The 115,343-nt window shown below is 41.2% G+C and carries 97 protein-coding genes, 2 tRNA genes and 1 other RNA gene (2 of these 100 cut by a window edge); 55 read left to right on the forward strand and 45 right to left on the reverse strand.

Going from position 1 to position 115,343, the window contains the following annotated elements:
- The 5 genes from BUC07_RS03580 to BUC07_RS03600 all read left to right on the forward strand — a co-directional run.
- Positions 1–2,060, forward strand: partial view of a PKD domain-containing protein gene (locus BUC07_RS03580; protein ID WP_073165680.1) — the end only. 2,200 nt of this gene lie to the left of the window's left edge; 2,060 of the gene's 4,260 nt are visible here — the last part of the coding sequence; its start codon lies off the left edge, out of view; the stop codon is at positions 2,058–2,060.
- The gene (locus BUC07_RS03585; protein WP_073165695.1) at positions 2,057–3,544 is read left to right on the forward strand and encodes a contractile injection system tape measure protein; all 1,488 of its coding nucleotides are present in this window, start codon (positions 2,057–2,059) and stop codon (positions 3,542–3,544) included. Before BUC07_RS03580 ends, BUC07_RS03585 begins: the two co-directional genes overlap by 4 nt.
- A 6-nt stretch (positions 3,545–3,550) precedes the next feature.
- Positions 3,551–8,065, forward strand: a complete 4,515-nt coding sequence (locus tag BUC07_RS03590; protein WP_073165697.1) for an eCIS core domain-containing protein — start codon at positions 3,551–3,553, stop codon at positions 8,063–8,065.
- Between the two features lie 67 nt (positions 8,066–8,132).
- Positions 8,133–8,879: a hypothetical protein gene (locus tag BUC07_RS03595; RefSeq protein WP_139279458.1), complete on the forward strand. Its 747-nt coding sequence runs from the start codon at positions 8,133–8,135 to the stop codon at positions 8,877–8,879.
- Between the two features lie 36 nt (positions 8,880–8,915).
- On the forward strand, positions 8,916–10,235 hold the full coding sequence (locus BUC07_RS03600) for an ATP-binding protein (RefSeq protein WP_073165701.1): 1,320 nt from the start codon (positions 8,916–8,918) through the stop codon (positions 10,233–10,235).
- 195 nt (positions 10,236–10,430) lie between these two features.
- Here BUC07_RS03600 and BUC07_RS03605 read toward each other — a convergent pair whose 3' ends face one another.
- From BUC07_RS03605 to BUC07_RS03620, 4 genes are all read right to left on the reverse strand, one after another.
- The gene (locus tag BUC07_RS03605; protein WP_073165704.1) at positions 10,431–10,730 is read right to left on the reverse strand and encodes a helix-turn-helix domain-containing protein; all 300 of its coding nucleotides are present in this window, start codon (positions 10,728–10,730) and stop codon (positions 10,431–10,433) included.
- Positions 10,720–11,055, reverse strand: coding sequence for a type II toxin-antitoxin system RelE/ParE family toxin (locus BUC07_RS03610; protein WP_245792627.1), 336 nt, complete (start codon positions 11,053–11,055; stop codon positions 10,720–10,722). The genes BUC07_RS03605 and BUC07_RS03610 overlap by 11 nt, the downstream gene beginning before the upstream one ends.
- Before the next feature lie 100 nt (positions 11,056–11,155).
- On the reverse strand, positions 11,156–11,500 hold the full coding sequence (locus BUC07_RS21585; RefSeq protein ID WP_073165710.1) for a BPTI/Kunitz-type proteinase inhibitor domain-containing protein: 345 nt from the start codon (positions 11,498–11,500) through the stop codon (positions 11,156–11,158).
- A gap of 418 nt (positions 11,501–11,918) precedes the next feature.
- A complete protein-coding gene (locus tag BUC07_RS03620; protein ID WP_073165713.1) occupies positions 11,919–12,881 on the reverse strand; it encodes an integron integrase in 963 nt (320 codons plus the stop codon).
- A gap of 365 nt (positions 12,882–13,246) precedes the next feature.
- Here BUC07_RS03620 and BUC07_RS03625 point away from each other — a divergent pair, with 365 nt between their 5' ends.
- A complete protein-coding gene (locus BUC07_RS03625; protein ID WP_073165714.1) occupies positions 13,247–14,620 on the forward strand; it encodes a hypothetical protein in 1,374 nt (457 codons plus the stop codon).
- An 84-nt stretch (positions 14,621–14,704) separates the two neighbouring features.
- Here the strand turns inward: BUC07_RS03625 and argF are convergent, their stop codons facing one another.
- Positions 14,705–15,703, reverse strand: coding sequence for an ornithine carbamoyltransferase (argF, locus tag BUC07_RS03630; RefSeq protein WP_073165716.1), 999 nt, complete (start codon positions 15,701–15,703; stop codon positions 14,705–14,707).
- Between the two features lie 11 nt (positions 15,704–15,714).
- On the reverse strand, positions 15,715–16,671 hold the full coding sequence (gene arcC, locus BUC07_RS03635) for a carbamate kinase (RefSeq protein WP_073165726.1): 957 nt from the start codon (positions 16,669–16,671) through the stop codon (positions 15,715–15,717).
- Positions 16,672–16,955: 284 nt separating this feature from the next.
- Between arcC and BUC07_RS03640 the strand changes: the two genes are divergently transcribed.
- Together BUC07_RS03640 and BUC07_RS03645 are read left to right on the forward strand one after the other, a co-directional pair.
- Entirely contained in the window at positions 16,956–19,364 is a 2,409-nt protein-coding gene (locus BUC07_RS03640) for a DNA translocase FtsK (protein ID WP_073165733.1), read from the forward strand.
- A 10-nt stretch (positions 19,365–19,374) separates the two neighbouring features.
- Positions 19,375–20,025 (forward strand): outer membrane lipoprotein periplasmic chaperone LolA1, encoded by a 651-nt coding sequence (locus BUC07_RS03645; protein WP_073165735.1) that lies wholly within the window; start codon positions 19,375–19,377, stop codon positions 20,023–20,025.
- Positions 20,026–20,035: 10 nt separating this feature from the next.
- On the opposite strand, the gene pyk is transcribed toward BUC07_RS03645, so the two are convergent.
- Both pyk and aroQ read right to left on the reverse strand, forming a co-directional pair.
- The gene (pyk, locus tag BUC07_RS03650; protein ID WP_073165737.1) at positions 20,036–21,445 is read right to left on the reverse strand and encodes a pyruvate kinase; all 1,410 of its coding nucleotides are present in this window, start codon (positions 21,443–21,445) and stop codon (positions 20,036–20,038) included.
- Between the two features lie 108 nt (positions 21,446–21,553).
- Positions 21,554–21,967, reverse strand: a complete 414-nt coding sequence (gene aroQ / locus BUC07_RS03655; protein ID WP_073165739.1) for a type II 3-dehydroquinate dehydratase — start codon at positions 21,965–21,967, stop codon at positions 21,554–21,556.
- Positions 21,968–22,102: 135 nt separating this feature from the next.
- Here aroQ and xerD point away from each other — a divergent pair, with 135 nt between their 5' ends.
- Both xerD and pckA read left to right on the forward strand, forming a co-directional pair.
- Positions 22,103–23,011 carry a site-specific tyrosine recombinase XerD gene (xerD, locus tag BUC07_RS03660; RefSeq protein ID WP_245792629.1) on the forward strand — a complete coding sequence of 303 codons (909 nt, stop codon included), beginning with the start codon at positions 22,103–22,105 and terminating at the stop codon, positions 23,009–23,011.
- A gap of 229 nt (positions 23,012–23,240) precedes the next feature.
- Positions 23,241–24,845 (forward strand): phosphoenolpyruvate carboxykinase (ATP), encoded by a 1,605-nt coding sequence (gene pckA / locus BUC07_RS03665; RefSeq protein WP_073165740.1) that lies wholly within the window; start codon positions 23,241–23,243, stop codon positions 24,843–24,845.
- 134 nt (positions 24,846–24,979) lie between these two features.
- Here pckA and BUC07_RS03670 read toward each other — a convergent pair whose 3' ends face one another.
- Together BUC07_RS03670 and BUC07_RS03675 are read right to left on the reverse strand one after the other, a co-directional pair.
- Complete coding sequence (locus tag BUC07_RS03670; protein WP_073165741.1) at positions 24,980–27,115, reverse strand: FUSC family membrane protein; 2,136 nt, start codon at positions 27,113–27,115, stop codon at positions 24,980–24,982.
- A 67-nt stretch (positions 27,116–27,182) separates the two neighbouring features.
- Positions 27,183–28,043, reverse strand: a complete 861-nt coding sequence (locus tag BUC07_RS03675; RefSeq protein WP_073165742.1) for a TIGR01777 family oxidoreductase — start codon at positions 28,041–28,043, stop codon at positions 27,183–27,185.
- A gap of 171 nt (positions 28,044–28,214) precedes the next feature.
- On the opposite strand from BUC07_RS03675, the gene BUC07_RS03680 reads away from it, so the two are divergent.
- From BUC07_RS03680 to BUC07_RS03690, 3 genes are read left to right on the forward strand one after another with little or no spacing between them, the layout of a single operon-like run.
- A complete protein-coding gene (locus tag BUC07_RS03680; protein ID WP_245792631.1) occupies positions 28,215–29,975 on the forward strand; it encodes a chloride channel protein in 1,761 nt (586 codons plus the stop codon).
- A complete protein-coding gene (locus BUC07_RS03685; protein WP_073165744.1) occupies positions 29,968–31,764 on the forward strand; it encodes a chloride channel protein in 1,797 nt (598 codons plus the stop codon). The genes BUC07_RS03680 and BUC07_RS03685 overlap by 8 nt, the downstream gene beginning before the upstream one ends.
- A gap of 28 nt (positions 31,765–31,792) precedes the next feature.
- Positions 31,793–32,788 (forward strand): glycosylasparaginase, encoded by a 996-nt coding sequence (locus tag BUC07_RS03690; RefSeq protein WP_073165745.1) that lies wholly within the window; start codon positions 31,793–31,795, stop codon positions 32,786–32,788.
- Positions 32,789–32,905: 117 nt separating this feature from the next.
- Here BUC07_RS03690 and BUC07_RS03695 read toward each other — a convergent pair whose 3' ends face one another.
- Positions 32,906–33,628, reverse strand: a complete 723-nt coding sequence (locus BUC07_RS03695) for a cytidylate kinase-like family protein (protein ID WP_073165756.1) — start codon at positions 33,626–33,628, stop codon at positions 32,906–32,908.
- A 152-nt stretch (positions 33,629–33,780) separates the two neighbouring features.
- Here BUC07_RS03695 and BUC07_RS03700 point away from each other — a divergent pair, with 152 nt between their 5' ends.
- The gene (locus BUC07_RS03700) at positions 33,781–34,827 is read left to right on the forward strand and encodes a Gfo/Idh/MocA family oxidoreductase (protein ID WP_073165759.1); all 1,047 of its coding nucleotides are present in this window, start codon (positions 33,781–33,783) and stop codon (positions 34,825–34,827) included.
- Positions 34,828–34,855: 28 nt separating this feature from the next.
- Here the strand turns inward: BUC07_RS03700 and BUC07_RS03705 are convergent, their stop codons facing one another.
- Positions 34,856–35,371, reverse strand: coding sequence for an FKBP-type peptidyl-prolyl cis-trans isomerase (locus tag BUC07_RS03705; protein WP_175552455.1), 516 nt, complete (start codon positions 35,369–35,371; stop codon positions 34,856–34,858).
- A gap of 328 nt (positions 35,372–35,699) precedes the next feature.
- Here BUC07_RS03705 and BUC07_RS03710 point away from each other — a divergent pair, with 328 nt between their 5' ends.
- Positions 35,700–37,739, forward strand: a complete 2,040-nt coding sequence (locus tag BUC07_RS03710) for a thioredoxin domain-containing protein (RefSeq protein WP_073165763.1) — start codon at positions 35,700–35,702, stop codon at positions 37,737–37,739.
- Positions 37,732–38,778 carry an NAD(P)/FAD-dependent oxidoreductase gene (locus BUC07_RS03715; protein WP_073165765.1) on the forward strand — a complete coding sequence of 349 codons (1,047 nt, stop codon included), beginning with the start codon at positions 37,732–37,734 and terminating at the stop codon, positions 38,776–38,778. The genes BUC07_RS03710 and BUC07_RS03715 overlap by 8 nt, the downstream gene beginning before the upstream one ends.
- A 209-nt stretch (positions 38,779–38,987) precedes the next feature.
- Here the strand turns inward: BUC07_RS03715 and BUC07_RS03720 are convergent, their stop codons facing one another.
- Entirely contained in the window at positions 38,988–41,060 is a 2,073-nt protein-coding gene (locus BUC07_RS03720; protein WP_073165767.1) for a prolyl oligopeptidase family serine peptidase, read from the reverse strand.
- Between the two features lie 449 nt (positions 41,061–41,509).
- On the opposite strand from BUC07_RS03720, the gene BUC07_RS03725 reads away from it, so the two are divergent.
- The 4 genes from BUC07_RS03725 to BUC07_RS03740 all read left to right on the forward strand — a co-directional run bounded on the left by BUC07_RS03725 (position 41,510) and on the right by BUC07_RS03740 (position 46,695).
- Positions 41,510–42,376, forward strand: a complete 867-nt coding sequence (locus tag BUC07_RS03725) for an alpha/beta hydrolase (RefSeq protein WP_073165770.1) — start codon at positions 41,510–41,512, stop codon at positions 42,374–42,376.
- Between the two features lie 343 nt (positions 42,377–42,719).
- Complete coding sequence (locus BUC07_RS03730; RefSeq protein ID WP_073165773.1) at positions 42,720–43,799, forward strand: CNNM domain-containing protein; 1,080 nt, start codon at positions 42,720–42,722, stop codon at positions 43,797–43,799.
- Positions 43,800–43,972: 173 nt separating this feature from the next.
- Positions 43,973–45,625 carry a diphosphate--fructose-6-phosphate 1-phosphotransferase gene (locus tag BUC07_RS03735; RefSeq protein WP_073165775.1) on the forward strand — a complete coding sequence of 551 codons (1,653 nt, stop codon included), beginning with the start codon at positions 43,973–43,975 and terminating at the stop codon, positions 45,623–45,625.
- A gap of 194 nt (positions 45,626–45,819) precedes the next feature.
- A complete protein-coding gene (locus tag BUC07_RS03740) occupies positions 45,820–46,695 on the forward strand; it encodes a Cbp1 family collagen-binding glycoprotein adhesin (protein ID WP_139279459.1) in 876 nt (291 codons plus the stop codon).
- A 56-nt stretch (positions 46,696–46,751) separates the two neighbouring features.
- Here the strand turns inward: BUC07_RS03740 and BUC07_RS03745 are convergent, their stop codons facing one another.
- The 4 genes from BUC07_RS03745 to BUC07_RS03760 are packed head-to-tail and all read right to left on the reverse strand — an operon-like array spanning position 46,752 to position 49,297.
- The gene (locus tag BUC07_RS03745; RefSeq protein ID WP_073166048.1) at positions 46,752–47,228 is read right to left on the reverse strand and encodes a hypothetical protein; all 477 of its coding nucleotides are present in this window, start codon (positions 47,226–47,228) and stop codon (positions 46,752–46,754) included.
- Positions 47,229–47,280: 52 nt separating this feature from the next.
- Positions 47,281–47,853 (reverse strand): flavodoxin family protein, encoded by a 573-nt coding sequence (locus BUC07_RS03750; RefSeq protein WP_073165780.1) that lies wholly within the window; start codon positions 47,851–47,853, stop codon positions 47,281–47,283.
- A gap of 48 nt (positions 47,854–47,901) precedes the next feature.
- Entirely contained in the window at positions 47,902–48,552 is a 651-nt protein-coding gene (locus BUC07_RS03755; protein ID WP_073165783.1) for a DUF4159 domain-containing protein, read from the reverse strand.
- A 43-nt stretch (positions 48,553–48,595) separates the two neighbouring features.
- On the reverse strand, positions 48,596–49,297 hold the full coding sequence (locus tag BUC07_RS03760) for a 16S rRNA (uracil(1498)-N(3))-methyltransferase (RefSeq protein WP_073165786.1): 702 nt from the start codon (positions 49,295–49,297) through the stop codon (positions 48,596–48,598).
- Positions 49,298–49,515: 218 nt separating this feature from the next.
- On the opposite strand from BUC07_RS03760, the gene BUC07_RS03765 reads away from it, so the two are divergent.
- The 4 genes from BUC07_RS03765 (at position 49,516) to BUC07_RS03780 (ending at position 56,225) form a co-directional block, all read left to right on the forward strand.
- Positions 49,516–50,310 carry a dienelactone hydrolase family protein gene (locus BUC07_RS03765; protein ID WP_073165788.1) on the forward strand — a complete coding sequence of 265 codons (795 nt, stop codon included), beginning with the start codon at positions 49,516–49,518 and terminating at the stop codon, positions 50,308–50,310.
- A gap of 95 nt (positions 50,311–50,405) precedes the next feature.
- Positions 50,406–51,845: an efflux transporter outer membrane subunit gene (locus BUC07_RS03770; RefSeq protein ID WP_217652639.1), complete on the forward strand. Its 1,440-nt coding sequence runs from the start codon at positions 50,406–50,408 to the stop codon at positions 51,843–51,845.
- 57 nt (positions 51,846–51,902) lie between these two features.
- Positions 51,903–53,111: an efflux RND transporter periplasmic adaptor subunit gene (locus BUC07_RS03775; protein WP_073166053.1), complete on the forward strand. Its 1,209-nt coding sequence runs from the start codon at positions 51,903–51,905 to the stop codon at positions 53,109–53,111.
- Entirely contained in the window at positions 53,112–56,225 is a 3,114-nt protein-coding gene (locus tag BUC07_RS03780) for an efflux RND transporter permease subunit (protein WP_073165790.1), read from the forward strand.
- Between the two features lie 11 nt (positions 56,226–56,236).
- On the opposite strand, the gene BUC07_RS03785 is transcribed toward BUC07_RS03780, so the two are convergent.
- Complete coding sequence (locus BUC07_RS03785; RefSeq protein WP_073165792.1) at positions 56,237–56,731, reverse strand: SixA phosphatase family protein; 495 nt, start codon at positions 56,729–56,731, stop codon at positions 56,237–56,239.
- 11 nt (positions 56,732–56,742) lie between these two features.
- Complete coding sequence (locus BUC07_RS03790; protein WP_073165794.1) at positions 56,743–57,021, reverse strand: putative quinol monooxygenase; 279 nt, start codon at positions 57,019–57,021, stop codon at positions 56,743–56,745.
- A gap of 72 nt (positions 57,022–57,093) precedes the next feature.
- Between BUC07_RS03790 and BUC07_RS03795 the strand changes: the two genes are divergently transcribed.
- From BUC07_RS03795 to BUC07_RS03810, 4 genes are all read left to right on the forward strand, one after another.
- On the forward strand, positions 57,094–57,609 hold the full coding sequence (locus tag BUC07_RS03795; protein WP_073165795.1) for a metallophosphoesterase family protein: 516 nt from the start codon (positions 57,094–57,096) through the stop codon (positions 57,607–57,609).
- A gap of 226 nt (positions 57,610–57,835) precedes the next feature.
- Positions 57,836–58,336, forward strand: a complete 501-nt coding sequence (locus tag BUC07_RS03800; RefSeq protein ID WP_073165800.1) for an LVIVD repeat-containing protein — start codon at positions 57,836–57,838, stop codon at positions 58,334–58,336.
- Between the two features lie 11 nt (positions 58,337–58,347).
- Complete coding sequence (locus tag BUC07_RS03805) at positions 58,348–59,094, forward strand: LVIVD repeat-containing protein (protein ID WP_073165803.1); 747 nt, start codon at positions 58,348–58,350, stop codon at positions 59,092–59,094.
- 11 nt (positions 59,095–59,105) lie between these two features.
- Positions 59,106–59,744: a hypothetical protein gene (locus BUC07_RS03810; protein WP_073165805.1), complete on the forward strand. Its 639-nt coding sequence runs from the start codon at positions 59,106–59,108 to the stop codon at positions 59,742–59,744.
- On the opposite strand, the gene prmA is transcribed toward BUC07_RS03810, so the two are convergent.
- The 4 genes from prmA to BUC07_RS03830 all read right to left on the reverse strand — a co-directional run bounded on the left by prmA (position 59,741) and on the right by BUC07_RS03830 (position 63,136).
- Complete coding sequence (prmA, locus tag BUC07_RS03815; protein WP_073165807.1) at positions 59,741–60,586, reverse strand: 50S ribosomal protein L11 methyltransferase; 846 nt, start codon at positions 60,584–60,586, stop codon at positions 59,741–59,743. The two genes, BUC07_RS03810 and prmA, sit on opposite strands and share 4 nt — an antisense overlap.
- 5 nt (positions 60,587–60,591) lie before the next feature.
- Positions 60,592–61,350, reverse strand: a complete 759-nt coding sequence (gene tpiA, locus BUC07_RS03820; RefSeq protein WP_073165810.1) for a triose-phosphate isomerase — start codon at positions 61,348–61,350, stop codon at positions 60,592–60,594.
- A 100-nt stretch (positions 61,351–61,450) separates the two neighbouring features.
- Complete coding sequence (locus tag BUC07_RS03825; protein ID WP_083578079.1) at positions 61,451–62,578, reverse strand: BT_3928 family protein; 1,128 nt, start codon at positions 62,576–62,578, stop codon at positions 61,451–61,453.
- 6 nt (positions 62,579–62,584) lie between these two features.
- Positions 62,585–63,136: a DUF1599 domain-containing protein gene (locus BUC07_RS03830; protein ID WP_073165813.1), complete on the reverse strand. Its 552-nt coding sequence runs from the start codon at positions 63,134–63,136 to the stop codon at positions 62,585–62,587.
- Between the two features lie 102 nt (positions 63,137–63,238).
- Between BUC07_RS03830 and folP the strand changes: the two genes are divergently transcribed.
- The 3 genes from folP to BUC07_RS03845 are packed head-to-tail and all read left to right on the forward strand — an operon-like array spanning position 63,239 to position 65,907.
- Positions 63,239–64,117 carry a dihydropteroate synthase gene (folP, locus tag BUC07_RS03835; protein WP_073165817.1) on the forward strand — a complete coding sequence of 293 codons (879 nt, stop codon included), beginning with the start codon at positions 63,239–63,241 and terminating at the stop codon, positions 64,115–64,117.
- Positions 64,117–64,911 carry a diadenylate cyclase CdaA gene (gene cdaA, locus BUC07_RS03840; RefSeq protein WP_073165820.1) on the forward strand — a complete coding sequence of 265 codons (795 nt, stop codon included), beginning with the start codon at positions 64,117–64,119 and terminating at the stop codon, positions 64,909–64,911. The genes folP and cdaA overlap by 1 nt, the downstream gene beginning before the upstream one ends.
- A gap of 42 nt (positions 64,912–64,953) precedes the next feature.
- Positions 64,954–65,907, forward strand: coding sequence for an NAD(P)H-dependent flavin oxidoreductase (locus BUC07_RS03845; protein ID WP_073165823.1), 954 nt, complete (start codon positions 64,954–64,956; stop codon positions 65,905–65,907).
- Between the two features lie 8 nt (positions 65,908–65,915).
- On the opposite strand, the gene BUC07_RS03850 is transcribed toward BUC07_RS03845, so the two are convergent.
- From BUC07_RS03850 to BUC07_RS03860, 3 genes are read right to left on the reverse strand one after another with little or no spacing between them, the layout of a single operon-like run.
- Complete coding sequence (locus BUC07_RS03850; protein WP_073165825.1) at positions 65,916–66,758, reverse strand: hypothetical protein; 843 nt, start codon at positions 66,756–66,758, stop codon at positions 65,916–65,918.
- A gap of 13 nt (positions 66,759–66,771) precedes the next feature.
- Positions 66,772–67,728 carry a glycosyltransferase family 2 protein gene (locus tag BUC07_RS03855; protein ID WP_073165828.1) on the reverse strand — a complete coding sequence of 319 codons (957 nt, stop codon included), beginning with the start codon at positions 67,726–67,728 and terminating at the stop codon, positions 66,772–66,774.
- Positions 67,729–67,746: 18 nt separating this feature from the next.
- Entirely contained in the window at positions 67,747–68,274 is a 528-nt protein-coding gene (locus BUC07_RS03860; protein WP_073165831.1) for a DUF4199 domain-containing protein, read from the reverse strand.
- 198 nt (positions 68,275–68,472) lie between these two features.
- On the opposite strand from BUC07_RS03860, the gene ffs reads away from it, so the two are divergent.
- The 3 genes from ffs (at position 68,473) to BUC07_RS03875 (ending at position 68,892) form a co-directional block, all read left to right on the forward strand.
- An RNA gene (gene ffs / locus BUC07_RS03865) (signal recognition particle sRNA small type) lies at positions 68,473–68,572 on the forward strand.
- A gap of 152 nt (positions 68,573–68,724) precedes the next feature.
- Positions 68,725–68,798: transfer RNA gene (locus BUC07_RS03870), tRNA-Thr, on the forward strand.
- A gap of 12 nt (positions 68,799–68,810) precedes the next feature.
- A tRNA-Tyr gene (locus BUC07_RS03875) sits at positions 68,811–68,892 on the forward strand.
- Between the two features lie 837 nt (positions 68,893–69,729).
- Here the strand turns inward: BUC07_RS03875 and BUC07_RS03880 are convergent.
- Positions 69,730–70,887, reverse strand: a complete 1,158-nt coding sequence (locus BUC07_RS03880) for a sialidase family protein (RefSeq protein WP_083578090.1) — start codon at positions 70,885–70,887, stop codon at positions 69,730–69,732.
- A gap of 279 nt (positions 70,888–71,166) precedes the next feature.
- Between BUC07_RS03880 and BUC07_RS03885 the strand changes: the two genes are divergently transcribed.
- From BUC07_RS03885 to BUC07_RS03895, 3 genes are read left to right on the forward strand one after another with little or no spacing between them, the layout of a single operon-like run.
- Entirely contained in the window at positions 71,167–71,508 is a 342-nt protein-coding gene (locus BUC07_RS03885) for a hypothetical protein (RefSeq protein ID WP_139279460.1), read from the forward strand.
- Positions 71,505–72,014, forward strand: a complete 510-nt coding sequence (locus BUC07_RS03890; protein ID WP_073165836.1) for a hypothetical protein — start codon at positions 71,505–71,507, stop codon at positions 72,012–72,014. Before BUC07_RS03885 ends, BUC07_RS03890 begins: the two co-directional genes overlap by 4 nt.
- A gap of 43 nt (positions 72,015–72,057) precedes the next feature.
- On the forward strand, positions 72,058–72,543 hold the full coding sequence (locus tag BUC07_RS03895) for a DUF7004 family protein (protein ID WP_073165839.1): 486 nt from the start codon (positions 72,058–72,060) through the stop codon (positions 72,541–72,543).
- A gap of 9 nt (positions 72,544–72,552) precedes the next feature.
- Here the strand turns inward: BUC07_RS03895 and BUC07_RS03900 are convergent, their stop codons facing one another.
- From BUC07_RS03900 to BUC07_RS03960, 14 genes are all read right to left on the reverse strand, one after another.
- The gene (locus BUC07_RS03900) at positions 72,553–73,419 is read right to left on the reverse strand and encodes a universal stress protein (protein WP_073165841.1); all 867 of its coding nucleotides are present in this window, start codon (positions 73,417–73,419) and stop codon (positions 72,553–72,555) included.
- 126 nt (positions 73,420–73,545) lie between these two features.
- A complete protein-coding gene (locus BUC07_RS03905; RefSeq protein WP_073165844.1) occupies positions 73,546–74,550 on the reverse strand; it encodes a phosphotriesterase family protein in 1,005 nt (334 codons plus the stop codon).
- Between the two features lie 68 nt (positions 74,551–74,618).
- The gene (locus tag BUC07_RS03910; RefSeq protein WP_073165847.1) at positions 74,619–75,530 is read right to left on the reverse strand and encodes a DMT family transporter; all 912 of its coding nucleotides are present in this window, start codon (positions 75,528–75,530) and stop codon (positions 74,619–74,621) included.
- Positions 75,531–75,569: 39 nt separating this feature from the next.
- Positions 75,570–75,893 carry a type II toxin-antitoxin system PemK/MazF family toxin gene (locus tag BUC07_RS03915; RefSeq protein ID WP_073165850.1) on the reverse strand — a complete coding sequence of 108 codons (324 nt, stop codon included), beginning with the start codon at positions 75,891–75,893 and terminating at the stop codon, positions 75,570–75,572.
- On the reverse strand, positions 75,890–76,120 hold the full coding sequence (locus BUC07_RS03920) for a hypothetical protein (RefSeq protein ID WP_073165853.1): 231 nt from the start codon (positions 76,118–76,120) through the stop codon (positions 75,890–75,892). Before BUC07_RS03920 ends, BUC07_RS03915 begins: the two co-directional genes overlap by 4 nt.
- Before the next feature lie 35 nt (positions 76,121–76,155).
- Positions 76,156–78,609: a phenylalanine--tRNA ligase subunit beta gene (gene pheT / locus BUC07_RS03925; protein WP_073165855.1), complete on the reverse strand. Its 2,454-nt coding sequence runs from the start codon at positions 78,607–78,609 to the stop codon at positions 76,156–76,158.
- A gap of 258 nt (positions 78,610–78,867) precedes the next feature.
- Positions 78,868–80,088 carry a beta-ketoacyl-ACP synthase II gene (gene fabF / locus BUC07_RS03930; protein ID WP_245792633.1) on the reverse strand — a complete coding sequence of 407 codons (1,221 nt, stop codon included), beginning with the start codon at positions 80,086–80,088 and terminating at the stop codon, positions 78,868–78,870.
- A gap of 28 nt (positions 80,089–80,116) precedes the next feature.
- Positions 80,117–80,668: a TetR/AcrR family transcriptional regulator gene (locus BUC07_RS03935; protein ID WP_073165861.1), complete on the reverse strand. Its 552-nt coding sequence runs from the start codon at positions 80,666–80,668 to the stop codon at positions 80,117–80,119.
- A 205-nt stretch (positions 80,669–80,873) separates the two neighbouring features.
- Positions 80,874–81,308: a hypothetical protein gene (locus tag BUC07_RS03940; RefSeq protein WP_073165864.1), complete on the reverse strand. Its 435-nt coding sequence runs from the start codon at positions 81,306–81,308 to the stop codon at positions 80,874–80,876.
- Between the two features lie 52 nt (positions 81,309–81,360).
- A complete protein-coding gene (locus tag BUC07_RS03945; protein WP_073165866.1) occupies positions 81,361–81,543 on the reverse strand; it encodes a hypothetical protein in 183 nt (60 codons plus the stop codon).
- Positions 81,509–81,739: a hypothetical protein gene (locus BUC07_RS20610; RefSeq protein ID WP_139279461.1), complete on the reverse strand. Its 231-nt coding sequence runs from the start codon at positions 81,737–81,739 to the stop codon at positions 81,509–81,511. Before BUC07_RS20610 ends, BUC07_RS03945 begins: the two co-directional genes overlap by 35 nt.
- A gap of 26 nt (positions 81,740–81,765) precedes the next feature.
- Positions 81,766–82,881 carry a serine hydrolase domain-containing protein gene (locus BUC07_RS03950; protein WP_073165869.1) on the reverse strand — a complete coding sequence of 372 codons (1,116 nt, stop codon included), beginning with the start codon at positions 82,879–82,881 and terminating at the stop codon, positions 81,766–81,768.
- Positions 82,878–83,510: a pentapeptide repeat-containing protein gene (locus BUC07_RS03955; RefSeq protein WP_217652640.1), complete on the reverse strand. Its 633-nt coding sequence runs from the start codon at positions 83,508–83,510 to the stop codon at positions 82,878–82,880. Before BUC07_RS03955 ends, BUC07_RS03950 begins: the two co-directional genes overlap by 4 nt.
- The gene (locus BUC07_RS03960; RefSeq protein WP_073165872.1) at positions 83,497–84,150 is read right to left on the reverse strand and encodes an HD domain-containing protein; all 654 of its coding nucleotides are present in this window, start codon (positions 84,148–84,150) and stop codon (positions 83,497–83,499) included. The genes BUC07_RS03955 and BUC07_RS03960 overlap by 14 nt, the downstream gene beginning before the upstream one ends.
- A 376-nt stretch (positions 84,151–84,526) precedes the next feature.
- Here BUC07_RS03960 and BUC07_RS03965 point away from each other — a divergent pair, with 376 nt between their 5' ends.
- Positions 84,527–85,372, forward strand: a complete 846-nt coding sequence (locus BUC07_RS03965) for a hypothetical protein (RefSeq protein WP_073165875.1) — start codon at positions 84,527–84,529, stop codon at positions 85,370–85,372.
- 259 nt (positions 85,373–85,631) lie between these two features.
- On the opposite strand, the gene BUC07_RS21075 is transcribed toward BUC07_RS03965, so the two are convergent.
- Together BUC07_RS21075 and BUC07_RS21080 are read right to left on the reverse strand one after the other, a co-directional pair.
- A complete protein-coding gene (locus BUC07_RS21075) occupies positions 85,632–86,108 on the reverse strand; it encodes a transposase (RefSeq protein ID WP_217652641.1) in 477 nt (158 codons plus the stop codon).
- A 33-nt stretch (positions 86,109–86,141) separates the two neighbouring features.
- Positions 86,142–86,912 (reverse strand): transposase, encoded by a 771-nt coding sequence (locus BUC07_RS21080; RefSeq protein WP_083578081.1) that lies wholly within the window; start codon positions 86,910–86,912, stop codon positions 86,142–86,144.
- 269 nt (positions 86,913–87,181) lie between these two features.
- Between BUC07_RS21080 and BUC07_RS03975 the strand changes: the two genes are divergently transcribed.
- The 3 genes from BUC07_RS03975 to BUC07_RS03985 all read left to right on the forward strand — a co-directional run bounded on the left by BUC07_RS03975 (position 87,182) and on the right by BUC07_RS03985 (position 92,642).
- Positions 87,182–87,562, forward strand: a complete 381-nt coding sequence (locus BUC07_RS03975; protein ID WP_073165877.1) for a helix-turn-helix domain-containing protein — start codon at positions 87,182–87,184, stop codon at positions 87,560–87,562.
- Between the two features lie 104 nt (positions 87,563–87,666).
- Positions 87,667–89,079, forward strand: coding sequence for a hypothetical protein (locus tag BUC07_RS03980; protein WP_073165880.1), 1,413 nt, complete (start codon positions 87,667–87,669; stop codon positions 89,077–89,079).
- 200 nt (positions 89,080–89,279) lie between these two features.
- Positions 89,280–92,642, forward strand: coding sequence for a T9SS type A sorting domain-containing protein (locus tag BUC07_RS03985; protein WP_073165883.1), 3,363 nt, complete (start codon positions 89,280–89,282; stop codon positions 92,640–92,642).
- Between the two features lie 270 nt (positions 92,643–92,912).
- Here the strand turns inward: BUC07_RS03985 and mnmE are convergent, their stop codons facing one another.
- On the reverse strand, positions 92,913–94,340 hold the full coding sequence (gene mnmE, locus BUC07_RS03990; RefSeq protein WP_245792634.1) for a tRNA uridine-5-carboxymethylaminomethyl(34) synthesis GTPase MnmE: 1,428 nt from the start codon (positions 94,338–94,340) through the stop codon (positions 92,913–92,915).
- Positions 94,341–94,381: 41 nt separating this feature from the next.
- On the opposite strand from mnmE, the gene BUC07_RS03995 reads away from it, so the two are divergent.
- The 6 genes from BUC07_RS03995 (at position 94,382) to BUC07_RS04020 (ending at position 100,307) form a co-directional block, all read left to right on the forward strand.
- The gene (locus tag BUC07_RS03995) at positions 94,382–95,125 is read left to right on the forward strand and encodes an SIR2 family NAD-dependent protein deacylase (protein ID WP_073165886.1); all 744 of its coding nucleotides are present in this window, start codon (positions 94,382–94,384) and stop codon (positions 95,123–95,125) included.
- A gap of 94 nt (positions 95,126–95,219) precedes the next feature.
- The gene (gene fabG / locus BUC07_RS04000; RefSeq protein WP_073166065.1) at positions 95,220–95,966 is read left to right on the forward strand and encodes a 3-oxoacyl-[acyl-carrier-protein] reductase; all 747 of its coding nucleotides are present in this window, start codon (positions 95,220–95,222) and stop codon (positions 95,964–95,966) included.
- Positions 95,967–96,041: 75 nt separating this feature from the next.
- Positions 96,042–96,869, forward strand: a complete 828-nt coding sequence (locus tag BUC07_RS04005) for a DUF4422 domain-containing protein (RefSeq protein ID WP_073165889.1) — start codon at positions 96,042–96,044, stop codon at positions 96,867–96,869.
- A complete protein-coding gene (locus BUC07_RS04010) occupies positions 96,853–97,455 on the forward strand; it encodes a sulfotransferase family 2 domain-containing protein (RefSeq protein WP_073165892.1) in 603 nt (200 codons plus the stop codon). Before BUC07_RS04005 ends, BUC07_RS04010 begins: the two co-directional genes overlap by 17 nt.
- 12 nt (positions 97,456–97,467) lie before the next feature.
- Complete coding sequence (locus tag BUC07_RS04015) at positions 97,468–98,340, forward strand: PfkB family carbohydrate kinase (RefSeq protein ID WP_073165894.1); 873 nt, start codon at positions 97,468–97,470, stop codon at positions 98,338–98,340.
- A 32-nt stretch (positions 98,341–98,372) separates the two neighbouring features.
- The gene (locus BUC07_RS04020; RefSeq protein WP_073165897.1) at positions 98,373–100,307 is read left to right on the forward strand and encodes a SpoIIE family protein phosphatase; all 1,935 of its coding nucleotides are present in this window, start codon (positions 98,373–98,375) and stop codon (positions 100,305–100,307) included.
- 28 nt (positions 100,308–100,335) lie between these two features.
- Here the strand turns inward: BUC07_RS04020 and BUC07_RS04025 are convergent, their stop codons facing one another.
- Positions 100,336–102,867 (reverse strand): ATP-dependent Clp protease ATP-binding subunit, encoded by a 2,532-nt coding sequence (locus BUC07_RS04025; protein WP_073165900.1) that lies wholly within the window; start codon positions 102,865–102,867, stop codon positions 100,336–100,338.
- Between the two features lie 262 nt (positions 102,868–103,129).
- Between BUC07_RS04025 and gyrA the strand changes: the two genes are divergently transcribed.
- The 8 genes from gyrA to BUC07_RS04065 all read left to right on the forward strand — a co-directional run.
- Positions 103,130–105,664 (forward strand): DNA gyrase subunit A, encoded by a 2,535-nt coding sequence (gene gyrA, locus BUC07_RS04030; protein WP_217652642.1) that lies wholly within the window; start codon positions 103,130–103,132, stop codon positions 105,662–105,664.
- Positions 105,665–105,762: 98 nt separating this feature from the next.
- On the forward strand, positions 105,763–106,944 hold the full coding sequence (locus BUC07_RS04035; protein ID WP_073166070.1) for a tetratricopeptide repeat protein: 1,182 nt from the start codon (positions 105,763–105,765) through the stop codon (positions 106,942–106,944).
- A 493-nt stretch (positions 106,945–107,437) separates the two neighbouring features.
- Entirely contained in the window at positions 107,438–108,130 is a 693-nt protein-coding gene (locus BUC07_RS04040; RefSeq protein WP_073165903.1) for a MotA/TolQ/ExbB proton channel family protein, read from the forward strand.
- A gap of 10 nt (positions 108,131–108,140) precedes the next feature.
- Positions 108,141–108,551: an ExbD/TolR family protein gene (locus BUC07_RS04045; protein WP_073165905.1), complete on the forward strand. Its 411-nt coding sequence runs from the start codon at positions 108,141–108,143 to the stop codon at positions 108,549–108,551.
- On the forward strand, positions 108,552–109,580 hold the full coding sequence (gene tolA / locus BUC07_RS04050) for a cell envelope integrity protein TolA (protein WP_073165908.1): 1,029 nt from the start codon (positions 108,552–108,554) through the stop codon (positions 109,578–109,580). It begins immediately after the preceding gene.
- Positions 109,581–109,685: 105 nt separating this feature from the next.
- The gene (locus BUC07_RS04055) at positions 109,686–111,986 is read left to right on the forward strand and encodes a GH92 family glycosyl hydrolase (protein WP_073165911.1); all 2,301 of its coding nucleotides are present in this window, start codon (positions 109,686–109,688) and stop codon (positions 111,984–111,986) included.
- Between the two features lie 38 nt (positions 111,987–112,024).
- Positions 112,025–112,951: a YitT family protein gene (locus BUC07_RS04060; protein WP_073165914.1), complete on the forward strand. Its 927-nt coding sequence runs from the start codon at positions 112,025–112,027 to the stop codon at positions 112,949–112,951.
- Positions 112,952–113,205: 254 nt separating this feature from the next.
- Positions 113,206–115,343 carry the 5' portion of a patatin-like phospholipase family protein gene (locus BUC07_RS04065; protein WP_073165917.1) on the forward strand. Its footprint extends 151 nt past the window's final position, so 2,138 of the gene's 2,289 nt are visible here — the first part of the coding sequence; its start codon is at positions 113,206–113,208; its stop codon lies off the right edge, out of view.

Raw genomic sequence — 115,343 nt, forward strand, 5'->3', positions numbered from 1 at the left:
TTATGGGCGTATTAATTACCCAGTTGTCTTCTATTTGCTGCTCTGCAAAAAAGCTGGAAGTTTTGCTTGAAGAAATTGATCAGCGAAAAAGAAACATTTTACTGCGGTTGCAACTCTCAAAATTTGTAGAAAAACACCCGGGGCTGGAACACAAGGCCGGCGTGGAGCCCGGAGGAACTTTTGTGCTTGTTTACCTGAATAAATCAAAGCCGGCAGAAGAAGAAAAAGCAACGGAAGATGCTGAATTTGAAGAACGTCTTGGAACAGAAAAGGGCATGGCAGCAGCTTCCGAAACATTTGGAAACAGGATAAGCCGGTTGGAAAAATATATTGATGCTGCCAAATCAGGTATGATTGCAGAAGAAAATATTTCAAAATACGAAAAACAGTTAAAAGGAGAACTGGAAAGAATGGTGTCCGGTGCCCTTGCAGCCGACGAAATTTCCAACAATGTGGTAGTGGCCGATTTTTCACTGCCATATATGTGCTGTTCCGATTGTGCACCGGTAAATTTCATTATTCAGAAACCACCGGCCCGTCTGTTGCTCGAAAAAGATGAAATCTGTCTCGGAAAAGATTCCGAAATCGATTTTGAGGTATTTCCTGAGGATGGAATTGTGGAGGCGAACAGGGAAGTCCCGGGAATGAAAATTGAAAATAAAAAACTGGTTTTCGATGCGAATGCTTTCCCTGAAGAACTGCTGGGTGAGACAATTCGTTTCACCGTGAACCAGCAGATTACCGATGCCGAACTGATAGTTTTTAAAGCCCCGCAGGTTGATTTCGAAGCTCCTGAAAGAGCTGCAGTTAACCAGCGAATTACCTTTGAACCATCCGGCGACATTGAAGGTGTTTCATTTTTATGGGATTTTGGGGACGGCAGTCCCACTTCAACCCAAAAGAGCCCTTCGCACCGCTACCAGGAGTTGCCCGACAATGCGAATAATTCGGTTGTGGTAAAACTGGTAGTTGTGTCCTCAAATGGTGTTTGCTCGTCCACGGTGGAACATGAAATCCGGCTTTTTGAAATTATAATTGAGGTTTTCCTTCCCGAAGCAAATTATTGTGAGAAGGATGAAAAAGCCTATCCATTTACAGTAGATGCCGGTGCCAATGTTAAAGTTGAAGGACCGGGCGTTGAACACGATGAAAACGGTAATTACATTTTCATTCCGGCCAAAGCAGGCATTGGCGAACATTCTTTTAAAGTAAACGGAAAGACAGCCGATTTTTCTGCTAAAGTGCATAAAGCACCGGTAGCTAAATTCACAGCAAGTCAGGAAGGTAACCAGTTGGTTTTGACCAATAATTCAACGGGAGCAGATAATTATGTCTGGACAATTAATGGCAAAAAACAGGAAAGAGCTGACAAATCCCCGGTGGTTATTAATCTCGACCCAAATAGTCCAACAGCATGGAGATTAAGTCTCGAAGCAATTAGCGAGTTCTGTGGCTCCGATAAGCAGGACTTAACGGCTGAAACCCATTTTATTGATGATGAGCCCGAAGAAGATATCTGCATTGATGAAACCGGTGAAATCATCAGTAATGATTTAAAAATACTTTTCAAATTAAATCTTCCGGATTCCAATTTTGTTGTTCCTGTCTGGATGTCAACCAGTCAGCTATATGGCGGAACTGCTGAGTTTAATAAAGGCGTACTCGATGATTTACAAAATTTCCTCTCGGGTAAAAACAACGCCAAATTACCGGAGCTCTTCACAGAGTTGTTGGATTCCACTGCTGAAATGATTAGCCGGATGGCAGAAAATCCTGAAAGTGAAGAATATAAACGGCTACTTCAAATTTTTGTTTTGCAACTCCAGCTGTTTTACAATGTGCTGGCTTGCCAGGATAAAGAAACCATCCAGGCTTCAGCAGAAATACTGACAAAGTTGCTGGATCAGATCATTACAATTCTCCAAAAATTGAAAGAGCAGAAAGTTGCTATTCCGGAATCATTTAGCGCCTTTTTGAAAAAATGGAGTGCGAAAATTGAGGGAAACACCTTACTCGAAGAACATTGGAAAATTATTCTTGAAAACAAATTGATTTCATGAGAGAAACTGTTCACATAATCGATAAAGTTTTTTTGGAGATAAATACCTCGCAGGTGAATACTGCCAATTCACTCACCAAAAACATCGATGGGTTTCTAAAAGATGAATTGTTTCCTAAAATTGAACATTTGCTTGATTTGTACGATAATCCCGACGCTGTAATCCGTTTCGATGAATTGAAAATTGATTTATCGGTAAAAAACGTGGATAGTTTCAAAGGAATGGAGGAGGACCTTCTTCACCGGTTTGAAGAAGAACTGGCCAAAAAGCTGACAAAAAGTTCTGCTGAACAGTATTCTGATGATGGGGCAGGTGGGGTGAGAAATCTTTCGAGGGGCAAAAACCACGAAGAAATATTCCTTTTTTTTCTCGCTAATGGTTATTTTCCGTGGTACGGGAGTGGGAAACAAATAAGGGAATTTGAGAAAAAAGAAAACTGGCTAAAAAGTTTTGACAACGAGTTTTTTATTCAAAAAATCGAGAAGTTATTGCAGTCAAATCGTTTGGCATTGCTACGCTTTGTTTCCCAGTTTTCGGCCGAAATGGTTGGGGCTTTTTTTATAAAAATGAATCCTTTTTTAAGTGAACTGGGAGAAAAACGTATCCAGTCTCTGCTTATAGCTTTGCCACATCAGGTAAAAACCCCGTTTCTTGAAATGATTATCAGTGTTTCGGCTGAAACAAACGCTGAAAAAATCACTGACGCATTTTACAATTGGTTCAGGGTTTTACTAAAAAATGTTGATGTGATGGAGCATAAAACCATCCGCTTACTGGCAGAAGCAAGTATTTTTATTTTAAAGGCAGCACCGGCCGATTTGGTAACAAGCTCAAAGTTTCAGCCAACATTAGACCATCTTCTGTCCATAATTAAAACCAATCAATTTCCTGATAACCTGATTCCGGAATTACCGCAAATAGCTGATTCGAAGTTATCTGAAAATGAAAATATTACGGAGCAATCAAATTTTGCAGAAGATTCACAAAATGAAAGATTGGTTGAAAATGGTGGGTTGATCATTTTGCACCCTTTTTTAAAGCATTTTTTCACGGTCATAAAAGTAATTGACCAACACGGAATGATTATGACCGGCAATCGTGATTTAGCCGTTCAGGTGCTTCATTTTTTGGCTACAGGTCAGGAAAACACCCTGGAAGGAAATATGATTTTTGAAAAATTCCTTTGCGGAATTCCGCTTAAAATGCCTGTACAGCGGCAAAGCCTGCTAACTCCGAAAATAAGGAAAGAGGCAGAAATTATGCTGAAAGAAGCCATAAAAAACTGGCCGGCGCTGAAAAATACTTCGCCCGATGGGTTGAGGCAAATGTTTTTACAGCGCGAAGGAAAGTTGTTACAAGATGGGAAAAAATATAAATTATTAATGGAGCGTAAACCTCAGGATGCATTGCTCGACAAGCTGGAGTGGAATATTTCCATTGTAAAACTTTCGTTGAGAAAAGAATTGTTGTTTGTTGAATGGTAACAGAAAATGAAGGCAACCATAGTTAAATCGGAATCGAAAACAACCAACCGCTCTCCGTTTATCCAGAGAGCGGGGAGTTCCGGATTTTTGGGAATCCAGGCCAGACTTAATGTAAGCCAGCCCAAAGACAAGCATGAAGTTGAAGCCGACCAGGTTGCCGACAGGGTAGTGAACCATCAGCAGCAAAAGAGCGCCTCCTTTTTTTCACCCGCCCCACCTTCCGTTCAAAACAAACCAGAAGAAGAAATCCAGGAAAAACCATTGGCTGAAACCATTACCCCGGTTGTTCAGCGTAAGGAGGATGAAGACGATGAAGATATTCAGGCCCGGTTGAATGAAACTGTCCAAAAGCAGGAAAATGAAAAGGAAGAAGAACAAGTTCAGTTGCAAGAAGAAGAGGAGGAAGAGCCAGTTCAAATGCAACAGGATGAGGAAGAAGAGCAGGTGCAGATGAAAGGAGAGGAGGAAGAAATGCAGGCAAAAAGTGAGAGTAACACCGCTGTTGCACTTTCGCCTGATGCTTCCGTTGGATCATCGCTGAGGCAGAGCCAGGGAAACGGCAGCCAATTGCAGCGCAATGTGCGGAATAACCTGGAGAACAGCCTGGGCGTGGATTTGTCAGGTGTCAGGATTCATACCGACAACAATGCCGTGCAAATGACAAAAAAGTTAAATGCACAGGCTTTTACCAATAGGAACAACATCTATTTTAACGAAGGAAAATTCAACCCGGCCACCCGTTCCGGCCAGCACCTGCTTGCACACGAAGTAACTCATACCATCCAGCAGGGAGCGGTTTCTGCCGAATCGAAACCGGAAAACGACAGTAAACAAAAAGAATCCTCCATTTCAACTCCGGTAGGAAGCGGGAAAAAAGAAAACAGTACAAATGTCCCGGACCAAAAATCTGAACAGAAAACAGGTGAGGAAAAAGCAAAACAGGAAGGAAAAAAAGAATTAACAAAGAAGACTGTTCCGGGGGCAACTGAAAAGAATAAAACCGGAAAAAAGGATACCCCCAATGCGGCAAAAGAAGGTGAAAAAGAATCAAAATCAGATTATCCGAAATCACCCGAAGAGGATCCGGCTTTTAAAGCCACCAAACAAAAAATTAAAAATGAGGCCAAAAAGCAGCGAACACATAAACCCGCCGGTTCAGCTGCACAGGAAGCCCAAAATGCTGCACCATCACCTTCCAACGAGCGGGAAAGCCAGGCACAGGCTTCGCAGGTGGAAACGATGAATGAACAGGAACCCGGTGAATTCAATGCCGAAGCATTTAAAGAAAGGTTAATGCAACGGATTCAAAATATGCAGTTGCCGGAAAATCAGGAGCAAGCCGCTGATTTTGAAAATAATAACAATATTGCAGAAGTGAGCCAGGCAGCCCAGTCTGATGTGGCCACGGAACAATCGCAGGCTGCGGGTTCCATCGAGCAAGCTACTTCCAGCGAACCGGACGTGGGCTCCGTACCGGAAAGAGAGATGGAAGCGCTACCTGAACCTCAGACAGGAAGCCCCCCCGGACAAACGAACGCTCAAAATGCCATGCCTGATCCCCGGCCGGAAAGCCAGGTTAATCAGCCATTGCAGGAGAATATGCAGGAAGTGGATCAAACCATGGCTGAAAATCAAATTACCGACCAGCAATTATCAAAATCAAACGAACCCGCATTCAATCAGGCGCTATCGGCCAAACAGGAAGCCCGCGAAAATACAGTAAATGCTCCGTCACAATTTCGACAGAATGAACAACAAACATTGTCGGGAGCGCGTCAGCAGGCAGAAGTGGAAAATCAGGAGCAGCTTCAGGGAATGCATGGCCAGCGTGGATTAGTTTTAAACCAGGTGGCCGGGCAGCAGCAACAAACAGGAACCCGGGATACTGCGGAGCGGGAACGGATTGCTTCCGAAATTAATGTCATTTACGAAAAGACAAAAACGGACGTTGAGAAGATTTTGGAATCGCTTGACGAGGACGTTACACGCATGTTTTCCACGGCGGCGCAACAGGCAAAACAAAAATTCGAAGCCCATGTAAAACAACGGATGGATGCTTATAAATCACGCCGCTATTCAGGGCTGAGAGGGAAAGGCCGCTGGTTGAGAGATAAATTCATGGGAATTCCCGATGAGGTGAATGCCTACTTTACCGAAGGCCGGAAAAAGTATATTGATGAAATGGATGTGGCTTTAACCGCCATTTCAAAACATGTGGCCCAAAAACTCAATGAAGCCAAAAATCGTATTACCAAAGGCAAACAGGAAGTAACAAATTATGTAACCGCATTGCCCGAAGCATTGCAGGGAATTGGCCGGGAGGCTGCCGAAAGTATTCAAAGTCGGTTCGATGAACTAGAAAACACCGTCGATTCCAAACAGGATGAATTGATTGACTCACTGGCACAGCAATACACCGAAAGCCTGCAGGCGGTGGATGCCCGGATTGAAGAAATGAAAGCCGCCAATCGCGGGTTGGTAGATAAAGCGCTGGATGCAGTAAAAGGTGTAATCGAAACAATAATAAAAATTAAAAACACACTCACTAATCTGCTGGCCTCTGCTATTTCAGTTATTCAAACCATTGTGGCAGACCCCATTGGATTCCTCGGAAACCTGATTTCCGGTATCTCGCAGGGATTCAAAAATTTTGGAAGCAATATTCTCAAACATCTTACTGCGGGGCTGGTTGGTTGGCTGACCGGCGCTTTGGGATCGATGGGAATAACCATTCCCGACGATTTGTTCAGCCTGAAAGGAATATTTAGTCTGGTGATGCAGGTGCTCGGACTTACCTGGGACTACATTCGAAAAAAGGCCGTGAAATTATTGGGCGAGCCCGTTGTAAAAGCCCTTGAAACAGGATTTGAGATTTTTCAGATTATCCGGAAAGACGGAATTGCCGGGTTGTGGAATTACATAAAAGAACAATTTAACGACCTGAAAGAAACCGTGATTGGTGCCATTAAAGAGATGGTAATCACCCAGGTAATCCAGGCCGGAATCAAATGGGTGCTTGGCCTGATGAATCCTGCCGCTGCTTTTGTGAAAGCGGCCATGATGATCATCGATATTGTGAAGTTTTTCATTGAACGGGGCCGGCAAATTATTGAACTGGTCAGTGCGTTTATCGACGGGGTGAAAGCGGTTGCTTCGGGGTCAGTGTCAAAAGTGGCACAGGCCATTGAAAATGCACTGGCAAAGGCTATTCCTGTCGTCATCGGTTTTTTGGCTTCGTTGCTCGGAATCGGCGGGTTGGCTTCAAAAGTGCAAAAACTGATCAAACGAATTCGTGCCCGGATTGATAAAGCCATCGATAAAGTAATCCTGAAAGCCAGGAACTGGTTCCGGAAAGCAGGCAGCAAAATTAAAGGAGCCGCGGCAAAAGTCTTCAAATGGTGGAAAGCAAAAACCAGTTTTAAAGGAGACGACGGGAAAAATCACAAAATTTATTTCACGGGTGAAGAAAACGCAGCGAAGTTGATGGTAGCGAGCAATCCAACTGCTTTTTCCGATTTTATCACCAGTGTTGATGTGGGCAACGATGAAAAGAAAAATGCGGCCAAACAGCAGGCTGCAGCCATTGCCACCCAAATTGATGCCAAAAAAAGGGAACGGGTTACCGGGGCAAATGAAACTGAGAAAAACAACAACAGGAAGAAAAAACAACAGGAACTGGAAGCCTTGATGAAAAAACTAACCGTTCATGCCAAAATCCTTTTTGGAACGGCCACCGGCGATTTACCCGAAACTGAAGTAACCTATGAATCAAAAAATCGTGGGGGTGATGTTATGGGCAGTTCAATGGTTGCCAAAAAGCTGACTCAAAAAGGTCCGGGAGGAAGTGTCCCGACTTCAAGAAGACATAAAGTTTTTGATTCCTTGCTGAAACGAAGAAAAGGGGGCAGCAGTTACTATGTCAGGGGGCATTTGCTAAATCACAACGTCCACGGGCCGGGTGTATGGAAAAACATGACCCCGCTTTCGAAAGAAGGAAACCGGCTGCATGAAAGTGGTGTCGAATCGAAAGTGAAAACTGCCGTAAAATCAGGAGCAATTGTATATTATTCCGTAACACCTGTTTACGGCAGAGGAGCGCTAAACACGCCCGGTGATGCCGAACCTGCGGTAAATGAAATAAGAAGCGCCGAAAAACACGTTCCAACCGGGCTGCAAGTGGAAGCCAACCTTTTAAAACCAAAAACTGAAAATTTCGAGAAAAAAGAATCTTTGGTGCCAAAAAAAGTTATTCAAAACCCGGTAGATACTGCGCTCGGGAATTACCAGTTAACCTCTTCTCCAAAAGAAAGGGTTATTTTAACAAAAGATTCTCCTTCAAAAATTGTTAAAAATACCGGGAGTTCTTTTTCAGTAAATCGAATCGGCAAAATTCAAAATGAAGCGAAAAAAATCGATAAACTGAACCGTTATGATCAAATCAAAGAAAAATTCCCCAACCGGCCTGGTGTGAAATCGGACATTGAAAAATTGCGGGGAATGTCGAACGTGGTACTGAAATAATATGCGCAAATTAAAACAGCGCTTATTTGAAAAATGTGAGTTAGTAACGATTTTAAAATTTAAAGAGATGGATTTATTTGACGGATTATTATTATACGAAATAACCCTTTTACTACTTGGTGTAATTTTGTTTTTAATTCTCAGCGCCGGGCTGTTATACTACATTATCAAAAAAGAGCAAATTAAAAAGTTGCTTCTGTTTTTTGTTATTCCTATTGTTATGATTGGCTACCCGAGCATAAAAGAAATAACCATTTCAAAAGACCGGATTGCTTTCAGAAAGCATCTGGAAGAATACATTGAAAACCCTGCAGACAGCACGTCCAGACGAAAAGTGGAACTTTACACCGAGAAACTTGAGAAAAGAGCAACTGATTCTGAAGATATTATGGAAGTTAGTAAATCGAATTTGTTGCTTGGGAACCCTGAAAAAGCTGTAACCCTTGCTGATAAGGCTCTTCAAAAAGATAATACCAACCAGGAAGCCAGGGATATTAAACGGCTAGCTGAAACTCAGTTACAGGTAAATAGAAATGTCTCGGCAATGGCTCAGGAAGAAGAAGCTGAGCAGGAAGAACCTGAGCAGGAGGCAACACTTTCTGAATCAGGAAACACCCAGATTGCTGAACCAGCCTCAAATTTAAATAATTTGCAAATAACGGGTGAACTTTCAGAAGAGGCAATAAAACCGGTGGTTTCACAAAATAACCTGAAGGTAAAATCATTACAAAATGTGGAAGTTACGCAAAAACTCAGCAATGTAAAATCATTCCTGTTAAAAAAGGCTGCTGCCGATACTGTTTCAGCAAAATAAAAAAGCACTGAGAAATTAACTGATTCTGATTTTACGATGAGTAACAAAAAAGCACTTCAATTTTTAAGCGATGTAATTCGTGCACGCCTGGATGCGGAGCTGAAAGGCAAGAAAATGGTTTTTCCTGAATTCCCTCAAAACCAAACGGAAGAATCGAATTTTTACAAGTTTGTTCGCAAAAATAAGCTTTCAGCAAACGAAACTGTAATTTTGCTTTTGGCGCTGGTTCCGCAAATCAACCCCGGATTTTTTAATGCCATTATTGCTGATTATTTTCCCAACGGGGGCGATTTTCCCGATTTTGGCGGTGTGAAAGGAAAAAACCACCGGGGAATTTTACCCACCGGCGAAACAGCGCTTTTTATTTTGGCCGGTAATGATTTTGAGCAGCGTGCTGCCGTGGCCAAACTTTTTGGCGAACCCAGCTTTTTGGCGCGAAATAATGTGCTTCACCTCGAACATCCGGGCGATGGCGAGCCGTTGATGAGCGGCAAGCTGATTCTCGATGAGGAATACGTTGAATTGTTCACCCTTGGCGAAATCTCAAAACCAAAGCTGAGCAGCGATTTTCCTGCTGAACTGATTTCTACACCTCTTACTTGGGATGATTTGGTCCTTCAGCAAAAGACACGCGATGAAATAAAAGAGATAGAAACGTGGCTGGACTACAACGATAAACTATTGAACGACTGGCAGTTGAAAGCCAAAATAAAACCCGGCTTCCGGGTACTTTTTCATGGACCTTCGGGCACCGGAAAAACAATAACGGCCTTTCTTTTAGGGAAATACACAGGCCGCGATGTGTTTCGCATCGATCTTTCCATGGTCATTTCGAAATACATTGGCGAAACCGAAAAAAATCTTTCAAAGCTTTTCGATAAAGCGGAAAATAAAGACTGGATACTTTTTTTTGATGAGGCTGATTCCATATTCGGAAAACGGACCAATGTGCGCGATGCCCACGACAAATACGCCAATCAGGAAGTTTCGTATTTGTTGCAGCGAATTGAATCACACGCAGGACTGGTAATTCTGGCTTCCAATATGAAAACGAACATTGACCCATCTTTTACACGGCGTTTTAATTCTATTGTAGAATTTGAAAATCCAGGTCCCCGGGAGCGGTTGAGTTTATGGGAAAATTACCTGCCTAAAAAAGCCCGGTTAGACAAAAATATTGTGCTGAAACAAATTGCCCGCGATTATGATTTGACCGGTGCCAATATTGTCAATGTAATTCATTATGCCGGATTGCAAACTTTTGAAAAAAAATCAGGCGTAATTTCGAAAAACGACCTGGTTAAGGGCATCCAAAAAGAATATGCCAAAGAAGGTAAAATGATGCGGCTTGGGTAGTAAATTTGTATTTTGTTTAAAGGGTGCCTTAACGGTTTTTTCGTTCAAAAATTTAAAAACCTTTTAATAACTGCACAATCCTGAAACCGGTGTTAGGAAGTCGTCGTCGGGTTCCCGCCAAACGCGGGACTACTTGTTCCGATTTACGGAAAGGCATTGCAGACCGCTCAGGGGCCTGTTTGTTAGTGCAAGTATTTATAATTTTATCGACAAATCAAGTTGACCACCCAACCCTGATTGAACTATTCTCTGCAGAGTTGAAAGCCTAACTTCTTTTACGTTGTTTTCAATTTTGGAAATATAAGATTTTGTTGTCCCCACTTTTTCTGCCAGTTCTGACTGTGTCATCCCTTTTTCAAGTCGGGCCTTATACAATAAAGCTCCAAGCTTAAAATCTTCATATCCATTTTCCAATTCATCACGTTTCTGCGTTCCTTTAACTCCGTAATGTTTATCTTTAAATTCATTAAGAGTCATCCTGTTATTACTTTTCATTTTTATACTCCTCCATAATTTTAAGTGCTTTTTCTATTTCTTTTTTTGGTGTCTTTTGCGTTTTCTTTTGAAATCCATTTACTAAGATTATCAGCTTTCCCTGGTCAAAAAAACAAAAGATTCTAAAAATATCATTGCCTTGTTTAATGCGAATTTCATAAAGACCATCTGTTGATTCAATATGTCTCAGATAAATCTCTGGTACTCGTTCAAGTTCTTCAATCAATTGAATAGTCCAGATTATTTTCGCTCTGGTTTTTTCAGACTGCTTGAGAAAAAATTTTTCAAAGTAGTCCTTGTAGAAAATTGCTGTTCTGAATCTCACATTTGATTTCATGATGCAAAGATAGAAAAAGTTTCACTAAAGTGCAACTTGCTTCCAGTTTGTGCTAACCGTGTATCATGTAGTCGGGGTATTTATCTTTCTATTTGAAAACCGGTCCTCCGCAACATTCTATACATTCTTCAAAACTTTTGAAAGGAGGTGGAATACAACCGGCGCCTGTTGAGTACCAGAATAATTTACACCTGTTTTCTTCCTGATCAAAATAATACCCCTTTCTTAAGTCTCTGTGACTTCCTGATTTTGGCACAATAAAACACTCCCGGCACATCTCCAACTTTGAGACGGTGGATTTTGAAACTGTCTTTTGTTCCTTTGCCTGTTTTGCGGTTTCCGTTGTTTCTTTGTGCGGAGCAAACCCAATTGAACTGCAGTTGACTATAAGGAATAACGAAATAATGGCTAAGGCCCGGTTCACTGGTTTCATTGAGTTGAATTTATTTTGTTTGCAAATAAGCCGGTTGTTGTCATCCAAACTTCCACAATAATTCCTCCAACGGGGAAGTCGGGGAGGGCAGGCATCTGCTGCGGATGGTTTTGATCGGTTTTTAACACAGGCTTTTGGTCTTTTATTGATATACAAAAAATTAGGGGAGCTAAATTAGGGATTGCCGCCGGAAGAATCAAGCGGGAATTTGATTTTTTGGTTGAACAGGACTGAGAACGGAAACTGCAAATACTTTGTTTGGTGATGCAGTGACTCAAAGTTATGCGATCACACTTGCACAATGTATAGGCCGTTGCTGAATATCGTCCGTACTTTATTTTGTGAGCTTGTTTCAACTTTTTTCGCTGTTTTTAGTTCCATCGGCAGGATACTTCTCGAAATGAACACGAAGAAAGTTCTAAAAATCAAGCGGACTGTGTACGTTTAACCTGTTTCTGTTTAATAATTGGTTGTATTTCATTGTAGTGCGAACATTCTTGTGTCCCATTAATTCCTGAACTGCGCGCACATCATATCCATCTTCGAGCAGATGAGCTGCAAAAGAATGACGTAATGTATTGCAGGAAACATTCCTGCCAATTTCAGATTTCTCTACTGCATTTTTTATAGCCTTTTGCAAATAACTTTCGTGTTTATGATGTTGCACCAAGCTGTTTGCATGCGGATTTTCCCTTAGTTTTACCGATGGGAAAATAAACTGCCAATCGCATTTTTTAAAGGCATTGGGGTATTTTCTTTTACAGTTTTCAGGCACCGGTGCTCCTGAAAATTCTTTGATCGTGCTGTTTTCTTCAAACTTAATTTTTGCTTTTTCAACCTGTCTATTTAATGCTGATTTCAATATATGCGGAAGAATGGTTTTTCGTTCTGTTATTTCATTTACATCACGAATTATTAGCTTATTCAATTTAAAATCAATGTCTCTTATTCGTAAATTCAAACATTCCATCAAGCGTAATCCACTTCCGTATAAAAGTGAAACCATCAGCTTTTTTTCTCCGTTGAGTTGGTCCAGTATTTTCTGAACTTCATCGCGTTCTAAAACCAAAGGCAATTTCTTCCTGAAATTAACACTTACCAACTCACTGTTTTTTAAAGAAATTTGAAGTATGTCTCTGTAAAAAAATGAGATGGCATTTAATGCCTGATTTTGGGTTGATTCTGAAACTCCCTTGTCAACAGCCAGAAAATGAATGAAGTTTTTAATTTCCTTTTCACCCATGTTTTTTGGATGTGCGCGGTCAGTAAATGTAATAAATCTGTAAATCCAGTCGGTATAAGCTGTTTCTGTTTTATTACTGTATTGTTTGTCCCGGATTACATTTTCAACCCGGTTCATAATATCAGATTTATTGACCATTTTTTATTGACTAATTGTGAAACATCCACTTAGTAAATAAATACTACAAACAAGATACAAAAAAATACTAAAACATCCTATTTTATTTCAGGTAAAAATATTTATAGTTTTCTGGTTATTAGGTGCATATATTTTTAGTTGAATTGTTTACCAATGCAGATACTGTCTGTATTTAAATCCATAATGAGTATTAATTAAAGAATGTGACAGTTTTTTAATACCTGTTGAGGGTGTTATACTTGTTTGCTAAATTGTTGATATTTATTGAGATATGACATAAATTGAATAAATATTTATTGCAGCAAAGATGATTCAATTTACTATTTTATAATTTATTTATTTAACAAAATGTAGGAGGGAAAAAGATGAATGGAAAAGCAAAAGAAAAAGTACCCGCAAAAGTGAAAATTCCGGATTTAGGATGTTGTCCTGAATTAGAACAAGTACCTGTTTGCGACACGCTGAACTTCCGTTACCGCATGCCATTTCGTCCGCGGGTTGGCGATAATCGGCAACAAGTTCCTGTGGAGGTGGAATTACACTTCCGCCTTGAACGATGCTCTGGTCCGTTGGTTGTAGGCGATCCAATTTATTCAACCACACTGCTTCCAGGTGAAAAAGTTCGGTTGTTTACAAGCGATCGCCACAATCGGTGGTCATTCGACAGTGAATCGAATTTGGCTTACCGGCATGAAACGACTTCTGAAGAATCGTTTTATACAGCGGGAATGGCTCAGGCAATGAGTGATTTAACAGTTAATGAAAGTGGCTCTTCAAGTTCAAATTATGAAGAGTCATGGGCCGAAGGTGGAGGCGGTGCAAGTGTTTCACTTTTTGGTATTGTAGAAATTGGTGGCGGTGGCGGTGGTGGCAGTTATGATGCACAATCGGCAAGTGAATTTAGCCGCAGTTTGTCTCAACATGCTGAATCTGCATCACGATATGTCGCTGCCAGTGTACGGGCAAAAAGTTCTACTTCTGTTGGAGAAGTTGAACAACGAACACATCAGGAAGGCGAATCGGAGGCCCATTATGAATCATCGTCCCGAATGTTCAGTAATCCCAACAAGTGCAAAGCGGTAACCTATTTGTTTCACAAAATTAACAAGATGCAAACCGTTCGTTTAAAACTTGTTGCCATTGAACGCCGGGTTGCAGATCCCAAGGTTCCAACAGGTGCTTTTCAACGGGTTCCGGTTGATACTACCGGCCGTGTTGCGGTGGTGCCAAAAGCAGTTGCAGCTACCAGCAAAAACCGCCTGGATATTGAACGTATGGCCCGAACCAGCGCTGCTGAACGGCAACAGGCAAATTTAGTTAGTGCCGGGCTTTCTGCTGGTTCTTTTTCTGCTGCATCAACTTACAGAACTGCCAATTTAACCCTGGAACGAAGTGAACCAACTTATAATGATTCCCTTCGGAATGCTGCACTGCAAGCCGTAGATCAAGATCTTGTAAAGGCCGGATTACTCGACCGGCAGTCAGGAAAACCAACAGAGAAAATTATTGCAGAACTATCGTGGGAACGTTCGGAAGTTTTGCCAACACCCGGTATTATTGTGAGAGGTTGCCTTGATGAATGTGAAACTTGCGAACCGGCTCTTCAGCAAGAAATTGAGCTGAGCCTGGAACGAAAGAAGCTTGAAAATGAAATGCTTAAAAAGCAAATAGAGCTTCTGGAAAAATCGCAGGAATACCGGTGTTGCCCTCCTGAGGAAATCGAAGAGGAACCGGAATAAGGAGATTAATGTTTATTTGCCAAAGTGCCCCGCCGGATATGGCGGGGCACTTTGTTTTTACAATTAAAAACCGTTACTCTTGCATTATCCAAGGGTAGCTACCATCACTGCTTTAATGGTGTGCAGCCGGTTTTCGGCCTGGTCGAAAACCACTGAGGCACGACTTTCAAAAACATCTTCGGTAACTTCCATGGCCTCAATTCCAAATTTTTGATGGATTTCTTCGCCCACTTTTGTTTCGCGGTTATGGAATGCCGGAAGACAGTGTAAAAATTTCACATCCGGATTTCCGGCGAGTTCCATTGTTTTTTTATTCACCTGGTAGGGCAGGAGCAACTTAATTCGTTCGGCCCACACATCTTCCGGTTCGCCCATCGAAACCCACACATCGGTGTAAAGGAAATCGCAGTCTTTCACGGCTTCTTCCACATTTTCAGTAATAGTGATTTTTGCACCGGTAACATTTGCAATTTGGTGGCACTGTTCCTGTAAATAAGAGGACGGCTGGCACTGCTTTGGTGCCGCGGCACGGAAATTCATGCCCAGTTTGGCTGCACCCACCATCAGCGAGTTGCCCATGTTGTTGCGGGCATCGCCCAGGTAGCAAAATTTGATTTGCGACAGTGGTTTGTCCGAATGCTCATTCATGCTCAAAAAATCGGCCAGTATCTGGGTGGGATGAAACTCATTGGTGAGTCCGTTCCAAACCGGAACGCCTGCGAATTTGCCCAGCTCTTCCACAATTGCCTGGTCAAAACCGCGGTATTCAATACCGTCGTACATGCGGCCCAAAACCCTTGCTGTATCTTTCATCGATTCCTTGTGCCCGATTTGCGAACCCGACGGCCCCAGGTAGGTTACCCGGGCTCCCTGATCGAAGGCAGCCACTTCGAAGGCACACCGGGTGCGGGTAGATGATTTTTCAAATATGAGCGCGATGTTTTTACCTGTTAGATTAGGCTGCTCCGTACCGGTGTATTTCGCGCTTTTCAGGTTTGCCGATAATCCGAGTAAAAAATTTATTTCTTCCGGAGTAAAATCCAGTAATTTCAGGAAGTTTCTGTTTTTCAAATTAAAAGCCATATTCAATAATTTTAATCTTCGTAATGCATTGTAATTTTTGAACCAAACGATTTATCCTCCAGTTTTTTGGCTTCAGTAATCACACATTTTTTACCGCCATCTTTCAGGAAGTTGAGGCACGCTCTGATTTTGGGTTCCATACTGCCTTCGGCAAAAGTACCCATTTCGAGGTATTTTTGTGTATCGGCAAAGTCTAAAAATTCCAGTTTTTGCTGGGTTGGTTTTTTAAAATCTTTGTAAATAAAAGGCACATCGGTTAAAATGTACAGTTCATCGGCATTAATATTTTTTGCCAGCAATCCCGATGCCAGATCTTTGTCAATAACAGCATCAAGCGTTCGTATGGTGTTGTCTTTATCATAATAAACTGGTGTGCCACCACCTCCGGCTGCAATAACAATATTGCCGTTATTTACAAGTAGTTCAATTGTTTCCTTATTGATAATATCGAGCGGAGTGGGGGAGAAAACTACACGATTGTAACCACCTTCAACTTTCGACGAAGGTTTAAACATCCAGTTTTTTTCGTTGCTGAGCCGGTCAGCTTCTTCTTTGCTGTATATTTTTCCAATTCGTTTTGTCGGATTCTTAAAAGCCGGGTCGTGTTCATCCACTTCAACCAAAGTAACCATTGTGATCACATTTTTTTGAATACCGTGGTCGATGAGCACATTGCGCAGCATGCGTTCCACCATGTACCCAATGCCACCCTGCGAATCGGCCACGCAAATATCGAGTGGCATGGGGGCAATATTGTAGAGCTTTTCGCCGGCATCGTTGCGCATTAATATATTACCAACTTGTGGCCCGTTTCCATGGGTGATTACCAGGTTGTAACCATCTTTTATCAGGTGAACAAGGTTTTCAACAGTTTCCGTTGCATTTTTTTCCTGTTGTTCAATGGTCCCCTCTTCATTTCCGCGTAAAAGGGCATTTCCTCCCAATGCCACTACAGCAAGTCGTTCCATTCATTTAATTTTACATTCGAAACAAACATAAAAAATCCATCGGATAAAAGGAACAGGGTTTTGTCATCTTTTTGCATTTATATTCTGTTAAGAAACAGCAATTTATGTGATGAGAAATTAAATTGTTAGCGGAGTGGATTTTTGAATTATAAACACGCAGAAAAAACAGATTTTGGCAATCAATTTAATTATTTGAACGTTGTTTCTTTGAAACAAAAAATTGAAAGGCAACCTGAATTATTTTAGTTAAATTTGCACTTCATTTTAAAACAAGTAAAACCTGTATGGTATTAAAAGCAAAAAAGCCTGGAAAAACGAGCCGTAAGAAGAGAAAAAAGAGCATTCCTTTTTTTAAAAATGAGAAGTTCAGGTTCATTGCGGGAATTTTGGTTTTACTGATTTCTGCTTACTTGTTGGTTGCCTTTGTTTCATTTATTTTTTATGGCGGTGCCGACCAAAGTAAACTCGATTTACCCTGGAAAGATTTAGTTTTGGAATCCGATATAAAAGTTCAGAACAAAGCCGGAAAAACCGGTGCCTGGCTTTCTGAAGTAATTATCAATCGGGGTTTTGGTTTTTCATCTTTCCTGTTTATTTACCTGCTGCTGGTAACCGGTTTTAAAATTTTAGGCCGGAATCTGGTGAAATACCGTCGCAGTTTGGTATTCAGTACTTTACTAATTGTCTGGCTTTCATTAACACTGGGGCTTGCATTTTCAAAAACCGATGCCGGATCGTTCATGTATGCCGGCGGGCGTTATGGGTTCATTTTAAGTAACTGGCTCAGCGCACTAATCGGAAAAACCGGGGTTATTCTGTTCCTTTTTATTTCAGGTTTGTCACTGTTGATTTTCAGGTTCGATTCTGCTTATTCATTAATAAAAAGATTGTTCAGGAAAAAACCGGAAAAAGAAGAAGCTGAAGTAGAGGCAAGTACGAGTGCTGAAAATAGCGATCAGAAAACGAATGGAGTTGATAACATTGAAGATGATTCAATTTCGAAAGTAATTGATGAAGATGATGTGGTGAAAGCCATTTTTGAACCCGATGCCGAAGTTAAAGAAGCTGACGATGTGCAGCGGAAAAGTTCCGGTGACAGCAAGAACAAAGACGAAGAAGACCTCGAACTTACGATCCAGCAGAAAAAAGAGGAAGAGGCTTTGGAAAATTACCGTCCGGAAAAGATGGAAGATTATGACCCCACGCTCGAGCTTTCAAAATTTAAATTTCCTACACTCGAACTTCTTGAAGACCACGCAGCCGGAAATGCTGAGGTTAGCAACGAAGAGCTGCTCGCCAACAAAAATAAAATTGTTGAAACACTGCGTCATTATAAAATTGAAATCACTAAGATCAGGGCTACCATCGGGCCAACCATTACCCTGTACGAGATTGTTCCCGCGCCGGGTATTCGCATTGCCAAAATTAAAAACCTTGAAGACGACATTGCCCTGAGCCTTGCAGCACTGGGAATTCGTATTATTGCCCCAATTCCCGGAAGAGGAACCATTGGAATTGAGGTGCCCAACCAGCATCCTGAGATCGTATCGATGCGGTCAATTTTGAGTTCACGGAAATTTCAGGAAAGCAATGCGGAGCTGCCCATTGCGCTGGGAAAAACCATATCTAACGAAACGTACATGTTCGACCTTACCAAAATGCCGCACATTTTGGTTGCCGGCGCTACCGGGCAGGGAAAATCGGTGGGAATTAATGTGGTTATTACTTCGTTGCTGTATAAAAAACATCCCTCGCAGCTCAAATTCGTGTTTGTCGATCCCAAAAAAGTGGAGCTGAATTTGTATTCTGTTCTTGAAAAACACTACCTAGCCAAGTTGCCAAATGAAGAAGAACCGGTTATTACTGACATTCAAAAAGTTAAACACACACTGAATTCGATAAATGTGGAAATGGATCAGCGGTACGACTTGCTGAAAAAAGCCCATGCCCGAAACATTAAAGAATACAACAAGAAATTTGTCAGCCGCAACCTGAACCCGGAAAAAGGTCACCGCTTTTTGCCTTACATTGTAATGGTAATTGATGAGTTTGCTGACCTGATAATGACTGCCGGCAAGGAAATTGAACTTCCCATCGCGCGTATTGCGCAGTTGGCCCGGGCAGTTGGAATTCATATGATTATTGCCACCCAGCGCCCGTCAACCAATATTATTACCGGCGTTATAAAAGCCAACTTCCCTGCCCGAATTGCTTTTAAAGTTGCATCGATGATTGACTCCAGAACAATTCTGGACACGCCGGGAGCCAATCAGCTCATTGGGAAGGGAGATATGCTCATTGCGTCAGGAAGTGAAATGACACGTGTGCAATGTGCATTTGTGGACACCCCCGAAGTAGAAAAGATCTGTTCTTTTATTTCGGAACAGCAAGGTTTTTCAACTGCTTTCATGCTTCCGGAATATGTGGAAGAGGAAGAAGCCGGACCCGGCGAAGTTGATTTAAATAACCGCGATGAACTCTTTGAAGATGCTGCCCGCATTGTGGTAATAAACCAAATGGGGTCCACATCGATGATTCAACGCAAGTTTTCCATTGGCTACAACCGTGCGGGAAGAATAATGGATCAGCTGGAAGCGGCAGGTGTTGTTGGTGGGAGCGAAGGAAGTAAAGCAAGGCAGGTACTGATCCAAGACGAATACACTTTGGAACAATTATTGAATAGCTTAAATTAAAATTTTAAAAATGAAGAGAATATTTTTTATCGGGATTATTGGATTAATTCCTTTTCTTGCAGTTGCACAAAACGGCTCACAAGCCAAACAGATTTTAAATGAAGTAAGCGAAAAAACGCAATCATACAATACAATTTCAGCCAGTTTTATTTTTTCTATGGATAATGAAGAAATGGAAATTCATGAGAAAAATGAAGGTTCCATTCAGTTGAAAGGACAAAGATATGTTGTTGATTTACCCGATGTGGGCATGAAGGTTTATTCTGACGGCGAAACCCTTTGGAACTACATGGAAGACGGCAACCAGGTTACCATTTCGAACATTGAGGACAACAGCAGCGAATTAATGGATCCCTCTTCTATTTTTAGTATTTATGAAAAAGGATTTGAATCGAAATACATCGGCGAAAAGCAAAACAGGGGTAAAACATTGTATCAGATTGAACTATATCCCGATACCGATGCCCACGATGTTTCAAAAATTGTTTTATTCATCGACAAGTCGAATATGATGATCAATTCAGCTGTTCTCCACGGAACCGACGGGAATTTATACGGTATTGAAGTGACCCAAATGAATATTGACACCGAATTAACTGATGATTATTTTGTTTTCGATGCAAGTAATTACGGTGATATTGAGATAATCGACTTTCGGTAAAATTACCTTTTTAATCCTTTGGAATTATTTTGTCCACTGTTGAAATTTCGATAAATGAAGCTCCGCAGTCTTCACCAAACCGGCCACCAACATAAATAACCAAATCGTCTGACGTTATTGTATTATCGGCAACCAATGTTTTAAAAGCCGCTTTTTGAATTTTCATTTTATCCTTTTTCATTTCCAGAAACGAAGGAATAATGCCGAATGAAAGTGCAAGCTCGCGCACAACGCGTTGTGAATGGCATTTGGCATAAACCGGAATATCGGAGCGGTAAGCAGCAAGATACCTGGCGGTTCTCCCTGTAGTTGTTGAAGTTATAATTGCTTTTGGTTCCAGCTCTTTGGCAGTTCTAATGGCCGAGTGAGCCAGGTAAGCGGGTATCTCTTTTTTAGTTGGCGGAATAATTACATCGTAGCGTTTATCGCGGTCGGGTTCTACCTCAAGAGCAACCCGCTCCATCGTTTTTACCGACTCCACAGGATATTTTCCCATTGCTGTTTCGCCGCTTAACATTATGGCGTCAGCACGCGAATAAACAGCACTGGCCACATCGTTAACTTCGGCGCGGGTAGGGCGTGGGTTTTCAATCATGCTGTGAAGCATTTGGGTCGCAATTATTACCGGCTTTTTCTGTACAATTGCTTTACGTATCAGGTTACGCTGCACAGTTGGTATTTTTTCAGCCGGAAGTTCAATTCCCAGGTCGCCCCGGGCAACCATAATTCCGTATGAATGTTCCAGAATTTCGTCAATTTTTTCAACTCCTTCCAGGTTTTCAATCTTGGCAATCAGTTTTATCGGGCTGTTTATGCTGTCTAAAAATTTCTGAACTTCAAAAATGTCTTCTTCATTTCTGACAAACGAGTGGGCAATAAAATCAATTTCATTTTCTTCAGCAAACCTGATGAATTCTTTATCTCTGTCAGAAAGCGATGGCAAATGAGTTGCAACCCCCGGAATATTTACACTCTTTTTGTTTTTAATTCTACCGTTATTGTTCACCCGGCAAAAAAGTACATCTCTCTTTTTTTCTTCAACAGTCACCTCAATATCGCCGTCATCAAACAGTATTCGGTCGCCTGGTTTGCAGTCTTTAGCAAAGTCGCGGTAGTTTACACAAACATTTTCGTGCTCGCTTTTCGTCTCCTTGTACGAAATTGTAATTATCTGCCCTTCGTTTACATCAATTTCTGACTGCAGGCTGCAGGTTCTGATTTCAGGCCCTTTGGTGTCAATCAGAATGGCTATTTTATCAGAAACAGCTTTGATGTTTTTTACCATTTCTTTTCCTGACTCGGGGGTAATGTGGGCGGTGTTGATACGGGCCACGTTCATTCCCGCATCAAAAAGCGACTGGATAAACTCTTTCTCGCACCGTTTGTCGGATATTGTTGCTACAATTTTAGTTTGTCTCATTTTTCAGCTAATTTTTTAGAAGCCGCAAAAGTATGGCCTTTTTTGTATAAATTTAAGGAAACTCCCCCAATGCACCGCAATATTAAGAATTGAATAACCCGGTAATTTTTACAAAAAACTTTGTATGGCCAGTTTGTAAGAGCCAAGCCCAAACCCCATGATACATCCTTTGCAAACAGGCCCGATAATTGATTTGTGCCTGAAATTCTCACGCGACAGCGTGTTGGAGATGTGAATCTCTACGGTTGGAGCAGGAACTGCGGCAATGGCATCGCGAATGGCCACCGAAGTATGTGTATAGGCCCCGGCATTAATAATAATACCATCAACAGCAAAACCATGCTCATGGATTTTATCGATAATCTCTCCTTCAATATTTGATTGAAAATAAGTTAAATCCAGTTCAGAAAATTGAGTTTTTAACTCTTCAAAATAATTTTCAAAATTTTCCGAACCGTATATGGTTTTTTCACGCTTTCCTAACAAATTTAAATTGGGCCCGTTAATAATCAATAAATTCATTATATTTCGTTTTTAATATTTTTTGTAGTAACTTTATAGTTAATTAAACGTATCTAAAAGCATTATTATCTGGATATTATTGATTGACGAAGTTAGTATTAAAAATTTTTAAATCTAATGATTTAAAAGTAAAATATGAAAGTTATGAAATGGGAAGACAGTAAAAAAGGGTATGAAAATTACCTTAAATTAGAAAAATCACTTTCGCAAAATTCAGTTGCGGCTTATATTAACGATATAAATAAACTGGTTGATTTTTTGGAAACAAGCCAAAAGCGGGTAACTCCTGAACGTGTTAAACTGCAGCATTTAAAGAGTTTTGTAGAATGGCTCAATGAAAGGGGAGTTAGTCCGAGGACGCAGGCCCGAACTATTTCGGGCATAAAATCATTTTATAAGTATTTGCTGATAGAAGGAAAAATATCAAGCGACCCGACAGCTTTACTTGAATCGCCCAAAATCGGCCGGAAATTACCTGATATTTTATCGATGGAGGAAATTGATACCCTGATTGATGCCATCGACCTTGAAAAACCCGAAGGCCAGCGCAATAAAGCCATGCTCGAAACACTGTACAGTTGCGGGTTAAGGGTTTCTGAGCTGGTTAACCTGAAATTAACCAACTTGTTTTTCGATCAAGGGTTCATAAAAATTGAAGGAAAAGCAGATAAAGAAAGGCTTGTGCCTGTTAGTAACCGGGCCGTTGAAGAAATTAACAAATACATGAATGGTTACCGCAAAAAACTGAAAATTCACAAAGAGAGTGAAAATATATTGTTTTTAAACCGTAGAGGGAAAAAACTGAGCCGGGTAATGGTATTCACCATAATTAAAAATCTTTCGCAAAAAATTAATCTCGATAAAAAAATCAGTCCGCATACTTTCAGGCATTCCTTTGCTACGCACCTTATAAATGGCGGAGCCGATTTAAGAGCTGTTCAGGAAATGTTGGGACACGAATCAATATTAACTACCGAAATTTATACCCATATCGATCGCGATTACCTGAAGGATACAATCCATCAGTATCACCCAAGATCATGAATTGATTTACCAATTGTATAGTTAAAAAGGTGTTTCCCGAAAGGAGCACCTTTTTTATGAATAATCAAACTTTCGACCGTTCCGGTTTCATTGTTAAGATAATGTTTAATCGGTCGGTAAAACAGGGCAAATGGACTGTTTTATCCACCTCAAGCAGAAAAAAAAGTTATTTTTGTTTCCCGGATATAGGTAGAATATCAAGTTTTACAAAGTTAATTATTAGGTAGTTATGAAAAATTTAGATTTATCGAAGTACGGAATTCAAGACGTACAGGAAATTGTTTACAACCCATCTTATGAACAGCTTTTTGAAGAAGAAACCAGCCCCGGATTGGAAGGTTTTGAAAAAGGGCAGGTAACCGAATTGGGAGCTGTAAATGTAATGACAGGTGAATTCACCGGACGTTCGCCAAAGGACAAATACATTGTTAAGGACGACACAACAAAAGACACCATCTGGTGGACTTCTCCTGAGTCTCCAAACGACAATAAACCTGTTACTCCCGAGGTTTGGAAGGAACTCAAAGAAAACACGGTAAAACAACTTTCCGGTAAAAGATTATTTGTTATTGATTGCTTCGCTGGTGCAAATGAAAATTCACGAATGAAAATTCGTTTCATTATGGAAGTAGCATGGCAGGCACATTTTGTGAAAAACATGTTTATCCGCCCAACAGAGGAGGAATTAGAAAATTTTGAGCCAGACTTTGTTTCATTAAACGGAGCAAAAACTGTAAATGAGAAATGGAAAGAACACGGTTTAAATTCAGAGGTTTATACTGTTTTCAACCTTACTGAAAAAATGCACGTTCTTGGTGGCTCATGGTATGGTGGTGAAATGAAGAAAGGTATGTTCGCCATGATGAACTACTTCCTTCCATTAAACGAAATGGCTGCAATGCACTGTTCGGCTAATGTTGGCAAAGATGGTGATGTTGCAATCTTTTTCGGACTTTCAGGTACAGGTAAAACAACCCTTTCAACCGATCCTAACCGCCAGTTAATTGGTGATGATGAACACGGTTGGGACGAAAACGGCGTATTTAACTTCGAAGGTGGTTGCTATGCAAAAACCATTCACCTTGACCCTGAAGCAGAACCAGACATCTACAATGCCATCAAACGCAATGCATTGCTAGAAAACGTAACAGTTGACGAAAATGGTAAAATTGATTTCGACGACAATTCAGTAACTGAAAACACTCGCGTATCATATCCGATTTACCACATCGACAACATTGTTAAGCCTGTTTCCAAAGCCGGTCATGCAAACAAAGTAATTTTCCTTACAGCTGATGCTTTTGGTGTATTGCCTCCGGTAGCAAAACTTACTCCTGAGCAAACTAAATATCACTTTCTTTCAGGATTTACAGCAAAATTAGCCGGAACTGAGCGTGGTGTTACAACTCCACAGCCCACATTCTCAGCTTGTTTTGGTGAGGCATTTCTTTCATTGCACCCAACTAAATACGGTGAAGAACTGGTTCGGAAAATGGATGAACACGGAGCAGAAGCTTACCTTGTAAACACCGGATGGAACGGAACCGGAAAACGTATCTCAATTAAAGATACACGTGGTATTATTACTGCTATTCTTGACGGATCAATCGAGAAAGCTCCTACCAAGAACCTCCCTATCTTTAACCTTGAAATTCCTACAGAATTGACTGGTGTTAAAACAGAGATTCTTGATCCACGCGACACTTACGCTGATGTAACGAAATGGGAAGAAAAAGCAAAAGACCTTGCTTCTAAATTTATCAAAAACTTCGAGAAATATACTGATAACGAAGAAGGAAAATCGCTTGTTGCTGCTGGTCCGCAATTAGACTAAATATTGTACAGTCACTTATAATAAAACCTTTCGTCAACCGGCGAAAGGTTTTTTTTTGCTTTAAAGCGGATGTGTAAATCCGAAAGAATTACCAATTTTTTATTGGGAATAATGAGACGATGACAACAAATTCATTACCGGACATCCCATGTTTCATCCAGTTCCCTGATAATTTTTGAAGCCGTATCTGCAATGTTGTAAATAATACGCAGGTTTTGTTTTTTCAACCCCGAGCCGGTTGAAACAATTTGTTTTTGAAGATTCAGCAGCAGGGGAGAAATATCATCCGGAATTTGCTGCTCCCGGTTAAGCAGATAATTGCCTGCTTTGTTCAATACCTCAGTTATTTGACGAGAAATTTCCTGTAAATTTTTAATTGCCACCAGGTTGCTTTCCCTGTGGGCTCCCAGCGCCGAAATATGCGACAACAAAGCATGGTTAAGGAAAGTAAGGGTAAACGCATGCTGCATTAGCTTTTGTTTGCTTTTAGGTTCCTGTCGCATACTGTTCCAGGCCTGTGCCAGTTCGTTGTCAGCCAGGTGGGCATCCCGGCGCGCAATCCGGTAGGCAAGGTCATCGGTACTGGGTTTTTCGTATTCGGTAACCACAGCCTGTAGGTAGTCCATGTTTTTTTGCAGCGCTTTTGCTATTAATTCAGGCATTCGGCGGTATTGCCAGCCGGGCCATAAAAACCGAATGGTAAGAAATGAAAGCGATGCGCCCAGCAATGTATCTGTTAATCGGGGAATCATAATGTTAATACCTCCGTCTTTGGCAATAATATTAAAAGCACAAATAACGAAGGTGGTAATGAAAATAACCGCAATGGAATATCGTTTATGCAGCCAGTAAAAAAAGGCTGCTGAAGAAACGAGCATCAGAATAACCTGTGCGGCAGTGTTGGTGAAAGCCTGTAAAAGCAACGCCCCCAGTACAACTCCTGTAGCTGTTCCCAGCACCCGCTGAAATAACCGGCGGCGGGTGTCGCTGTAAGTAATCTGGCTAACAAACATGCTGGTTAACATTACCCAGGCTCCTTTATCGAGGTGAAACGTTTTTACCAATATGTAACCTATCAAAAAACTCAGGCTCAACCGCAGCGCGTAGCGCATACGCGGATGTTTGAATGAAAGAAGTTGGCGTAACTTCTCCATCGGTCGCTCCCTGTCTTTCCTTAATTTTGGAATTGAAGTACCTTCTTCCTGATCATCCAGATTTTTTAACGATAAGTGTGAGCGGTGCAAATTATGGTGAAGCAATATAAGCGGTTGTGTCCTGGTGGAATCTAACTTTTTCAGTTTATCTTCCACTGCCTGTGAGATCCATTCCAGCGCCGGCGGATGATGGTAGTGTACGCCTGTGAGCATACTTTCTGCCAATTGTTGGGTTGCATGGGCCAACTGGTGAAGCATTTCACCCAAACCTTCCATGACCTCCAGATTTTCTTTGGTGTCGCTTAGTTTATCATGGCGTTCGTGACTGGAGGCAGCTCTTTCGTGCAAGCTTTGTAAAAGCATAAATCGTTGCAGATAGGGGCGCAACAGTTCCTGATCTTTAAGCTCTCTTCCGTAATTATTCAATACGGCTAAAATCTTTTCGAGAGAGTTTACCACGGTGATATTTAAAAGCGACAAGTCTTTGTTAAGAGCAGCCTGCTCTTGTTTTTTGCTGGGAAAAAGCAATGCCTTTTTTTCAAGATACCCCGACAATGCCCTGAAACCGGTGGCCATTTGTTTATCGAGCAAACGCCAGGGATCCAGGAACAAAAAAAGTAAAGTAAGCCCACCGTGAAAAAGAGCTCCCAGCGGCAGCAACACTGCCTGCCAGTACCATGCAGGACTGATTTCGATGCCCAGCATTGCGTAAATACCAATTAGCACAGATCCAAAAGTAATGGCGCGGTAACGTTCGCCAATTCCTCCCAGCAGGATAAAAACGATAGTTGAAAGCACAAAACCTGTTCCCAGCAAAATGGGATGATCGTATAAAAGACCAACAGCAAAACTTGAAATAAAAAAACTGAGTATAGTTATTGCAAGTGCCTTAACACGGCCTTTCGGGTGGTCGTCGGTTTCGGAAAGTGCACCAGCCAGTGCGCCCAAAGCCAGAGTAACTCCGTAAAATGGCAATCCGGCAATAATAAAAGGAATGGATAAAACACCCATTGAAAAAGTCGCCCGCAAGGCAAATACACGATCGGGATAGCGCCAGAAAACTTGCTGAAATTGTTGATAGCTTTGTTGCAAAACACGTTTATTCAACTTGCTCATGAAGCTTGCTTAATTGATTATTCGGTGCAAATTTAACGAAAGGAGTTTTAATCTGCTTCTTTTCGTTCTACCCGGTAATCTCTTTTAATGTAGATTCTATATCAGGATAGCTGAATTCAAAATTTTGTTTTTCAAGTTCCCGTGGAATCACCTCCGGGCTTTCAGTGAGTAATGTTGCTGCTTTTCCGTAAACCACTCGCAGGGCAAATTCCGGAACAGGGATTATAGCCGGGCGTTTCAAAGCGCCGGCCATTGCTTTTGTAAAACCTTTGTTGGTAATTTTTTGGGGGGCAGCCAGATTGTAAATTCCGTCCCGCCCGGATTGATCAAGCGCCCATGTAAAAGCACGCGCCACATCTTTTTCATGTACAAACGGAAAGGGTTGTTTGCCGTTGCCAATTTTTCCACCAAGGCCAAGCTTGAAAGGCAGCCACAATTTTTTTATGGTTTGGGCCTCCTTTCCCAAAACCACCCCAAGTCTGAAAATAGTAAGTTCAACATTTCCAGGGAGATCCTTCCAGGCGTTTTCCCAGTCTTTTACAACTGTTCCCACAAATCCGTTATCAAAATCGGTGCTCTTTTCATCGTGCGAACCATTTACAGCGTAAATACCAACCGCAGACGCTGAAATTACTTTTTGCGGACGCTGGTCTTCATTCATTTTCTGAATTGCTTTTACCAGTTTACTGGTAGTTTGAACCCGGCTTTCGTAAATTACCTGTTTGTTGTGACTGGTCCAGCGTTGCAAAATGGGAGCCCCGGCAAGGTTAATCAGAACCTGTGTCCCTTTTAGTTGCGCAGCAAGTTCATCAGTTGAGCCATACAAAAAACTGCGACTGATTGGCAAAACCTGGTGTCTTTTTTCTATCAATTCTTTTTTTATCACCTCTCCTAAATAACCGGAGGCACCTGTCATTTTAATTTGCATAGTTTTAAAGTTTATCTGTTTCAAATCTATTGAATTATGAGTTGATATATATCATTTTTACAATTAATTTTTGGGAAACAATTTTTTAATATTGGAAGTTAGGCTAAAACTAATCCTGAAACCTCAGGTTTTGTTATTTTTACAGTTTCAATGAGCTTTACATTACATATAATGGCGCGTTTCCACCGCTGGCGGAAGAGGAACATGAGTGAGCGTAGCTTTATTACAGCTATGAGCATCCTTGTGGGCCTGTTTTCCGGGCTGGCGGCAGTGGTTCTTAAGAATACGGTCCATTATACTCAGCTGCTTGTAAATAAATTAATATCAACCGATGTGCCGAATTACATCTATTTTGCACTTCCTTTAGCAGGTGTTTCTTTAACGGTGCTTGTCATTAAATTTGTTGTCAGGAAAAACGTGCGGCACGGAATTCCCAATGTGCTCCACAGTATTTCAAAAAAGAAGGGGCGGATAAGTTTTCATAATTTATATTCATCAGTAATAACAAGTGCGTTGACAGTAGGATTTGGAGGTTCGGTGGGGCTGGAAGGTCCGACTGTTGCAACCGGAACAGCCTGGGGGTCATGGCTGGCCCAAACATTCAGAATGAATTACAAAAACACAATTTTGATACTGGCTTGTGCATGTGCCGGAGCTATGGCCGCTATTTTTAAAGCACCCATTGCTGCCATTGTGTTTGCTGTTGAAGTGATTATGATCGACCTCACCGTTTTTTCACTTGTGCCTTTGTTGTTGTCATCTGCCACTGCGGTTTTGGTGTCCTATCTTTTCCTGGGGCAAAGTGTACTTTACCCGTTTGATGTGGAGCAGGCTTTTGTTATGGACGATTTGCCGCACTATATTCTGCTGGGAATTCTTGCAGGATTCGTTTCGGTCTATTTTACAAAAGTTTACATGTTTTTCAGTAATCTTTTCGATCGGATGAAAAATAACCTGGTCAGGTTAATGGTTGGTGGTGCAGGCCTGGGTATCCTGATTTTTCTTTTCCCCTCACTTTTTGGTGAAGGCTATGAAGCCATAAACAGCGGTTTGGCAGGAAACCTCGAATACCTTTTTAACAACAGCTTATTTTACAGTTACCATGAGAATTTATGGGTGACCATGGTACTTTTGGGATTGGTTGTACTTTTTAAAATTGTGGCCACCTCACTAACATTTGGCAGCGGAGGAATTGGTGGCATTTTTGCGCCCACACTTTTTATGGGCGTAAATACCGGATTGCTTTTTGCTTATGTAAACAATATAATAGGTTTTCATAAAATTAATGAAAATAATTTTGCTCTTATAGGAATGGCCGGGCTGATTGCCGGAGTGCTCCATGCCCCGTTAACAGGAATTTTCCTGATTGCCGATATTTCAGGAGGTTACGAGTTGTTTGTTCCGCTGATGATTACTTCTACTTTTGCTTTTATAGTTGTGCGGGCTTTTACACCCAACTCAGTTTATCATGTACAGCTGGCCCAACGGAGGGAATTGCTTACCCACGATAAAGATGCCAATGTATTGCAAATGCTTGAAGTAAGAGAACTGATTGAAAACGATTTTGAAAAATTATCGCCCGATGCTACTCTGCGCGATTTAACAACAGCCATTTCACGAAATCATCGTAACTTGTTCCCTGTTGTTGATGACGAGGGACGGATGCTGGGAATGGTAAAAATGGACGATGTCAGGGAATTGATTTTTAAGCAGGAACAATACGATAAAGTGAAGATTAAAGACCTGATGTATATGCCCGAGTATTCAATTTCACCGGATGACAATATGGAAGTGGTGGCCAATAAATTTGAATCATCAGGCAGGTACAACCTTGCTGTGATTGATAATAACGGGTACTATTATGGTTTCATATCAAGGGCCCGGGTTTTCACAAAATACCGAAAACAAATTATAGATGTTTCGCATGTATAGGATATTGGGGAAAAAAGCTTACAAGCACTGGCTCAATAAGCTCATTGTTTGGAGAATTGCGAGAATTCCCGAAAAACAATTTATTTATATTCTCAGCCTAATTGTGGGGGTTGTGAGTGGTTTGGCTGCCCTTGCACTGAAAAATCTTATCCATTTTATTGCCGGGCAGCTTACCAGCTGGTTCGATTCCGATTCCATAAGTTATCTCTATTTGGTTTACCCGCTGGTTGGCATTTTTTTTACTGCTCTGTTTGTGCGTTTTATTGTGAAAGACAATATCGGGCACGGGGTTTCAAAAATATTATATTCCATATCACGCCAGAACAGCAGGTTGCGAAGGCACAATACATGGTCGTCAATGATTGCCAGTTCGTTTACGATTGGTTTTGGTGGGTCGGTAGGGGCAGAGGCTCCGGTTGTGTTAACCGGTGCATCGATTGGCTCCAACCTGGCCAGGCTATTTAAACTTAATTATAAATACATAACATTGATGATTGGTTGCGGGGCAGCAGGAGGTATTGCCGGTATTTTTAATGCGCCCATTGCCGGTATTGTTTTTACCCTCGAGGTACTGATGCTCGACTTAACCATGGCTCATCTCATTCCTCTGCTGATTTCTTCAGTTACCGCAACTATTCTTTCTTACTTTTTTATGGGCGAAGGGGTGTTGCTGCGTTTTTCACTGGTAAATGATTTTAATGTAGATAATGTCTGGTTTTATATATTGCTCGGCATCTTTTCCGGCCTTGTGGCTATATATTTTACCCGCATGACAATGTTTGTAGAAAGCCGGTTTAAAAAAATAAAATCGTGGGGATTACGACTCCTGCTGGGAGGAATTGTAATGGGGGTAATGGTTTTTGTTTTTCCTCCGCTCTGGGGCGAAGGCTACACCGGGATTGTCACTATTTTCAACGGCCAGGGTAATGAATTGCTGAACAACTCCATGTTTTTTTCATGGAAAAATAACGAATATCTTATTGTTCTGTTTTTGGCCGGTGTGCTGATTTTTAAGGTAATTGCAATGGCAGCCACCACAGGCTCAGGTGGTGTAGGCGGAATTTTTGCCCCCACACTTTTTATGGGGGCTGTTGCCGGTTTCTTTTTCGCAAAATTTTTAAATATTTCCAACAGTGTGATGCTTCCGGAAGATAATTTTGCACTGGCAGGAATGGCCGGGATGATGGCTGCCGTTATGCATGCCCCGTTAACGGCTATTTTTTTAACTGCCGAAATAACGCGTGGCTATGATATGTTTATTCCCCTCATTATCACATCGACGGCTGCATATTTAACCATTATGCGTTTTGAACCTCATTCTGTTTACACTAAACAACTGGCCAAAAGCGGCGACCTTATTACACATCATAAAGATAAAGCGGTGTTGAAGTTAATGGAGGTAAGGCAACTCATTGAAACCGATTTTGAAGAACTTTCGACCGGCGCAACTTTGGGCGATTTAGTAAAAGCAATTTCGCATTCAAAAAGAAATTTGTATCCTGTGGTTGACCCAAACAGGGTTTTACACGGAATGGTAAAACTGGCCGACGTTAAGAACCTGATTTTTGAACAGGAACTATACGATAAAGTAAAAGTAAAAGACCTGATGTATATGCCGGAACATTATATTTCGCCAACTGATACAATGGAAAAAGTTGCGGAAAAATTTGAATCTTCGGGACGGTATAATCTCGCTGTAATTGATAATGGTAAATACCTGGGATTTATATCAAGGGCTGTTGCATTTTCAAAATACAGGAAAATGTTGCAGGATTTTTCGAACGAATAAGATTGTTTCTGAAAAAATAAATGTCAAAATGGTTACACGTCGTTCATTCATAACTAAAAGTACAATTGGAATTGCAGGAATAAGCGCATCAACGAAAATGTTTGCGTCGGAAATGTGGAAAGCTGAACCTTGTAAGCCGGTTGTTATTTCAACCTGGAATCATGGTTTACCTGCCAATGAAGAGGCCTGGAAAATTCTTGCCGGCAATGGGTATTCGCTCGACGCGGTTGAAGCCGGTGTGCGCGTACCTGAGGCTGATCCGGAAGTGATTACCGTGGGTTACGGCGGAATTCCCGATGCCAAAGGAAAAGTAACGCTCGATGCCTGCATTATGAATGAAAAAGGCGATGCGGGTTCAGTAGCTTATTTGCAACATATTATGCATCCGGTTTCGGTTGCCCGGCTGGTAATGGAAAAAACCCCACATGTTATGCTGAGCGGGAAAGGAGCCCTTAAATTTGCACTGGCCAATGGTTTCGAAAAAGAAAAGCTGTTGACACATGACATGCGCAAACGCTGGAAAAAATGGAAAAAAGAGAAGCGGGAATTCAGTCCTAAAATTAATATTGAAAACCAGCTGGAAGAAAACCACGATACCATTAGCATGCTTGCTGTTGATAGCGATGGTCGTTTGTGTGGTGCCTGCACCACCAGCGGAATGGCCTTTAAAATGCATGGCCGGGTAGGTGATTCGCCAATTATTGGAGCCGGCCTTTTTGTTGACGGCGAAGTGGGGGGGGCTGCCGCTACCGGGTCGGGCGAGCTGGTTATGAAAACGCTGGGATCTTTTCTGGTGGTGGAGTTCATGCGCAACGGGATGTCGCCGGCAAAAGCCTGCGAAGAAGCAGTGAAGCGCATTGTGAAAAAAGTACCCGATTACGAAAACCACCAGATTGGATATATTGCTTTGAGCAAATCGGGTGAATACGGTGCATTTTCACTTCAGCCTGGTTTCGACTATGCAGTTAAAAACCACGAATTTACCGGTTTAAAAGAAGCCGAAGCATGGCTGAAAAAGTTATAAAAAAAGCTGCCTTTTCAGACAGCTTTTTGTAAGGTGAGAAGAATTTAAATTTTAATAATTTCTATCGAATTAAGAACAAAATTTTTACATTTCAAAAATATTCAGGGTTTATTTCATTCAGTACTCCTCGTGTTGTGAAATTATTTTTTTGTTTTTCAGAATATTTACAATGGCATCAATAATTTCGTCATCCTGCATGGAGGCATAATTAAAAATCACATCAAAATCATCGTTCATCGCTTTTCGGCCAATCACTTTTTCAATAAATGAATCCCTTTTTAAATCCATTTCTTTAACGTATTCAACTGCTTCAGCCTGCAGGCAGTCTTTTAACTGCATAATCCGGCTAATCCGCCACTCCATGGGGGCTTCCAGTCGTACATTAAGTTTGTTGGGCAAATCCCTTAAAATTACGCCGGCCGAGCGGCCAACAATAATTACCCTTCCTTTGCAGGCCAACCGGCAAACAACACCTTTAAAAGCGTCTATCATTTTTTCATCCGAGATATCGTAAATAGTCTCATTGGAAAACGAATGAGCCACTTTTTTCAACATCTCGGTGGATTCTTCTTTATCATCGTAGTCACCTTCTTTTACTTCTTCAATTATCTCATCCACCACATCTTCAAATATGTTTTTGTCAACCCATCTCCATTCGGCGTCGGTTTTGGTGTCCGACATATAGCTGTAACCAGTCAGGATTTTAGACAGTTTAATGGCTATTCGCTGTGCAGAACAACCCGACTGGCGCGAAATTGTGACTATGGGTCCCGGAAAAGTTCCTGTTTCCAGGTTGCAGCAGATAATGTCTCGCATAAAACTTTTAACAAATCTTTTCATATCTTGCCTTAATTTATTTTCGTTTTTATATCCGAAGTTACAATCAAATATTTGTTAATTAAACCATATATGTTGTAAAATAGGTAAATTGTGGAATGTTATTCAACAACTTTTAGTAAAATGACCATACAAATAGCTTAAAAATAAACAGAATGAAACCAACGATAAAAGTAGCTTTAGCATCATTTGGAATGTCGGGCCAGGTTTTTCACGGCCCCTTACTTAAAGTGCATCCGGGATTTGAAGTCATTCAAATTCTTGAACGTTCAAAAAAATTATCAGCCCAACTTTTCCCGGATGCGGATATTGTGAGAGATTTCAATAAGATTCTTGAAAATAAAGAATCTGAGCTGGTGGTGATTAACACCCCCGATGCCTTGCATTACGAAATGGCAAAGCAGGCAATAAACGCCGGCAAAAATATTATTGTTGAAAAACCAGTCACTCAAAAAAGCTGGCAGGCCGAAGAGTTGGTGAAACTTGCCCGCGAAAAAGGAGTTCTCCTCACGGTTTACCAAAACCGCCGTTGGGATGGAGATTTTCTTACGGTGAAAAAAGTGCTGGAGCAGGGAAATGTTGGCCGGCTTATCGAATTTGAATCGCATTTCGACCGTTACCGCACCTTCATTAAGCCTGATACCTGGAAAGAAGAAGGTGACGAATATGTAGGAGTTTTGCACAATCTGGGTTCGCACATGGTGGATCAGGCTTATGTGCTTTTTGGAAAACCGGAATGGGTTGATGCCCGCCTGAAAATAGTACGACAGGGTGGGAAAGTAGCTGATTATTACGATATCCGGTTGGAGTACACCGGTTTTTCCGTTATTTTGAAATGTTCGTACCTGGTAAAAGATCCCGGTCCGCGCTACAGCATATTTGGCGAATACGGAACTTTTCACAAATGGGGAATCGATAACCAGGAAGAAAAGATGAAATCAGGGAAATTGCCGGTGGGAGACGACTGGGGCTCAGAACCGGAAAAAGTGTGGGGCACTTTGACTTATGAAAAAGACGGACTGGAATTTCAGGGGAAAGTGCAGACAATTCCAGGCAATTACAATGCCTTTTATAATAACATTTTTGATGTGTTGAGAAATGGTGCAGAACTGGCTGTAAAACCCGAAGAGGCAACAGAAGTTTTAAAAATTCTGGAAGCCTGCCTTGAAAGTAACCGGAAAAGAAAAGCAATAGCGCTTTAAATTTAAACGTAATCTTATGGCTTTGTAGCTACTGTACCTTTGGCCTTAAATCATGCATTTTTGATGTATAAAGCAGGGTGGTATAAGGAGGAATATTTGCTGTGCCCTTTGCTCCGTAAGCAAGGTTCGACGGGATTATCATTTCTATTTTGGCTCCTTTATTCATGTGGGCTATTCCGTCTTCCAAACCAGGTATGATTTCGGGATTGCCAAATACAAATTTCCAAATACCATTATCGTAAAACTCTTCCGATGATTCAAAAATTACTCCGTTGGAAAGATACCCTGTGAAATCGATGAAGCAGGTATCACCCGTCTGGGGAAATGGGCCTTCACCCGGCTCTTGTACAAGATAATACACACCCATTTCGGTAGTGTCAAGGGTGAAGCCTTCATTATTCAATTTAACCAGTAGTGCATCCAGCTCAGCCATTTCGTCTTCAAATGTCCGTGGCTCAGGCTCGTCGTCGGTTATGCAAGAGTAACTGAAAATAAGTCCGTTAATAAGTAAAAAAGACAATAAAAGTTTTATCGTTTTTTGCATGGTTCTCTCTTTAATTTCAGCCTGAAAGTTACAATTTTCAATGAAATTAACAATCATTTATTTTATCCTGAACTATTTATAAATTTTAAAAATATGAATAAAGTTCAGGTTAATCCCGACTTAGATGAAGTTGAACTTTTAAAAAAAAGTTTTACTGAATCTTAGTCGTCCCGATAGTTATCGGGAGAGATAGGGATTATTTGTGAATAATCCGGGTTATAACACGGGCAATTTCAAAACATAAACTTTCAATACTAATTTTTGTTCCATCAGTAACATAATGCCAGGGAATTAAAAATCACTATTTGGCATTTTAAAATATCTCAAAATGAAACAAGAAAAACATACAAATCAACTCATAAATTCTACTTCTCCCTACTTGCTGCAACATGCGCACAATCCGGTTGACTGGCATCCCTGGAGTGAAAAGCTAATTGAAAAAGCCCAAAAAGAAAATAAGCTGTTGCTGGTTAGCATTGGATATGCTGCCTGCCATTGGTGCCATGTTATGGAGCACGAGTGTTTTGAAGATGTTGAGGTGGCGGAGTTAATGAATAACCATTTTATTTGTATCAAAGTGGATCGCGAAGAGCGCCCCGATGTGGATAATTACTATATGACTTCTATGCATTTGATGGGACAGCAGGGAGGCTGGCCGTTGAATGTGATTGCCCTGCCCGATGGAAAACCCATTTGGGGCGGAACGTATTTCCCAAAAGAACACTGGATGAAGAACATTTTGGCAGTGGCTGATTTTTTCAGCGAAAATCAGCAGAAAACCCGGGAATACGCAGAGAGCCTTCAAAACGGAATTGAACAGGCCTCGCTGAAAATTGCGGAAGAAAATGAAGTAGCAGTGAAGCCTGATTCGCAACTTCTGGAAAGAGCGGTGAGTAACTGGCAGGAAAGATTTGATTTTGAAAATGGCGGAAATAAAGGCGCCCCCAAATTTCCCATGCCGGTCAACCTCGGTTTTTTGCTGAATTTCGGGAAACTTTTCGGCAATGATAAAGTGCTCGGTTATGTGAAACTGACACTTGAAAAAATGGCCCGTGGTGGAATTTATGATCAGGCTGGGGGAGGATTTGCCCGCTATTCGGTAGATGAAAAATGGAAAGTTCCGCATTTCGAAAAAATGTTGTACGACAACGGCCAGTTGCTGAGCATTTACGCAAAAGCCTGGCAACAATTTAAAACCAACGAATTTAAAACCGTTATTTATGAAACAGCTGCATTTATTGACAGGGAACTGATGTCGGAAAACGGAGCACTTTATTCTTCGCTCGACGCTGACAGTGAAGGAGAAGAAGGAAAATATTATGTATGGAAACAGGAAGAGCTAAAATCGATTTTTAAAGATGACTATTCTCTGTTTGCTGAATATTTCAATGTGGGGGCAAAAGGATTTTGGGAACAAGGCAAAAACATTTTGCTGCGGGATGAGCCTGACATCTCATTTGCTGAAAAACAGGGTTTAACGAAAAGTGAACTTCGCGAAAAAGTAAAAAGCTGGAAAGGTATTTTATTGAATGAAAGAGCGAAAAGAGTTCGCCCGGGATTAGATGATAAAACAGTTACATCGTGGAGCGCTTTGGTAATCCAGGGCTTAACCGATGCTTACAAAGCTACAGGCGATAACTATTTTCTGAAAAGTGCACTTAAAAAGGCGGTATTCATCAACGAAAATCTGATGGCGAAAAACGGGCAACTTGTCCATGCCTGGAAGAATGGAAAAAGCACAGCGCAAGGGTTCATGGAAGATTATGCACTGCTGATTGGGGCGTTTATCTCGCTTTTCGAAGTATCCGGTGAAGATCGCTGGTTGAAAAAAGCTGAATTGCTTACCAATTATTCGTTTCAGCATTTTTTTGATGAAAAACGCGGATTGTTCTACTTCTCCGAAAAAGTTAAAAACGGCGGAATTATTACCAACCATTTTCAGAATGAAGACAATGTGCTGCCTGCCGCCAATTCCGAAATGGCCAATAACCTGCATAAGTTGTACTTGCTGTTGGGGAAGCCGGCTTATAAAAATAATGTGCTGAAGATGCTTCAGAATGTCATGCCCCATTTCCCGAAATATCCGATGGCGTTTGCCAATTGGGGAACCTGCATGTTAAAGTTGGTGAAGCCTTTTTATGAAATGGCAATAGTTGGGCCGGATGCCAATAGTTATTTGCAGGAGCTGCAATCAGAATACAGGCCAAATCTTTTGTGGGCATTCTCAAAAATGGACACTGAAATTCCCATTTTACAAGGCAGGTTTAAAAAAGGCAAAACATTGATTTATGTTTGCCAGGAAGGAACTTGTAAGCTGCCTGTTGAAAGCCCCGTAGAAGCTCTTGGATTCATAGAAAGTCATGATTAACACCGAGTTTCTGATTGTTGGCAACGGGTTGGCCGGTTCGTTTTTGGCTTTTGAAATGCTGAAAAACAAGCTGGATTTCCGGATTGTGGCATCACCAACAAAAAGCCGTGCCACTGAAGTTGCTGCCGGAATGTACAATCCGCTGGTGTTTAAACGACTGACAAAAAGCTGGATGACCGACGAATTGCTGCCGGTGATGCATGGGAAATTTTCAGAAATTGAACAGTTGCTGGGTGAAGAATTTCTTTTCAGAAAAGATATTTTAAAGCCTTTATCAGAACAGGAAAAAGAGCTATGGCAAAAGCGAAAACAGGAAACAGAATTTTCAAAATACATTAGTGACATAACAGATAATAGCCCGGTGAAGAATATTATCCCTTCAGCGGGATACGGACGTGTTTCGGGCTCAGGTTATGTGGATTTAAAAAAGTTTCTAACTGTTTCTGATCGCTTTTTTTTTAATAATAAGCTACTGATTCGTCACAATTTGGACCCTGAAGTTATCGATAATTCGAAAGGATATTTTGAAATTGGTAACCTGAGAGCAAATAACATTGTGTTTTGCGAGGGGGCTGCATTAAAAGAAAACCCGTTATTCAGTTTTATAAAACTTGTTCCTGTAAAAGGAGAAGTGTTGCAACTGTTTTCAACTGAGATTCTCGAAAAATATATTCTGAATAAAAATGTGTTTTTGTTACCGTTAGGAAATCAGCGTTTTAAGGCAGGTTCTACTTACGAGTGGAAAGATTTAACAAATGAACCAACTGAAACCGGAAAACAATCAATTACTCAGCGACTGGAAAAATTGATTACCGCAGAATATACAATTGAAAACCATTTGGCAGGCATCCGGCCGGCTACTTCCGATCGAAGACCGGTGCTGGGCATCCATCCTCAAAATAATCATGTTTCAGTTTTTAACGGGCTGGGAACAAAAGGAGTGATACTTGCCCCATATTTTGCAAACGAAATGCTGAAATTGCTCACAATTCAAAACTATTCAGTTAAGAAGGAAGTTGATATCAAAAGGTTTTTATAGATTGATTGAGGAAATACATAAAAAAAATAATCCCGGCGCGTCTAACCGGGATTACTCAATAACCTTCAAAAGCGTCTATCTGGTTCTATGTATCGGGTTTTGTACATCACAAACATAGATACATTCAGTGAGACACGCTTATTTTTTTTACTGATTTACAGGGTGCAAAAACCTGATATTTTTTATCAGGTTTTTGCACCCTGTTTGTTTTAATCCATTAATTTCATTTGCAGGTACGAATAGAGCTGCGTAATCATCCTTGCCCGTTGCTCGTTGGTTGAAGCTCCGGCATGGCCTCCCTCAGTATTTTCGAAATAATAAATTTTATAGCCTAAATCGCTCATTTTTGCTACCATTTTACGGGCATGCCCCGGGTGTACCCGGTCGTCGCGGGTGGAAGTGGTGAAAAACACTTCCGGGTAATCTTTCCCTTTTTCAAGGTTGTGGTAGGGTGAATATTTTTTTATGTATTCCCACTCCTCCGGGATGTCCGGATTTCCGTATTCAGCCATCCAACTGGCGCCTGCCAGCAGTTTGTTGTAGCGTTTCATATCCAGTAGAGGAACGGCGCAAACCACTGCTTCGTACAAATCGGGACGTTGGGTGAAGGCAACACCAACAAGCAATCCGCCGTTACTACCGCCATAAATGCCCAGTTTTTCGGAGGAAGTAATTTTGCGCTTAATTAAATCTTCGGCCACAGCATGAAAATCGTCAAAAACCCGCTGACGGTTTTCTTTTAGGCCGGCCTGGTGCCATTTGGGACCAAACTCACCGCCGCCCCTGATGTTGGCCAGCACGTAAACTCCGCCATGCTCGAGCCAGTTTGTTCCGGTTGTGGCCGAATAGCCCGGAATCATCGGAATCTCAAATCCGCCATAAGCATATAATAGTGTCGGGTTTTCGCCATTTAATTTCATCGATTTGGCATGCACTACAAAATAGGGGATGTGGGTACCATCTTTCGAAACAGCATCGAATTGTTTGACTTCAAATTTATCGGTATCAAACCAGTTGGGAAGTGATTTCACTGCTGAAAACTCACCTGTTTTTGCATTTCCGTAGTAAAGTGTGGAAGGTTCCAGAAAATTCTGAAAGTAGAAAAAATAGCCGTTCCCGGCTTCATCGGCAGAGCCCAGCGTGACATTTCCAAAATCCGGCACATTAATTTTTTCCCTTTTCCAGCCCTTGGTATAATCGTAGGCATAAAGTTCACTTTTCACATTCACGAGCATATTTACCAGCAGCCGGTCTTCGGTGTCTGTTAGTTCCTTAATGCTTGAACGTTCATCGGGCTCAACAACCAATTCAAAGTTCAAATTGCCGGCAATTAAATCGTTATAATCAATACTGATTACCGCTCCCTGGGAAAACGTTTGCCCGTTTACCTTCCATGCCGATTTTAATTGAAATATGACCTGGTTTTTAAAAATGGTATTCATTTCAATGTCATCGGGCAATTGGGGTTTTACCAGTTCGTCATTTTCAATAAAATAGTAGGAGCCTTCGTAAAACGAAGTCCGGTGCGAAATCAATTGGTAAATTTTGTTTTGTGTTCGCTGTGCCGATCCCCAAATTCCCATGTCATTTTCCGAGCCTTTAAAAATTTCGCGGGCATTTTCCAGCTGGGTTCCTCTTTTCCATATTTTAACCTGTTTGGGATACCCGGATGTGGTAACTCCCTCACCAAAATCGGTGGAAACCATCAGTGTGTTTTTGTCGATCCAACTGGCACCGCCTTTGGCTTCGGGCAAATAAAAACCATCTTCAACAAATAATTTCTTCGAAACATCAAACTCACGGATAATTACGGCATCGCCACCACCTTTTGAGAGGTTGACCAAAAATCGGTTGTAGTTGGGATACAAACCTGAAGCCCCTTTAAACACCCACTTTATGTCATCTTCTTTAGCCAGCTTATCTATATCCAGAAGGATTTCCCAGTCAGGATTTCCACTGAGGTAGCTCTCGCGTGAAGTTCTTCGCCAAATACCACGCTCATGTTCCTGGTCCTGCCAGAAATTGTAAATGTATTCGCCGTAAATGGATGGTGACGCAATGCGTTCTGTCGAGTTTAAAATCTCGAGGTTTTTCTCCAGGAGTTGATCGTATCCTTCCTGCGAGGTGATAACATCAACGGATTTTTTATTCCATTCTTCCACCCAGTCCAGGGCTTTTTCGCTGTCAACTTCTTCGAGCCACTGATAAGGGTCGTTTTCCTGGGCAACTACGGGTTTGATAGTCATAATCAAAGCAAAAATTAATAACGGTATTTTTTTCATTTTGGTGAATATTTAACAAGATTTAAAGTGTGGGTAAAATTAAAAAAGTTTGGGTGAATATGAATTACAAAAATACAAGATTGAGAGTCTGTTTTGATTTTGTTGTTAAGAAATATTTTGATGTATTTTTTGTGATCGGACAAGGCAAAATTCATGCGATTAGTTTGATGTAAATGCAAGGCGTCGGAACACTCAGATATAGATATCTATTTAAAGGGTTTTGTAAGAAGCAGATGCATTAAAATAAACACACTTGTGAAAAATATTTTTCATGAATTAACCAGGTTTAGGAAATTTTGCAACAGTATGAGTAAAAAAACGCAAAATAGAATAAATGGATAAATTACAACCAGTCGCTGAAAGTCAATTTCACTGCGATGCGCAAAACATGGATTGTTTTGGTTATAATTTTATGTTAGTTTTGTTTCTTAATTTAAAAACCAGTATAAATGAAAAAAATTTGGGGGATAATTTTTGTTCTGCTTTTTTCTGCAACCCTTTTTGCACAAACGGGAAAAGTATCCGAATCGCTTGTATTTGAGAGTGAAAAAGTGAGCTACCCGGTAGAATATTCCATTTACCTGCCACCGGGTTACCAAACTTCGCAGCGAAGTTATCCGGTGCTTTATTTGTTGCACGGCTATTCCGACGATGAAACCGGCTGGATTCAGTTCGGCGAAGTCAACAGCATTGCCGACCGGGGTATTGCCAGCGGCGATTTTTCTCCGTGTATCATTGTAATGCCCGACGGAAAAGTTTCGTGGTACATCAACAGTTACGATGGCAACGACCCCTGGGAAGATATGTTTATTGAGGAGTTTATCCCGTTTATTGAAAGCGAATACCGTATTCGTCGCAACAAGGAATTCAGGGCTGTTGCGGGGCTTTCCATGGGCGGAAACGGAGCATTGCTGCTATCGATGCGGAATCCCGAAATGTTTTCGTCATGTGTGGCCATGAGCGCAGGAACCTTCACTGATGAGGAGATCCTTTCCAACGATGCCTACGACCGCTATTTTGGGAATATTTATGGCCCAAAACCAAAAAACGGCGAGGTGACCGATTACTGGAAATCATACAGTCCGCTGCATTTACTCGACAGTGTGGAAAAGGAAAAGCTGAAATCCATTCGTTTTTACATCGATTGTGGCGACGACGATTTTCTGTACAAAGGCAATTCGGCGCTGCATGTAAAAATGCGCGATTTGGGCATCCCGCATGAATACCGTGTTAGAAATGGTGGACACCAATGGAGCTACTGGCGAACTGGCTTGTTTGACGGCTTGAAGTTTATTTCAGAGAAATTTCGCCGTTAAAACAATAATCATTAAAAATCTGATTACGGCTGCCGCATTTATCTTGATTTTTGCTAGGCGTGTCAATGCAAAGCGATTGGCAGCCCCATTTTTTATGTTTGCAGAAAATTGATTTCATGGCTGATCCAATTTCGTAAATCTATGTTCTATTGGTTTTTCTGTTTAACTATTATGAACATAAAAAACAAGAAAAAAGCTTTATTAGCGGCATTGTGTTAAAAAAAATGGATTTCCCATTTCGAATGAACCGATAATTCCATATTTTCGTACTGTTTACTGAAGACGTATAAAAACCGGAGAAAGAGAGAAACCTTCCGGCGCTGTTTTCGGAGATAAATTAACTATGGCAACACTACTTTTCTATTTTGTTTTATCAATTGTTGTTTCTTTTTTTTGCTCCATGTGGGAAGCTGTGCTCCTAAGCATCACCCCTTCCTTTATCAGTCGTATGCAAAACGAAAAACCAACAGTGGGGCATATTCTGAACAAGATGAAGGAAGATATAGACAAGCCTCTGTCAGCCATCCTGACTTTAAACACATTTGCACATACCATAGGTGCGCTCGGAGTTGGCGTTCAGGCCGGAAAATTATTTGGTGCAAACAATCTTACTGTTTTGGGCATAAATGTGACATACGAAGGATTAATTGCCGGAACAATGACCCTGGCAATCCTTGTGTTATCCGAAATTATCCCTAAAACACTGGGAGCCAATTCATGGAAGAAACTAACTCCGTTTACCGTGCGCTCTTTAAGGGTTTTGATGTTTGTGCTGGCTCCTTTTGTGTGGATGAGCAAGAGTATAACCCGCCTGGTGAAAAACGAAAAAGGCCGCAGCGTTTTCAGCCGGGCCGATTTTGCTGCAATGGCCGATGCCGGATTGAAAAGCGGAGCACTCGACCGGGAAGAGAAATCGATTATTCAAAACCTGCTGCGCCTGGAAAATCTTAAAGTGCGCGATATCATGACTCCACGTTCCGTTATTTTAATGGTGGACGAAGAGTTGCCCATGAAGGAAATTTACAAGGACATAAAACCCATGGTGTTTTCGCGAATACCTGTTTACCACGAGCATCCGGACAATATCACGGGGCTGATTCTGAAAGACAATATTCTGGAAAAACTGGCGCAGGATAAACATTCGGTAAGAGCAAAGGAAATAAAACGCGATATTCTTTTTGTTGAAGATAATTTTACCGTGGCTAAACTTATGGATACGCTGATTTTGAACCGCGAACACCTGGCTATGGTGGTCGATGACTTTGGCAGTGTGGTTGGGCTGGTTACCATGGAAGATTTATTTGAAACACTTTTAGGGCTCGAAATTGTGGATGAAACCGATAAAGTGGAAGATCTACAAAAGCTCGCCCTTGAAAAATGGGAAAAACGATACAATAAACAACGGTTTAGCCCTGAAAAGTAAATTTTGAAGTGCCGATTAAAATGAATAATGGCACTTTTCTTTATCATTTTAACAGACCTCTTAATTTTTCTTTAAATCAACTGCCGAAAAATTTCAGTAGTAGGTAATCAGTTTTAAATAGGTTATTTTTGGAAATAAACAATTTAAATCATTAGAATTAAAATCCAGGAAAAATGAATATTAGTGCATTGCAAAAAGAGCGGGCAAAATATCAGCCCAAGCTTCCCAAATCGCTTCAGGGGTCAGCTAAATTGGTAGAAGGCGAAAAAACCAAATCGGTTGCCAATCAAAAAGAAATTGAAGAATTGTTCCCAAACACCTACGGGATGCCGCTTATCGCTTTTGAGAAAGGTGAGGAACAAAAAAGCAACTCACCGGTAAACATCGGGGTTATCCTGTCGGGCGGACAGGCTCCGGGCGGGCACAATGTAATCTCGGGCATATTCGACGGAATTAAAAGAATAAACCCGGAAAGTAAACTCTACGGTTTTCTGGGTGGCCCCGGCGGATTGGTCGATCATGTTTATGTTGAACTCACTGCCAAAAAAATTGATGAATACCGCAACACTGGTGGTTTTGATATTATTGGCTCGGGCCGTACCAAACTGGAAGAAGAATGGCAGTTTGACAAAGGACTGGAAATTGCCAAAGATTTGGATCTGAACGCCCTGGTAATTATTGGTGGCGACGATTCCAATACCAACGCCTGTGTTTTGGCTGAATATTATTTGAAAAAGAATGCCGGAGTGCAGGTTATTGGTTGCCCGAAAACTATTGATGGCGACCTGAAAAACGAAATGATTGAAACATCGTTTGGTTTCGATACCGCAACAAAAGTATATTCCGAACTGATTGGCAACATCCAGCGCGATGCCAATTCAGCAAAAAAATACTGGCACTTTATAAAACTGATGGGCCGCTCGGCTTCTCACATCGGACTGGAATGTGCACTTAAAACCCAACCCAACATTACATTAATTTCAGAGGAAGTTGCCGAAAAAAAACAAACCCTTGGCGAAATTGTCGATTACATGGCCAGTGTGGTAGCCCAGCGTGCCGACAATGGTGATAATTTTGGCGTGGCACTCATTCCTGAAGGGTTAATTGAGTTTGTTCCTGAAATGAAAAAACTGATTTCGGAGCTGAACGATTTACTGGCCGAAGGAACTGAAACAGGCAAAGAATTTAAAATGCTGAAGAAAAGCCATCGCCGCGAATGGGTAGCTTCGCAATTATCACCTGATGCTGCAAATCTTTTTCAATCACTGCCATCGGGTATTGCCAACCAGTTAACACTCGACCGCGACCCGCACGGAAATGTCCAGGTATCGTTAATTGAAACCGAGAAACTGCTTGGAGAAATGGTGAAAACACGCCTTGCTGAAATGAAAGAAGAAGGTAAATTTTCAGGAAAATTCAATACCCAGTACCATTTCTTTGGTTACGAAGGCCGCTGTGCTGCACCGTCGAATTTCGATGCCGATTATTGCTATTCACTCGGAGCTACAGCTTCCGTGTTGGTTTCCGAAGGAAAAACAGGTTATATGGCTTCTGTCCGGAATCTTACAGCACCGGCTGAAGAATGGATTGCCGGAGGCGTTCCGGTAACTATGATGATGAATATGGAAAGGCGTCACGGCCACATGAAACCGGTTATTCAAAAAGCATTGGTTGAACTGGATGGCGCTCCTTTTAAATATTTTGTTACCAAAAGGGGAGAGTGGGCCCTGGGAACTCATTATATTTATCCCGGCCCCATACAATACTTTGGCCCATCAGAAATATGCGACCTGCCTACCCAGACTTTAAAACTGGAACAAGCATAGGTTTATTTACTATATTATTCTTAAAAGCTTGTCCATTTATCGGACGGGCTTTTTTATTGACTTGCTTTCTTAACTATCAATAATCATCCGGTTTAAAAGTTGACGATTAATAAAGCTGATTTGAATCTTTTATGTAAACCGAAACGTAATAACATGTGAGTGATTTTGAACTTAAAAACCAAAAAATTATTATTATGAAATGTGCAGCTGCTTTTCTACTGGTTTTAATTATTACGTCATGCCACAATTACAAAAAAGATGCTGAAAATCTTCAGGTAAAAGTTGACAGTTTAGTATCTGCTTCGCAACAAAAAGAAAGTACAATCGAGAATTACTTAGACGATTTTACTGAGATACAGACAAGCCTCGATTCCATAAAAAAAATGGAGGAATTGCTTGTAATCCCGGATGAACCCGAGCGGGCAGATACAAAGAATAAGAGGGAGCAAATTATTGCAGACATTTCTGCAATCAGCGATTTGCTTGAAAAGAATAAAGAATCCATTGCTTCATTGAAACACAGGTTGAATAATGCCAGTTTGAAATCAGGTAAACTGGAATCAATGGTTAATGAGCTGGAAACGAAAACAAAAAATCTGGAAGAAAATTTGAAACAGAAAACGGAAGAAATTGATGAATTGAGCGAAACTGTAAATGTGCAAAATGAGAATATCACAGTGCTGAACAAAAAAATTGAGGGATTGAGGGAAGATTTATCAGGGAAAGCAGATTCCCTGAAATGGATGAAAAATGAATTATTTACAGGGTTTTATATTGCCGGTGCGTTAAATGATTTGAGGGACAAAGGAGTGGTTGTTCGCGAAGGTGGAATATTGGGTATTGCCAGCACTCCTGTGGTTTCTGAAGATTTCTCAAATGATTTATTTGAAACAATTGATAGCAGAGAGTTAGATTTCCTGCCACTTAATTCAAGAAAAGCAGATTTGATTTCCGTTCACCCTTTAAATTCATATCATATTTCGGGCGATAACAATGCAGACACATTGTTTATTGATAACCGGAATAAATTTTGGTCGATTTCGAAATATTTGGTGGTAGCTGTCAAATAAAAAGCGGGCTATTACAACCCGCTTTTAAATTTTTTCTTTTGATGAATATCCGTGTTTTACCAAATGTACCGGATTGACAGCGCCCCGCCATCGGCCCATAAACCGGAATGGCCTATTACATTTATTGCGGGTTTCCAGTCAATGCCAATACTAAACGGAATTTCAGCAAAAACATATTCCATCCCCAATATTCCATCAATACCAATAACGGTGTGGCTATCATTATCTTCGAACCAGGGGTTTCCGTCATAATCACCCCAGAATCCAATATGGCCACCAACACCGTAAAACCAGTAAAGTCCCGGTGTGTCGAATGCAACTTTATTGATTTCGTAGAGCCCGGTAATATTAAACCCACGCCAACGGGTGGATAATATTCCTTCAACGGCGGCATTGTTACTTACAAAATGCTTGAGCGTTATGCCATTGGTAAAACCACCTCTTAACCCCAGACCGGTGTTGTAACTCTTTTGTGCATAGCTGATTGAAAATGAGAATAATACTAATAATGCTACGAATAATAGTTTTTTCATGACTTTAATTTTATGTTTGTTATTTAATAAACGAATTGTGTTAAACATTAGTTTAAATTTTATTCAAAAGCCAGGCCATGTTTTCACCGAGGGTTTGTATCGTTGCTATTCCTTCATCGTCATTCAACACATCGCCCGGGTTTTTACCCATTGCAAAATTCCAGTAGCTGGATCCGGGTACAATCATCTGGTTTATCAGGAAAAAATTGTTGATAGACTCAAAGGCATGTAATGCGCCGCCCCGCCGAAGGGCAATTAGCCCTGCACCAACTTTTCGTTTCAACAAGTGTCCGTTGGCCCGGGTTACATAACCGGCAACATCAATCAGGGCTTTTACTTCGGGGGTTACGTCGGCAAAATACACCGGCGAACCAATGATGATTCCATCGGCTTCCAGCATTTTTTCAATGCAAAAATTCAGATGATCATTTTTAATGTGGCATTTACCATCCTGAATTTCTTTACATTTCAGGCATGCGGTGCAACCATGAACAGGTTTGTTCCCCAGTTGAATCGTTTCTGTTTCAATGCCTTCAGCATTCAATATTTTAAAAACTTCATCAATTAAAATTTTTGTATTGCCCTTTTTGCGCGGGCTGCCGTTAAATGCGACTACTTTCTTCATAAATTTTGATAATGGTTTTTTTATTTTTCAACTAAAAAATCACTCAATTTACTGGCTGAATACGAATGAAATAATATTGGCTCCCATTTTTAGCGCGGTTTCACGCACCTCTGGCGGGTCGTTGTGTACCGACTCATCTTCCCAGCCATCGCCCAAATCGGTTTCGTAGGTATAGAGGCAAACCAACCGCTCTTCAATAAAAATTCCAAAAGCCTGGGGCGGTTTATTGTCATGTTCATGTATTTTGGGTATGCCTTCGTTAAAGGTATATTTTTGGTTGAAAATGGAGTGGGAGGGGGGCAACTCTTTCAGCTCATTGTTAGGGAAAACTTTTTTGATTTCGCGGCGAAAATATTCATCCAGTCCGTAGTTATCATCCACATGCAAAAATCCACCAGCTTCCAGGTAGGTGCGCAGGTTTAGCGCTTCGCTTTCCGACAAAACAATATTTCCGTGACCGGTGAGGTGAACAAACGGAAAATTAAAAATTTCGGGGCTGCCAATTTCTATGGTCGATGGCTCCGGGAAAATGTTGGTATTCATATTCTGATTGCAAAACCCGATAAGATTGGGCAGCGCCGTTGGATCCGCATACCAGTCGCCACCTCCGCTGTATTTAAGCAGCCCGATTTTTACTCCGGCATTCTGGCCGGAAACCCCGGTTGCAAAAAGCATTGCTATAATTAAAAGTATTCTCATAACTTATTTCGCGAAATTACAATTCCTGATTAAAAGGGAAAATTTATTCCAACACCAAATTTACCGTGTGGCAGGCAACAATTCCTGCTGTTTCTGTACGTAAACGCTCATCCCCAAGCGATATTTCGCTGAACCCATTTTCTTTGGCAGTCGCAACCTCTTCTTCACTGAAATCGCCTTCGGGGCCAATCATAATTAAAATGTCATTCTCTTTTTCCAGAAGGTTTTTTAAATGCGGTTTTTTATCCTTGTAGCAATGGGCAATAAATTTTTCATTTTCAGTACAGTTTTTAATGATTTCATTGAAAGGTACCATATCGTTTAATTTGGGCAGAAATGCTTTTTGTGACTGTTTCATGGCCGAAACCAGAATTTTTTCGAGGCGATTGAATTTTACCGCTTTTCGCTCCGAATGTGCTGACAAAAGCGGGGTGATTTCATCAATTCCAATCTCGGTGGCTTTCTCGAGGAACCACTCAAAACGGGCGATATTTTTGGTTGGGGCAATGGCAATGTGCAGCCGGTAATTTTTCCTACGGGCCAGCTTTTGGGTTTTCAAAATGGACAACACGCATTTTTTGGGATGCGGATTGCTGATTTCAGCTTCATAAAATCCACCCTTGCCGTCTATTAACTCCAAACGATCGCCTTCACGCATCCTCAAAACTTTTACTGCATGTTTTGATTCGGTTTCGCCGAGTGTTACAGAATCGCCTGAAATATCGGAAATGTAGAACAGTTGCATAATTTTTACATTTTGTGCAATGCTTGCAAATGTAAAAAAAAACGTGGTTCGAATTCTACGATAATTTGTACAGGTAGTCCGGTGTCCGCTGTGTTAAATAATAATAAGGGAAATAGTGGTTTTATTTTTGTCTCATAATCAAAATGTTCTGTTTGTGAAAATTAAACCTAAAATCTTTTTTTGCGTTATAATAAACATATGAACCAGAATAATTAGCGATGAAAAAATTGGTTTTATTCACATTTTTACTGGCAAACATGGTTGTGTTAAATGCACAAAACCTAGCGCTTAAGCAGCTGGAAGATTCCCCACGTCATCACGAATGGATAAAAGTTAACAATGAGGATCGCGAGATAAATTGCTTTGTGGTTTACCCCGAAATTTCAGAGAAGGCCACGGTTGTTATCGTGATTCATGAAAACCGAGGTTTGACTGACTGGGTTCGCAGTTTTTCGGATCGGCTGGCTGTCCGGGGATACATTGTGGTGGCTCCCGATTTGTTGTCGGATTTTAGTGAAAAATATGCATCAACCTCCGATTTCCCAAATTCTGATGCCGCGCGGAATGCCATTTATAAGCTTTCGCCCGATCAGGTAAAATTCGATTTGATGGTTGTGCAGGATTTTGCTGAGCAACTACCTGCAGGTAACGGAAAAACTGTAGTTGCCGGATTTTGCTGGGGCGGCTCGCAGAGTTTTCGGATGGCCACCTACAACAGTGATATTAAAGCGGCGCTGGTTTTCTATGGCAGTGCACCTGAAAAAGATAAAATCAAAAATATTTCTGCACCGGTTTACGGATTTTATGGCGGAAACGACGAACGGATCAATTCCGGTATTCCTGAAACTGAAGAACAAATGCAGGCTGAAGGGAAAAAATATAATTACTTCATTTATCCCGGTGCCGGCCATGCATTCATGCGCAGTGGAGCCGATCCTTCTGGGGCAGCAGAAAACAAAAAAGCCCGTAAAAAATCCTGGGAAAAGATGCTTGAAATACTGGCTGAAATTTAACCTGAACATTATTATCTTCAACAATTTTGAACTTGATTTCATCGGCCATTGTTAAGAAAAAATAACCGTTGTTTTGTAGGTAATTTTAAAATTTTATGATAAAAACCAGAGAAGAAAAAAAATTTCGTTTGCCGACTTCGATGAGTTATTCTGATTTTGTAAGAATATTCGGAATTGGGGTTCTGCTTTTTTTTCTCTTAAACTGCTCACCCAAAACAACATCGGTTTCGCTCCCTGTTGAAACCCCCGGCAATTTTTCTGAATCGGGCACACAAAACCAGCCCCAACACTGGTGGACTGTTTTCAACGATGATAAGCTGAACACCCTTGTTGACAGCGCACTACAATCGAATTTTTCGTTGCAAACAGCATGGCAGCGGCTGCAGGCTTCACAGGCTGTTTTAGACCGGGAGTCGGCCTCTTTATTTCCCGTTCTGGATGCATCCGGAAGTGCGGAAATTAATAACCGCCAGTCTGAATTTCAGCAAAGCCAGCGATTCCGGCTGGGGTTGTATTCAGAATATGAATTGGATTTGTGGGGGAGGATTCGTGCAAATATCGATGCGCAAAGTTTTAGGGCTGAAGCAACTTTTGCCGATTACCAGGCTGCTTCCATCTCCTTGTCTGCCGAAGTTGTCCGAACCTATTTTCAACTGGTTGAAGCTCGCAATCAATTGGAATTGGCCCGAAAGCAGGTAGAGACCAACGAAAAAGTACTCGAGCTTTTAAAGGTCAGGTTTAGCAGTGGTCAAATCCGGAGTGTGGATATTTTGCGGCAGGTGCAATTGGTGGAAGCAACCCGCGAACAGCAGATTTTTGCCGAATCGAGGTTGCAGGTGCTGGAACATTCACTGGCTGTTTTGCTGGGTAAGTCGCCTCAATCCGAATTTCAGGCTATCGAAACAAATCTGCCTGAATTGCCGCCCATCCCCGAAACCGGTGTCCCGGCTGAGCTCATTGAGCGGCGCCCCGACGTGAGGAGCTCGTTTAACCTGCTGCAAGCAGCCGATCGCGATTTAGCCGCTGCCATCAGTAACCAAAATCCACGGCTTTCAATTTCAGCTTCGGTTTCAACAGGAGCTTATGATATTCAGGATTTATTCACCGACTGGGGGCGTGGAATTGCCGCCGATTTGCTGGCACCCCTTTTTCGCGGAAATGAACTCCGCGCCGAAGCAGATCGCGCTGAGGCTATAAAAAAACAACGCCTTTATGAGTATGGTGAAACTGTGCTCAATGCATTCAGGGAAGTGGAAAATGCGCTGATTCAGGAAAAGCAGCAGGCTAAAAGTATTGAGAGTTTGGAACGACAAGTTGAACTGGCGGAGCAGACAAATAAACAACTGCGCGCTGAATACCTGAACGGAATGAGCAATTACCTCGATGTGCTCACTGCTCTGGACGAAGAGCAGCAATTGCGTCGTGATTTACTTCGTTCGAAACTGGCCCTGCTCGAGTACCGGATTGCACTTTACAGGGCACTTGCAGGAAGTTTTGAAACTGAGCGGGAAACAGTAGCATTCGATAATTTGTAAATCAGTATAATTAAAATGTCAAAAAAACGACAAGCAGGAGATATAGAAAAAAGTTCGATGAACTGGAAGAAAACACTCATTATCAGCTTACTGATTCTGGTGGCTGGAGCAGTAGTGGTGTTTATTATTTTCCGCACCGAACCAAAAGCTCAGCGAGGCGGTGCCACCAAAGAAACTGCCATGTTGGTGGATGTTGTTACGGTAAACCGTGGAAATTTCAGTCCCACAATTGTAACTACCGGAACAGTTGTGCCTTCAAAGGACATACTTTTAAGTCCGAGGATAAGTGGCGAGGTAATGGAAATTTCTTCCGGTTTTACACCGGGCGGTTACGTAAAAAAAGGGGATGTGCTTCTTCGTATCGATCCTTCCGATTATCAGAATGCGTTGCAACTGCGCGAAAGCGAGTTGCTTCAGGCCGAAGCCGATCTGCAAATTGAAATGGGGCGTCAGAATGTAGCTCAAAAGGATTTGGAGTTACTGGAAGAAGAACTGGCAGGGCAGGATAAATCGCTGGTTTTACGCGAACCGCAGTTGAATGCTGCCAAATCGAGGGTGGAGGCTGCACAGGCAGCGGTTGATCAGGCTGAACTTGATTTGCAACGCACAACCATCCGTGCCCCGTTCGATGCACATATTTTAAGCCGGAATGTGAATGTTGGTTCGCAGGTTGCGCCCGGTCAAAATCTTGGGCGCCTTGTTGGCATGGATGTTTACTGGTTGGAGGCGACTATCCCACAGGCAAAGCTGCGTTGGCTTTCGTTTCCCGGTTCAGGGCACCAAAAAGGTTCGCCGGTAAAAATCAGAAACCGGACAGCCTGGAAAGCCGGTGAGTTCAGGGAAGGATTTCTCTATAAACTTATTGGTTCGCTCGAAGGAAATACACGACTTGCAAGAGTTTTGGTTGCCGTGGAAGATCCGTTGCTTCAGCAAACTGACTCTGCCAGTTTGCAACCACTGATTATCGGAGCCTTCATGGAAGCCGGAATTGAAGCCATGGAAATGGAAAATGTTTTCAGGGTGAACAGAGATCTCATCCGGAAAGATGAAACCTTGTGGGTGATGGTTGATAATAAATTGCAAATCAGAGAGGTGGAGATTCTGTTGCAGGATTCGGAATACGCTTTCATTTCTTCGGGGTTAAACGACAATGAAAAAATTGTGGCCACCAACCTGACTACAGTAACTGACGGAGTGCCTTTGAGAGTGGAAAATTCAGACGAAGAGAGTCAGGTTCAAACACAATCATCGGGAGGGACACAGTAAATGGCAAAGTCAGGTTCAAAGAAAAAAGAGAAAAAGGGGAAAGGCGCAATTGCCTACATGGCGCGAAATTCCGTTGCTGCCAATTTGCTGATGCTCATTCTTATCGGCGGCGGAATCTGGACAATGTTCAACATTCAAAAAGAAGTTTTTCCGCAGTTTCAGCTCGATATTGTTGAAGTAAGCGTGGTCTATCCGGGGGCTGCTCCTACTGAGGTGGAGATGGGAATTTTAATGCCTGTGGAAGATGCCATACGGAGTGTGGAAGGCATTAAGGAAATTACCTCCACAGCGCGCGAAGGTTCCGGAACTGTTTTAATCGAACTGGTTACCGGCGTCAACCGGATGAAAGCGTTTCAGGAAATTGACCAGGCAGTGAACCGCATCCGCACTTTCCCTGACGATATCGAGGAACCCGAAGTCCAGCTTCAAACGCAGCAGCGCGATGTAATGGAAATTGTTTTGTACGGCGGTTCGGATATCTGGACATTGCGGGTGCTGGCAGAGCGATTGCGCGATGTTTTACGGAATAACGAAGGAATTACCCAGGTTGAAATCGGCAATGTGCCCGATTACGTGACCCATGTTGAAATTCCACGGCACCGGTTGCGGAAATACAATTTAACGCTGGGCGAGGTTTCACGTATCATTGTGGAATCGAGCGAAGATATTCCGGCTGGTTCGGTGGATACCGAGTCGGGTGAAATTCTGCTGCGAATGAAAGAACGGAAACAGTGGGCCGAGGAGTTTGAGAAAATTGAGTTGATTCCTTCTGAATTGGGCGCTTCGGTTACGCTTGCTGATATTGCTGAAATTACCGATGGCTTTGAGGAAACCGGGTTTCACGGACAGTTTAACCAGCAACTGGCCGTCAGTTTGGAGATTTTCAGGGTGGGAAAACAGTCCCCACTGGAAATTGAAACCACAGTAAACGAAATTTTGTCGGAATTTGAAAGTTCGCTGCCTCCGGGAATCAATTACCGGATTGACAGCAATCGCGCAGAGGACTATCGCGAACGACTGTCATTGCTTACCGAAAATGGTCTGATCGCCATAATTATTGTGCTGTTAATTCTTTCGCTTTACCTTGAGTACCGGCTGGCATTCTGGGTAATGATGGGAATGTCCATTTCGTTTATTGGCGGAATTCTTTTTCTGCCATTTCTCGGTATCAGCATCAATATGATTTCCATGTTCGGGTTTCTTGTGGTGTTGGGAATTGTGGTGGACGATGCCATTGTGGTGGGCGAAAACATTTTTGAATACCGCCAACAGGGCATGGGTGTGATGAAAGCTGCCATAAAAGGAACCAAAGACATTGCCCGCCCGGTGGTGTTTAGTATTATCACCAATATTATCGCGTTTATTCCGCTGCTTTTCATCCCCGGAACAACCGGAAAATTCTGGTGGCCATTGCCTGCCGTGGTCATTGTGGTACTGCTGGTTTCGCTTGTGGAAGCGCTTTTTATTCTTCCGGCGCATCTGGGCCACGTGTCCAAAAATCCCGTTAAAATTAAGGCTATTCAATATTTCGAACGTTTTCAGCGTTGGTTTGCCCGCGGATTCGACCGGTTTATGGAAGGATATTATCGTCCGTTTCTTGAATTGAGCCTCCGGCACCGGTATATCACTTTAAGCATTGCTGTTTCGCTGTTTGTGATTGTGGGTGGTTATGGTTACAGCGACCACATGGGAATTATTATGATGCCTGAAGTTTCGGCCGACGAAATAGAAGCCGGGGTGACACTGCCGGTGAGTACCACCATAGATCAGGCAGCAAAAGTGGCAAACGAAATTACGCAATCGACTCAACGCATGTTCGACGAACACAATTTGTATGAAGTAGCCGAAGGTATTAAAACCAACGTACGGGGACAGAATTTTATCGATGTGGAGATTGTAATGAAACCGCCGGATCAGCGTGATATGACGGCCCAGGAAGTGATTGAACTGTGGCGCGATGAAATTGGCGATATCGAGGGAGTTGACCAGATTACATTTGAAGCGGAAAGCGGTCCCGGAGGTTTTCAGCAAGACATCAGCGTGGATATCAGCCATTCCGATATTGAAGTGCTCGAAAAAGCAAGCCAGGCATTCTTCACACAAATGGAAGAATTTGAAGCCACCCGCGATGTGAACGACAACTACAACAAAGGAAAAACACAATACGATTTCAGGTTGCTGCCCGAAGGCCGAAGCCTGGGATTAACACCCGGCGATGTGGGCCGTCAGCTGCGAAATGCATTTTACGGAGCCTTGTCGATGCGCCAGATGCGTGAAACCAACGAAATTGAAGTGCGGGTAAAACTGCCGCTGGAAGAGCGGAAAGATATTTATCATCTGGAAGATTTAACCATTCGAACACCGGATGGCACCGAAGTTCCGCTGTTAGATGTAGTCAGCCTGGAGCAAGGTGAGGCATTTACAACTATCAACCGGCGCGACGGCCGCCGCGTGGTAACAGTTGGCATGGATGTGGAACCAGCCAATGCCGTTACCCGGGTGTTGCGATCGATTAACGAGGAAGTACTGCCCCAACTCCGGAACGATTATCCGGGTATTACCTGGACTTTCCAGGGCAGCCAGGCCGAAATGCGCGAATCGACACAAGTGCTTTGGAGCGGCTTTGCTATGGCGTTGCTGATAATTTACGCGCTGCTCGCCATTGCTTTCCGTAATTATTATCAACCGCTAATTGTAATGACATCCATTCCGTTTGGAATTATCGGTGCGGTTATCGGGCATATTTTACTGGGGTACGATTTGTCGCTTATTAGTTTAATGGGAGTAATTGCACTTTCAGGAGTAGTGGTTAACGATTCCCTGATTATGATTGATTTTGCCAACCGTCAACGTGGTGAAATGTCGGTGTTCGATGCCATCCACGAAGCGGGACTGCGGCGTTTCCGGCCAATCATTCTGACTACCTTAACAACGTTTGGCGGACTGACGCCCATTATTCTGGAACGGTCGATGCAGGCACAATACCTTATTCCAATGGCCATTTCGCTGGGATTTGGAATTGTTTTCGCCACCTCTATTATTCTTGTATTGGTACCGTCGTTGTATATGATTTTGGAAGATTTACGCCTCGCATTAAAAAGCAGAAAAAGTTAATTGAAAGTGGGTTATTTAAACATTTTAGGAGTGAGGCGAAAAGCATTTTCCCCGGTTCGGGCTTCTACCTGTTTCCAGCTTCCCACCTGAAAATCGATGCCAACTGTGGCGCAGGTGGGCATGTCATCGTGATAGCTTTTTAGCAAGTTGCCCGTGAACATGTGGAAGTCGGGATTGTGTCCGAAAAAAAATACCGTTTGCAAATTATCGTCTAACGACTGAATCAGTTCCACAAATTCCGATGTGGTTAATCCATCGTAAATTTCAGGAATTTCCCGGATTTTTTTTGCATCAAACTCCAAATGTTCCGCAAAAATGCGTGCTGTTTTCAACGCGCGTTTTGCCGGGCTCGAAATCATGGCATCGGGTTTACTTTCTAAAGTATTCAGTTCCTCGCTTACCAGCTTGGCATCGTTTTTTCCACGGTCGCGCAAATCGCGGTTAAAATCGTCCTCATAACCGTAAGGAACGGCTTTGGCATGGCGCACAATTACTACTCGTTTCATGATTTTCAAATTTAAACCGGTTGGTAAATATCGATTTCAGCTTCCGCAATTTCAGTTAACTGTGGAACAATGTTGGTAAAATGTTTGGTATTGTTGTGCTCATCTACCGCAGCCTGGTCCTGCCATTTTTCAATGATACAATAATCCAGTGCCTTTTTTACATCTTTAAACAGCATATATTCAATGCATCCTTTTTCTTTTTGTGATGCTTCACTCAGTTCATTCACCAGCTTTAAGAATTTTTCTTCCTGTCCTTCATGCACTCTAAATTTTGCTACTATTGAAATCATAATTCAGTTTTTATTTATTTTGTATTTCTATCAAACAAATTTAGTTTAATTTTCGGCACAAAGTCAAGTGAAATGAGACGAATCGGACTTCTTTCTGATACACATGGATTTCTACCTGAAAGATTGTTTTCTTTTTTTGAAAAGGTTGATGAAATCTGGCATGCCGGTGATTTGGGTACCATCGGACTGGCCGACCGGCTTGCAGATTTCAAACCGCTGAAAGGGGTTTACGGCAATATCGACGGGCAGGATGTTCGCACCGTTTATCCATTGCACCAGCGTTTCATGTGCGAAGATGTGGATGTGTGGATGACCCACATTGGCGGGTACCCTGGACGGTACGAATGCTACGTTAAACCTGATATTTACAGGAATCCGCCCAACCTGTTTATCAGCGGGCATTCCCATATTTTAAAAGTTATTTACGATAAGAAACTGAACTTTCTGCATATTAATCCTGGTGCTGCCGGCTACAAAGGGTTTCATAAAAAATGCACGGCTGTGCGGTTTGTAATCGACGGCAAAAATATAAGAGATATGGAAGTTTGGGAGATGGAGCGGAGTGCCTGTATTCCGAAACCCCAATAAAATTGGGCACCTGCCGGATTATTTATATCAAAGAACAGTCAGTCAATTAAGAATTTCACAGCTTTTTATTTATTAGCCTAAAAACTTTATTTTTAATCCCTAACCTTAAAAACAATGTATGTCACGAGGTACCTTTAACCTTATTCCCTTATTTTGTATATTTTTCCTGAAATTAAACGCAACCCATTATCTTTACAAAGTATCTTAACTGAAAATACCTTTTACTATGAAAAAATCTATACCGTTTTTACTTGCTGTTTTTCTTTTCATTTTAACGGGATTCGATAATGAACAGGTTTATTACGGTCCTTATAACCCAGTGTTTATGCTGCGTTCCGAAATGGAAAAAAATGTGAAACTTGAAGGACCGAAAACGATTCTCAATCCGGGGAAAATTTATTTGAAAGACCACTTTATTTTTATTAATGAAAAGTACCGTGGTATTCATGTAATTGACAATACCAATCCGGAAGATCCCACAAATGTTGCGTTTATTAATGTGGATGGTTGTATTGATATAGCCATGAAAAACAACGTGTTGTATGCCGACAATGCAGTGGATTTAATTGCAATAAAACTGGATGAGCACATAACTGATATTGAGGTTACAAAAAGGATTAAAAACACTTTTCCCGAGCCTGTTTCACCCGAAGGGAGGGAGCTTACCTGGAAAGAACGCCAGGCTGCGCCCGAAGAAGCAATTCTTGTGCGATGGGACTTAAATTAAAATTTTTAGTTATGAAATGCATTTATTTTATTATAACATCGGCTGCTATTTTCTTGATTTTACAATCGTGTAGTTACGGTGATTCAGCTTTCGACGGTGTTTCAGAAAGCGGCACCGGAGGATCCATGGCGCGGTTCACTATTGTTGGTGATCACTTATTTACAGTTGACCAGCAAAACCTGAATGTTTTTGATATCGCACTGGAAGAAAACCCGGAATTCAAACAAAAAAACACAGTTGGGTTTGGGGTGGAAACCATCTTTCCGCTGGGCGATAAACTTTTTTTGGGAACAAGTACCGGAATGTTTATTTACGATATCAGCACTGCAGGAACTCCCCGCCAGATTTCGTTTTATGAACACGTAATTGCCTGCGACCCGGTGGTTTCCGATGGCGAGTATGCTTATGTAACCCTCAATGCCAGTCGTGAGGAGTGCTGGCGTTCGGTAAACGAGCTGCAAATAATCGACCTTAAGGATATAGAACGGCCACAACTTTTAAAGCAATACCAGATGCAAAGTCCGCGTGGACTGGCCGTTCGCAACGATACGCTTTGGGTGTGCGACAACGGACTGAAAGTTTTCGATATTTCCGATAAACTGAACATTGCGCAATTGCACCATTTTAACGATTTGGTGGCTTACGATCTCATTCTCGATAAAAACCGTGCTTTGGTAATTGGCGAAACCGGTTTTGTGCAATATAAACTGGAGAATGACACCATCATAAAACTCAGTGAAATTAATGTTGAATTCTAAATAATTTAAAAATGAAATATTTAATCGCAGTTCTCTTGCTTTTTCCCATACTGGTTTCTGCTCAAAATGATTCTGAAGATATCAGGGAAGAAAAATCTTTTGCGCTCGGCGTTGTTCCGCAGTATGCCATTACAAACGGTTTTCGTATCGATTTGGATTTCAGGCTGAACGACAAAAACCACTGGCTGGTGGTTGCGCCGCAGATGTACATCAGCAGCAAATCCAACCTCGACTGGGATTACAACAGCATGGCCGGCGGCGGTGTGGAAATTCAGCATAAAATTTTCATGAAGCGGGAATTTAGCGAAATCAATCCCTATTTTTCGTACGGTCCAATTTTCAGTTTCTTTTCGGTAAAAGACGATGGACTGGCAGCACAGGAGTTTACTGAAAATGGTGGAAATTATATAGGATTGGTGGAGGATGAGATAACGACCAATATTTATAAAATTGGAGGGAATTTAATTTTTGGCCTCCATTTTTTAATCATGGACAATTTTTACCTCGATTCGTACATCGGCACCGGAATACGTTTTAGTTTCGATGATAAAACAAGCGGCCTGCACGACTACTACAACGAATGGTGGGGCGACATGGGCTATTCCGGAACACTCATGGCAGGCGGCTTCCGGTTTGGGGTGATGTTTTAATTCTGTGGTTTCTCAAAAACCGCAACTGCCCAGTTATTCTTCGACTTAAAACCTGTTTCTTTTAACCCAACCTGTTCTGCTTTGGTTCTTAAATCAGGAATATCTTCCAGATAAAAACCGCTCATAAAAAGCAGGCCACTTTTATTAAGGCAACGCACATAAACCGGCAAATCGTTTATTAGTACATTTTTGTGGATATTGGCAAAAATGATATCATATTTTTCGTCGCCCAGCAATGAAGCATCGCCCAGTTTTACCTCCATATTTTGAATGTGGTTAATTTGCGCATTTTCGCCGGCGCCTTTAAACGACCACTCATCAATGTCGATGGCCGTAATTTTACGGGCACCTTTCATCGATGACAGGATGCCGAGGATTCCAGTTCCGCAACCCATGTCCAGCACCGATTTATTCTGCATGTCGTTTTCAAGAATGGCTTCCAGCATCATCGAGGTGGTTTCGTGGTTGCCGGTACCAAAAGCCATATTGGGTTCAATAACAATCTCGTATTCGAGCTTCGGATAATCTTTGTGAAACGGCGCCCGCACAAGGCATTTAACAGCAATAACCAGTGGTTTGAAATAATTTTTTTCCCACTCTTCATTCCAGTTTTTCTCCTCAATCAATTCTTTCTGAACCTCGAAGGTGTGATTTTCATCAAAAGTTTTAAGCAGATTTGAAACTTCCTTTTCATTAAAATCTTTTTCGGGGATAAATCCTTCAAAGCCATCGTCAGTTTCCACAAAACTTTCAAATCCAGTTTCGCTGAGTTGCGCAGTCAGCACATCGCGCAGCCATTCTTCGACAGGGGTGATTGTTACAGCGAGTTTCAGGTAATTCATTTTTCTTAAAATCCATTGATAATTCCGAGAAAATCTTCGGCTTTGAGTGAAGCGCCGCCGATTAGTCCGCCGTCAACATCTTCGTTGGTAAACAATTCTTTGGCATTCGATGGCTTGCAGCTTCCGCCGTAAAGAATGGAAATTTCCTGCGCCACTTCATTTCCGAATTTTTCAGCAATAATGGAACGGATAAATGCATGAATTTCCTGCGCCTGTTCGGATGTAGCTGTTTTACCGGTTCCGATGGCCCAGATGGGTTCATAGGCAATCACCAGTTTTTTGAAATCATTGGCTGAAAGCTGGAAAACGGTTTCTTCCATTTGCTTTTTCACAAAGTCGTTTTGTGTTCCGGCCTCACGAATTTCGAGCGGTTCGCCGCAGCAGTAAATTGGAGTGAGGTTGTTTTCGAGTGCCAGTGCCAGTTTTTTGTTGAGTGTTTCGCTGGTTTCACCGAAGTATTCACGGCGTTCCGAGTGACCCAAGATAACGTATTCAGCACCGGTTGATTTTACCATTTCGGCTGAAATTTCGCCGGTAAAAGCACCTTTGGGTTCGGCTGCACAGTTTTGCGCTGACACACCGATTACGTCAGTATCAACAGTTTCAACAACTTTGGTGAGGTGGGTAAACGGAGTTCCCAACACCACTACAACGTCGTCTGCACCTTCTTTGGCAACCAGTTCATTTACTTTTTTTGCCAGTTGAACACCTTCCTGCAAGTTGGTATTGCATTTCCAGTTTCCTGCTACTATTTTTTTTCTCATTTTTTTGATATTTAAGTTTTTAATTTTTATTCTAATACAAAATTAACAGCTTGTACGACAATACTATAATTCTTACGTCTGAAAATTTTACAATTAACTTTTAATTGATGAATTCGTTTTGAAACTCAGCAGGTGTCGGAATGTCGTTATAATGGTATTTTGCCACAACAATTCCGTCCTTAATTACCATCAGTCCCGGATTTGAACGCACAATCGTTTTCAGGGTAATTTCATCGCAATTGAAAAATTCGAAGGCGATGTTATGTTCTTCTGCAAATGCCCGTGATTCATCCGGCAGGGAAGAGGTAAGGCAAATAAACGACATTCCCTTTTCCATAGCCCAGTTGGCAAGTTTATTAATTTTACCGAGCGGTTTGGTGGCCGTTTTGTTCAAATCGTAGGCAATCAGCATGAAAACATAATTCTCATCATATAAAAAGAAGTCGATAATATTTTCTCCTTCGGGTGTTTCAATTCTGAAATCATGAATTGGAGGTTCGTAGCCTTCTTTTACCAGTATAGACTCCATATCGTGGTATTCCCAGTTCAGCGTGTCCTGCCACGGATAATTTTCTTCGGTGAACTCTTCCACCTCGCCGGTATTTTTGTTTTTGTAGTAGAAAATGTTATTGTATTCATCTTGTGGGGCATCTTCAGGAATTTCCATGCCTTCCGGAACGTTTACGCCCACTTTATACGGTCTGAAATCAAAAATTGGCAGATGGTTGTATGAATAAAATCCAGCCCATAGATATACAGCGGTAAAAATTCCTGCCAGAACAAACCGTGATTTCTTGCCCATAATTTCAGTCATGTCGTTCCGGTAGCGGAAAACAATGAGGGTGAGCCCCATCAAAACTATATTTTTATAAAATGTTTCCCAGTTGGAAATAACCAGTGCATCGCCAAAGCAGCCGCAGTCGGTTACCGGATTTTTCAAGGCAATCCAGAGCGTAAGCGGTAAAAAGAAAGCCATGAACAGTAGTGCCAGCCAGGAAAAAAAGCGGTGAAAAACATTAAAAAGAAGCCCAACACCAATGGCAAACTCGGCAAAAGCCAGAATTACACCCAGCGGAAAAGCAGCCCATAGAAGCCATTCAAAGCCCATTGCGTTAAAATAGTCGGTGAATTTGTATGCCGATCCCCAGGGATCAATTCCTTTTACAAAACCTGAGAAAATAAATGTTACACCCACCAGTATGCGGGCAATGTGTTTTATAATATTCATAATGAATTAACTTTGTGTATCGTCTTTGAAACTAATTTTTATGAGGGCAAACACAGCATAATTGATTATATCGAGATAATTGGCATCGATTCCTTCCGAAACTACTGTCTTTCCCTGGTTGTTTTCTATTTGTTTTATTCTTTTCAGCTTCATTAAAATCAAATCGGTGTAGGAACTCACGCGCATTTTCCGCCAGGCTTCGTCGTAATCGTGGTTTTTGTCTAACATTAGTCCCTTTGCCTGCTTAAAAAAGGAGTCGTACAATTCGAGTGTTTTTTCATTTTCAAGTTCGGTTTCCGATGGATTCAGTTTCAGTTGTATCAACCCAATTATCGCGTAATTGATGATTCCGATAAATTCGGGCCTGATTCCTTCGTCAACTTTCGAAATGCCCTTTTCTTCAATGCTTCTTATCCGGCTGGCTTTAATATAAATCTGATCGGTTAATGACTGGGGCCTCAAAATTCGCCACGCCGTTCCGTAATCTTCCATTTTTTTTGAAAAAACAGAACGGCAGGTGGCTATAACCTCGTCATATTGTTGATTTGTTTTTTCCATGCTCTTTAAATTGGGGCATAAAAATATTAAAATTTGAGGAATTTGAGGGGTTTTGTTATACATTTGTACAACTGTATTGTTTAACCATAAAACATTTTGCTTATGTTGATTACCCAGTCGGCGGGTAAATTCCTCAAACGGAAAAACTCGATCAACCTGGGTGGAAAACTTATTGAATTTTCCAACCCGGTAGTTATGGGAATCATAAATGTAACGCCCGATTCGTTTTACGACGGCGGAAAACTGGAGGACGAAAAAGTATTACTTTCAGCAGTTGAAAAAATGATAACCGACGGGGCCTCGTTTATCGATATTGGCGCTGTATCGACCAAACCGGGGGCAGCAATGGTTTCCACCAAAGAGGAGCTGGGAAGGCTTTTGCCTGCCGTACATGCAATCCGCAAAAACTTTCCGGGCATTCACCTGTCGGTCGATACATTCCGTTCGTGGGTGGCTGTGCGGGTTATCGACGAAATTGGCCCGATTATCGTAAACGATATTTCTGGCGGTACACTCGACTCAAAAATGTTTGAGACCATAGGTAAAATGAATGTGCCTTATATTTTAACGCATATTCAGGGCACCCCGCGAACAATGCAGGAGGACCCTCATTACGAAGATGTTGTAAGAGATGTTTCGAACTGGCTGAGTGAAAGGGTAAAAAAACTGACAAAACTGGGCGTGAAAGATGTTATTATTGATCCTGGATTTGGATTTGGAAAAAATATTCAGCATAATTATGATTTACTTAATCGTCTTGACTCGTTTAAGGTTTTTCAGCTCCCTGTAATGGTTGGGCTTAGTCGTAAGTCGATGATCTGTAAATTATTGAACTGTTCTCCTGAAGAAGCGCTGAACGGAACATCAGTTTTAAACAGCATGGCGCTTCTTGGGGGAGCTGACATTCTCAGGGTACACGATGTAAAGGAAGCCATCGAAGCCATAAAAATTTACGAAGCATTAAAATCGATTGTTAAATAATGCCGGCATTTATTACTATCCGTTTTCTCGATATTCTCGATATTATTCTGGTAGCCATTTTGTTGTACCAGCTTTATCGTTTGATTAAAGGCACTGTGGCATTCAATATTGTTATCGGCCTTTTTTCATTGTATTTGCTGTGGGTGATGGTGCGCGCGCTCAATATGCAACTGGTGGGTGCAATTATGGGCCGGTTTATTGAAGTAGGAGTTTTGGCACTTATTATTGTTTTTCATCCCGAAATCCGAAAGTTTTTGGTGTTTGTGGGAACCAACTACAATCTGAATCGCGTGTTTTCGCTCGACAGGCTTTTTAACGTTGGAAAAGAAGCCAGCATCAAGGACAGAGAAATTGAAGCACTTGCCGATGCCTGTTTTTCGCTTTCAAAATCAAAAACAGGTGCACTGATTGTGATTGCCGGCAACTCGGAACTGAATGACCAGATCAATACAGGAGAGCTGATGAATGCAGAAATTTCCTCTTCGCTTCTTCGAACTATATTTTTTAAAAACACACCACTACACGACGGTGCTGTAATTATTAAAAACAATAAAATTGCCGCTGCAGGATGCATTCTGCCACTCACTCAGCGTGATGTTGATAAAAGTTTGGGGCTTCGTCACCGGGCTGCTATCGGAATTACCGAAAACACCGATGCTATAACCATAATTGTTTCAGAAGAACGTGGTTCAGTTTCTTTTGTGAAAGAAGGCGATATAAAACGAAGGGTATCAAGGGAAGTGTTAATCGAATTCCTTGAGGAGCAATTAGGGAACAATTCTGCGAAAAATTAATTTTTATTTTTTTAGAAATCATTTAATCAGAACAGAACACATATGAACAGGATTTGTGAATTATTCAATGTAAAATACCCTGTTATTCAGGGAGGAATGGTTTGGTGTGCCGGATGGAAACTGGCATCGGCAGTGAGTAACAACGGTGGCCTGGGATTGATAGGTGCCGGTTCGATGCACCCTGAAACTCTCAGGGAACACATCGTGAAAATGAAACAGGCGACATCCAGACCATTTGGGGTGAACGTACCGCTGCTCTATCCTGAAACTGAAAAAATAATGGACATTATTGCCGAAAATAAAGTACCCATTGTATTTACATCGGCCGGAAGCCCCAAAAAGTGGACGGGCTGGCTCAAAGACCGTGGAATAAAAGTGGCGCATGTAGTTTCAGGTTCGGTGTTTGCACAGAAAAGCGAAGCTGCCGGCGTAGATGCTATTGTGGCAGAAGGTTTTGAAGCCGGCGGACACAACGGGCGGGACGAAACCACCACGCTCACTTTAATCCCTGCCGTACGAAAAGCAACCAGCCTGCCTTTGCTCGCTGCCGGTGGAATCGCTTCCGGACAATCGATGTTTGCCGCTATGGTTTTGGGAGCCGATGGCGTGCAGATTGGTTCCCGTTTTGCCATTTCTGAAGAATCATCGGCGCACATTGCTTTCAAAAAACATGTTGCAGAACTTGGCGAAGGCGGAACAAAACTGGTACTGAAAAAACTGGCACCGGTCCGGTTGGTTAAAAATGCATTCTTTAACCTGGTTGTTGAAGCTGAGAAAAGTGGTGCCTCGATTGAAGAATTATTGAAACTGCTGGGAAAAGGGCGGGCCAAAAAAGGAATTTTTGAAGGCGATTTGGATGAAGGAGAACTGGAAATAGGGCAGGTTTCAGCACAACTAAATGACATAAAACCGGTGAAGGAAATCATGGCGCAACTCATTGCCGAGTACCAACTGGCAAAACAACACGTTGTGTCTGAATCAAGATTTATATTTTAAGCAGCTTGCTACCTGTTTTGCTGCGTCGGAAACAAGGACTTCAATCGTTCGTCGAGGTTGAAATACTGAAAAGCCAAAAATGTGTAGGGAATTACCCAGAGCAGCGAGGTAATTACAGATGCAATCCCTGTCCATACCCAATAGGAAACTGAATAACCGGCAGCTACTGCCCCGGGCACGCTGCCACTTTCTGTCACCTCTCCGGCCAACATGTTGGGGACAGAAAGCAGGATGCTGGATAAATAAATGATAGTCACTCCGGTCAGGTTAATGAGAAAAGTGTTCCACCACTGCACGTTTACCAGCCGGAAGGAGCGTTGCATCGACTGCCCCAGATTATTCTTTTCAAAAAGATAAACCACTACCAGAATTGAAAAGGTGTTACCAAAATAAATTCCGGGTAAAACACAGAGGAAAAATCCTGCCAGCACTAGAAAAAATAGGACAAAACCTGCCTTAATTGCCTGCAACGAGTTTGAAAACAATTGCGAAGAAATGTCCGAAAGACTAAAATTATCTTTTCCCTCTTTTATGTAGGCTTCGAGATAGGTGTAGTAGGCTCCTACAAAAAGGGACTGCACAAAAATGGTAAACAGCGAGGCAAGGAAGAAATGCATATAAACCGGTCCAAAATTGGCCATCAGGGCTTCAGTGTCTTGAATGTCTATTTTTTCAAGGATATTGCGCTGCACATGCACCTGCAAAAATGCATTCACAATAATAAAAGGTAAAACGTATGTGCTTATGAGCCTGAAAACGGTTTTATATTCCTGTTTAATAAATTCAACCGAATCGCTGAATATTTCGGCGATTTCCCTTTTTTTTCGAAACTGAATTTCTCTTTCGGTCATTGAGGTTTTTGCTTTACTCTGAAGTGGTTTGATCTACCTGGTATTTATTGCGGTCGGTGGCGCTGCGCGAAACAAGTTCGCCCAAAAAGCCGGCCAGGAAAAACTGTGCTCCAATAATCATTGCCGTTAAAGCGATATAAAAATAGGGACTGTTGGTTAATAAGTTGCCCACAATTCCGTGCTTCAGCTGAATAATTTTTTCAACCCCCAGCCAGATGGCGGCAGCCAGACCAACCATAATCATCAGAATGCCGAGCACGCCAAAAAAGTGCATGGGGCGTTTTACAAACCGCGATATGAACATTACCGACAACAAATCGAGCGGCCCCCTGATAAAGCGTTCTACCCCGAATTTTGTTACACCATATTTTCGTTCGCTGTGCTGAACCACTTTTTCGCCAATGTTGTTGTAACCTGCCCATTTGGCCAAAACGGGAATGTAGCGGTGCATTTCGCCATAAACTTCAATGCTTTTTACCACATTTTTGCGGTACGCTTTCAGGCCACAGTTCATATCGTGCAATTTTATTCCCGTCATGCGGCGCACTGTCCAGTTATAAAATTTACTGGGCAAATTTTTGGTTAATACCGGATCTTTTCTTTTTTTCTTCCAGCCTGATACCAGGTCGTAGCCATCTTCCTTTACCATGCGGAAAAGTCCGGGGATTTCATCCGGGTTGTCCTGCAGGTCGGCATCCATGGTTATTACCACATCGCCCTGCACAATGTCAAATCCACAGAAAAGGGCAGCCGATTTTCCGTAATTCCGCCTGAACTTGATTCCTTTAATGTTTGAATTTTCTTTTTGAAGATTTTGGACCACCTTCCATGAATTGTCGTTGCTGCCATCGTCAATCATTATGATTTCGTATGAAAACCGGTTTTCATCCATCACGTTTTTAACCCACGAGGCCAGTTCCGGCAACGATTCCTCTTCATTAAACAAAGGTACAACTACGGAAATATCCATTCTTTTAATCGGTACTTTTTATTCTACAATATCTTCTGAGGGATTCTTTTTAGTAAAAATGGAGGTAATCAGAGAAATAATTAATCCAGCAAAAGTGCCAACCAAAATCCCTGAAAGAGCCATAATCCATGGTTTTTGAAACCGGCTGGCCATTTCTATTGCCATATCCATTTGCGCTTCAGGTACATTGCCCTGTTTTACAATTTGTTCTTCGGTGAAAAGTCGCAATTGCTCCTGCAACGAAGGATCGATTACAGTGTAGAGCAGGTAGGTGTAAATTGAAGATAACACAGATGCAAAGAGGACGGTTAATACGCCCACTCCCAGCGCCTGGCCGTAATTCATTGTGCCACCGAGCGTTTTTCGGTAGGCAAGCTGGGCTACAGCAACGCCGGCAATCATGATAGCGTAACTAACCCATTGTGAGGATTTTGAAAATGTATTTCCGGTTACATAGTAAACAACCGAAAGCAAAATAACAGCCACACCCAAATAAATTCCATAAGTAAGTGATGTTGACCAGATTGATGAAGATTTTTGTTCCATGATTATTTGTTTTTAAGGTAAAGTATCTTGCAAATATAGGCTATTTTTTTTCGGATGATAAATACAGTACCTAAAATATGTTGCAAAAGAACCTATTCAAAAACGCTGCAGGCGGCATTTACTATTGCTTTAAAATATTTTTAGTGAAACTTTCAGGTTTAATTTGTGGGATATATAAAATTTTCTACTTTTGTCGCCGGGTAAGTCCTGTGCGACCAGCTCCTGCTGAATTCCCCCAGAGTCGGAAGGCAGCAAGGGTAGGCGGTTGTAGCGGTGCGACACAGGTAGCTTACCCACTTTTTTTGACAGAAAAAAAAGGTATTGAAAGTTTGAAAAAAGGTTTGCAGATTAAAAAATAAATTCCTTACTTTGCGCCGCTGTTTTTAAAAAGCAAACGTTCTGAAAGTACTGAAAAGAAAGGCCGGATATAAAAACGGTTTGAAATAAGATGCCGGATTAGCTCAGTTGGCCAGAGCACGTGATTTGTAATCTCGGGGTCGTCAGTTCGAATCTGACATCCGGCTCAAAAAATATCCGGGGAGATACCGAAGCGGTCAAACGGGGCAGACTGTAAATCTGTTGGCTAAGCCTTCGTAGGTTCGAATCCTGCTCTCCCCACAATCAAAAGGGTTAAGTTGTTGAAATACAGTTTAATCCTTTTTTTATGTTCCGACATTTCCCAACTTTATTCAAATAAAATATTTAAAACACCGAAACGGTCAAACGGGGTCCCGAGTGCTCGGGATAAATCTGTTGGCTAAGCCTTCATAGGTTCCCCCAGAGGGAAGCCTTCGGCAGAATCCTGCTCTCCCCACATTTAAAAGGGTTAAGTTGTTGAAATACAGTTTAATCCTTTTTTCATGTTCCGACATTTTCCAACTTTATCCAAATAAAATATTTAAAACACCGAAGCGGTCAAACGGGGTTCCGAGCACTCGAGATAAATCTGTTGGCTAAGCCTTCGTAGGTTCTCCCAGAGGGATCACTTCGTGGTCCCAGAGGGATGCCTTCGGCAGAATCCTGCTCTCCCCACAATCAAAAGGGTTAAGTTGTTGAAATACAGTTTAATCCTTTTTTTATGTTCCGACATTTCCCAACTTTATTCAAATAAAATATTTAAAACACCGAAACGGTCAAACGGGGTCCCGAGCACTCGGGATAAATCTGTTGGCTAAGCCTTCGTAGGTTCTCCCAGAGGGATCACTTCGTGGTCCCAGAGGGATGCCTTCGGCAGGATCCTGCTCTCCCCACAATCAAAAGGGTTAAGTTGTTTAATATCAGCGTAATCTTTTTTTATTGCACAACATTCTGAAAAACTCATTAGTTTAGGGGGGCTTTCAGGCTAAAAATAGCTGAGGCTTTTCGCATCATTATTTTCCTGTGTTATGTTTCCTTCTTCCTGGTTTTTTATTGAAAATTTCTCGTTATGATTGCTCGCTGGCGGCCAATTATTAGTTATTTGTATAACCACGCCTTATCAAGAAGGGTAATGTCAGTAACAGATAATCCCGTTCCTGCCGTTCTGTCCCCGGCGCAGTTTCCCAATAAAATATGCTCATTGTCAGCAAAATGAATAGCGATATAACAATACCACCCATCAGGATCGGTATTTATATTTTTAATGTAATCCCATGTTTTTCCCTCGTCTTTCGAGATTGCTGTGGTAAGGGGCGTTCTTTTTCCTTTTATGTCAGGATTTGTTCCGTCATTATTATTCCACACCAGCAACCAGTCATTTGATCCCGGAATTTTTTCAATTGTGGCAGGAGATACAGGCGAGGGAATATTGCTTATTTCTATATGACTCCAGGTCTCTCCGCGATCGGAAGAAAAAGATAATTGCTGAAATCCTCCGCTCGCACGGATATACATCATAACACTTCCGTCCTTCATTTCAATCAATCCGGGTTCCTGGGTAATGATATCGGTAGTGTTGGGGACTTTTTCACTTGAGTGCCACGTTTCCCCATTGTCGTCAGAATAATAACTAAATAAATCTGCCTGATTTTTCCATTCTCCATCCGGTGTATTATGCAATGCCACCGGCATAACCAACCTTCCGTCTTCCAGTTGGATTACCCGGTCGTTATTGAGTACAAAATAGCCTTCTTTATCTGTAATGCAAGGAACAGCATCGCTCCATGATTTTGCTTCATCTTTGGAAATACGCATCATCGGGATACAATCTTCTGTTGAATTTTTTTTCAAATAAAACAGGGCAATATCGTTGTTTTGCAACCGCAATAACGAAACGGACATCACATTCATTTCCCCTTCATTGGCTACAATAACTTCATCCTCCTCTGTCCAGGTTTTTCCACCGTCATCCGAATAGCGACCCGCAAGAAAAGCGGGATCATGATCGTCACCAGCCCCCGCGGTATAGTGGCTATAAACAAACAAAACTCTCCCGTCTTTTAGATTTATAAAATCTCCCTCGCTGTTGCGGGGATTGTTCTCTGAAGGGGATAGTTTTAAAACTGTTGTAGGTTCAGTAATTTTTACATTTTCTTTTTTTTTACTTGAACAGGATGCAAATAAAAAAATCGTAGTCAGAGCAAAAAATCCCAAATGCTTTAGGTGCCAATGTTTTAAAAATTTTACTTCTTTCATCTCATTTAATTTTCTATCGGCATTAACCATTGTAATTTCAGAGTTGCGCTTTAAGGCTCACTTTGAAAAAAAATTGATATAATAAGTTTTCTGAACCTACAAAAAGTAATGCAATATCGCAATGCCATTCCTTACGAAAAGATATCGCATGAATATGACGATTGCAAAGTAGTTAGATTTAATAATATGAATATAGTCAAAGTGTTTAAATACCATTTTTATAAACAGATGATGTTTCCTGTAAAATTATCATATTTGCATTCAGTTTACCTGGAGAAAATGAAAGATAATTGGCCGCTTTTTACTGGACTCGCACTGTTGGCAGCAGGAATAATTTTCAGAATTATTTTTGATGCTGCCCCTTTCTCCACTATTTTAATTGGGGGCGGGATTTTTTTAAAAGTGTATTTTGTATTTTACCGGATTAAAAGCACCAAATACCGGCCAGGGGTTGAGCTGTTATTCCTGATTTTAGGTTTAGCTTTTTTCTTTTCAGGAATGTATTTTGATAAATCATTCACGGTTATTGAACCGGTAATTTTAAAAGTTACAGGAATCATTTTGAAAGTGATTTTTGTACTTTTGTTCATTCAGAAAACCAAGATTAAATTAAAAAAATGATTAAAAAAGTTTTTGTAAGCCAAATAATCTTGTCCATTATGCTATTAATCCCATGCACATCAGCATTGGCACAGCATAATCACAGTCATGATTATGACCACCACGATGAGCATAAATTTCACATCGGAGTAGGAGCAGGAGCTGCATCTTTTTCGGGAGAAAGTGGTTTGGAACCAGCTCTGCATTTGCATTTACTACGGAAATTAAATGCCGAAAGCAATTGGAGTCTCGGGATAGGTTATGAGGGAATTATAGGTGAAGAATGGCACAATGGCGTGAATTTTTTGGTGAATTACCGGCCGTTTCATTTTCTTTCTTTTAACGCGGGCCCGGGGATAGTTTTCGAAAAAGAGCAGAACGAAACTGAAGTTTTGCCGGCTTTCCACGCTGAGAGTGTTTTTGAATTTACCATTTCCGGCATTCACCTTGGACCAATGCTGGGAGTTGGTTTTAACAAAGAACACACCCACTTTTCGGCCGGAATTCATTTGGGATTCGGATTTTAAGGCGCAATTTCGTTATTTTTATCGTGCTAACAAATAATGAGTAATGTCGCACAGAATAAATCAATTCAGCAATGGCGGTTTTATTGAATTTGACACCGGCAGTTTTGATGAATGGTGTGTATTTGTAACACGTTCAAATGGGAAACGCTTTGCCCCCACAGATATTCAGTATTTTTCGCGGCTTAAAAAACTTGGCGAGAAATATGGTTCATCGAAAATTTATGATGATTTTGTAGTTGTTTTTAACCGCACCCAACCCGGTGTAGATCCCAACACCCTGAAGTTAATCCATTTTCTCAGCCGGTTTTATGAAAAAGATGCGCTTGAAGTTGAAATCTGGTTTAACGTATTGTACGCAGGGATGATTGCCGAAGAGAACAAGGAAAAGGCCATTTTGGGCAAACGAATAAAAAGATTGGGGATGTACCAGGTTTTAATTGAGAATTTTAACCCCGAAGAGGCGGCTGTATTTAGCAAAGGAAAAAAGTGGAAGGAACTGCACCAGTTGATGAAAAAACGAGGCTTTTAACGTTCAAAATTACAACTCAAAATCGACAGGCATAGGATTTAAAAAACGGTTAACTGTAAATACAGGTATCTGGCTTCCGTGCACAATTTCAGAAACAAATTTTCCAATTTGTGTACCTGCCATGTTTGATTCCTGGTGGGTACGCAAAATTATCAACCCCGGATTTTCTTTTTTAATGTAATCGAGAATGACTTCATGTTTTTCCTTCCCCTTGGCTTTTAAAATATCCACATCGCATTTAATGTTCCTTTCAAGCAATATTTGCTTCAATTTTTCGGCATTTTTCCATGCCAGGCTTTTTTTTGCTGAAATATTTAAACTCAGGGAGGATACAATTTTTATGGTTGCTCCATATTTTTTTGCAAAATAGGTGGCCCACAACAGTTTCTTTTTTGTTGATTGTGAAATATCTACCGGGATGACAATTTTTTTAATTTCACCTACATAATAATTCTTGTTTACGCTTAACACAGGACATTCCGACCGGCTGATTATTTTATCAGTTTCCTCACGGGTTAAACCTCCTTCGGGTTCACTTTTATCGATAATCATAAATTCATAACCCCCCATTTTAGCTTGCCGTAACAACACTTTCCCGGGATTTCCCATTTTTACCCTGTAGGTTAAATTATCGCGTACTTTTCCTTGTATGGATTGTTCTACGACCTCCTGCAGGTGCCTAAGTGCTTCTTTCTGCAAATATTCGCTTATTTTGGGATTAAACAATCGTTTAAAAAAAGAGGGTTCATCAATAATGTTGTAAATAAAAATACGCATTCCCAATGCTTCCTGGAAAAACAGAGTTTGCTTTAGTACTCCTTCTCCTTCTTTATTGGGACGTACAAGTGCTAATATATTATTTGTTCTGTATCGCATTCAAAACTAATCTTTCGTTCATCCACAATATACGAAATTAAGTTGATGCTGGTTTACATATATTTTGTAAAACATATTTTCTTTTCAAAAAAAGCACTCAAATAATTTATCAGAATGGAAATAAAACTACTGCAGCCGCTTCGATACCTGGAATGCTTTTGCAGGATTTGTTACAAAGAGCTGGTGGACATCCTGCTGGCTGAGACCGGCATCGCGCAATGCGGGAATCAATATATTTTCGATGTCGGTAAATCCCCTGAAACTTCCGCCACCGGGCTCGCCGGGTTTGTACCAACCTGCATCGTGCGAGAAAAGCATATTTTTCAGAAATCCGTGCTTTTTCATTTGTTGTGCAAAATCGACAAAACGTTCTGTACGGTCTGGATTGAAATTATCGAAAGCAATCCAGGATCCAAGCGCTGCTGCTTCAAAATGTTTGTCGATATCTTTTTCGTTGTGGGCATGCGTCCAGATAAATGCTGACGGATGAATGCCATACTCTTCCAGAATTTTAATTTGTTCAAATGCAGGTTCTGCCAGCCCGGTATGCGACATAATGGTGAGGCCCGTTTCTTTGTGCGCCATGCAGGCGGCTTCCACAACTTTCCGGTTGATCTCTTCCAGTGGACCGCGCTCCACGGCAATTTTTATGAACCCGGGATAAACTCCAGTTTCTTCAATTCCGTTGCGGGCCTCGTCAATCCAGCGCTCGGCCAGTTGGGAGGCGGTTTCGGTAAACGCGTGTTCGGGCAGAAACTTAGCATTCACCGCACTGTAATAGCCTGTATTTGTAATAAGTTGAATACCCGATTTTTTACTGAGTATTTTTAGCAATTCCGGGTCGCGCCCCAAATATGCCGGTGTGCATTCTATTAGTGTTTTGTAGCCCATCTCTTTAATTTCAATGAGATAGGGGAGGACTTTCTCCACCACGCTGTCGCGATTCCAGCGATGGTATCCCGTACTGTCAGCCCCAATGAAATCAACCAGCAAATGTTCATGATGCAAGGTTTTGCCCATTGCTCCCGAAGGAATTTCTCCATTCACAGTTATCACTTTAGGTTCACGAATGTTGCATGATGTAAATATTGCAACCACAAAAAGTCCGATAAGTAGCTGATTTGCACTCATTATTTTCAAAATTTTGAAACAAGATACAAAATCGACGGAATTCAGAAAAATGAAAAGTGGGAGTAGGATTATTTAATTCTGCGGGCTTTTCTTTTTCTAACAACCAGAAAAGCTCCCGAAATGACGAGTACAGCACCCAAAATGGTAGTTAGCGAAAATCGTTCGTGGCTGATCCAACTCACTTCGAGCGAAGTCAGGATTCCCATGGTAATGAAGGTGATAATCGGGTTCAGAAAAATAATGACGCTTACTTTATTGGCTTCGATAAATTTCAGTGCCTGTGCCAGCGAGCTGTAGGCGATGAAAGTGTTTGCACCGAGAAACAGAATCAGCAACCACCAGGTCCAGTGAAGTTGGAGAACAGGCGCAAGATTAATAAAAGGCAGGTAAATAACTGCCGGAAAACCGAAAAGAAACAGGTTGAGCATTTGTCCGGGATGAACCGTTACCAGCTTTTTTTGCATGGTAGCATAAGCAGCCCAGGCCAGTGCACCACTCAGTGTAAACAAAACGCCGAGGTTATACTGCTCTTTTCCATCGAAAAATGCCAACAGCTGATCGCGGTAAAAAAAGGCAAATCCTGCCAGCGCCACAAAGAAACCAATCATTTGCCGGCGCGAGAGTTTTTCTTTGAAAATCAGGAACCCGGCCAGTGCCAGGGTAAGCGGACCAAACTGAATAAATAGCTGAGCGTTGCTCGGAGTGGTATAATTTATCCCCAACATAAAACCGAGGTAATTCCACGACAGTGCAATGGCTGCCAAAACCAGCAGAAAGGGTGGTTTTATCAGAATCTTCAGGCTGGAAGGAGAGCGATATAACTGCCAGCCTAGCAGAATGACAAAAGCAATAAAAAAGCGAAACCAAACAATAGTAATCGGTTCAATCTCCTGAACCGCCACTTTTAACGCGATGGCCAGAAAGCCCCAGAAGAAGGCGGTTACACAAGCATAAATAATACCTTTTGTTTGGTTTTGCATATTTGAATTTCTTGAATCAGGCAAATAAAATCTGCCGTATTATTTCTGAAGCTGCAGAATCCGAATCAGATTTTTGTTAATTTCTTTTACAACACTTTCTTCCAGTGTTCCTAATCTTCCAAGAACAATTTCTTTATCTAAAGTGGCGATTTTATTTAAGCGAATTACTGAGTCTTTTTTTAATCCATTTCCGAAAGTTGGTTTTACCACGATGTCAGATATACTTTTTCTTTCAAATTTAGTTGTAATAAAGCAGACAGTAACATCTTCCGGTGAACTAATCAGCACAAGTGCCGGACGTTTCTTATTCCCCATTAAATCAGTAAATGGGAAAGGAACGAGAATAATATCACCTTTTTTCACTTATATTTTTCCTTTAAGTCATTAACGGTATAAAGGTCTTCCTCATCATTTAAATATTCAAATGATTTGGATTCGCTTGTCAATTCCTGTATACCTTCAGTGAGTAATTTGTCTTCAGTCCTTTTTAGAAGAAAATCAACAAAATCTTTAACCTCTATCAGCCTTTCTTCTGAAAGCTGGTTCAAATTTTTTACCGTCTTTTTTATAATAGCCTCGCGCTGTTCCATATTAATACATTTTTTATAAAGATAAAAAGAATCAGCTAGCCACGCAATTGTGCACCCAGGTCGCGTTCAAATGCTGCCAGCAGTTTTTTCATCGTTTTGTCAATCTGCTTATCTTTTAACGTGCGGTTTTCGTCGCGGAGTGTAAATTTCACAGCATACGATTTCTTATCCTCCGGAATTCCTTTTCCTTCATATACATCGAACAGGCCAACATCCTTCAGTATTTTCCGCTCGGTTTTGAAAGCTGCATCTTTAATCTGCTGGAAGGTGACATTTTTATCAATCAGCAGGGCCAAATCGCGGCGTACGGATGGAAATTTTGGCAACTCGCTAAAAGTAACTGCATGTTTTTTCTGATGGTCGAGTAAGGTTTCAAACCAGAAATCGGCATAATAAACCGGGTTGTCGATTTCAAATTTGGTCTGGAACTTTTTCGACACAATCCCCATTTCAAGCACAGTCTTGTTGTTGTTCTGGTAATTCAGCCCTTCAGCAAACAATTCATTTTCTGTGCCTGAAATTTGAAGCTGCTCCAAATTAAATCCAAAGCGTTTCAGTAAATTTTCGGCGATGGATTTCAACTGGAAAAAGCTGCTCTGTTTTTGTTCCTCTTCCCAGCTTTCGGCCGATTGGGCACCGGTAATAAACAGACCGAGGTGCTCCTCTTCGTGGTAGTTACTCACCGGGTTGTTTTTCTTTTCGGTGCCTTTAAAGAAGTAGCAGTTCCCGAATTCGTAGAGTTTCAAATCCTTATTCTGGCGGTTGGCGTTGTACGAAATGCATTCCAGTCCGCCAAACAGCAGTGTCTGCCGCATTCCGTTCAGGTCGGCGCTGAGCGGGTTCAGCAAGTTCACTGTATTTTCACGCTTGTAATTTTCCAGCCCTTCGTAATACATTTCTTTGGTAAGCGAATTCGACCATATTTCGTTAAAACCCTGTGCGGTCAGCATTTCGGCAGCCAGGTTGCGCAACTGGTCGGGATCGGGTTTCTGCGCATATTGCAATGATGCTCTTATCTGTGAGGGAGTTTCCACATTATTGTACCCGTAAATACGCAGGATTTCTTCAATCACATCGGCTTCTCGTTTCACATCCACGCGGTAGGGCGGTACTTTCAAATCGAGGCCTTTTTCGTTCTCGCCTTCAATGTCTATTTCGAGTGAAGCAAGAATCGTCTTCACTTGTTCTTTTTCCAGTTCTTTTCCAATCAACCGTGTGAGGTTGAACCATGAGAGATGCACCGGGAAATGTTCGGCTTTTTCAGGGTACACATCTACAATCTCGGAAGTAATGGTTCCGCCAGCGAGCTCTTTCATCAGCAGGGCCGCTCTTTTGAGGGCGTAAATTACACCGTTGGGATCGGTACCGCGTTCGAAGCGAAACGATGCATCCGTGTTGAGTCCGTGGCGGCGCGCAGTTTTGCGGATGTAAACAGGGTTGAACCAGGCACTTTCCAGAAAAATACTTTTGGTCGTTTCTTTTACGCCCGACTGGATGCCGCCGAAAACACCGCCAATGCACATCGGTGCTTCGGTATTGCAAATCATCAGGTCGTCGGCGTGGAGTTTGCGCTCCACTTCGTCGAGGGTGGTAAATTTTGTGCCTTCATTTAGCGTGCTCACCACCACTTTGTTGCCGGTAATTTCGTCGGCATCGAATGCGTGCAGCGGCTGACCGGTTTCAAAAAGCACGTAGTTGGTAATGTCAACCACATTGTTAATCGGTGTGTGCCCAATGGCTTTCAACCGGTTTTTGAGCCAGTCGGGCGACTCTTTTATTTCGAGGTTGGAGATGGTAACTCCTGCATAACGCGGACAGGCATCCGGGGTTTTTACTTCTACCGGGATCTCCAAATTATGGTTGTCTGTTTTAAAATTTGCTACTGAAGGGCGAGTGTATTTTGTAGGTATTTGCTGGTTCAGGAAGGCTGCCAAATCGCGGGCCACGCCAATGTGCGACGCGCCATCGATGCGGTTGGGTGTGAGGTCGATTTCAATCACCCAGTCCGATTTCACGTTAAAAATTTCTTTGGCCGGCTGGCCCACTTCGGTATTTTCATCGAGCACAATGATTCCTTCGTGATTGGTGCCGATGCCGATTTCATCTTCGGCGCAAATCATTCCCTGGGAAACCTCGCCTCTGATTTTCATTTTTTTCAGTGTCAGTTCCTGGTCGCCCATATAGAGCGTGGTACCCACCGGTGCCACCACCACTTTCTGGCCGGCAGCCACGTTGGGTGCCCCGCACACAATACGCAGCTCTTCGCCGGTGCCGATGTCAACCGTTGTTTTGCTCAGGTGATCTGAATTGGGATGCGGCGCGCAGGAGAGTACTTTGCCTGTTACCAGGCCTTTCATACCCCCTTTTACGGTTTCCACTTCTTCCAGGCTCCCCACTTCCAGACCAGTTTGGGTGAGTATTTCGCAAATTTCTTCAGGTGATTGATCCAGTTTGATGTAATCTTTTAACCAGGAATACGATATCTTCATTTTTAATGGTTTTTGCTCAATTTTTATGAATCCGACAAAAGTAAATATTTTTTATTTGAATGCCACGAATCTGGAATGATTAGGGGAATGCGTGCAAAATGATTTAAAGTTCTGCATACATAAAATTCTTAACGGAATGGCCGCCAGCGGGTCGTTAAAATGTTGTCAGATGGCCGATTATAAAACAGAGAGAGCCGTTAATCGAAGAGAAGCCTCCGTAACGGCTCACCTGTTATCTGCTCGATTACATGTTGCCTTTTATTCAGAATACTTTTTGAAAATTGTTGTCGCGATGTGACCGCCAAATCCAAAGGTGTTACTCATAGCATAATCCACTTGTCTTTTTTGTGCAGTTCCTAATGTCAGATTAAAATTGTCTTTAAAATCGGGTTCTATGTCCACTGCGTTAATGGTAGGCGGAACAATATCGTTTTGAATAGCTTTGATACAAGCAATTGCTTCGACTGCTCCTGCCGCACCTAACAAATGCCCTGTCATTGACTTTGTCGCACTAATGTTTAATTTATTTTGTCTGCCGAAAACTCTTTCTATAGCTTTCATTTCACTAATGTCGCCCGGGGGTGTTGATGTGGCGTGAGTGTTTAAATAGTCGATGTCTTCTGTTGATATATTTGCATCTTCCAGGGCTGCAATCATTCCTAAATATGCTCCTTCGCCCTCCGGGTGTGTGCCTGTAAGATGGTATGCGTCGGCTGCCATACCTCCGCCAACAATTTCGGCAATGATTGGTGCATTGCGTTTAACAGCGTGTTCGTAGCTTTCCAGGATAATTGCACCTGCACCTTCGCCCATTACAAAACCGTCCCGATTTATGTCAAAAGGCCTTGAAGCAATTTTAGGATTCTCATTGTATGTAGATAAGGCTCTTGAAGCATTGAAACCGCCAATACTGCCTTCTGTTATAGGTGCTTCTGAACCACCTGTTATTATCATATCTGCTTTTCCCCACTTGATATAATTAAAAACGTCAATAATGGCAGTATTGGAAGTAGCACAAGCGGAAACGGTTGTGAAATTTACTCCCCGCAGGCCGTATTTAATTGATATAACCCCCGATGCAATATCAACAATCATTTTTGGAATAAAGAAAGGGTTAAACCGCGGAGTGCCATCTCCTTGTGCAAATTCAGTTATTTGTTGTTCAAAGGTGCCAATGCCTCCATTACCCGACCCCCAAATAACACCAATGCGATTTTTGTTTAGGTTTTCGAGATTGGTGTTGCTGTTCTTTATGGCTTCTTCCACAGCAATTAAAGCATACTGTGTAAATAAATCATATTTTCTTGCTTCAGCTTTTGGGATATAATTCAACGGGTCAAAGTTTTTAAGTTCGCATGCAAACTTTGTTTTGAATTTTTCCGGGTTAAATTTTGTAATCGGTGCTGCTCCACTGACACCATTTTTAAGCGATTCCCAAAAATCATTCACATTATTTCCAATAGGAGTTAACGCACCCATTCCGGTTATAACTACTCGTTTCATACTATTACTGGATTAAATCGTTTATAATTGTCTCTTTTATTTGCTGAAAATCCTGGTTATAAGTTAATCTTGACAGTTGCTCCGCTCCAAGAATATTGGTAATTATCATTAAGGCTTTATTCCTGTCATCAATCGTATAATTAAAAACACCTTTACCCTTTCCTTCTTCAAGAGTTTTGGTCAACCATCTCAAGGTATTGTCAGTAAGTTTTTTAAGTTCATTTTGGATTGCTAATTCAAAAGTGAGGTAATCATTTGTCAGCGAGCCTAAAATACTAATCTTATCTTCTGATTTTGCCACAGAATAAACCGTAAAAAACATCTTTATCTTATTCAATGGAGAGTAATTTTTGACCTTTAGCTCGAATTTTTCTAATTGCTTTAAATGTTTTTGGATAATGGCAATTATCAAATCCGATTTCGACGGGAAATGGTAATGAATAGAGGCATTTTTTATTCCCAGATGTTTAGATATATCGCTAAAACTAAATGCATTGCATCCTTTTTGCCGGATGTGTATATCTGCTATTTGTATAATTTTCTCCTTTGTATTCATTACACAAATATATCTACCTATTAGTTGGTAGGCAAATATTTTAAAAAGAAATTTAAAACTTTTCAGTTCAATGTGGTTTTTTATTCTGCCGGTTGAAAACAGTTAATTTTTGATTACCGAAAAAATGTTCAGGATAAAGTAGAATCTGATTTATTTATTTTGGGCAGTGCGAAGGGGAATTAGAAATGGAGGTTAGCACATCATATTACTTTTTTCTATCTTTAAAAGTATCTGTTGAAAGCTCTTTCTGGAACTCATCTAACACATCGCGTGCTTCACGACGGCTTGATTCGTAACGTTTTTTACTGAATATCCCGGTTGACATATCTTGCAGTTCATCATGGACGTTTTCCAGCGACTCGATGATAGTATTCTGAAAGAGAGCTGCACATTTCAGGCAGGGATATTCCTTCAGTTCAATGGTTTTATCTAATGCATCTTTTAATGCAGCAATCGATTCTTTATAATCCTTTCTGTGCCGGTATTCCTGAAATTTCAAATAGTTTTCATTAATGACAGAAAGATGTTCTTTACACTTTTCACCTCCAAACTGGCAATCCTGTAATTCAATTTTATTGGGGCTTGAACTATCATCTCCTTTGGCAGTTCCAGAAAACAACCCACGTCTCGATTTTCCCATATTAAAAGATTATCCCTCAAATAAAACAATTAATTTTTTAATCTTCAACATTTCAGTGTTTTTTCATTTCGTCCTTAAATATTTGGAAGGTTTCAATATTGTTATTCAGGTTAATTTTGATGATTTTCGGGAAGTAGATTTCTTCGTCGTTCACCAACCTTTCAAAATCAAAATTATTTATGTTGTATGTGATAATAAGTTCATCCGATTTGAATCCATCCTTTTCCCGTTCCATCCTGGTCAATGAATGTGTCGCTGAACAACCAGAGAATTTTGCCCTGTCCGAGTTCAATGGTTGCAGCGCCATCAGCACCCCGCCAGTACTTGTCCTTTTTGAAAATTGAATTATCAATTTCTGTCACATTAATATTCTTCTTCTGTGCCGTTAAAAAGGATGGTAACAAACAAAGTATCAGTAGTATTTTTTGCATGATTTCAGAAATTTATGGCAATGTATTTAGTTTTGCTTCCACAACGTGTTCATCAGCCCAAAGCACAAATCATCAATTTTGCCGGTTTTCTGATGAAAAGCAGAAACGTTCGACAATATAATTATTCCGTGTTTGTTTTCGGTGTCCAACGCCATTGACGAGGTATATCCGCCGGTTCCGCCATTGTGCCAAAATATTTCGTTTTTCCCGTTATTGGCTTTTATGATGTGCCATCCCAGGCCCATTTGCATTTGGTCGCTTACAGTAAAAGTGGGTTGCCTGGTTAAGTTCAGTTCAGTATTGTTCGTGTCAAACTGTGCGAGGGCAAACCTGGCCAGGTCATTGGCCGAAGATAGAATTCCGCCGGCGCCAACCAGCACATTCAAATCCCAGTTGGAAGTTTCATCTCCTTTGCCGTCAAGCCCTTTAATTAATCTATTTTTCACTTCATCGCGGTTAGTTGTTGACGATGCCATTTCATATCTTGAAAAAATATGCTCATTCAGCAATTCCTCATAAGTTTTATTTGAAATGTGGGCCAAGAGGTATCCCAAAAGTCCTGCTCCCAGGTTTGAATATTCAAACCCGTCACCTGGCGACCGCTGGAGTTTCATCTCTTCGGTTAAATATTCCTTTAGTTTCTTTTGGTCGTAGTTTTTATAAGGATTGGAGGGATCGACAAAAAGTAAATTTAAATTGGACGGCAGCCTGGGGAGTCCGGAAGTATGATTGGCCAGTTGTTTAAAAGTTATTTTTTCGCCAATATTCATTTCAATGTCGGTGAAATCCTGAATGGGGTCGTTCAGTTCAAGTTTGCCGTTTTCCACAAAACTTGCCAGCAGGGTAGATGTAAATACTTTGCTGATGGAACCAATCTCAAATATTTTATGGCGATTGTTAATTTGTTGAATAGTATCATTGTTTCGCTTAATCCCGAAAAATTTAACAACGCCGCTGTTGATAATGGCAACTGAGAGTTGGGTGTTTTCAGGAAACGATTTTGATTTTTCGTAAATGAGTTCAGTTTGTTGGCGGGAAATTCCGGGACTGGCATTTGGTAGTCCGTTTACGGCTGCCGGAGTTTGGCAGCAGGTATATCCAACTATGAATAAACCAATAATTGTGGCTACTAATTTTCTCATTTTTCTATGGTAATATTGTATTTTTCTAAAAGGCCTGAAATGCCCAAAATTGAAAATTTTGCTTTCGCAACACGGTTAATTTCGGGGTCAATGGAATAGTTGTACGAAGACCTGAAGTCAGCCTTTTCGATATTCGTATTTTCAAAAAGAGCACCCGATAAATCACAATTCTCAAAAACTGAATTTGTGAGATCACACGCTGCAAATTCTACTTCCTGCAGTTGCGAATTTTTGAAAACTGTCTTTTTAATTTTTGTGTTGTAAAACGAGGAGTGATTCAGCTGACAACCGTCAAACGAAAAGGAAAGGCCAAATTCATTGCAGGCATCGAACCGGAGTCCCAGCATTTTGCAGCCGCGGAATAGGCAGTCCCGAAATGCTGTTTTTGTCAGTTGCGCCAAACTCAAATCGCAACTGTTAAATGTGCAGTCGGTGAAAATAAAACCGGATAGATCGCTGCTTGCGAAGTTGCAATTTTCGAATGTGCAATTTTCATATTCGCCTATTGTTAGCGAGCCTTGTACAAAATCGTTCTGGCTGACTATTTTATCGTGGATGTATGTTTCCTGCATTTTCTGAATTATTAATTGTGGTGTTTTTTTATTTTCGGTTGATTTATGATTGCCCATTCCATTCGTTATAAAATTCTTCAAGAAACTGCTCCATGAATCGATGCCGGTGCTCTGCTATTGATTTTCCGGTGTTGGTATTCATCCTATCTTTGAGCAGAAACAGTTTTTCATAAAAATGGTTGATCGTTGGTGCGTTGCTGTTTTTATATTCTTTGCGGGTCATATTAAAATTGGGTTTAATCTCAGGATTATACATTTCATTCCCTCTGTAACCACCGTAATTGAATGTCCGCGCAACTCCAATCGCGCCCATGGCATCCAGTCTGTCAGCATCCTGTACCACATCAAGTTCGGGTGATTTGAACTTTTGAGTGGTATTTCCTCCTTTGAAAGAAATATTTGAAATAATATTTTCACCATGGGTAATTATTTCTTCTTCAATGCTTAATGAGGTCAAAAAGCCTCTTGCCTTGCGTGGCCCTATCATTTCGTCTCCATCATGAAATTTAGAATCGGCAATGTCGTGCAGCAAAGCGCCAAGTTCAACAACAAAATTGTTAACATTTTCAGTTTGAGCGATATGTTTAGACAGTTTCCAAACACGGTAAACGTGCCACCAGTCATGCCCTCCTTCCGCATTCGATAACGTTGCTTTTGTAAAATCTATGGTTTTTTGAATTACTGTTTCCTTATCCATATTATTGGCAGATTAAAAGAATTTGGTAAATATAACCACTGGCAAAGAAAAATTAGTAATGAATTGCAGCTATTTCTCGGTGATTTTTAGTCCCAGACGTATAATAATTGGGTGACTGGTTGAGAAGAATTTTTTTGATTGGAAAGGAAGCTGAACGGCAAGGAGAAGATTCCGGTTCTGCTTTGTTCATCAAGCAATTGTTTCTGGGGTGGGGTTTGTGATGGATTAATTCTGTTTTTACTCGGCCTTGTTGTCATTGCCGAGAAATTACTCCGGCTCCATAAATAATAGAACCATTCTATTCTGTTGCGTGCCCGGTTTTTATTAACTTTACTATGATTTTAGTAAAGTATCAGAAAAGATAGAACCTGTCAAAATGAGAAAAAAAGCAGACGATTATTACGACAAGAAAATTGATAATGACCTAAAAAAGAAGGAGCTTGAAAAAAAGTACGGAGCTTATTTTTCTGAGGATAGTGAACTTCCCCCGGAAATGGAAAATCAATGGCTGAATTCAATCGACGAGTTTGAAAAACAGTTTGATAATGCAAAAACTATCACTGTTTGGGAATATATGGATAAGCCTTCTTTCAAAACGAAAGATGAACTAAAGTCACATGAAATTTCAAATGAGTTGGAACGGTTATTTGAATTGATGGGGGAAAGTAATATAACATTAAGTACCCTTTGTGATGTTGAAGATGCTGAATTATACCGCTTTATTACTGAAGAACTATTTCAACATGAAATGGATGACATTCGGATACCAGGGATGATGAGTTGTTTTACCTATGAAGAATTTCATCCCAACGCGAAGCTGGACATTGAACAGTCCATTGATTATTTTTTTAGAATGACAATGGCAAAGATGGAAAATATTGGTGGAACAGGCTACGATATGCTATATGTAGATATCGAGGATCACAGGGATTCAAATGGCAATAAAATTGATAAACAAAAAATTATTGACAGCATCAATAATTTTTTAGGCTCGTTCGATTCATTTGAAATTGTTACATACAACGAAAAAACTTTTGAAATCAATCAGGAAGAAACCGATGCCAAAGTAACTTTTACCATTTATTTTAAAGGTTTATACGAAAACAGTAATGAAACATGCGATTTCAGAGGTGACGGATGTTTCAAGCTAAAGCCGAGTGAATATGGTGGATGGGAAATGTACCATATTGATTTACCGGGGGGAAGCATTGTTTATTTGTAAATTTCTCAAATCCGCAATTAAAAAATTTGGTTTGAAAAGTAACAACTATTAGGTTTACGTTGGTGTTTTTTGTGCTTTTTTGTATTGCTGGCACGCTACATACACATAAACTTGATTACAAAATATTTTTTTGGAGCAGTTGTTCCTGGCTGATCTATGAATCATATTTTCTATATTTCAGTAAACCGCACATGATCAATGAGTTGTCTTTGTGTTTTAAGCATAGATTTCCGTTTGTCTGTTAACCTGCTCATGAAATTTACTCTAATAAAAGGTGATAATTCTTCGATGTAAACAGCTTTAGCACACATTGCCTGCCTTGTTTTACCCATTTTGAAGGGACAACCATGAAGCGGAAGATAAATTTTTTCAATCTGAAGTTTGGCCTGATAAAATCAAGTTTCTTGCTGACAAATTCGGTGAGAAAATGAAACAGGTTGCGGCAAATAGCCATCATTACAAGGAATACGGTGTTTTCATGCAAAAATGAAAAAGGCATTTTCTTCCACAGGAAATCATTGTTCATTTCATCGAACAGGCGTTCGCTATCGCCCCTGTCGTTATAAAATTCAACAACTACTTTGTCTATCATTTCATAGTTGTTGGTCATGATTGCCCTGTAAGTAAAGCTGTCACCGGTAAAAAGGTCACCCTGCCCGTCTGCTTTTTTCTCACGGCTAATCACGTAACGGTAAGTCTTATCCCACCCGAACGGTGCATATTCGATAGAGGCCACTTGATATTCTTTAAAACCAATAGTAGCTGTTTCTCAATCGGTTATTTTCCTGATATCGTCATACAGGTTGCCACAGCGTTGTGCCCTGATGTAAAAACAGGTACTGTTGGCTTCCACTACCGGGATTATTGTTTTGTCAAACAAACCGCAGTCCATACGGCTGTGTTTTGGTCTAATACCGGACTCTTCCAGCAGATCGTATGCCCGTTTCAGCGTTTCTGCCTGTTTGTACTTTACATTGCTGTTCCCGTTCCGGTTTTCAATGCAAACAGGATAGTTGCCGATTGATGCGATGCCCGGAAAGTACCCATCGGCATGTTTGTAACTGCGTCTGGAATCATTTTTTTCTGTGGGTATAAACTGGTTATCGTAATCAAAAATATAATCCCCATATTCAGACGACAACTGGCCCGTTTGCACCAACAGCTTAATCATAAGCCTGTTCATGACAATATTAATATTGAAATCGTGCCGGATATTTGTTTCTGAAACAATGGTTTCTTTTTCCGTTGCCAACTCTTTTTGCATCCTCAGTAAAGTATCGGCAGAACAAACATCAAAGTTTTTCACCTGGCCTAACTCCCGGCGCAGGTGTTCGGTGATGTCCTCGGCACATTCCCCACCGCAAAGGGTCATCAATAAATACGACCGAAAAAGGTCACTGTAACGATATTGCGCCCTAACACCGCAACTACCAAGCATTTGGTCAATTATGCTAAAAACTTGTGTGTTATCAATTATTGAATCTGCGAAATTTATCCCGCCAAAAGAATTGATTTTTGAAGTAGAATATGTAATTTTCATCCGCGACGATGTTTTTCACCTAAATAAGTGAAAAATATTTAATCGGGCAAGCTTTGTAAACATTGACTTTACAGGGCTTCCCGATTTTTTAAGATACTAACGTGCGGATTTGAGGGAATTTGGAACAAGGATTTATTTATAACTTACAGGAAGTACAGTTTGGCTATGATCTTGAATGTTTCTTCGATTTTTATAAGGTGATTAGTTGTGAGAGAGTCTGGTTTAAATTAGCCGATTATTTGTAAATTTAAAGCCTTAAACATTATGTCATGAATCTGTATTTAGTAGGTGATAGCGAATTTGTCGAACATTTATCCAAAATTATTATTGACAACCTGGGCAATAATAATTTTGGGGTAAACGAATTCATAACAGCCACGGGCCTAAATCGTAATTACGTAAGCCGAAGAATAAAATCGATTAAGAAAACTACTATCAACCAGTTTATGACAGAAATCAGGCTGGAAAAAGCACGTGAATTTCTTCTCAAAGGAACATACACGGCTGCTGAGGTTTCGTACAATACAGGATTCAGAACTCCTTCCTATTTTAACCGATGCTTTCATGAGTATTTTGGTTATACGCCCGGGGATATTAAAAAAGAACAACCAATATATCTGAAAGCACGATTTCTGACAGTGAAACGGTGATTATTCCCAACAGTACAGCGAGCTCTGGAGAATTATTTAAATCAAAAAAGGTAAGACTCATATCCTTCGTTGCTCTGTTTTTTGTTCTTGCCGGATCAATTTTCTTGTCCATTTATTTATTTCAAAACCCGCCGTTACGTAAACAAAAATCCATTGCTGTATTACCATTTAAAAACCTGAGCGAAAATGAAGAAAACAGGTATTTTGCCGATGGGGTTGTGGAAGATATTCTCGACCGGCTGACGAAAATCGGCGAACTCAAAGTGGTATCCCGGACATCAGTAGAGCAATTCAGGGAAAGCAAGGAGAGTGCACCTGAAATAGGTAAAAAACTGGGGGTAAATTATCTGCTGGAAGGCAGTGTGCAACGTCATGAGGGCAAAGTAAGAATAACCATTCAGCTGATTGATGCAAAAAATGACCGGCATATTCTTTCTGAAAAGATTGATCGGGATATGCAGGATATTTTCTTAATGGAAAGTGAGATCGCCAAATTAATTGCAGACAAGTTACAGGCAGCCATTTCCCCTGAAGAAAAACAAATGATTGAAAAAGTGCACACCCACAATTCAGCGGCTTACGATTATTATTTAATGGGACGTTATTACTGGAATAACCGTTCTCTGGAATCAATAAATAAAAGCCAGGAGTTTTTTGAGAAAGCCATTAAAGCAGATTCAACCTATGCGCTGGCCTACGCGGGACTTGCCGATGCGTATTACTCTCAAACCAGGTTTAGCGAGACTCCGGTGGAAGGGTATAACAAAGCAGTTAATCTGGCAAATAAAGCGCTGAAACTTGATGCAAACCTTCCGGAAGGGTATATTATTCTTGGCGTCGTTTATTCGAATGGCTACTGGCAATGGGTTGAGTCACGAAAGTATTTCGAAAAAGCAATGAACCTGGATAGTAATAATGTGGTAACCCTGCATTACTATTCCGATTTGCTCAGCAACATTGGTGAATTTGAAGCGTCACGGAAATATATTGACCGTGCCATTGAAATCGCTCCATATTCGGCAATAAACAGAATATTGAGCGCTTACTTTTATTATCAGGAGCAAAAAGCAGAAGAAGCACTTCAGGAAGTATTAATTTTGGAGGAACTGCTGGGAGATCAGGCAGATCACCAGGGTGAGTTGTTTGTGTGTTATCTGTATGCAGGCGATACTGTGTCTGCATTGCAGATGATGAAGAAATATTTTGAAACAAGTCCCGATTACAGCGAATTCAAAGCGTACGCTAATCAGATTTTACCGGTTTACAATGCATACGGGTTAAGCGGTTTGTATAAAATGATGTATAAAAATCCACCCGGCTACTGGTATGCGGTAAATATGGATTCGCTCAATACAGCAATGAATTTCCTTGATGAAGCGTACAAAAACCGATCGCCCCGGTTGGCACACATGTTACTTGACCGCCAGTATGAAAAACTACATGATAACCCCCGCTTTATGGAGATAGTTGAGAAAACTCATTTAACTCCGTATTATAGTTTACGTTACAAAAAATAATTGAATCAGGCATTTAATAAACACACATATTATTTTCATTCAGAACCACCAAAATTCAAATTTTACAAGTTTCTCGAAAATTCTGCAAGAAATCATCAGAAATTGAAAGTTAATCTCCATTTTTTATCACTACTCCGGGCATTTTTTTCCCGAAATTAAAATAGTGAATATGTGTTTTTTATTTTAAATAAAACAAAGTTATGAAAACGCTGAGGTACTTTATTCCGGTAATAATCTGTCTTTTCGCAGGTGGAATACTGAAGGCACAGGTTGCCGTTGATCCCATCCAAAAAACCTACAAAATTGGTGGTTCATCAGAACTGTTCAAGATCTGGACCACAAATACCCTAACAATTTCGGGCGATGCAGTCCTGGATGTTGACACTTCGCTGAATAAAATCACCAATTTAGACGGATCCGGAGCACTGACGAAATATTTGGACCGAAAAAAAACGGCCTGTGCTGTGGGCGATTTCGATGGAGACGGAGACGATGATGTGGTCACTGTTGTAAATAATTCGGAGGAAATATGGATTCGGATACCGCTGATAGGCGATGATCTCAAAATTAAAGGAGCCAGGGAATTTAATTTAAACGTCAAAGAGAATGATTATACCCGGATGAGGATGATTGCCGGAAATTTTGACGGCGATCCGCAGGATGAGTTTGCCATCTGCTATTATTATGATTATGGTACTATTGAGCCCTGGTTAAGGCTTTTTAAAACAGATTCAGCATTAAATATTCAGGAAATTGCCGCTTTGCAGCCGGGTGATGGACGTAAAATGGCTGACATAGCTGCAGGGGATACGGATGGCGACGGAATGGATGAGATTGTAGTAGTGACAAACAAAGCAATACCAACCCGGAAAGAAGGTTCAGAATATCCGATATTTATTTCAACATACGATTTGAATATACTTAAACTTGTAAATGGACAACTGACAGGAAATAAAAAAGAGTGTAAACCTCAAAATTATGGGGCTGACTATGGGAGTTATTATCCCGACCGGGGAAGTGTCATCAATGAAATGAGAATTGCCTGCGGAGATCTGAACAATGATGGCAAGGATGAGGTTTTTGTGGGATGGTCATTCTATTATTGTCACAATCGCTTTGAAGAATGTGCTTCCTGGAATTTTTTAGGCAACTGCACGAAAACAGAATGGAGAAATGAATTTAGCAACAGAACATATTTGAATGCATTTAAAATAAACGGGAATTCTTTTGAGAATTGGTTCAACATAGAGCCAGGACTTGCTTTTGGGTTTGAACAGAGAAATACATCGTCAGATCAGCACATTGCCATGACACTTAAATGTGAACCACTGGAAAACCTGGGCAGGGATGTGATTCTGATAAACGATCATCATTTCATTTATGCTTTTTGGCTTGATGGTAATAGCCAATTGAAAGCAAGAACTTTAGCTCCCTCAATTGGCTATCATCTGAATCTTCAGGGCAACGAAGTTTTTACAGTGGCCGATCTGAATCCCGACCCGGCAAATTTAAACTTCAACAAAGAGGTGATCATGCTGCAATCGGATAAAAGTGCACCAGAACAATTAAATGCCAGGTACAACGGATTAGTCAGGATGGGAATCGCCACTATCGATCAAATTACCACTGAAAATATTACATTTAAACCTACCGGGCCTGCGCTCACTTTCAGTTCCGGTGAATCTTTTGAAGTTCCCTGTTTTGTTGCCGGTGATTTTGATTGCAATGATGCAGAGGTTTACATTGTGAAACCTCCATTTAGAAAAAAGGTAGAAGACCTTCAGCAGCCCATTGTAATTCTGAATACCCCCCCAATGCATTTTGATATAATTGGCAGGAATACAATTAATCTTAGCAATGCCTATAATGGAAAACCTTCTAATTGTTCTGCTATATATAAAACAGTCGTCAGTGATAATCAAACCACAACTGTTAAGATTGACAAAGGAATGGGAATTTCATCTGAACTGAGTGCATACGCAATGGCCGGGGGGAGTGGTTTTGAAGCTAAAGTAAACGGAAACTTTGAAAAAAACAGCTCGTATTTCAATACAAATAGTGAAGTGTTGACCTTTGAACAGTCAACTCAATATGAAAAGGGGGACTATGTCTTATATTCATACCTGGATTACGATTATTACAGTTATCCTGTCTATACCAGGAAAGGTAAAAAACTGGGTAATATTGTTGTTATGAATCCTGTTTCAGAATATAAGTCTGGATGGATAAATACAAATGAATGGAACCACCCTTGCTTTGTGCCTAATCACGATCCGGGAAACATTCTTTCTTATAAACAGGATACAACGATAAATGGTTTCAGTAGAATAGAGGCGGATTTCAAATATTATAAATTTCAATCCATCAATGTGTCAAATAATCTTACAAACGGAGATTTTAAATTTACTTTTAAAAATATTTCTTCAAGTGGAACTACAAGTTCCTTTTCAGCCGGAGTTGGAGCCGACCTGTTTGTTAAAATAGGGACAGAAACAGGTGTAACAGCCAATTTGTCCCCTCTGGGTATTGGAACAACCTTATCCTCTCAAGTCAAAATCGGAGTTTCAGCCAATCTTTCAGCCAATTATCATACTTCAAAGTTAAGCACGCAAACCATTAGCTTAAGTGAGAATTTTTCGATTGAAGGGGAAATAGGGCAAGTGAAAGATATACACGGTGATCAGTATACGGTAACTCCTTATATCTATCGTTCCCGGAGCGGTGCTTTGGTACTTGACTACTTAGTGAACGTCGACACACTTGACAATGGTTTTTGGAAAAAGAATTATGGTCAAAATTTTGACCTGGCGTTTATTTTGCCGTGGAGGTATGCAACGGAAAAGGGAACTTTAAAGGTGCCGGTTTCTCAAAAACAAAAGACCAGCGATATCCAGTTCTATCCACCAATTGCCAGTCCCGGCGATACAGTCGCAATTATTGCACGGGTAAATAACTTTAGCCTGAAGGAATTTAAAGACTTTGTAAAAATTGAATTTTATATCGGTGAACCTGGTGTTGAAAACGGAGGAGTAAAGCTCACAGATATTGACGGTGAAACAACAAGCTCGAAATACAGCAAAATGAAGTATGGAGAAGATGAGCGCGAAGAGTATTTAACTTTTGTATGGGAAGTACCGGATACGGTAACCTGTTCTCCACGCATTTATGCGGTTATCGACCCTGACAGTGTTTATACGGAAATACATGAGAACAATAATGTGGGATGGAATTTACTGAATATCTATGGTTGTGCCCCGTGTAAGTACAAAGAAATAATCACCCAAACCAAAAATATTATTGCTGAGCAGCAAAGTTTCAAAGCCTGGCCCAATCCGTTCAGCACTGATTGTAAGGTCAGTTTTTCATTGTTGCAGACCGAAAATGTTCAGATTGATCTCTATAACCTGGCAGGCCATAAAATCTCCACAGTGGTAAAAGGAGTCTACAATTCGGGCGAACACGTGGTGAGCCTGAGCAGCGGAAACCTCGGCAACGGCATCTATATCTGTAAAATCTGTGCCGGAACGTACAGTGAGGCCATCAAGCTAATCGTGCTGCGGTAAAGAGTGTTTTCAGCCGGGGATTGGGTAACCCGGGATTTTTCACTGTAAGAATGGGATTTTGACTGATATTTGTACGTAATTGGGAGTCATGAAGCTCGCTTGGGATGCCTGTCCGACTACTGGCCGGAAATTCGACAAACTTTTTTCAGTTTGTTATATTCCTCAAAAGATGGTTGCAAAATTTGATGGGATCCCGCTATCGCTGCGCTCATCGGGATGAATTCGACTAAGTCAATTCAATGCACTTCGTTTTTGAATTGACAGTCTCATTCACTTTCCGATACAGAAATTCTTAAAAATATGCCCAAGAACTTCATCGGTCGATATTTCTCCCGTAATTTCGCCGAGGTAGTGCAGGCATTCGCGGATGTCCTGGGAGAGGAAATCGCCTGAGAGGCCGGAGTCGAGGCCATTCAAAATACGCACAGTAGCCTCGTGGGCACTTTTTAGTATTTCGTAATGACGGGCGTTGGTGACAATAATATCTTCTTTTTCAACATTGCTGATATTAATGGCTTGTGTCATCCGCGAAATCAGCTCCTCCAGGTTGCGTTTCTCTTTGGCGGCCATAAAAACCAGATTTTCGTTATCGGCCAGTTTTACTTTTTTGAGCGATTCAATAGTTTCGGTTTTTCCCGAATCAATTTTATTGGCCACAATTATAAGTTGTTGCTCATCGGCCATCCGTTTACGGATTTTTTCAATCCGTCGGGAAACAACTTCACATGGATTTTCAGTGTCCACAACAAGCAACACAATCGAGGCTTCGATCAGTTTGTGGTATGTGCGCTCAATGCCCAGGCTTTCAATGCGATCTTCCGTATCACGTATCCCTGCCGTATCGAAAAACCGGAATGCTGTGCCGTGGATATTCACCACGTCCTCTATAACATCGCGGGTAGTGCCGTGAATTTCCGAAACAATGGCTTTATCTTCATTCAGCAATGCGTTGAGCAAGGTCGATTTTCCCACGTTGGTTTCCCCCACAATGGCTACAGGAATCCCGTTTTTGATGACATTTCCCAGTTGAAATGAATTCTTTAGCTTTCGCAGTAGCTGTTCCACTTTTTCGGCCAGTTTTCGCAATTCCGTCCGGTCGGCAAATTCAACATCTTCTTCCGCAAAGTCGAGTTCCAGCTCCACCATGGCTGTAAAATGCAAAAGCTGGTCGCGGAGCTGGCCAATTTCTTTTGAAAAACCGCCCCGCATCTGGCTCACGGCAAGTTTGTGCGCTGCTGCATTCGACGATGCAATCACATCGGCCACTGCTTCGGCCTGCGACAAATCCATTTTACCGTTCAGGAAAGCACGCTGGGTAAATTCGCCGGGGCGAGCCAGCCGGGCGCCACTTTCAACCAAAATTTCCAGCAGTTTTTGCTGAATGTAAACCGAACCGTGGCAGGAAATTTCAACCACATCTTCGCCTGTAAATGAGTGGGGCGCACGAAACAAGGCAACAACCACTTCATCAATTACTTCGTTATCGTAAATTACCTGGCCAAAATGAAGTGTATTCGCTTTTTGTGCCGTGAGCGACTTGTTTTTTTGAGGACTTCGAAAAAGTTTATTTGTAATGAAAACAGCATTTTCACCTGACAAACGGATAACTGCAATGGCCCCCATTCCGGGTGATGTTGAAATAGCACATATCGTGGACTGGTCGAGCATAATCTGTAATTTTACGCAAAGATAAACCATTTATTTTGATTAGTTTTAGGCTTAAAATTGAAAGAAAAAATATGGAGTTATTGATTGAAGAAGCTGCTAAAATTATACGTGATTCAAAATTTACGATTGCTTTTACAGGTGCCGGAATTTCGGTGGAAAGCGGCATCCCGCCATTCAGGGGGAAACACGGGTTGTGGAACAGGTACAATCCCGAAGTGCTCGATTTGAGTTTTTACCTCGAAGATCCGGCACATTGCTGGAAATACATCCGGGAGATTTTTTACGATTTTTTTGCCGATGCCAATCCAAACGATGCTCACCTTGTTTTGGCCCGAATGCAGGAAAAAGGGTTGCTTCAGTCGGTAGTCACCCAAAATATTGACAATTTACATCAGGAGGCGGGAAGTAAAACAGTGCATGAGTTTCACGGTAATTCAAAAAAACTGAAATGCATGAAATGCGGCAAAATATTTCATGCAAAAGATATCAATTTTGAAAATATTCCTCCAAAATGCGATGAGGACGGGGAAGTATTAAAACCCGATTTCATCTTTTTCGGGGAAGGAATTCCACGAACGGCCTACGAAAATTCATTTGCCGATGCCGAAAAAGCAGAAGTCTGTATTATTGTGGGTTCTACTGGCGAAGTTACGCCTGCATCTTTTGTCCCGCGTGCGGCAAAACAAAACGGTGCAACCATAATTGAAATCAATCCGCAGGAATCGATGTTTACAAACTATATTACTGATATTCATCTGAAGGGAAAAGCCAGCGATACATTGACCCAACTTGAAAAACACTTGTTTGACGATTAGCTGAATGATATATCACGCATTCAAAAACAAATCACTTTTTTGAAACCGGATTAAACCGATTATATTTGCGGTGTTAATATAAAGTATGAATAAAATGAAGCTACTTGAAGGAAAAACAGCAATTATTACTGGTGCTTCCAGGGGAATTGGAAAAGCCATTGCTCTGAAATTCGCTCAAGAAGGTTGCAATATTGCCTTTACCGATTTGTTTGAAGACGAAAATATGAAAGCCACCGAAGCCGAATTGGAGGCGCTGGGTGTTAAAGCCAAAGGTTATGCATCGGATGCAAGTAAGTTCGATGATACTGAGCGCGTTGTAAACCAAATTGTGAAGGATTTTGGCCGCATTGATGCACTGGTAAACAATGCCGGGATCACAAAAGATACGCTTCTGCTTCGCATGACTGAAGAGCAGTGGGATGCGGTGATCAATGTCAACCTGAAATCAGTTTTTAATTTTACCAAAGCGGTACAGAAAACAATGTTGGTACAACGTTCGGGTTCCATTATTAACATGAGTTCGGTGGTTGGAGTGAGCGGTAATGCCGGCCAGACCAACTACTCGGCTTCCAAAGCCGGAATCATTGGATTCACCAAATCTGTAGCCCGCGAACTGGGGGCTCGCGGAGTTCGCTCAAACGCCATCGCACCGGGATTCATCATTACCGAAATGACGGCCAAAATACCGGAAGATGCCCGAAAAGCCTGGGAAGCATCTATTCCGTTGAAACGCGGAGGGACTCCCGAAGAAGTAGCAGGGGTGGCCACTTTCCTGGCTTCCGACCTGTCTTCTTATGTGAGCGGACAAGTTATCCAGGTGTGCGGTGCAATGAATACGTAATCTGTTTGAAAAATTACATCTGGTAATTACTAAATAAGTTGAGCAGGTTTCCACGGAAGCTTGCTCAATTACAATATGAGTAATTCGAATAATATAAGAATATACAGCTTCTACTACAAAGACACCGTAATTCCTGTTGATGATGAACTGTATTGCCCTGTAATGGCTGGCAATGCACTGAAATCCAATCATGTTAATATTCAGGGCGATGATTCTGGCGATTCAATATCCGAAAAAAATAAATATTTCAGCGAATTAACCGGCATTTACTGGGTGTGGAAAAATACCCGGCATGATATTACCGGAAGCTGTCACTATCGTCGTTATTTTACGGCTCAAAATGAACCGCTTGATTTGAAAATTAAGCGGGCGCTTTACTTGCCGCTCGGATTAAATAAAAAAAGGCACGGTTTAGTTTATACTTCGAACGTTGATCGGTTTCGGCACCGAATACTGAACAAAACAGAAATTGAAGAAATCTTTCAGGACTACGATGCTATTCTTCCACAATCCCGAAAACTGAAATACACAGTTAAAAAACACTACAGCCGTTACCACAATCTCGCAGATTTGGAAGTTATTGAACAGATTATCAAAACAATGCACCCTGAATATTTGTCTTCGTATTATGAGGTACTAAATGGGACACTATTATATGCAAACAATATGTTTATACTTCCCGAGGTTCATTTTAAAAATTTTATGCAGTGGTGGTTTTCCATTATTTTCGATTTTGAAAAGCAAATTAACCCGGAAAATTACACCGGTTACCAGCAACGCATAATAGGCTTTTTGGCAGAAAGATTATTAACCGTTTGGTTCACGCACCATAAACTCAAGGTTAAAGAGTTGCCCGTAATTTATTTCAAAAAAATTAAATTTAGTAATGTTCAACAGAAATAAAAAGAATGTATATTTTGTTCATATTCCGAAAAACGCTGGCAATAGCATTCGCCAGGCGTGCATGGCGCAAAATATAAAGGTTGTGTCGCACAACATCAGAAAAAGGAATAAACGCCTGCTGGCTGCCCACCGCCGTAATAATGATTTACATGCTTTTTGTATCTCCCGTAATCCTTATGATCGCATTGTTTCGGCATACAATTATTTATTGAATGACGGCAAAAACAAAACGAAAGAGGATAATATTGAACGGGATATTTTTTTAAAACCGTATGCTGATTTTACTGATTTTGTACAAAATGGCCTGGCACACGCAGCTAAAAACCAGTTGCACTTTTTGCCCCAGGTTTTCTGGATAAAAAACCACAACGGAGAACCTGAAGTTGAAACTGTGCTTAAGATGGAAAACCTGCAGGATGAGCTCAATGCATTTTGCCATCAAATGGGTTTGCCTTCCCAAAAACTTGCCATTACCAACACTTCTAATAGAAACAACTCGTGGAAAGAATATTATACTCTTGAAACCCAAAAAATTGTGGCCGATATTTACTTTGCTGATTTTGATTTTTTTGATTACGAAAAATAACAGACTGGGTTTATGAATGAATATACCGGCCTTTTCGTTGGCTTAACAACCATCGATATTCAATATTTTGTTGATTCGTTTCCCACATCCAACAGAAAGGTAAAAACAGTACCACCCGCTATTTTAACCGGTGGGCCGGCAACCAACGCGGCCGTTGCATTTTCCTTCCTTAATAATCAGGCCTGTTTGGCCACTGCTGTTGGAAGCAATTCATTTTCAGCATTCATAAAAAATGACCTAAAAAAATGCAGTGTTCATCATTTCGATTTAGTTGAAAATCAATCAAAAAATGTTGTACTTGCCTCGGTTGTTACTTCACTTGGAAATGGCGACCGTACGATTTTTACCCATCATCCTGAGAAAATTAAGCCGGAAATTACACCTGCCAAACTTTTGGCAGATACCAATCCGAAAATCCTGATGATAGACGGATTTTACCCGGAATTCAGCATCCAGTGTGCCCAAATAGCAAAAGGAAAAGGGATTACTGTTGTGTTGGATTGTGGGAGCTGGAAGCCACAGTTTTCTCAACTTATTCCACTTGCCGATGTGGCCATTTGTTCTTCCGATTTTTTTCCACCAAATTGCAGCAGCACAATTCAGGTGTTTGATTATTTACATAAAAATGGAATTAAAAATGCTGCTGTTTCGCGGGGAGGCAAGAGCCTGCTATATTCCGACGGGCAGGAGAGGGGAGGAATGGCAGTTGAAAAAGTAGCTGTTAAAGACACGCTCGGAGCCGGTGATTTCCTTCATGGAGCATTTTGTTATTATTATCTCGACACTGATTTTAATTTTAAAAATGCGCTGAAACATGCGTCAAAACTGGCAAGTTTCACCTGCCGGTACCCGGGAACAAGAGATTGGTTAAAATTTGGCAATTAAACGCTATTATGAAAAATTTTACTTAAATTGTAATGGAGAATAATTTAAAGTTTGAAGGAAGGGTAATGTTCAATAAATCCATTGCATACCGGTTAAGCATTTATATTTCGCTTGCTGTTATTGGTGTTTTCGTAATATTTATACTGGCCTCGTATTTTTTTAACCAGAAACTGCTTCGCGAAAACATTGAAAATAAAGCCATTAGTTTAAGCTCAGAAATTAACGGACAACTCAGCAGAAACACCTCGGTTACCCGCGAAATAACCTTGAATATTGCTGACCAGGTAATTTATTACGGCAGGAATAACGATACTGAGAAACTGCTTTCTATCATAATGAATAAGTATCCGTTCATTAATGCCATTCATGTTAAACTCGATTCGGTAATTTCTGTTTCGGAACATAATTTTTTAATGGGAAGGGCAGGAGACAGCCTGGTGTTTGAAAGCGGGGAAAGTGAAATTTACAATTGCAAAAAAGAAAACGAAATTTTTAAAACGATAGGCCAGAATGAAAGTGGCTGGACCGAGCCGTATAAATGTAAGGAAACCAATAATTTTATTGTGTCATTTCATTGCCCCGTTACGGTTGAAGAAGAGAACAACCGGAAACGTTCGGCAGGTTTTGTATTTTGCGAATTGTCGCTTTCTGAACTGAATGAAATTATCAACAGCATTAAAATTGATGGTAATGGTTATGCTTTTTTAACCACCAAAAATGGGGAATACATTACCCACCCTGACGAAGAAAGAATCCTGAACCAGAATTTATTTTCGCTGCCATCAAAAGTTATCGATCAAAACAGAATTAATATTTCAGAAATTCTCAGTAATAACCAGAGTGGTTCGGCAATCGTTTATCCCGAAATACTGGATTATGAAAAAAGCTGGGTTTATTTTACCCCAACCAACGAGAACAGGTGGTTTTTAATTTTTGTAACGCCTTACAATCAACTCTTCAGTGAGCTTTATTTTCTCACTTTACGAATGCTGTTTTTTGCGGTGCTCGGCATCATCATCATCTATTTCATTATTACTTTTATTTCAAACAGGCTGATTGAACCCTTGAGCGCAGTAACGTCTCAGCTCACTAAGTTCAGTAGGTCGGGCGAAAAAGGTACACCAAAATCATTAAACGAAATTCAGCAATTGTCAGACAGCCTTACTTACCTGAAATCGTGGTTTGAAAAATATCGGCTTAGCCAGGATCAGGAAGAAATCAGGAGCTCCCGCCGAAAACAGGACCTGATGCAGGCATATGAAATTCAGCAAAGTCTAATAAAAACCGATTTTCCCGCATTCCCGGAAAGAGACGATATTGATTTGTACGCCATTTACAAACCGGCCAGGAGCATTGGGGGCGATTTGTTCGACTATTTTTTCATTGATGAAAACAGACTGCTATTCACTATTGGTGATGTTTCAGGAAAAGGTATCCCGGCCGCAATTTTTATGAGTATCGCACAAACTGTTATTAAAACAAATACGTCGTACAAAAAAGCGAAAAATATTGTTTCGCGGGTGAACAACGATTTATCAACCAATAATCAGCACCAGTATTTTTTAACCCTGTTCCTGGGTATTTTAAACATGGAAAATGGAGAGTTGAATTATTGCAACGCCGCTCATACTCCCGCATTTATTCTTAAAAAAAACGGAGAAATAACAGAACTTGGACAATCGCACGGTTTACCACTTGGCATTTATCCTGATAAAAAATATAAAGACGACAAGATAAAACTCGATTCGGGAGATAAAATAATTCTATATACTGATGGCTTAAATGAACTTACCAATATTGACAAAAAACAATTTGGAATTGAACGTCTTAAATCGCAGGTAGCCGAATTGAAAAATTTATCGCCAGCGCAAATGCTTGCCGAAATTGAAAGAAACCTTGACTTGTTTCAGAGAGGAACAACTCAAAACGATGATATTTGCGTGTTTGTTATTGAATACAAAGCATAAAAAAAGCCTGGCAAAACCAGGCTCTCAATTAATTTTTGCTTACTTCTTTTTTATTCGATAAAATTCGTATCAACAATTTTTCATGCTTTTTGTCAAAACCAACCGAAATGGTATCGCCTTCTGTAACTGAGGCTTTAATGATTATTTCTGCCATTTCATCCTCAAGGTATTTTTGAATGGCCCGTTTTAACGGTCTTGCACCAAACTGTGGATCAAAACCTTTTTCAGCAAGGAAATCCTTGGCAGCGGGCGAGATTTTCAGTTTGTAATTTAATGATTCTACCCGGCTGTAAAGGTCTTTCAGCTCAATATCAATAATCTGATGAATGTGTTTTTGATCCAGTTGATTGAAAGTTACCACATCGTCAATTCGGTTAAGGAATTCGGGCGCGAAGGCCTTTTTTAGTGCTTTTTGCACAATGTACTTCGCATGCTCGTTATCCGACTGAGCTCCCTTATTGACAGCAAACCCAACTCCCCGGCCAAAATCTTTTAATTGGCGGGTACCAATATTTGAGGTCATTATTATTATGGTATTTCTGAAATCCACACTTCTTCCCAGGCTGTCAGTCAAACGTCCTTCATCAAGCAACTGCAGCAGAATGTGAAATACATCAGGGTGTGCTTTTTCCATTTCGTCGAGCAGTACAACCGAATAAGGTTTGCGGCGCACTTTTTCGGTTAATTGTCCGCCTTCTTCGTAGCCAACATATCCGGGAGGCGCACCAACCAAACGTGATACGGAGAATTTCTCCATGTATTCACTCATGTCAATTCTGATTAACGAATCAAGGCTGTCGAAAAGATAAGTGGCCAGCACTTTTGCAAGCTGTGTTTTACCTACTCCTGTTGGCCCCAGGAAAATGAAGGAGCCAATTGGCCGGTTCGGATCTTTCAATCCTGCGCGGTTACGCTGAATTGCTTTTACAATTTTCTGGATGGCATCATCCTGACCAACAACCCGTTTTTTAATGTCTTTGCCCATATTCATCAGGCGTTTGCCTTCGGCCTGGGCAATGCGCTGGACAGGTACTCCTGACATCATTGCAACTACTTCTGCAACTTTGTCGTCGTTAACCGTTTCGCGGTGGTTTATTAATTCTTTTTCCCAGTTTTCTTTTTCTTCATCGAGAAGTTGAAGCAGGTTCTTTTCTTTATCCCTGAAATTGGCAGCCAATTCAAAGTTTTGGCTTTTTACAGCTGAAATTTTTTCTTCTTTGGTTTTTTCAATTTTTTCTTCCAGCTTCACAATTCGGTCGGGGACATTAATATTGGCAATATGCACGCGAGAACCAGCTTCGTCTAATGCATCAATGGCTTTATCGGGTAAGTACCTGTCAGAAATATAACGTTCAGTGAGTTTTACACAGGCATTAATTGCTTCCGGAGTATAGTTAACGTTGTGATGGTCTTCGTACCGGCTTTTAATATTATTCAGGATTTCAATGGTTTCGTCAACTGTGGTGGCTTCAACCATTACTTTCTGAAAACGACGCTCCAGGGCACCGTCTTTTTCAATGTGTTGCCTGTATTCGTCGAGTGTAGTGGCACCAATGCATTGAATATCGCCGCGTGCCAGTGCGGGTTTGAGCATATTGGCGGCATCGAGCGAACCAGTTGCACCGCCGGCTCCAACTATGGTGTGTATCTCGTCGATAAACAGAATGACGTTGTTCACTTTTGTCAGCTCATTTAATATGGCTTTCATGCGTTCTTCAAATTGCCCACGGTATTTTGTTCCGGCAACAATAGAAGCGATATCAAGACTAACCACACGCTTGTCAAAAAGAATCCGTGACACTTTTTTACCCACAATGCGCAGGGCAAGTCCTTCGGCAATAGCTGATTTACCAACGCCGGGCTCGCCAATTAATATGGGATTGTTTTTCTTTCGGCGGCTGAGTATTTGTGCCAGTCGTTCAATTTCTCTTTCACGGCCAACGATGGGGTCCAGGCTGTTTTCTTCGGCCAGTTTGGTAATGTCAATCCCAAAATTATCGAGTACCGGAGTATCTGATTTGGGGCCTCCGCCGGCGCTCTTTTTACCTCCTTGTCCTCCGGGGCCTCTCGAAAAAGCTCCTGCGGGCTCATCATCTTCACTATCCGGAAAATCTGACTTTGCCTCCGGGCTTTTATAATCTTTCATCTGCGATTTAACAATGTAATAATTCACGCCAAATTCAACTAAAATCTGAGTTGCAATATTACTGCTGTCTTTTAGGATAGCCAGAAGTAAATGTCCGCTGTTTGCAGTCGGGCTTTTGAAAGAGCGTGCTTCCAGGTATATCAGTTTAAGTGTTTTTTCGGCAGCTTTCAACATGGTTAAATCAGCTTTCCCGTCAATCGATTTTTCAAATTTTATCTTTTTTTCAACCAGCTGTTTAATTTCTGCCAAATTAACACCTAAATTTTCAAGTATGTCAGTTGCTACACCTTCACCGTCACGCAAAATACCAAGGAACAAATGCTCTTGTCCAATGTAATCATTCCCCAGTCGTATTGCTTCCTCCCGGCTGTAACCTATAATGTCTTTTATTCTTGGTGAAAATTGAGAATCCATATTTATTTAAAATTTTACTTTATTCAACAAATACTATTCCTAAAAGTTGAATTACTAAATTACTCAAAATCGAACTGCAAATTTAATAATACGCTGCAAAGTTTTAAAGATTTAATATGAATGAACGCCCGCCCACAGTTAATTTGTTAATATCTTAAAAGTACCCGATGCTTAAATCCAGCCATTTTATGCCCTTTTGACAGATGATTTTACTATTTTTGTGGGTCGTTTTTAAAACGATGATATTTTTTCATAAAAGAGAATGAGCGAAATGAACGAAGGAGAAAGAATTATTAAGATAAACATTGAAGAGCAGATGAAATCTGCTTACATCGACTATTCAATGTCGGTTATTGTTTCGCGTGCATTGCCCGATGTGCGCGATGGTTTTAAACCGGTACACCGCAGGGTACTTTACGGTATGTTTGATTTAGGAATACTCTCAAACCGGTCGTATAAAAAATCCGCAAGAATTGTAGGTGAAGTTTTAGGTAAATACCATCCTCATGGAGATTCGTCAGTGTATTTTACAATGGTAAGGATGGCCCAGACATGGTCGCTGCGTTACCCGTTAGTTGACGGACAGGGAAACTTTGGCTCTGTTGACGGTGACAGCCCCGCTGCTATGCGTTACACCGAGGCAAGAATGGCAAAAATAGCTGAAGCAACACTTGCTGACCTCGATAAAAATACTGTTGATTTTCAACCCAACTTCGATGAATCGTTAACTGAACCAACTGTGCTGCCCACACGCATTCCGCAGCTGTTGATCAATGGTTCGTCAGGTATTGCGGTTGGAATGGCTACTAATATGCCACCGCACAATTTAACCGATTCAATTAACGCCATTGCTGCCTATATTGACGATCCTGAAATTTCTATTGATGAACTGGTTGAAATAATCAAAGCTCCGGATTTTCCTACCGGCGGTATTATTTATGGCTACCAGGGGGTGAAAGATGCTTATGAAACAGGACGAGGCAGAATTGTAGTAAGGGCTAAGGCACACATTGAAAATGAAGGTGGAAGAGAAAAAATAGTAGTTACTGAAATTCCGTACCTGGTTAACAGGGCCGAAATGATTCAAAAAACTGCTGACCTTGTTAACGAGAAAAAAATTGAAGGCATTTCAAATGTCAACGATGAATCGGGCAGGGACGGTATGCGCGTGGTTTACGATTTAAAAAGGGACGCAATGAGTAATGTGGTCCTGAATAAGTTGTATAAATATACCCAGTTGCAGAATTCATTTAGTGTGAATAGCATTGCACTGGTGAACGGCAGGCCAGAAATGCTGAACCTCAAAGATATTATCAAACACTTTGTAAATCACAGGCACGAAGTAGTTGTGCGCCGGACCGAATATGAACTTGACCAGGCTCAAAAACGGGCACATATTCTGGAAGGACTAATTATTGCCAGTGACAATATTGATGAAGTTATCGCAATAATTCGTGGTTCCTCAACACCCGACGAAGCAAGGGGAAAACTCATCGAACGATTTGAGCTTTCTGAACTTCAGGCAAGGGCTATTGTTGAAATGAGACTACGTCAGTTAACTGGTCTCGAGCAGGATAAGCTCCGGAAAGAGTTTAATGAGATTATGGAACAGATTGAATATTACAAGAAAGTTCTTGCTGATGTAGATCTGCGCATGGAGATCATTAAAGAGGAGCTCGAGGAAATAAAAGAAAAATTTGGAGACGAACGCCGTACTGAACTGATTCCCAATGCAGAAGAGTTTAACCCCGAAGATTTTTATGCTGATGAAGACATGGTAATTACCATCTCTCACATGGGATACATTAAGCGCACACCGCTTTCCGAATTCCGCACACAGGGAAGGGGAGGAGTTGGCGCAAAAGCCGGAACCACCCGCGATGAAGATTTCCTACAGCATATCTTTATTGCCTCAATGCACAACACTTTGCTGTTGTTTACCGAATCAGGAAAATGCTATTGGCTGAAAGTTTATGAAATCCCGGAAGGAACCAGGACTTCGCGCGGCAGGGCAATGCAAAATATATTGAATATAAGTTCCGAGGATAATGTGCTTACCTACATAAGGGTTAAAACACTCGCTGATGAAGAGTTTATCAACAACAATTACATTTTGCTGGCCACTAAAAAAGGTGTCATCAAAAAGACCAAACTGGAAGCATATTCAAGACCACGTCAGAACGGAGTAAATGCCATTTCTATCAGGGAAGGGGATGAGCTGCTGGAAGCCCGCCTCACCAACGGCGAGAGCGAAATAATGCTTGCCGGACGGTCAGGAAAAGCTATTCGCTTCCCCGAATCGAAAGTACGGGCAATGGGCCGGACAGCTTCCGGAGTAAGAGGAATTACCCTTGCCAGCGAAAATGACGAAGTTATTGGAATGGTGTGTGTGCAAAACGGCCACGAAGATATCCTTGTGATTTCTGAAAATGGTTATGGAAAACGCTCAAAAATAGATGATTACAGGGTTACTAACCGAGGAGGGAAAGGTGTTAAAACAATTAACATAACTCCAAAAACCGGTGACCTTATCACAATAAAAAGTGTTTCTGACGATAACGATTTGATGATCATTACAGAACACGGTCTCACTATCAGGCTGGCTGTGAACACTATTTCAATGTTGGGACGTGCTACCCAGGGAGTTCGACTGATAAACCTGAAAGAAGAAGATAGTATCGCATCAGTTGCCAGGGTAGTTAATGAAGCAAAAGAAGAAATCGGTGATGAGGAAATCGAAGGTGGTGATGAGAATAGTGAGTCTCCGGATGAACCTAACGAAAACAACGATAATTAATTAGAAAAAGAATAAATTAAAATAATTTTATTTTGTAATTTGAATTAAACTATTATTCGTAATATTTTTGTGAAAATTAAATTTTAAAAATGAATACAATGAAAAGAACTATTATTCTGTTGAACCTGGCAATCTTAATTGTTCTGGCTAGCTGTTCTCCCAGGACAAAAGTTACCAGTTCTCAAAACCTGAAAGATACAGGAAAGTTAAGTGAAGCGGTTGAAACTATTGAACAGGCCATCGATCCAAACCAGGAAAAAGCGGACAAAACATTGACCTGGCCAAAAACCTGGGAGGTGAGAGGTGAAATTTACCAGGCCATCTACCAATCGGAAGATGAAAGTGTTAAAAAATTATCAGAAGACCCTTTAACTGAGGCTTTTGAATCGTATAAAAAAGCACTTGATCTGGATGAAAAAGATAGGTTTGCGAACAGCGTAAAAGTAAAACTTACATTGCTGAGCAACGACCTTACCAACCAGGCTGTTGAAGCTTTTAACGAAGAAAATTACGAAAAAGCACTGAAATCATTTGAGCAAATACTGGCCATTAACGAGATGGATGTGATTAAGCAAGACAATCCTGAAGCTGTTGATACGGTTATTATTTTCAATGCCGGATTAGCTGCGTATAACTCACAAAACTACGACAAAGCAGTTGAATATTACGAGGAAGCTGCCAAGCATGGTTATAACGGAGCCCGTACATACAGCCTGATTGCCAATGCACACCAGTTAAATAAAGATACAGTTGCAGCTCTTGAGTCGTTGCAGGAAGGCTTCGAAAAATACCCCAACAATAACGACATTCTCACTAGTATGATTCAGTTGTACCTGGACATGGAACAAACTGAAGAAGCAATGAAATACCTGGATATGGCAATTAAACAGGATCCCAATAATGCAACTTTCCATTTTGCACAGGGTACATTGCATGAAAAGGTTGAAAATAAAGAAAAAGCGATTGAAGCTTATAAAAAAGCAATTGAGATCGATTCTGATATGTTTAATGCCAATTATAACCTGGGGGCGCTTTATTATAATGAAGGCGTAGAACAAATTGAGTTTGCCAATACTATTCCAACCAGCGAAAATGAACGCTACCAGGAGGAATTGGCAAAAGCCGACAAATGGTTTAAACTGGCACTTCCGTACATGGAAAAATGCCATGAAATTCAGCCAGATGATAACATGACCATGGAATCACTAAAAAACTTGTATTACCGTTTGAAAATGATGGATAAATACAATGAAATGCTCGAAAAATTAGGACAATCATAATTTTAGAATAGAAAGGAGAGACTAAATAACTCTCCTTTTTTAATACATATTCTATTTAACTTAATATCAATTATAGGACAAAGGTGTTTATTTGATATTTTTGGAATACCACACAGAATACGTCCAGCTTCTGCTGGTTTGCATAAAATCAGTTATCGCGACTGGTAAGTCCGATAACGGCAAAGATTTTATGTAAAAGTTTGCACAGTGTTTTTTACGAAATGTTTTTCCTATAAATTACTGGGCCTTGTTATAATCAATTCAAGCAAATTAAACGCACAAAACCCACGCTTTAAAATCTGATATTCTTAACAACCGGGCAAAAATTATTTTTTACGCCATTCTCAGGAAGTTAAAACCTGATTGTTCATAACTTCTGTTTTCATCTACTAATTGATATTAACCCGTTGTATAATATTCGTTATTTTTGTCGTTAATAATATTTATGACTGAAGTTCGTTTTGTTTAAAATTAAAAGGAAATCTAAAATCTCATGTTGAAACTTTTATTGATCCAGGCAGATATTACCAATGAATTGGATACACTTGCCACAGAACCTGAAGGAATTTCTACCAAGTTTATCGACCTTGCTTTAAAAGGCGGATGGATAATGATTCCGATAATTTTGCTGTCGGTTATCGCAGTATATATTTTTTTCGACCGCTATTTTGCCATTAAAAAAGCCGGAAAATTTGATACCCAGTTACTGGAAAAAATTAAAATTTACATTACCAGTGGCAAAATTGACGAAGCAACAACAATTTGCCGTAACAATTCCAATCCGGCATCGCGCATGATCGAAAAAGGAATCAGCCGCATTGGAAGGCCGCTAACCGATGTAAATTCAGCCATTGAAAACGTGGGAAACCTCGAAATTTCAAAGCTTGAAAAAGGATTGCCAGTCCTGGCGTCAGTTGCCGGAGGTGCGCCCATGATTGGCTTTTTGGGTACAGTTATGGGGATGATTCAGGCATTTTACGATATGGCCAATGCCGGCAATAATATTGATGTAACTCTTTTATCGTCAGGTATTTACCAGGCTATGGTAACTACTGTTGCCGGACTTATTGTGGGGATTATTGCCTACTTCGCCTATAACATTCTGGTTACCAATGTGGAAAAAGTAATTTTCAAAATGGAAGCTGCCACTTCCGAGTTCCTGGATTTATTGAACGAACCAGCATAAAACAGATAATATGGCATTAAAACGAAGAAACAAAGTGAATTCAACATTCAGCATGTCATCAATGACTGATATTGTTTTTTTGTTGTTGATTTTTTTCATGGTGACTTCTACACTGGTGGCACCCAATGCGTTAAAATTATTGCTGCCGCAAAGCAATAACCAAACCGCGGCAAAGCCAATTACAACCATATCAATAACAAAAGATATTAAATATTATATTAATGATGATGGTGCATTAAAACGTGTATCGTTTCAGGAAATCGAACCATTTCTGCGTGAAAGGTACGGCGTTGGAAACGACGATATTTACATTTCGTTGTATGCCGAAAAATCAGTTCCGTGGGACGAAGTGGTAAAAATTATGAACATTGCACGCCGGAATAAGTATAAAATGATAGCAGCAACTGCGCCGGAGAATTAAATGAGTTTTTATAAAAAACATAAAAAAGGTATTATCGGAACAATTATTTTTCATGTAATTGTTCTGCTCTTACTAACATTATTTGGTTTTTTTACGCCGTTTCCATTGCCGGGTGAAGAAGGAATCCTGGTTAATTTTGGCGACAGCGAGCAGGGCCTTGGCCAAATGGAACCGCGCCCGCAGCAACGTCAGCCTGAACCGGCAGAACCTGTACAGCAACAGGAAGAAACAACTCCCCCACCTCCGCCCCCGGCAACAACTCCACCGGCAACCCAACCCGAGCAGGCCGAAGAGGAAGCCATGACACAGGATTACGAAGAAACAGCCGCCATTGATGCCGCAGAAAAACGCAGGCAGGAAGAAGAAGAAAGACAACAGCGGATTGAGGAAGAGCGCCGGAGGCAACAGGAGCTGGAAGAACAGCGCCAACGCGAACAGGAAAGAGAGCGTCAGGCTGAAATTGAACGGCAGCGACAGGAAGAGCTGGAAAGACAACGACAAGCCGAACTGGAACGCCAGCGTAAGCTGGAAGCCGAACGCAAACGCCGTGAAGAAGAACAAAGGCGGATTGAAGAAATTAATGCCCGGGCACAGGGTGCTTTTGGCGGAAGTGAAGAAGGAACTACCGGCCAGGGCACCAGCGACAGCCAAAGCCAGGGCGCTACATTCCCGGGTGGAAACCAGGGCGTACCAACCGGTGATGCCAATGCCGAAAACTACGGGCCGGGAGGAAGCGGCTCGGGTGACCAGGGAACCGGCATTTCATATAGCCTGAGCGGACGCACCGCAAATTCGCTCCCAAAACCCCGCTACCCCGGAAACGATGAAGGCCTTGTGGTAGTGAAAGTTACAGTTGATAAATATGGTACCGTTACAGCGGCAGAACCCGGAGCAAGGGGAACAACCATTATGGATCAAAGTTTCTGGAACGAAGCCAAACAAGCAGCAATGAAAGCCAAATTCAATATTGATGAAGATGCTCCTGCATTTCAGCAGGGTACAATTTCATACCGCTTCAGGCTCGATTAATACTGAAATTTTTCCAAAATCATGTATTTCTCCTTCATTAAAACCAAAAGTTTCTTCTATTTTTGGGGACACAAATTTTTTAATGAATAAACCGAAAATTAAGGCATGAGAGCATCATCAATTTTTATTTTATTAGCCGCAGTTTTATTTTCTGCTTGTGAGCAAACCTCTACAACAACAAACAGTTTTTTGAAAGATCCTGTTGAACTGGTTAACCCGCTTATGGGTACCGATTCGGAGTTCAGCCTGAGTAACGGAAATACCTACCCGGCAATTGCACGTCCATGGGGAATGAATTTTTGGGCGCCACAAACCAATACCATGGGCAATGGCTGGATGTACCAGTACGATGCCTACAAATTACGAGGTTTTAAACAAACACACCAACCGAGCCCGTGGATTAACGATTACGGCCAGTTTTCAGTTTTTGCCACCACCGGCAAACCTGTTTTTAACGAAAAGGAACGAGCCAGCTGGTTTTCGCACAAGGCTGAAACTGTTAAACCCTACCACTACGAAGTTTATCTTGCTGATTATGATATAGAAACAGCTTTTACAGCAACCGACCGGGCTGCCATGTTCCAGTTCAATTTTCCGGAAAACGACAGTTCACAAATCATTGTGGATGCTTTTGATGGCGGTTCTTACATAAAAGTAATTCCTGAAGAAAATAAAGTGGTTGGCTACACAACCAAAAACAGCGGAGGCGTTCCGGCAAATTTCAAAAACTGGTTTGTGGTGCAATTCAGCAAGCCTTTCGAAACGTATTACACCACCGACAATAAAAAGCTTTATCAGAATAAAACTGAACAGGACGTTTACCATGCCGGAGCAATTCTTCAGTTTGAAACAGAGAGTGATGAAAAAATCCAGCTCAATATTGCATCGTCATTCATTAGCCTCGAGCAGGCAGAACTGAACCTGGAACGCGAAATCGGTTCAAAATCATTTGATGAACTTTTAGTTGAAGGGAAAGAAGTTTGGAACAAAGAACTTGAAAAAATTAAAGTTCAGACCAGCAATATCGATAACGCGAAAACCTTTTACAGCAGCCTGTACCGGGTTTTGTTGTTTCCCCGCAAGTTTTACGAATACAACGCTGATAATGAAATTGTTCATTACAGTCCTTACAACGGAGAAGTGTTGCCCGGTTACATGTTCACCGACAATGGATTCTGGGACACATTCAGGGCGGTTTTTCCGTTTTTTACATTCATGTATCCTGAACTGAACAGCCAGATTATGCAGGGGCTGGTAAACACCTATAAAGAAAGCGGGTGGTTGCCCGAGTGGGCCAGTCCGGGACACCGCGATTGCATGATCGGTTCCAACTCGGCATCGCTCATTGCCGATTCGTATTTGAAAGGAATTCGTGGCTACGATATAGAAACGCTTTACGAAGCCATCCTGAAAAATACGCAGGCTGAAGGCCCTGTTTCTTCAGTTGGCCGCCTTGGTGCCGAATATTACAATGATTTGGGATATATTCCCTACGATGTTGGAATTCGTGAAAACACAGCACGCACCCTCGAATATGGATACGCCGATTATTGCATTGCAGAGCTTGCAAAAGCACTTGACAAACCAGAGGATGAAATTGAAAAGTTTGAAAAAAGGGCCCAAAACTACCGCAATGTTTTCGATCCGGAAACCAACCTGATGCGCGGGAAAAATGAGGACGGAACATTCCAGTCGCCTTTCAATCCATATAAATGGGGCGATGCATTTACCGAAGGCAACAGCTGGCACTACACATGGAGTGTCTTTCATGATGTGGAAGGCCTTGCACAACTCATGGGCGGACACGACGGTTTTGTGGCCATGCTCGATTCTGTATTCGAAGTCCCACCAATTTTCGACAACTCTTATTACGGCATTACAATTCACGAAATCAGGGAGATGCAGGTTGTTAATATGGGAAATTATGCACACGGCAACCAACCTGTTCAGCACATGATTTACCTCTATAATTATGCCGGGCAATCCTGGAAAACGCAGCAGCACATCCGCGAGGTACTCACAAAACTTTATCAGCCAACACCTGACGGTTATTGTGGCGATGAAGACAACGGCCAAACTTCGGCCTGGCACGTGTTTTCCTCACTCGGATTTTACCCCGTGTGCCCCGGAAATCCTGAATATGTAATAGGCTCTCCCCTGTTCGAAAAAGTACAGATTGACTTGCCCAGCGGTAAATCACTTACCATTGAGGCACCCGGAGCCGACGAACATTTTTATATCCAGAATGCCAGTTTTCAGGGTGAAAAACTGGACAAGTCTTATTTGACACATGAAGAACTGCTGGATGGAGGAACACTCTATTTTGAAATGGGAAAATCACCACAGAAAAATTTATGGACAAAACCTGAAAATTTTCCAACATCGGTGACAAAAATCAATGAATAATTCCGCTGGTTTACTGTCATTTGTACTAAAAACATAAAATGGCATTCTTACCTAAGCAAAAGTTATTCAGCAGGCAATGGTTTATTGACTATTCCCTCATTCTTTTTGGCTCAATCGTTCTTGCGGCGGGATATGTATATTTTATTTCGCCGCATAAAATTGTGCCTGGTGGGGTTTACGGGATTGCAATTGTGGTTCACTACATGACCGAAGGTGTCTTCCCTTTTTGGCCTGAAGGAATTCCCATTGGTTTATTTGGCCTGGTGCTCAATATTCCGCTTACCATTGCAGGTATTAAAATTCTGGGGCCGCGCTTTGGTATAAAAACCATTGTTGGATTTGTGCTGGCTTCGGTTTTTATCGATTTTATTACATGGCTGCGCCCCGACGGTTATGCGCCGCTGGTTACTGACGTGCTGCTCTCGTGTGTATTTGGCGGAGTGCTCATTGGAGTTGGTCTAGGACTGATTTTCAAGTCGAGAGCAACCTCGGGTGGCTCCGATATTATTGCCATGATTATTGCAAAATATACGCAGCTTCAACTCGGGAAACTAATGATTTATGTCGATTCGGTTATTGTATTGCTGGGACTGGCCGTTTTTCAGGACTGGCACATTCCACTCTACTCGCTCATTGTAATTTACATTACCGGCCGGGCCATCGATTTGATTCTTGAAGGTGCGGACTACAACAAAGCATTGTTAATTGTTTCGAACAAACACATGGAAATTAAGCAGAAGATTTTGAAGGACCTGGAGCGTGGCGGTACATTTCTGAAAGGAGAAGGCATGTTTACCGGTGAGGATAAGCATATTATTTACACAGTGGTGAGCCGACGCGAAGTTGCTATACTGGAAGAATACATCAGCAGAATTGATCCTGATGCATTTATTACTGTAATGGACGCCCGAGAAATTCTGGGCGAAGGATTTCAAAACCTAAGCAAGAAAATTGAAGATAAATAGTGTTTTCACTATGTTGAGGGGGCGCTTTGTCGTTCAAATTTGGTAGTGTTCGCAATTCACATGTAAATTTCGACTATTCGCCGGAAAAATTCTATGAAATCCTTAAAACAGAATTCAGGAAACATTATATTTTGTAAATTTGGTGAGGTTCAGAAACATCAAAAAAAGCTATGATGAAACGCCCATATAAAATTTTTTCTCAAGGAAATAACTAATCAGGGAGTTTCGTCTGTTTTGCAAATAAGAGAATACAGATGAAAAGATTTCTCCTTTTATTAATATTGATTTTTGCCACCTGGTCATTATCTGCTCAGTCAGTTGGGCTGGTGCTTAGCGGAGGTGGTGCCAAAGGAATTGCCCACATAGGCGTTATCCGCGTTTTGGAAGAAAACAATATTCCAATCGATTACATTTCAGGAACTTCTATTGGCGCTATTGTAGGTGGCTTATATGCAGCCGGTTATACCCCCGATGAAATGGAAGAGCTTTTCCGTTCTGATGATTTTTATTTTTGGTCAACCGGCCGAATTCAGGAAGAATACAGGTATTATTTTAACCAGCCTGAACAAGATCCTTCTTGGATTGAGTTAAGAGTTGAAAAACAGGAAGATAAACTAAAGTTACTGCCCCCAACAAGTATTATTCCGGAAAAGCAAATGGATTTTGCATTTATGGAGCTGCTTGCTTCAACAAATGCCGCCTGCAAAAATAACTTTGACAGCCTGATGATTCCCTTCTTTTGTATTGCCACCGATGTGTATAACAACAAGCCGGTTGTTTTAAGGAAAGGCGACCTGGGCGAAGCAATCCGGGCGTCCATGACCGTACCTTTGTATTTTAAACCCATAAAAATTAACGATACGCTTTTATTTGACGGAGGAATTGTAAATAATTTCCCGCACGATTTTATGCAGAAATTTCATGAACCTGATATTATAATCGGTCATAAAGTGGCAGATGATTCGAAGGCTCCTGAATCAGATAATGTTGTGGCACAAATTGCCAATATGGTTATGCGCCCTACCAACTATAAAATTCCGGAGGAAAAAGGCATGTTAATGGAAACCAAATTTGAAAATGTGGGCCTTCTCGATTTTCAAAAATTTGAACTCATTAACCAAATGGGAACAGAAACGGCAGAACAATTTATTGATAGTATAAAACAGCGAATTGAGCGCCGGGTTTCGCCTACTGAGCTCAAACGTAAAAGGCAGGAATTCAACCTTCAAAAACCGGATCTTTATTTTCAAAACATTCAGGTTGAAGGTGTTGAAGACCCCATGCAACGTAAATTTATCATCCAGTCGATAAAACACCGTTACAATGTGGTTTCGCTGAGCTCGCTTAAAAAAGAATATTTCAAATTGATTGCCGATGACCATTTGCGTTCGATAAGGCCAATTGCCCATTACAACAGGGCAACAGGTTATTTTGATTTGCACCTGAAAGTTGTGCCCGAGAAAAAATTCAGGGTAAATATTGGAGGAAATATTTCAACAAAACCCATAAACCAGGGATTTGCAAGCATTGACTACCGCACTTACCAGGGGCGGGCCTACACGCTTAGCTCAAATATCTATTTCGGGCGGTTTTACAGCTCATTCAAAGTGGGCGGGCGAATTGATTTTCCCACTTCCCTGCCCTTTTACCTGTCAGGGTATTCAACCCTCAACAGATGGGATTTTTTCTCTTCCAGCTCCGAGCCGTTTTTTGAAGACGTCAGGCCGCCGTATATTATCCAAAATGATTATAACTTCCGCACCGAAGCGGGCATTCCGCTTGGACTTCATTCAAAATTATATGGTAATGTAATTTTTGCCAATTCAGATGACGAGTATTACCAGACAGAAAAATTCAGAAAAGAAGATGAACCTGATAAAACAAAGTTTACTGCTTTTGTTTCCAGACTCGGAATCGAAAATAACTCCCTGAATTACAAACAGTTTGCCACGGAGGGGGAATTTAACTGCATTTCGCTAAATTACATTACCGGAAAAGAAACCCATGAGCCGGGCACAACCTCTTCAACTTCAATATCAAAAGAACAAAACCACCGCTATTTTCTGGGGAAAGCCTCCTCATTAAAATATTGGGACATTGGAAGTAAATTTACAGTTGGCACGCAGGCAGAAGCCGTATTCAGCAATAAAAACCATTTTCAGAATTACCGTTCAACGCTTTTGGCTGCCCCGGGGTATTATCCAACGCCAAACAGCAAAACAATGTTTATTGAAAATTTTCATGCCAACAATTACCTCGCCGGAGGATTGAAACTGCTCTGGCATTTTACTTCGTCCTTACATTTGCGGGTAGAAGGTCATGGATTTGTTCCGCTGAAAGAAGAACAGAAAAACGATGATCTGACAGCTTTTAATAATTCGAAGATTTTCAA

It is taken from the genome of Tangfeifania diversioriginum (assembly GCF_900141875.1).
Taxonomy (GTDB): Bacteria; Bacteroidota; Bacteroidia; order Bacteroidales; family Prolixibacteraceae; genus Tangfeifania; species Tangfeifania diversioriginum.

Coding starts and splice junctions, on each gene's coding strand:
- BUC07_RS03585 (WP_073165695.1), top strand. CDS start 2,057: ATGAGAGAAACTGTTCACATAATCGATAAAGTTTTTTTGGAGATAAAT.
- BUC07_RS03590 (WP_073165697.1), top strand. CDS start 3,551: ATGAAGGCAACCATAGTTAAATCGGAATCGAAAACAACCAACCGCTCT.
- BUC07_RS03595 (WP_139279458.1), top strand. CDS start 8,133: ATGGATTTATTTGACGGATTATTATTATACGAAATAACCCTTTTACTA.
- BUC07_RS03600 (WP_073165701.1), top strand. CDS start 8,916: ATGAGTAACAAAAAAGCACTTCAATTTTTAAGCGATGTAATTCGTGCA.
- BUC07_RS03605 (WP_073165704.1), bottom strand. CDS start 10,730: ATGAAAAGTAATAACAGGATGACTCTTAATGAATTTAAAGATAAACAT.
- BUC07_RS21585 (WP_073165710.1), bottom strand. CDS start 11,500: ATGAAACCAGTGAACCGGGCCTTAGCCATTATTTCGTTATTCCTTATA.
- BUC07_RS03620 (WP_073165713.1), bottom strand. CDS start 12,881: ATGGTCAATAAATCTGATATTATGAACCGGGTTGAAAATGTAATCCGG.
- BUC07_RS03625 (WP_073165714.1), top strand. CDS start 13,247: ATGAATGGAAAAGCAAAAGAAAAAGTACCCGCAAAAGTGAAAATTCCG.
- argF (WP_073165716.1), bottom strand. CDS start 15,703: ATGGCTTTTAATTTGAAAAACAGAAACTTCCTGAAATTACTGGATTTT.
- arcC (WP_073165726.1), bottom strand. CDS start 16,671: ATGGAACGACTTGCTGTAGTGGCATTGGGAGGAAATGCCCTTTTACGC.
- BUC07_RS03640 (WP_073165733.1), top strand. CDS start 16,956: ATGGTATTAAAAGCAAAAAAGCCTGGAAAAACGAGCCGTAAGAAGAGA.
- BUC07_RS03645 (WP_073165735.1), top strand. CDS start 19,375: ATGAAGAGAATATTTTTTATCGGGATTATTGGATTAATTCCTTTTCTT.
- pyk (WP_073165737.1), bottom strand. CDS start 21,445: ATGAGACAAACTAAAATTGTAGCAACAATATCCGACAAACGGTGCGAG.
- aroQ (WP_073165739.1), bottom strand. CDS start 21,967: ATGAATTTATTGATTATTAACGGGCCCAATTTAAATTTGTTAGGAAAG.
- xerD (WP_245792629.1), top strand. CDS start 22,103: ATGAAAGTTATGAAATGGGAAGACAGTAAAAAAGGGTATGAAAATTAC.
- pckA (WP_073165740.1), top strand. CDS start 23,241: ATGAAAAATTTAGATTTATCGAAGTACGGAATTCAAGACGTACAGGAA.
- BUC07_RS03670 (WP_073165741.1), bottom strand. CDS start 27,115: ATGAGCAAGTTGAATAAACGTGTTTTGCAACAAAGCTATCAACAATTT.
- BUC07_RS03675 (WP_073165742.1), bottom strand. CDS start 28,043: ATGCAAATTAAAATGACAGGTGCCTCCGGTTATTTAGGAGAGGTGATA.
- BUC07_RS03680 (WP_245792631.1), top strand. CDS start 28,215: ATGGCGCGTTTCCACCGCTGGCGGAAGAGGAACATGAGTGAGCGTAGC.
- BUC07_RS03685 (WP_073165744.1), top strand. CDS start 29,968: ATGTATAGGATATTGGGGAAAAAAGCTTACAAGCACTGGCTCAATAAG.
- BUC07_RS03690 (WP_073165745.1), top strand. CDS start 31,793: ATGGTTACACGTCGTTCATTCATAACTAAAAGTACAATTGGAATTGCA.
- BUC07_RS03695 (WP_073165756.1), bottom strand. CDS start 33,628: ATGAAAAGATTTGTTAAAAGTTTTATGCGAGACATTATCTGCTGCAAC.
- BUC07_RS03700 (WP_073165759.1), top strand. CDS start 33,781: ATGAAACCAACGATAAAAGTAGCTTTAGCATCATTTGGAATGTCGGGC.
- BUC07_RS03705 (WP_175552455.1), bottom strand. CDS start 35,371: ATGCAAAAAACGATAAAACTTTTATTGTCTTTTTTACTTATTAACGGA.
- BUC07_RS03710 (WP_073165763.1), top strand. CDS start 35,700: ATGAAACAAGAAAAACATACAAATCAACTCATAAATTCTACTTCTCCC.
- BUC07_RS03715 (WP_073165765.1), top strand. CDS start 37,732: ATGATTAACACCGAGTTTCTGATTGTTGGCAACGGGTTGGCCGGTTCG.
- BUC07_RS03720 (WP_073165767.1), bottom strand. CDS start 41,060: ATGAAAAAAATACCGTTATTAATTTTTGCTTTGATTATGACTATCAAA.
- BUC07_RS03725 (WP_073165770.1), top strand. CDS start 41,510: ATGAAAAAAATTTGGGGGATAATTTTTGTTCTGCTTTTTTCTGCAACC.
- BUC07_RS03730 (WP_073165773.1), top strand. CDS start 42,720: ATGGCAACACTACTTTTCTATTTTGTTTTATCAATTGTTGTTTCTTTT.
- BUC07_RS03735 (WP_073165775.1), top strand. CDS start 43,973: ATGAATATTAGTGCATTGCAAAAAGAGCGGGCAAAATATCAGCCCAAG.
- BUC07_RS03740 (WP_139279459.1), top strand. CDS start 45,820: ATGAAATGTGCAGCTGCTTTTCTACTGGTTTTAATTATTACGTCATGC.
- BUC07_RS03745 (WP_073166048.1), bottom strand. CDS start 47,228: ATGAAAAAACTATTATTCGTAGCATTATTAGTATTATTCTCATTTTCA.
- BUC07_RS03750 (WP_073165780.1), bottom strand. CDS start 47,853: ATGAAGAAAGTAGTCGCATTTAACGGCAGCCCGCGCAAAAAGGGCAAT.
- BUC07_RS03755 (WP_073165783.1), bottom strand. CDS start 48,552: ATGAGAATACTTTTAATTATAGCAATGCTTTTTGCAACCGGGGTTTCC.
- BUC07_RS03760 (WP_073165786.1), bottom strand. CDS start 49,297: ATGCAACTGTTCTACATTTCCGATATTTCAGGCGATTCTGTAACACTC.
- BUC07_RS03765 (WP_073165788.1), top strand. CDS start 49,516: ATGAAAAAATTGGTTTTATTCACATTTTTACTGGCAAACATGGTTGTG.
- BUC07_RS03770 (WP_217652639.1), top strand. CDS start 50,406: ATGATAAAAACCAGAGAAGAAAAAAAATTTCGTTTGCCGACTTCGATG.
- BUC07_RS03775 (WP_073166053.1), top strand. CDS start 51,903: ATGAACTGGAAGAAAACACTCATTATCAGCTTACTGATTCTGGTGGCT.
- BUC07_RS03780 (WP_073165790.1), top strand. CDS start 53,112: ATGGCAAAGTCAGGTTCAAAGAAAAAAGAGAAAAAGGGGAAAGGCGCA.
- BUC07_RS03785 (WP_073165792.1), bottom strand. CDS start 56,731: ATGAAACGAGTAGTAATTGTGCGCCATGCCAAAGCCGTTCCTTACGGT.
- BUC07_RS03790 (WP_073165794.1), bottom strand. CDS start 57,021: ATGATTTCAATAGTAGCAAAATTTAGAGTGCATGAAGGACAGGAAGAA.
- BUC07_RS03795 (WP_073165795.1), top strand. CDS start 57,094: ATGAGACGAATCGGACTTCTTTCTGATACACATGGATTTCTACCTGAA.
- BUC07_RS03800 (WP_073165800.1), top strand. CDS start 57,836: ATGAAAAAATCTATACCGTTTTTACTTGCTGTTTTTCTTTTCATTTTA.
- BUC07_RS03805 (WP_073165803.1), top strand. CDS start 58,348: ATGAAATGCATTTATTTTATTATAACATCGGCTGCTATTTTCTTGATT.
- BUC07_RS03810 (WP_073165805.1), top strand. CDS start 59,106: ATGAAATATTTAATCGCAGTTCTCTTGCTTTTTCCCATACTGGTTTCT.
- prmA (WP_073165807.1), bottom strand. CDS start 60,586: ATGAATTACCTGAAACTCGCTGTAACAATCACCCCTGTCGAAGAATGG.
- tpiA (WP_073165810.1), bottom strand. CDS start 61,350: ATGAGAAAAAAAATAGTAGCAGGAAACTGGAAATGCAATACCAACTTG.
- BUC07_RS03825 (WP_083578079.1), bottom strand. CDS start 62,578: ATGAATATTATAAAACACATTGCCCGCATACTGGTGGGTGTAACATTT.
- BUC07_RS03830 (WP_073165813.1), bottom strand. CDS start 63,136: ATGGAAAAAACAAATCAACAATATGACGAGGTTATAGCCACCTGCCGT.
- folP (WP_073165817.1), top strand. CDS start 63,239: ATGTTGATTACCCAGTCGGCGGGTAAATTCCTCAAACGGAAAAACTCG.
- cdaA (WP_073165820.1), top strand. CDS start 64,117: ATGCCGGCATTTATTACTATCCGTTTTCTCGATATTCTCGATATTATT.
- BUC07_RS03845 (WP_073165823.1), top strand. CDS start 64,954: ATGAACAGGATTTGTGAATTATTCAATGTAAAATACCCTGTTATTCAG.
- BUC07_RS03850 (WP_073165825.1), bottom strand. CDS start 66,758: ATGACCGAAAGAGAAATTCAGTTTCGAAAAAAAAGGGAAATCGCCGAA.
- BUC07_RS03855 (WP_073165828.1), bottom strand. CDS start 67,728: ATGGATATTTCCGTAGTTGTACCTTTGTTTAATGAAGAGGAATCGTTG.
- BUC07_RS03860 (WP_073165831.1), bottom strand. CDS start 68,274: ATGGAACAAAAATCTTCATCAATCTGGTCAACATCACTTACTTATGGA.
- BUC07_RS03880 (WP_083578090.1), bottom strand. CDS start 70,887: ATGAAAGAAGTAAAATTTTTAAAACATTGGCACCTAAAGCATTTGGGA.
- BUC07_RS03885 (WP_139279460.1), top strand. CDS start 71,167: ATGAAAGATAATTGGCCGCTTTTTACTGGACTCGCACTGTTGGCAGCA.
- BUC07_RS03890 (WP_073165836.1), top strand. CDS start 71,505: ATGATTAAAAAAGTTTTTGTAAGCCAAATAATCTTGTCCATTATGCTA.
- BUC07_RS03895 (WP_073165839.1), top strand. CDS start 72,058: ATGTCGCACAGAATAAATCAATTCAGCAATGGCGGTTTTATTGAATTT.
- BUC07_RS03900 (WP_073165841.1), bottom strand. CDS start 73,419: ATGCGATACAGAACAAATAATATATTAGCACTTGTACGTCCCAATAAA.
- BUC07_RS03905 (WP_073165844.1), bottom strand. CDS start 74,550: ATGAGTGCAAATCAGCTACTTATCGGACTTTTTGTGGTTGCAATATTT.
- BUC07_RS03910 (WP_073165847.1), bottom strand. CDS start 75,530: ATGCAAAACCAAACAAAAGGTATTATTTATGCTTGTGTAACCGCCTTC.
- BUC07_RS03920 (WP_073165853.1), bottom strand. CDS start 76,120: ATGGAACAGCGCGAGGCTATTATAAAAAAGACGGTAAAAAATTTGAAC.
- pheT (WP_073165855.1), bottom strand. CDS start 78,609: ATGAAGATATCGTATTCCTGGTTAAAAGATTACATCAAACTGGATCAA.
- fabF (WP_245792633.1), bottom strand. CDS start 80,088: ATGGGTGCGTTAACTCCTATTGGAAATAATGTGAATGATTTTTGGGAA.
- BUC07_RS03935 (WP_073165861.1), bottom strand. CDS start 80,668: ATGAATACAAAGGAGAAAATTATACAAATAGCAGATATACACATCCGG.
- BUC07_RS03940 (WP_073165864.1), bottom strand. CDS start 81,308: ATGGGAAAATCGAGACGTGGGTTGTTTTCTGGAACTGCCAAAGGAGAT.
- BUC07_RS03945 (WP_073165866.1), bottom strand. CDS start 81,543: ATGGAACGGGAAAAGGATGGATTCAAATCGGATGAACTTATTATCACA.
- BUC07_RS20610 (WP_139279461.1), bottom strand. CDS start 81,739: ATGCAAAAAATACTACTGATACTTTGTTTGTTACCATCCTTTTTAACG.
- BUC07_RS03950 (WP_073165869.1), bottom strand. CDS start 82,881: ATGAGAAAATTAGTAGCCACAATTATTGGTTTATTCATAGTTGGATAT.
- BUC07_RS03955 (WP_217652640.1), bottom strand. CDS start 83,510: ATGGGCAATCATAAATCAACCGAAAATAAAAAAACACCACAATTAATA.
- BUC07_RS03960 (WP_073165872.1), bottom strand. CDS start 84,150: ATGGATAAGGAAACAGTAATTCAAAAAACCATAGATTTTACAAAAGCA.
- BUC07_RS03965 (WP_073165875.1), top strand. CDS start 84,527: ATGAGAAAAAAAGCAGACGATTATTACGACAAGAAAATTGATAATGAC.
- BUC07_RS21080 (WP_083578081.1), bottom strand. CDS start 86,912: ATGAAAATTACATATTCTACTTCAAAAATCAATTCTTTTGGCGGGATA.
- BUC07_RS03975 (WP_073165877.1), top strand. CDS start 87,182: ATGAATCTGTATTTAGTAGGTGATAGCGAATTTGTCGAACATTTATCC.
- BUC07_RS03985 (WP_073165883.1), top strand. CDS start 89,280: ATGAAAACGCTGAGGTACTTTATTCCGGTAATAATCTGTCTTTTCGCA.
- mnmE (WP_245792634.1), bottom strand. CDS start 94,340: ATGGTTTATCTTTGCGTAAAATTACAGATTATGCTCGACCAGTCCACG.
- BUC07_RS03995 (WP_073165886.1), top strand. CDS start 94,382: ATGGAGTTATTGATTGAAGAAGCTGCTAAAATTATACGTGATTCAAAA.
- fabG (WP_073166065.1), top strand. CDS start 95,220: ATGAAGCTACTTGAAGGAAAAACAGCAATTATTACTGGTGCTTCCAGG.
- BUC07_RS04005 (WP_073165889.1), top strand. CDS start 96,042: ATGAGTAATTCGAATAATATAAGAATATACAGCTTCTACTACAAAGAC.
- BUC07_RS04010 (WP_073165892.1), top strand. CDS start 96,853: ATGTTCAACAGAAATAAAAAGAATGTATATTTTGTTCATATTCCGAAA.
- BUC07_RS04015 (WP_073165894.1), top strand. CDS start 97,468: ATGAATGAATATACCGGCCTTTTCGTTGGCTTAACAACCATCGATATT.
- BUC07_RS04020 (WP_073165897.1), top strand. CDS start 98,373: ATGGAGAATAATTTAAAGTTTGAAGGAAGGGTAATGTTCAATAAATCC.
- BUC07_RS04025 (WP_073165900.1), bottom strand. CDS start 102,867: ATGGATTCTCAATTTTCACCAAGAATAAAAGACATTATAGGTTACAGC.
- gyrA (WP_217652642.1), top strand. CDS start 103,130: ATGAGCGAAATGAACGAAGGAGAAAGAATTATTAAGATAAACATTGAA.
- BUC07_RS04035 (WP_073166070.1), top strand. CDS start 105,763: ATGAAAAGAACTATTATTCTGTTGAACCTGGCAATCTTAATTGTTCTG.
- BUC07_RS04040 (WP_073165903.1), top strand. CDS start 107,438: ATGTTGAAACTTTTATTGATCCAGGCAGATATTACCAATGAATTGGAT.
- BUC07_RS04045 (WP_073165905.1), top strand. CDS start 108,141: ATGGCATTAAAACGAAGAAACAAAGTGAATTCAACATTCAGCATGTCA.
- tolA (WP_073165908.1), top strand. CDS start 108,552: ATGAGTTTTTATAAAAAACATAAAAAAGGTATTATCGGAACAATTATT.
- BUC07_RS04055 (WP_073165911.1), top strand. CDS start 109,686: ATGAGAGCATCATCAATTTTTATTTTATTAGCCGCAGTTTTATTTTCT.
- BUC07_RS04060 (WP_073165914.1), top strand. CDS start 112,025: ATGGCATTCTTACCTAAGCAAAAGTTATTCAGCAGGCAATGGTTTATT.